Here is a 115343-nt window from a genome sequence, read left to right on the forward strand (position 1 = left end):
CCTTGCTTTATTCAGATATTATTACTCCCGGCTGGTCACCGCAGGGAGAGCGCTTTACCTATAAAACGGTTCAGCTATTAAACGAAGTGTACCTGGATGACGAATTGGCCGTTTATGATCATGTGAAATTAAAACCTTCCAAGCAAAACATCGGCGGGCTTGGTTTTATGGAAGGATATAGTCATTTAGGATCCATGCTGGTCATTAGCCCGCAAATGAATGGCACCTATCTTGATCAGTTTTATTCCGCGATTGAAGAAAATCTATTAGATTGTAAAGTTGGGCTTAGCTTACTTTCAATACCTGGTTTTACCATTCGCGTGTTAGCTAACTCGACTCAGACCATTGAGAGAATTTTTGCAGAAATTCACTGCTTGATCAGCCGGGAATGGTTTCAAACCAAACCGTTTTTCCTAAGAAAATACTAGCCATCTGATTGCATACTCGTTCATTATTTGGGAGAAACTCCTTTTAACACAATATGGGGGGGGCAAAAGTATGTTTGAAAACTTTGAAATAAATCATGTATTCGAGGGAACTGCCAGAGAACACCCGCACTTTGCTTTAAGTGTAAATGGCCAGGAATACAAAGGGATGATAAAAGATGATACAGTCCATTGGTATCATCCCCATCCAAAACAAATGCTAGATGATAGTCATGTGGATGCCATTGAATCTCAGGTTTTCAATATGATGAGTGATCATTTGGAGCAATGAAAAAATGGCTGTCTCTTTTCCTTTTGAGACAGCCATTTTTTAAATATTTGGCAATACTTTTCTTGCACCTAAAAAAATCCACGTGCAAAGGACAAATGGCATGGTTAGTGCAGGCAATCCTAAAGGCATTAGCCATGTATCAATGCTTGCTGTAATTGGCACGGTTAAACAGGAAGCTATAATTCCTGTAAATAGCACATTCCGGCCATTTTCTTTAAAAACGGCTGAAACAGCAAGTATGGTTAAAATCGCATTGTACCCATATAGCCCCATTGAAATCACAGTATGTTCGCCTCCGAGTGCATATGCCGTTGCCAGTGCGGCCACATTACCTAGAATTGCATAAAGACCTAACCTCCAGCCTGCCCAGAATACAGCAATGAAAAGCAAAACTCCTGAAAGTGTATTGGTAAGAAAGAAAATTTGTCCAATTCCATTCATGGCGGCATTAGGCCAATGTAATTCACCTTTAATGTTAAGCGTCCAGCTAGATAAGGTTTGCGGTGCAAGATCTGGACTGATTTTTAACATAACCAGTCTGTATGTAGTAAGCAATAAAAACCATGTGATGACAATAAAAGGGAATGTAAGAACAGGTATGCCCGTTTGCCGCATAGCATGCATCATCGCAGCTGTTATAAATGCGGCAATAGCTGCACCAGCTAAAGCAATGAACCATCGTTCATATCCCGTTAAAAACAACGAAAGAGCCATTCCAGCTAAAACGGAATTATAGCCAAGTAATCCTTGATTTACACTTTCGATATCGGCACCGCCTATTTTCCCAACTAAGGCGCCAATCAAGCTTGATAAAAAAGCGATGATTCCTAAAGAATACGAAGCAATCGTAATAGCTGCTAAAATGAGAAGGCCTGAGACAGCATTTTCAATTAAAACGACTTGGGAGATACCTTTTAAGGATGTCATAAACAGCCACTTTAATTTGTTAGTGTATATAGTTAACATCTCCCTCCAAGTCAAAAACTGGTCACTGAAAAACGTTTGGCTTTTCTGAGTTAGTTTTTCCGTTCCTTGTTTTTTTATTTGCTGAAAAAACAAGTTATTTTTGTTTACTAGGTTAAATGGTCACTAAAATTCTTTATAATATAAAAATTCCCTTTACATAATTCCTTTGAACTAATACGATATAAGAAATGTATAAAAGGATTCACAAAAAGGGGCGATATAGTTGAAAATTGCGTGGGTAACCGACAGCACAGCCTTTTTAGAAGAAGAATTTGTCAATCATCCTGACGTATATGCTATTTCGATTTCTATCTTATTAGATGATGAAGAATTTCTTGAGGGTGTAAATATCACGCCTGAACAGCTTTATGACCGTTTAAAAACATTAAAAAATCCTCCGAAAACATCACAGCCTTCCATTGGTGCGTTTAAGGAATTATATGAAAAATTAGCAAAATCCTATGATGTCATTTTTTCTATTCATCTTTCCGGCAAATTAAGCGGGACTGTTAGTGCCAGTGAACAAGCTGCACAGCTGGCAGACGCCAATGTCATTACAATAGATTCAAAAATTCTCACCTACCCGCTGACCCGTATTGTCAAGCAGGGAATAGAATGGGCGCAATCCGGCCTAGCATCGGAAGAGATCAAAACCCGATTGGAAGCATTATGTGAAACTAGTGAAACATATGTTTTAATTGGAAGCTTAGAACAGCTTCACCGCAGCGGCCGCATGTCAGGTGTGCAATTTTTCCTGGGAAGCATGCTGAATGTTAAACCAATTATTCAGGTCAAAGACGGCGGTTTAAGTGTTATAGAAAAGGTGAGAAGTGAAAAAAAGGCAAAAGAAAAAATCTTTCAGCTAATGAGAAAAGCGCATGAGAAAAAGCCCCTCAAGGAAGCCTATTTATTGTACGGGTTACACGATAGTGAAGCGATAAAATGGATGGATGAACTTGCAGCAGAATATCCAGAAATTCATTTCCGCCCATATCCGCTTGGTTCTGCCATCGGTGTACATGCAGGGGAAAACACAATCGGCATTAGCTGGTTTAATGGATTATAGAAATCAGCAGTTAAGCTTAACATAGTTTCTATAAATAAAGCCCGCCACGAATTTCCGATGTGCGGGCTTTATTATATCAATGAATTTTTTTATCAACATATCTGCCGAAATCGGGAACGGCAATGCTATCGAATTCAGTCACTAATTTTTCCAAGCTGTTGCTCAATAAATCACCAGTCAATGGCAAACCATGACCGGTTATGGCGGCTGAAGGCTTTAAGGCTTCTAATTTCCTGACAGATTCCTTAGCTGCTTTCCAATCTGTGGTGAGATATCTTGGCGGTCCGCTAATCTCCAGTTCCTGTGTAATGACCTTATAAAGGTATTCCTGTTTGACCGTAACAAAGGCATCACCAGCAATTAATGCCCGATCCTTTTCCCTGAAAAATGAAACATGGCCGGGAGTGTGGCCTGGTGTGTGGACCCAGCGAAAATCAGGAAGATGAGGCACCGTTCCATCAAGTGGCAGGGTATGTACATGGGACCCTATATCAATGGGTTCATTTGGGAAAAGTGGTGACATTTTTGCCACCATTCCTCCTTCAACAGTAGGATCTGGCTCAGGATAGCTCTCTTTTCCTGTTAAAAAAGGCATTTCCAGTTCATGGGCATATACAGGAACTTGCCAATGTTTGACCAATTCAATAATGGCCCCAACATGGTCAAAATGGCCATGTGTTAATATAATGGCTTTAGGTCTGCAGTCCTTTCCAAATCGTTCCTCTGCCTCAGAAATAATCTCATCAGCCGATCCGGGCATACCAGCATCGACTGCAACAAATTCCCTCGTTGCAGGATTGCCAATAAAAGCAACATTGACAATTTGAATGGTATAACAAAATAAATCGGGCAAAACCTCGGTGCCAATTTGACTTCCAACCGATGTAGCGGGAATGAATTTATAGTCACTGCCGTAATTCATCTGCTCGTCCAATTGTTACCCTCCTTACAAAGATTAAATCAATATATTTTCCCTCATATCATCTTCATTTATTAATTGTAAAAATCAAATAAGGCGTATAGCATATGAATAGTTTTCATCAGAATATTAGATTCATACGGTTTTCACATAAAGATCAATTCTAACAAAAATTTTCATGAAGAATGAAATTTTTCCATTGCTGAACTCGTTATTATAGGTGAAGGACAAAAAAAGATTCATGCGCATGATCTTTTAGCAGGGAGGTCAATATGGAAGAAGAGCAGCAGTGGCTCAAACAGGTGCTTGAAGGAAACAAGCAAGCATATGGCCACATTATTAATAAATACAAGAATCCGTTATATGCGACCATACTTAGAATGACAAAAAACCCTCAGGATGCAGAGGATTTAGTACAAGAGGCATTTATTAAGGTATATCACCAGCTTGGTAAATATGACAATAAGGGATCGTTTGCCAGCTGGATTTATCGAGTGGCAGTTAATCATTGTATGGATGAATTCCGCAAGAAACGCTATAAAACACAGCAGCTTGAAATAAACGAGGAGAAAGCAGTAAACCCAAATCATCCGGAAATTATTTTTTTGAAAAAGGAAAAACATCGGCAGGTAGAACGCTTAGTTGCATCATTGCCGGAGGATGAGCGATTAGTTATTTTGCTTCGTTATGCAAACGAATTAAGTTATACAGAAATTAGTGAACTGACAGGATTCCCTTTATCAAGTGTACGAAACAAGCTGCACCGTGCAAAAAAGAAAATGAGAGAGAAAGTAATACTTGAAGGGAGCTATTACCATGAACTGTCCAACGATCGATAAACTATCACAATATGTTGATCAGCTTTTAGGGGAACTGGAAATGCGAGAAATCAACAGTCATGCAAAAGAGTGTGATTCTTGCATCCATGTAATAGAAGCATTTGAGCATGAACAGCAATTTCTAAAAGATACACTTAAGTCTCCTTCATTGGCAGATGACTTTGCTAATAAAATTCTGGATCAGCTAAAGCCCTATGAACAAAAATCTCTACCTAAGAAAAGGGCATTATCAAAGCGAATCATGCTTTCAGCGGCCGGGGCTGTATTGGCAATTGGGCTCGGAACAACATTAAACCCTAGCTTTGCCCAATGGATTGGGGGTCTTTTTACAACAGATCAGGTAGATGAAGGCTTAAGAATGGCATCTGAGGCAGGTTTGGCAACACGGGTAAATCGTGAAGTAACCGATCAAGGAATCACCTTTAAGGTGGAGGATGTGGTGGCCGATACCTCACGTGTCGCCCTTTCCTATCAAATCATCAAAGAAAATGGCAAGCCGTTAGATACAAAAATTATATTGGAGGAACCGTTCAATCAAATTATGGCATTTGATCAGAATGGCAAAAAAATCGATCAAATGGGCATAGGCTGGACAGAAGGAAGTGAATATGGATTAATCGAATTTTCCCTTCGTGAACAGAAAGACCTGCAGGAGATGACGGTAAAATTTGAGTTAACAGAACTGAATGGTGTTAAGGGGAATTGGGAACTGGTGATTCCTGTTGATTTAAAGGAAAACCTTAAATTTACTGCAAAACTGGCATTAAATAATCAAACATTCAGCGCTCATGGTGTGGATGTGAACATGAAAGAGATTCAATTTGCGCCGTCTTCGAACGAACTTATTTATGAAACGGCGTTTACAAAAGAGAAGATGGAAAAAATTAAAGATGAAATCGCTCAGCTGGAAGAAAGGTTTGGCAAGGAAAATGTTCAAACCTTTACAAATTACGGTACTGCTATTCAATATCATATTGAAAATAAAGGGGGTAAAGATATTTATAAGCATAATGCATTTTTACCTGGTCAGGGGTATCCAAGTGATGTTGGACTGATCTCGGGATCCGGAGATAACATGCAACAGCTTGGACAGATGCGATGGAACGAATCATTCATCCCGCAAAAGGACAAGGAACAATTGACCTTCGTGTTAGACGGTGTCGTCAAAACAGTACCTTCAGATTTTTCAGTGGAAATTACATCAAAAGAATTAAGGAAAAAACCAATTTCCTTTGAACATGAAGGGAATTTCATGACTATCAAAAAGGCAGAAAAACAAAATGAATTTTCTCTGCAAAAATCGCTCATTCCAATTAAACGGGAAACAGTTTTTCAAATTGAGATGGAAGGCGGCAAAGAGGCATTTTCCTCTGAGCTAGGGGCATGGGTTCTAACCGATAACCTGGGAAAAACTTACTTGGCTTATAATAGCGGAACAATTCTAAATGAAAAAGATGAAAACGGCCGCTTTAAGACAACCATTGATTTAAAAATATATGATATGGAAGAAGTTCCAGAGAAATTCACCCTCCACCTTCTGTCCGTCACCAGATATAATAAAATGGAGGAAGAATGGAAGGTACCATTGTACTGATATACTTATGAAAAGCCAAGTCTTAATCTTGGCTTTTTTCGTTTTGTTTTAAAAAGAAAATTAATAATCTGATAGATTTGCCCTGCATAATTTTAGAACCGTACCGTTTCATGTTAAAATGGTTGTTGAGTGCTGAAAGCAGGTGAAAAAATGAATAAAGACATCATTCAAACAGCTGAAGAATTTGTGAAAAATCAGCTTGGACAAGATAGCACAGGTCATGATTGGTACCACATTGAACGCGTGCGCAGAAATGCGTTATTGATAGCTGAAAAAGAAGATAAAGGGGACCGTTTTATCATAGAAATGGCGGCTCTTCTGCATGATATACCAGATGAAAAATTGAATGAATCGAAGGAAGTTGGGGAGAAAAAGCTGACTGATTTTCTGTATACTCTCGAACTTGAACTGCCAGCACGCGATCACATAGTGGACATTATCGATTCGATTTCTTTTAAAGGCGGGAAAAACTCGGTTCTCTCAAGCGTGGAGGCAAAAATTGTCCAGGATGCGGACAGACTTGATGCCCTCGGTGCAATCGGTATTGCAAGGACGTTTGCCTATGGCGGCAAAAAAGGCCAAGCGATGTATGATCCGGAAATTGGAGTAAGAGAAAATATGACTGAGGAAGAGTACAGAAAAGGAAAATCTTCATCAGTCCATCATTTTTATGAAAAGCTATTAAAGCTAAAGAATTTGATGAACACAGACACAGCAAAAGAAATGGCAGAACAGCGCCATCAATATATGGTGCAGTTTTTGCAGCAATTTTATCATGAATGGAATGGTCAATCATGAAAGTGATTTCGATTGAAAATGTAACAAAAACATATGGCGAAAAAGAATTATTCAATGATATCTCCTTTACGATCGCGGAAAAGGAGCGGGTGGGCTTAATTGGCGTCAACGGAACTGGGAAATCATCGCTCCTAAAAATTGTTGCAGGTGTGGATTTGCCCGACTCTGGCGAAATCGTTAAACCAAAGGAATATTCAATCTCGTATTCCGAACAGGAGCCTGACTTAGATCCAAATATGACCGTTTTGGAGCAGGTATTTGCCGGGGAAGCACCGATCCTTGTGCTGCTGCGTGATTATGAGCGGACGCTGCTGCAATTAAATAATGCCCCAAATGATCAGGCCATACAGGAAAAGCTTTTCGAGCTGCAAAAAAGAATGGATTCACAAAATGCCTGGGATGCCAGCACAAATGCAAAGTCCATCTTGACCAAGCTTGGCATTGAAGATTTTGATAAAAAAATCGGCGAGCTATCCGGCGGACAGAAGAAACGGGTTGCTTTGGCGCAAAGCTTAATTCAGTCGCCGGATTTACTGATTTTAGACGAGCCAACAAACCATTTGGACTATGAATCAGTTAAATGGCTGGAGGAATACTTGGGCCGCTACCAGGGGGCACTATTGCTGGTAACCCATGACCGTTATTTTCTTGACCGCGTGACCAATCGCATGTTTGAGCTTGAAGGCGGCAAGCTGTATAGCTATAAAGGGAATTACGCTGCCTTTTTAGAGGCGAAAGCCATCCGTGAAGAAAATGAAGCGGCAACAATTGAAAAGCAGCAGAACCTTTACCGCAGAGAGCTGGAATGGATTCGCCGCGGAGCAAAGGCAAGAACAACGAAGCAAAAAGCTAGGATTCAACGATTTGATAGCTTAGATAACCAGCTTGCTAATGTGAAAGCCGCTGAAAAACTGGACATGAGCTTGAGTGGAAGCAGGCTGGGCAAGCAGGTATTTGAGTTGAAAAACGCTTCGAAAAGCTATGGCGATCAAGTGATTTTAGATTCCTATGATTTACTTGTAAAACCAGGGGATCGCTACGGTATTATCGGGAAAAATGGTGCAGGCAAATCAACCCTATTAAATATTTTAGCTGGAAAAATCCCTCTGGATTCCGGTGAAATCAATATTGGCCAGACGGTAAAAGTTGCTTACTACACCCAGGAAAGCGAAGACATGGATGAAAATAAGCGCATGATTGAGTATTTGAAGGAAACAGCACAAGTGGTTGAGACTTCAGACGGAAAAACAATTTCTGCGGCACAAATGCTGGAACGATTCCTTTTCCCATCCTACACACATGGAACACCCATTAGAAAGCTATCAGGCGGGGAAAAGCGCAGGCTTTATTTATTGAAAATTTTAATGTCTGAGCCCAACGTATTACTGCTTGACGAGCCGACAAATAATCTTGATACCCAAACTTTAACCGTGCTTGAGGATTATCTGGAGGATTTCGCCGGAGTCGTTATTACGGTTTCCCATGACCGATATTTCTTGGACAAGGTAGCTGATCAGCTGATAATCGTCAATGGAAATGGGCAAATTGATTCCTATTACGGCAATTACACGGAATACCTCGAGACTGCAGCAAAGGCGGCAGCTCCTGTTAAAGAAAAACCAGCTCAGTCTGTACGGCAGGAACGCGAAAAGCCAAAAAAGAAAAAACTAAGCTACAATGAACAGCGCGAGTGGGATGGCATTGAAGATAAGATTGCCGAGGCCGAAGGAAGGCTAGAAGAGATTGCCAAAGAAATAGCCGAAACGGGCAGCGATTTCGAAAAAGCACAAAAGCTCATGGAAGAAGAAACACAGCTAAACGAACATCTTGAGCATCTAATTGAGCGCTGGACGTATTTATCGGAGCTGGTAGAATAGTTTACCGGATATTACGGACATTGCGTTATTAAATACCGGCTGTGGTGTCCATGAGAGAGGTTCTAATGGACAAGATCACAGAAAAAACCGGACAATCTGTCCATAACGAGCATTACCTTCTTTCGGGTAGTGCTTTTCTTTTAAAATCGAGGTGAAAGGATGAAAAAAAAGCCAATTTATGTTGAAATTGAAATAGATTCGGAGATGGATAGATTATGGGAGGCAACACAGACGCCAAGTATGCATGAGCAATGGGATCTACGGTTTTCTTCCATTACCTATTTACCGAAAAAGGAAAATGAGCCGCAGCTGTTTTCTTATAAAACAAAGGTTGGGCCAGGTATACAGGTGGAAGGATGGGGAAAGTCTGTCGGCAGCCACGATGGGAAAGGCGGCACACGCACTTCAGCACTTCACTTCGGGACCGATCAAATGTTTTCGCCCATTAAAGAAGGTAAAGGGTATTGGCAATATAAGCCGAATAAAGACAGTATCACCTTTTTGACCCAATATGATTATGATATTAACCTTGGCTGGTTTGGCGAAGTTTTTGACATCTTATTGTTTCGGCCTTTGATCGGCTGGGGAACAGCTCTTAGCTTTGATGTGCTGAAAAGATGGCTAGAAAAAGGCGAAACCCCAGCATCGCAATACATACGCTTTTTTTGCCAATGGCTGTTTACCTTTCTATTTTTCTTTGTCTGGCTTTATCATGGCATCATCCCTAAGCTAATCAGCAGACATCCAGTTGAAATAGAAATGATCGAAAATATAATGCCGCTATCCCAAGCTTATGCAGAAATGGCTGTCTTGGTAATTGGGCTGGCAGAAGTCATATTTGCTGTCATGTGGCTGTTTTACAAAAAGAAAAGGAACTTATTTTTAACACAAATAACATTGTTTCCTTTATTAGCCATTTCTGCAATTATCGCCAACCCAGAGTCACTTTCTGAACCTTTTAATCCATTAAGCTTTAATGCCAGCTTACTAGTTATTTCAATAGCAGGTTATTTGCTGGGTAAAGATGTGCCAAGCGCCGCAAGCTGTAGACGAAAGAGATGAGTGTAAAATGTCTATTTATAAACAAGTTCTAGGGGAGCGATTTTATTCGCTAAATCCAATGCTGCAGAGAAGGTACGAGTATATCGATGACAAGCCCTTTCAGGCTAAAGGGGTTATGAAAAAAATTTCAGGAGGCCCCAAGTGGCTTTATCCGTTAATATGGCTTGGCACAAAGAGAAAACTATTATTTCCGGAAAAGGGATGCGAGGTTCCTTTTAAAATAGTCAATACACCCTGTGTTGGGGAGTGTGGAGAAAAACAGATTCACTGGGAGCGTATTTTTTATTTTAAAAATAAGGTGAGGTATTTTAATGCTTTAATGAGCCTCGACCTTAAGCGGGGGGTTATTAAAGATTATTTAGGTGAGCCTAGTCCTTTATATTCGGATTTAACCTTTTTTGTTTCACCTGAAGGCAATTTGCTGATTACCTCTGGAAAGCAGCGTTTAGTATTAGGGCCCGTTGAACTGCCGCTGCCGAAGCTGCTTCAAGGGAATGCGGCCATTACTGAGAAGTATGACGAAGAGAAGGGTGTATTCTTAATTTCTGTAAAAGTAAGAAACCCCCTGGTTGGCACAGTTTTTTCATATGAAGGAGAATTCATGCCCGATGAAATGGAGTAGACTGTTTTTTATTTATTTGCTTTTCTTTGGTGCAGCCGTTTTTTACAAAACTGAATCTTCCTATCTTTTATTGCTGACAGCTGCCCAGATTGTTTATGTACCGATCACCATACAGATGATCGGAAATAAAAACGGCTGGTCAGCATTCCTTGCTGCTATCCCTCCAATAGCATCCGTTATCATTTTAGCCATCACAAGCGATAGCAGCTGGGAATACGTATTTGCTGCGATTTATTTGCTGTTTACCATTGCTGCGGCCATTTATGGAATAAAGAGAATCCTATCAAGAGAATTTTTTCACATTGAAGAGTTCATGATAGATATCGGGCTAATTTATTTATCTATTGGAGGCTTGTGGTTTTTTGCCCATATTGGAAAAATAGAAACAGGTTTTTCTCCAATGATTACCTGGCTAACGGCGATTCATTTTCACTACTCTGCTTTTTTATTGCCTGTTTTTTGCGGTTTTCTAGGCAGAGTTTATAAACCGAAAGATTATTGGAAAGCATCCTTACTCATTTTATTGTCTCCGATAGTCCTCGCTGCCGGGATCACTTTTTCCGCATGGATTGAGGTGGCTTCAGTTATTCTTTATATGATAGGAATCTATTCTATAATTCATTTTGCTTTTAAAGCCCCGTTTACTCATCCTGTTCAAAAAGGGCTAATTCGGATATCTTTCAGCTCATTGGGCATAACGATTATTTTTTCATTCCTATATGCAATCGGCCAGGTCTGGAGTGATTATTCGCTAAGCATTGATTTTATGCTATGGTTTCATGGACTATTTAATTGTGTTATTTTTGCTTTATTTGGTGTGATTGGATGGAGTATAAATCTGCCGGAAGAAAACACTAAGGAACGGACATTTCCTGTGAGTGCGATCAGGGGTAAACTCCTAATAGGAGATAGTATTCTTCCGGATATTATGGATGAGAAATCGAAGGATAAATATAAAGGTCTTGTTGACGATATGAGAATTTATGAGGAGCATTCTAATCAGGAAACAATCGCACCCGCCATTCTTGATTTCTATGAAAATACATTAGAGTATCGGCTATCTGCAAAAGTAGAATGGAAATCATGGTTTCAGCCGTTTGCTGCTGTTTATCGATTATTCAGCAGGATTACGCAGCAAATTAATCTGCCGCTTTCAAAAAAACAAGTGGAAATGACCGGCGGCATATATGCCGTTAATGATGAAATAGATGGGAGATGCCGTCCAAGGGCATGGGTCAGGAAAATAGGAGATGAGACTGTATTTGTTGCCCTATACTCCTGTCATAAAACAAATGGACAAGCCTATATGAATATTGCGCTTCCGCTGCCATGGTCTTCGATGATTGGAATCCTGAAATTAAACCAAGTTGGTGAGGAGCTTGAATTAACCAGCCAAAAGACGGAGGATAACTCAGATGCTGGCATCTATTTAAAAACGAAAATGCACCTTTTTGTGTTGCCGATTGAAGAAACCTTTCGTGTTAAGGATGCGGGGAATGGAAAGCTTACTGCCCAGCATGACATGTGGATTTTTTCCATTCCTTTTTTAACCATACATTATGAAATAGAACATAAATCTCGTTAAAGGTATGTTTAAGTGCTTTATGTTAAAATAACAACATATACCAGCTTGATTAATGTGAAAAGGGTGATTACCGTGAAAATAAATGCCATTGAACCTACTCCTAGTCCAAATACAATGAAAGTCATTTTGGATGAAGAGCTGCCAATGGGCAAAAGCAATAACTATAAAAAAGATCATAGCGAGGGCGCTCCAAAGGTCATTCGGGATATTTTGGCTATTGAAGGGGTAAAAGGCGTTTATCATGTGGCCGATTTCCTGGCTGTGGAGAGAAATGCAAAATTTGACTGGAAGGAAATTCTTCCCCAGGTAAGAGCCGCGTTTGGTGAAGAGGCTGATGCAGCAAATGAATCTGCTCAAAAGGCTAATGAGCATTTTGGTGAAATCAAGGTGTTTGTGCAAAAATACAAAGATATTCCCATGCAGGTAAAGCTGACAGATGGCACAGAGGAAAGAAGGTTTGGGCTGCCTGAAGTGTTCATTAAAGCATTTTCCGAATCCCAGGCTAAAGATGATGAGAATTATGTCTTTCTCCGCAAATGGGTGGAAATGGGCGTTCGATACGGCGACTTTGAGCAAATTGGCCATGATGTGGTGGAAGAACTGGTGGCCGCTTACCCAGAGGAACGGCTAAACAGACTTGTTGAGCAGGCAAAAAGCCCAGAAAAAGCTCAGTCAAGGCAAGCGTTAAATCGAATAAAGGTAACCTTGGAGGACTTGGCTGATCCAGATTGGCGCAGCCGCTACCGCAAACTTGAGCAAATGGACGATCCAACCGTTAATGATCTGCCGGTTTTAGAAAAAGCACTTGAGGACGAAAAGTCTTCTATCCGCCGGTTGGCAACAGTATATCTCGGCATGATAGAGGACAAACAGGTGCTGCCGTACCTTTATAAGGCATTAAAGGATAAGACCGTTACTGTGAGAAGAACGGCAGGAGACTGTTTATCTGATTTAGGATTTGCAGAAGCTGCCCCTGAAATGATGGAAGCCTTAAAGGATACGAGCAAGCTAGTCCGTTGGAGAGCAGCGATGTTTTTATATGAAGTCGGTGATGAATCTGCATTGCCAGCATTAAAAGCGGCCGAAGACGATCCAGAATTTGAGGTAAGCCTGCAGATTAAGCTGGCAATAGAACGAATTGAACAAGGTGAAGAGGCCAAGGGTTCTGTTTGGAAGCAAATGACAGAATCACGGAAGAAATAGAGTAATTCTTTTTTGCAATGTTAACATAGAATGTAGTATGCTAACATTGCAAAACACGTACGGGAGGCGATTAAACTATGTCAATGGCATACGAAGAATATATGCGACAAATGGTTCAGCCAATGAGACAGGAGCTTGTTCAGGCTGGATTCCAAGAACTATTAACACCAGAAGATGTAGAAAACTATATGGAAAATGCGGAAGGCACAACACTTGTTGTTGTCAACTCTGTCTGCGGATGTGCCGCCGGGCTTGCCCGCCCAGCAGCAACCCAAGCAGTGCTAAGATCAGAGAAAAAGCCTGACCATTTAGTTACTGTGTTTGCAGGCCAAGAAAAAGATGCAACCGCAAAAATGAGAGAATACTTCGAAGGCATTGAGCCTTCATCCCCATCCATGGCCCTATTAAAAGGAAAAGAAGTCATTCACTTCATTCCGCGACATGACATCGAGGACCACGCCATGGAAGACGTTATGGAAAACTTACTCTCTGCATTTGAAGCAAAACTTTAATACAAAACAGAACAAAGAGGATGTCGCATGACATCCTTTTCCACTTTAAAGCATCGGGGGACAGGCCCCCGATGCGGTAAAGCGTTAAGAAGGTGAAGTAGCAATGATTGTGACGACAGCGGGAAGAACGAATGAAGTGATGTTGAATCAGGCGATTTCTGTTGCACGGGATTTGAACGGGCGGTTTGTCGATAGGAGGAAGCGGTCTGTTCAGGCGATTCAGGAAATTGAAAGGGATGACTGTATTGTCGTCGGTAAGGAAAAGCTTGAGCTGTATCCGTTTGGGGAAAGGGAACCGTTCTTTTTTCATCCTAATTCGGCAAGCTTTCGTATCAAGCGGCTGCTTAATGATGAACACGATCCATTTGTTGAAGCGGCCAGTCTGCAAAAAGGCATGACGATGCTTGATTGTACACTTGGTCTCGCTTCGGATAGTATTGTAGCAAGTTTCGTTACTGGATCTGAAGGGAAAGTAACAGGTATTGAAGGGAACTCTCATCTATCCTACATAGTTGCAAAGGGATTAAGAGAATGGCAATCGGATATTGGGGAAATGAACGAAGCCATGAAACGAATTGAAGTTATACATAACAATTCATTAAATGTATTACAATCACTCCCTGACAAGAGCTATCATTGTGTTTATTTTGATCCGATGTTTGAAGAGCATATTCTGGAATCTGATGGCATACGTGCATTAAGCCGATTTGCTGTTTATGAAGAACTGACACAAGAACTCATTGACGAGGCTTATAGAGTGGCAAAAGAACGAGTGATTCTAAAGGACCACTTTCGCAGCAAACGATTCGAAAAATTTAACTTTCAAGTCTATAAGAGAAAAACAGCCAAATTTCATTTTGGGGTTATCGAAAAATAAAAAAGGAATGGGCATCCCATTCCTTTTTTATTAGTCTGCAATTGCCAAGTATACAAAATACCCTAAAACAAACAGACAAAATATCATAATTGCCATTGACATAAACGCAGCACCTCTTTTATTGTACTCATTCATAATTATTGCCTTATTTTGATTACTATTCCCGAAAAGGCAACTTTTTACTCTTTCTATAGTGTTTACTATAATAGAAAATATCATTATGTTCAATTTTTTCTTTAAAAAAATGAAACTAAATTTTCATACTTTCGTAAAAGAAGTATAATAGAATGATAGTAATCATTTAGTATTGAGAGGAAAATAAGTAATGAAAATAACTTTATCTGATAGGATGAGCGCATTTCAGGCAAGCGTTTTTTCTGAAATGGCTTTTTATAAGAAACAAAAAATGGCTGAAGGAGCGGAGATGATCGATTTAAGTATCGGCAGCCCTGATATGGCTCCTCCGGCCATTGTTGCAGATACAATTGCTGCAATGGCTAAGAGAAATGATGCATACAGCTATACATTAAAAGGAACGGAAGAGTTCCATCAAGCTGTCAGCACCTATTATGAGCAAAGCTTCAATGTAAAACTAAATCCAAAGACTGAAGTTTCTTTATTAATGGGTTCCCAGGATGGACTGGTGCATCTTCCAATGATGCTGTGCAATCCTGGCGATATTGTGCTTGCTCCAGATCCAGGATATACAGCATACGAAACGGGGATCAGCATGGCTGGGGCCAAGCTTTATCCAATGCCATTAAAAGAGGAGAATCAGTTTCTTCCTGACTTTTATGAGATACCGGAGGAAATCAGCGATAAAGCAAAATTAATGATATTAAATTTTCCAGGAAATCCTGTCCCGGCAATGGCAACAAAAGACTTTTTTGCAAAGGCTATCAAATTTGCAAAACAGCATAATATTGTCATCCTTCATGACTTTGCCTATTCCGAACTTTATTACGAAGAAAAACCGATCAGCTTTTTAACGCTGGAAGGGGCTGAAGAAGTAGGTATTGAAATGAATTCATTATCAAAAAGCTTTAATATGGCAGGATGCAGGATTGCCTATGCTGCGGGAAACCAGGAACTGATTTCCGGGCTAGCCAATTTTAAATCTAATTTGGATTATGGTGTTTTTTATCCCATTCAGGCAGCGGCTGCAAAAGCGTTAACGGATCAATCTGATTTTCTTCACAATTTAAGGGCTGAATACAAGACTAGAAGAGATGTTCTAGTAAATGGGCTCAGAAATATTGGCTGGGACATCAGCTTGCCAAGAGCCTCGATGTTTGTTTGGGCAAAGATCCCTAAATCTTATACATCAAAGGAATTTGCTATAGAGCTAATTAATCGGGCAAATGTTGTTGTTACACCAGGTAATGCCTTTGGGGCATGGGGTGAAGGATTTGTTCGCATTGCCCTTGTGCAATCCGAAGAAACCCTGAAGAAAGCTATTAATAATATTGATAAATCAGGCATTTTGACAAAAGAAAGGGCGTAAAAAGAAGGGGGGCTTAACAATGCCAAAATGGCTCCGTAAATCATTTGTAGTAATGGTAACCATTCTTACATTTGGATTGGTTACTCCTTCACAGGCATTTTTATATGATCATTCAAGCACTGTAAAGACACCGAAAAGAGACATTATTGAGTCTTCACCAGAAGGAACAGCACAGGAGAACAGGTTTGCTGCTGAATACGAAGAACAACAAGGCTATACAAGTAAAGAAGATTTTGTATCCGAGATGGTATGTAAAGCGGAAATGCTGTCATATACTAAATTTGGTGCGAAAATTAAGCCTATGATTGCGGATGAATTTTCTGAAGTGATTCTGCCAAATATTGAAAAGGCAATTAAAGAAACAGCAGAACAGTACCCTGAAGAAGAGTTAGCCTATTTATCGCTATCAGAAAAACCTAGCGGAGGACTTTCAGAAAAAATCTTTCACATTGCAAATGAAAAAACGGGTGAGGATATTATTAGATTTCACGTGAGACGCGATCACCCTCCTCAGGAAGGGTATTGGTTCAATTTTCATTACCATACGCATCATGATGAATTTCAAGCCCATCATAATCTTGGGTCAATCTATTGGAATAAAAACACTCCGCCTAAATGGATGAGTTAATTTTTATTTAAAAATGAAATTTTTTTAGGGATTTTTGAAACCTTTTAGGCAAACACCCGTAAATAAACTATATTAATTTTTAAATGGAGGTAAAAATTGTGGCAGTAAGCTTATCAAAAGGACAAAAAGTAGATTTAACAAAAACAAATCCTGGTATGACAAAAGTAATCGTTGGTCTAGGCTGGGATGTAAACAAATACGATGGCGGTCATGATTTTGACCTGGATTCTTCTGTTTTCCTTTTAGGAGAAAATGGAAAAGTGTCTTCTGAATCTGACTTTGTTTTCTATAATAATACTTCAGGCGGAAATGGCTCTGTTGTACATACAGGGGATAACCGTACAGGAGAAGGTGCAGGAGATGATGAGCAGGTAAATATTGACTTAGCCAATGTACCTGCAAGTATCCAAAGAATTACATTCACGATTACCATCCATGATGGTGAAGCACGCAGCCAAAACTTTGGCCAGGTATCCAACTCGTACGTGAGAATCGTTAATGAAGCCAATGGCGAAGAATTAATTCGCTATGATTTAGGTGAAGATTTCTCAATTGAAACAGCATTGGTTGTTGCTGAATTGTACAGACATAATGGTGAATGGAAGTTTAGCGCCATCGGAAGCGGCTACCAAGGCGGTCTTGCTGCACTAGCCACTGATTTTGGTCTGCAGGTAGGGTAACAGGAATAAAGCATCAAGTACAGATGGCTTTAGAAAAGAAAAAAAAAGGCATCTGTACGGATAAAACATTATAATAACTTTTTCAGGAGGAACAAACACGAATGACGATTATTGAAGGTATAATTCATACCTATGCCCAATTTTTCAATTGGGAGATGTGGGTTGAGGTACTATCAAATCCCGTGAGCTGGGGATTAATAGGAACACTGGTAATTTTGGAGGGGCTATTATCTGCCGATAACGCTCTTGTACTTGCCGTTATGGTTAAGCATCTGCCTGAAAAACAGCGCAGAAAGGCACTTTTCTATGGACTATTAGGAGCTTATGCATTCCGTTTTATTGCCATTGGTATAGGTGTATTTTTAATAGAGCTATGGTGGGTAAAAGTACTGGGTGCTGCATACCTTGCTTGGCTTTCTATTAAATATTTCATGGATAAAAAGAAAGAATCTGATGCCGAAGAAGAAGAGATTAAGGGAATGAACCAAAGCGGTTTATTAATCCGTCTATTCGGGACTTTCTGGGGAACAGTTGCTGCTGTTGAATTAATGGATATCGCTTTCTCCATTGATAGTGTACTAGCTGCTTTTGGAGTCAGCCAGCAAATCTGGGTTCTTCTTTTAGGTGGAATGCTAGGTGTCCTAATGATGCGGGGAATTGCCGGTGTATTCCTAAAGCTTATTGATCGAGTACCTGAACTTGAAACATCCGCCTATGTGTTAATCCTGATTATTTCTGTTAAAATGCTATTAGGTGTAGTTGGTATTCATGTTGACCATATCTACTTCTTTATCATTTTATTAGTTACGTTTGCAGCTACCTTTGTTGTTCACTTTATGAACAAGAAAAAGGAAGAGGCTCAAGGAACAGGAAAATAACATAATTTTAAGAGATAAAAAGGGAACAGACAATTGTCCGCTCCCTTTCTTTTTTTTACAGAAATCTTTCAATCTAGGAGAATATAGTATGAAATTATTTGCTGATCTTCAACAAGGTGAGTTGAATGAAATATTTTATAAAAAACCAGAGGAGTTTAATAAGTTCTCCGACCAAGATATTTTATCATATGCTTTGGGGGCTACACTGTACATGCCGGCAACTAGGCCAAATATTCATCAGGATCTTCTTTCGAAAAAGCTTTATGGCCTGACATCAATGGTTATCTGCCTGGAAGACGCTGTCGGCGATAGCGAGGTGCAATTAGCTGAGTCAATGCTGATCAGTGAACTCCATTCATTAAGTGAAGACATAGAAAAGGGATTAATCAATGCTGAAGATCTGCCGCTCCTATTTGTTCGCATCCGGGGATATGAACAGTTTATGCGGTTAATTAAGGGTGTCGAGAGGGGCTTGGAACTGCTAACCGGGATTGTGATTCCCAAATTTTCTCCTGGAACAGGAAAGCCTATTTTAAAGGCAATAAAAACTCTTAATGACCAGGGGTATACCATTTATGCCATGCCTATTTTAGAAACAAAAAAGGTCATTCAAAAGGACACGAGACTATCAGAGCTCATGGCCATTAAAGAACTTGTTGATCAGTATAAGAATTATATTCTTAACATGAGAATCGGCGCCACAGACTTTTGCGGCCTGTATGGAATTCGCCGAAATTGCGACACCACTGTCTATGATATTGCGGTAATCAGAGACTGCATTGCCGATATAATCAACGTGTTTTTGCGTTCCGATCAGCCATATGTCATATCAGGACCGGTTTGGGAGTACTTTTCTTCAAAAGATCGGATGCTAAAGCCCCAGTTAAGGCAGACGCCATTTCGGGAGCGATTCGGCAACGATGGGGTTGATTATCGCTCAGCACTCATTGATAAGCATATGGACGGATTAATTAGAGAGGTGTTAATGGATATTACTAACGGCCTAACGGGAAAAACCATTATCCATCCTACACATATCCGCCCGGTACAGGCGCTAAATGCAGTATCCTATGAAGAGTATTTAGATGCAAAAAATATTATCGATCAAGGGAATGGCCAAATCGGTGTGATGAAAAGCAGCTTTTCCAACAAGATGAATGAAATTAAACCACATTCCTATTGGGCGCAAAAAATTCTTCTAAAATCAAAAGTTTACGGGGTGCTAAATCATGAATACACATACATTGACCTACTCTCCAAAGAAATTAACACTTCCAATTCTCAGCCAATTAACAGTTGAAATCGAGGTAGCAGAAAATCCATATAATTGGGAAGTCACAGACCTATTTCAAATGGCAGCACGAATTAACAAAAAAAGATCATTCCTATTCGTCAGCAAAATCCTCGGCAAACACATACCGATCGACCCAAAAAAAGGCCTGCAAACCGGAGCCCTGCTAGCCCAGCGCTACATCAATAAAAGAGCTTTAACGCACCACAGCGACGGGGGACAGGCCCCCGATGGTTTAACGCACCACAGCAATGGGGGACAGGCCCCCGATCGTTTAAAGCAGCAAAGTGATGAAGAGATGTTTGCCCCGTTTGTGAGCGAGAAGGTGAATCCGGTGATTATCGGGTTTGCAGAAACAGCGACAGCTCTTGGGCATGCGTTTTTCCATTGCTTTAAGAAGGCTGATTATTTTCATACGACGAGAGAGATCCTGGTTGACCGCGATCCGGTGATTACTTTTGAAGAGGAGCATTCCCATGCTACATCCCATCGCTGCTATGTTGATGAAGCGATGTTAAATAATGATCGGGAAATCATATTAGTTGATGACGAGCTGACAACAGGAAAAACGGCAATCAACATTATCCGTTCGATCCACAATCGCTTTCCAAGAAAAACCTATACGGTTGTCTCTATACTGGATTGGCGCTCTGGCGAGAATATGCAGATCTTTGCTGACCTAGAAAAGGAACTTGGAGTCGACATTCATTCCGTTAGCCTCTTAAAGGGGAAAATCAATGTTACTGGCGATTTAAAAGCAGTAAATAAAAAGGAAATCAATGAAAGCCAGCTCAAAACACAACAAAACATTAAAACAATCAATATTCAGGATGTTTTTCCAGGCATGCTCGCACAGGTTGATTCCTCTTCAAGCACACTGGCCGGAGCAATCAAGAATACCCCGTATTTAAAAGGGACGGGCAGATTCAGCATGTCCGCGAATGATAACGAAAGTCTTACACAAAGCTTGAAGGAAATAGGCCATTTTTTGCAGAACAAGCGTATTGGCGAAAAGACTCTTTGTCTCGGGACAGGAGAATTTATGTATATCCCAATGAAGGCTGCATCCATGATGGGGGACGGTGTTTTCTATCAATCAACGACTAGAAGTCCGATTTATGTCAATAACATAGAAGGCTATGGTGCAAAGTATGGTCTGGCATTTCCAAATCCGGAGGACTTTGACATTGCCCATTTCGTTTACAATATTCCCCCAAATGAATATGATGATGTCTTTGTGTTTTTTGAACGAGCGGTATCTGAAAATGAACTGAAGCCGCTGCTTAACGAATTAGGGAAAACAAATATTAAAAATATAAATATTGTTTTCTTTAATGGAGGTGCGTAACAAATTGAATAGATTAGCAGAAAATAAACAAACGTTCGGATCCTACAGTGAAAAAGATGTCATTTTCCTTTTAAAGGACTTGAGTCATTTTCAGCTGGAAGGCTCGGTTGAGGCTCGTGAACAAATGATCCAGGGCGGTCAGCATTACAGCGAAACATTGCCGATAGAATACCAGCCGCCGGCAGAGTACCTGAAGGTTTTCTGGGAAACTCTTGCTGAATATAAGCAAAAGGTTGCCTTATGTACTGGGGTCGTATCTGAACAGATATACGCCCAAAAAGGGGAGAATACGGTATTAGTTTCATTGGCACGAGCAGGTACTCCTGTCGGGGTTCTTATTAAGCGTTACCTCCTGGAAAACTATCAGCTGGATTTGCCGCATTACAGCATTTCCATCATCCGCGACAGAGGGATCGATGAAAATGCCGTCCGTTATATATTAAAAAGCCACCCGGGAAAATCCATTCAATTCATTGACGGCTGGACTGGCAAGGGGGCTATTTCCATTGAATTAACAAAGGCATGCAAATCTTTTAAAGAAAAGTACGATATTGAACTTGACGATACGCTTGCCGTTCTCGCAGATCCGGGACACTGCACAACTTTATTTGGGACAAGAGAAGACTTCTTAATTCCAAGTGCCTGCCTTAATTCTACCGTATCAGGGCTAGTAAGCAGGACAGTTCTAAATCAACAATTAATTGGACCGGAAGACTTTCATGGAGCAAAATTTTATAAAGAAATGCTTGATGACGATGTTTCAAATGAATATATAAAAGAAATCACAGAGCAATTTCCCCTTATTCTAGAAGAGGCAAAGAAAAATGCTCAACTGCTGCTGCAAGGCGATAAAGAGCTGCCTGCATTTAAAGGTCTTCAGGAGGTTAAAAGGATTGCAGAGGAATTTGCCATCAGCTCATTAAATTATGTAAAGCCTGGAGTGGGCGAAACGACAAGAGTACTTCTTAGAAGGGTGCCGTGGAAAATTTTGATGAAAGATCCAGACAGTCCGTTTGTCAAGCATATATTAATGCTGGCAAAAGAAAGGGATGTTGAGGTTGTCCATTATCCAAATATGAGCTATACATGCTGCGGGCTTATAAAAAAGGTTGGAGAAACCAAATGACTATATTTGCATCAGATTTAGACCGTACTCTGATTTATTCCAAAAGGGCTTTAGAGGATTTTAAGGAACAAAAGGATGAAAATGCTATTGGTGTTGAACGTCTAGATAATAAAACCATCTCATATATGTCAAAAAAGTCCTTTATGATGCTGAGAGAGCTTGCCGGAAAAATCCTCTTTATTCCTGTAACGACAAGAACAGCGGAACAATATAATCGAATTCGGATTTTTGCTCGGGATATCCCAGTCACTTATGCAGTAACGTCTAATGGAGCAAATATATTTTATAATAAAAAGCCATTGAAGGATTGGGAGAACATCATTCATGAGCGTCTTAAAACGGAATGCGCTTCGATAAAAGAAATGACTGAAATTATGCAGGGCTTTAAGCTTAACGCTAGATTTAAGTCAGCTGAGGACTTATTTTTTTATTATATTCTTGAAGAGCCCATTTCTTTTGATCAAAAGCTTGTGATCCAAAAAACGGCATCAGAACATGGATGGCGTACATCCCTTCAGGGGAGAAAATTATACTTAATGCCAAATCCTATCTCCAAGGGTGAGGCAGTGCAGTTTATTAAAGAAAGAGAAGGGATGTCAACAGTTATTGGTGCCGGGGATTCCCTGCTTGATTCTGATCTTTTAAGAGTGAGTAACTATTCCTTTATTCCAGCTCATGGGGAATTGGCTAAAGAAGGCAAAATAGATTTCACTCATGTATTGACAAGCAAAAAGGGGATTTTAGCTGCAGAGGAGATCTTAAAAAATGTAAATCATTTAATAGAGACCGATCGATTGGCTGCATTTGGTTCGAAAAGATAAAATAGCATTGCCTTAGAAAAAAATTATTCTTTAAAATATCTTCGCAATAATAAAAACAGGCTCGCACCGAAGACATAGGAACTGACAAAAATGAAAAATGCTCCCCATATGGACGCATGTACGGTTAGGGTCATCAAAGTAAACAGCATGGCCCAGAAAAACAGATCAATAAAAATGAAAGTTCCAGAGCTTAAGATATCCACAACTGCCTGTATATCGGATTCATTGACTTGATATTTAGATTTTCGAAATAGGTACCTCATGGCATCACCCTCTTTTCCATGTAATTTAACGTATGCTGGGACGGGTATAAAGGTGAAAATACGAGCTTGAGATTATATCCTTTTACCTATGAAACTTTTCTTCCATTCATTTCGTAAAAGAAGAGGAATGTTTTTAGAAAACTTTCAATACGTATGGTATGATAAAGCTAAGTTTACAAAATATTACACTGCCTTCCTTTTTAGAAGGCCTCCCGCATTTTTTTGTATATAAAGGGAAGTGATGATATGTTGAGTCAGCCATACAGTCAAATTAGCCCTGAGTTAATACCAATATCATATGAAAATTGGCTGGATATGTTAAAAAAGCCTGTAAAGGAAAGACCGCAATTTACCATTGATAATGGCATGATTCATATTGGACAAGTTGCTGCCCGCTTTCTAGGAATTCCGCTGGATGAGGACCAATATTATAACCGTTTATATGATCTGATCCATACCGAAAAAGCCGGCCTCCATTTACTGAGTGAAGATAGTCTTGATAAAACAATTGAAAATCAACATTTTCAGTCTATCCAAAAAGTATTAAATCTTAATCAGGAACAAAATTTATCCATTAACCGGTTTACCGCCTTCCTTGACGGTGAACAGCTTTTGCTGAAATCGGGGATTCCTGCTTTGCATAGAAGATTAAGAGAAGCGATGATCATTGTTCTTGAGGCGTTTTCTCAAAATGAGGACAAAGGGTTAAAGGGACAGGAGATTCGCCGTGTTCTTGTGGATATCATTAAGTGGAGCATCAATCACCTTGGCCAATTGCTGGATGAAATCAATCCAGAAGAAGCTATGCCAAAATTTTTATGGTACGGGAATTCTAATAAAAGTCATAAATATTTTTTACAATATTTACTTGAAATAGGCTGTGATGTGATTATTTTTTCACCCTCGGGGGAAGACCTATTTGCGGGGATAGAAAATGAACGAAGGAAAATCTTTCTTTATCAATATCCCGAGAAACAACAGCCAGAGCCATTTCCAACTGAAAAAAGAAGAAGATCCGCGACAGTCGCTTATCGCGCTTCAAGGGAAATTGAATCGATCCTGAACCATGAAGGATCAGGTCTATACAAGCCGTGGCAGCTGCGAGATTATACTCCGCTGTCTCTTACACTTAAAACAACGTATGACGAGCTTTTCATCTTGATCAAAGAAAAAGCAATGTTTCGGCCTGATTTTGAAGTTAAAAATGGACATGTAAAAATACCGGCCCTCTTTGCAAAGATTCAAGGGGTGAGCAGGAACCGAAAGGAATATTGGGATCGTTTGCATGCGATAGCGGAAAATGATTGCTCCTTGCTAGTCAGTCGTTTCCCTTTTACCAATAATGCAAACAGCGATTTTCGATTCCATTATCGAAATGCCTTAGGAGCTGATGGCCTGCTGGATCCGCAAAAAATGATCAAGGCCCACTATTGGAAATATCAGCAATTGCCAACCGGCCTGCAGAATGGAATAGCCACAGCCATTCGCAGTATTTGTGCACGGCCAGGGTTAAAACCAAACCGTAATGAAGGCCCAGAGGAATTAAAAACCTATCTTTTTACACAGGCGATGCAGATGCCGGCCAGCATTCTGCAGCTGCTGCAAAAATTTGACTACTCACAGGACGTGCCGAAGCTAGTTCTATATAATAATGAATTAAATGGAACGATGACAAGAACGGATGCGGCATTGCTATTATTGTTAAATCAATTTGGAATTGATATTGTTTTATATACACCATCCGGCCATAATGACTTGGAAAACTTTGTGAAAGAGGGTTTATACGATGTTCATTGGCTCGAGGATGTGGTGTTTGAGCAGGAATATAGAGAACCATCATTATTAAAAAGGGTTCAGGGGCTCATTAAAAAAAGTTTAAGGGGAGATTAAAGCATGGAGCAAATGCAGCAGACAAATCTGGAGCTAACATTAAGCAAACCAGCTGAAGATAAACTGACAGAAGCAAGTGCTTCTCAGCTGAAGCTTGCATTAAGACAGGATCCAGAGGTGCAAAATCTGGCCCGTTCCATCGATGAAAGGGATCAAATTCAAATTCTCGAATTCGGGAAAGAGCCTGCTACACAAATATCTCGCTTCTCTGATCAAATTTTGGGCAATATGAGAGCGACAAAAGTAGAAGACTCTGGCGAATTATTAAAGCAGCTTGGCCGAATTATGGATAAATTCGATAAAAAAGATTTTGAGAAAACATCAGGCGGCCTTTTTGGCAAGCTCTTTAAAAAAGGCGAAAAAATGATTGAAAAGCTGTTTGGAAAATATCAGACAATGGGCCAAGAAATTGATAAGGTCTATGTAGAAATATCAAAATATCAAAATGAAATGGTAGACTCCACTACCATGCTTGATCAAATGTATGAGCAAAATTACCAATATTACCTTACATTGGAAAAGTATGCAGTTGCCGGGCAGATGAAGGCAGACGATTTAAAGGCAAATCAACTGCCGCAATTGGAATCCCGAGCGGCAGCAGGAGACCAAATGGCTTCCATGCAGCTTGATACCTTAAGAAATGCGATAGATTTACTTGAGCAAAGAGTATATGACCTTGAAATGGCCAAAATGGTTGCACTGCAGACTGCGCCGCAAATCCGCCTATTGCAAAGAGGAAACACAAAGCTTATTGGTAAAATCAATTCAGCTTTTGTCACAACCATTCCGATTTTTAAAAACGGCCTCATTCAAGCAGTGGCAGCAAAAAGACAAAAGCTTGTTGCTGACTCCATGAATGAGCTTGACCGCAGGACGAATGAAATGCTCCTTCGGAATGCACAGAATATTTCCAGTCAAAGTGCTGAAATTGCCAGACTTGCAGGCAGCCCAAGTATTAAAATCGAAACGATCGAAGAATCTTGGAATATTATCATAAAAGGTATGCAAGAGACAAAAGCCATAGAAGAAGAAAACAGACGTTTGCGAGAAGAAGGAACGAGAAGGCTTGAACAGCTGCAGGATAATTTCAAGAAAATCAAACAGCAATAAGGGTAAAATGCCCCTAAAATACATTCATACTACTATTTGATGAGGTGACGAATCATGGCAATTAATTTACAAAAAGGACAGCGCGTTGATTTAACAAAGGGAAATCCTGGATTATCAAAGATTATGGTTGGCTTAGGCTGGGATCCCGTGCAAAAAAGCGGAGGCGGAGGGGGACTATTCGGCTCCCTATTTGGAGGCGGTGGCGGTGCCAATATTGACTGTGATGCCTCTGTAATTATGCTTGGCGAAAATGACAAAATCAGAAGCAATAATGACGTCATTTATTTCGGCAATCTGAAGAGCAAAGATGGCAGTGTGCAGCATACTGGCGACAACCTGACTGGTGATGGAGACGGTGATGATGAACAAGTATTAATCGATTTAAGCCGCATTCCAGCACAAATTCAAAAATTAATATTTGTTGTCAATATCTATGATTGTGTTAAGAGAAAACAGCACTTTGGCATGATCCAAAATGCATTCATCCGCATTGTTAATTCAGCAAACAATCAGGAAATAATCCACTATAATCTAACAGATGATTATAGCGGCAAGACGGCTCTTATTGTGGGTGAACTGTATCGCCACGGAAATGAGTGGAAATTTGCTGCAGTTGGAACTGGCACAAATTCCCCAGGACTTGCTGATGTAGTGCGTTCTTATAGCTAACAAATACCTTCTAACAAGCCTTAGGCAAAATGCCTGAGGCTTTTTGCAATTTTTACCTTTCTTCTCATTTGTCTCTTTGATATATTACTATGCTATAATAATAATATTCTCACATTTAACTATAAAAATACTTCAATAAGAGCCCTAAAGAAAGGGTGACAATATGAAAAAGGTTACGACATTAGTGCTTTTACTTGCAATCTCCCTTTCTCTCATAGGCAGCTCACAAGCCGAAATGGGCGGAATTAAACTTCGTGACTTTCCAAGTCATTCTCTTCTAAATCAAACATTAAAGCTTCATTCACCCTATCCCTTAGGCAAATTGGTTATTCTCCCAATAGGTGAATTTGATCAAATTCAGGCAGCGCGGATTATTTCGAGAGTTGATCAGCTTCCGGCCTCCCTTTTAAATAAGATTGTTAAAGAGGATATTAAGCTAAAACTATTTGTTGGAAAATTAACAGATAATCCTTCGGCTAAAGGTCTCGCTGGCATTATTCCAAGAGGATACAAAAGCAATACGACCTGGGATAAGGTACCTGGAATAGGCGGAGGGAAGACCGTGCTAGTAAAGATTGGCAGCAGTGAAAAGGGCGAGGGGCATGGTTCAGTCAACCTGGAGCTGCATGAACTAGCTCACTCTATTGATAAATATGTGTACAATGGAATTCGTTATGATCCTAGGTATCTGGCCATCTGGACAAAGGAATGTGCTGTTTTATTTCCAAATCAGGAATACTTTTTGTCCTACCCAGAAGAATATTTCGCCGAAGCATTTGCCATGTATTATCTGAACAAACAAACAAGATTTATCCTTCAGGCCAAAGCCCCGGAAACATTTCATTATATAAAAAAATTAAATTAGATAGGACAAGATTAATTTAGACAAAACTGTTAAAATAAGTACCATGTACAAAAAGTAAAGGTTGGGTGTAAATGAAACAATATCTAGAACTTTGCAATCACATCCTTGAGCATGGTGTGAAAAAAGAAGACCGGACTGGAACAGGAACAATCAGCACATTTGGCTATCAAATGCGTTTTAATTTAGAAGAAGGCTTTCCTGTTTTGACGACCAAGAAGCTTCATTTACGATCTATCATTTATGAATTGCTGTGGTTCTTAAGCGGGGATACCAATGTAAAATATCTTCAGGATCATGGTGTTAGAATTTGGAATGAATGGGCTGATGAAAAAGGGGAGCTTGGCCCTGTATATGGCCATCAATGGCGTTCATGGACGGGAGCGGACGGGCAAACCGTTGACCAAATCTCCCAGCTTATTCAGCAGATTAAAACAAACCCAGATTCAAGGCGTCTGATTGTTAGTGCTTGGAATGTAGGTGATGTTGAAAAAATGGCGCTCCCGCCATGTCATTGCTTATTCCAGTTCTATGTTGCAGATGGCAGATTGTCCTGCCAGCTATATCAAAGATCCGCAGATGTATTTTTAGGTGTGCCTTTTAATATTGCTTCCTATGCACTATTAACAATGATGATTGCGCAAGTATGTGATTTGAAGCCAGGTGATTTCGTTCATACATTTGGGGATGCACATATCTATTTAAATCATGTGGAGCAAGTCAAGCTTCAGCTGGGCAGAGAAGTGCGTTCACTGCCTCAAATGAAGATCAATCCAAACGTAAAGGATATTTTTAGCTTTAAGTTTGAAGACTTTGAATTAGAAAATTATGATCCGCATCCGCACATCAAAGGGGTGGTCAGCGTATGATTTCACTCATTTGGGCAATGGACAAAAACCGGGTGATTGGGCACAAAAATCAGCTTCCATGGCATTTGCCAGAGGATTTGAAGTTTTTTAAAAGAACAACAATGGGACACCCGATTGTGATGGGGAGAAAAACTTGGGAATCGATTGGCCGTGCACTTCCTGGAAGAGAGAATATTGTTATTACCAGAAGCGGGGATTTTCAGTGTGATGGCTGTACAGTCAAGAATTCATTGGATGAACTGATTGATTACAGCAAGAAAAAAAATGAAGAAATCTTCGTTATAGGCGGGGCTGAAATATTTAAATCAATTTTACCGGATGCAGACCGGCTATATGTAACCAGGATTGACCACGAGTTTGAAGGGGATACCTTCTTTCCTGAGCTAAAGATGAATGAATGGGAGCTTATTTCAAAAGAGTTAGGGATAAAGGATGAAAAGAACCCATATCATTATACGTTTGAAATTTATCAAAGAATATAGGGCCGCCTTTTTGGCGGTCCCTTTTCGTTTTAGGCATTGGTTAAATAGTCCGTGAGTTTTTTGAGCATTTGCTGGAACTCTGCAGGGTCACAGAATTCCTCTGGTGAAAAATTACTTTTGACCCAATGGATTAATTCATATGGCGTATTGAAAAATTCTCCGCTTGAATCGCTTTTACGAATCATATAACGGCCATTATCTTCATCTAAGGTTACTTCAACAGGCATGGCACAATCGTGACTGCAAAGAGAAAATTCCATATCCCCACCACCTCTCAATAAAAGTAATATTCTTAATATTCGATATTATATGTCGGAAGATGAACTTGCTATTCGCTGAAAATCCAAAAATTTTTATTTTTTTAATTATAACGTTAAATTTACTTCTTACAAGTGTTATAATGTACAAATTAATAGTGTGAAAAGTGAGGGTGACAGTATGGAACAGAAGGTAATCAAGAAAAAATGGGTGCAATTGGAGGAAATTTTGATTGCGTACCAGCAGCTTAAGGATATCGTTGCCCATACACCGTTACAAAAAAATGAACGGCTTTCGGAAAAATACGGGTGTAATGTATATCTAAAAAGAGAGGATCTTCAGCATATTCGGTCCTTTAAGCTTAGAGGAGCATTTTATGCCGTCAACTCATTAACAGAAGAACAAATGAAAAATGGTGTCGTATGTGCCAGTGCCGGAAACCATGCTCAAGGTGTTGCATATGCCTGCAGATATTTAGGCGTCAAAGGAAAAATATACATGCCAGCTACAACGCCTAGGCAGAAGGTTAGCCAGGTGGAATTATTTGGCAGGGAATATGTTGATATCATCTTAGTTGGAGATACCTTTGATGATTCCTATAATGAAGCAATGAAATGTGTAAAAGAGGAAAACAGCACATTTATTCATCCATTTGATGATGAAAAGGTGATTGCAGGCCAAGGTACGACGGCTGTTGAAATCCTTAACGATTGTGAGGAACCAATCGATCACGTTTTTGCAAGTATTGGCGGCGGCGGCTTAATGTCTGGCATAAGTACTTATATAAAGAGCATTTCTCCTGAAACAAAAATGATTGGAGTAGAACCTGCAGGAGCTGGTTCCATGAGGGAATCAGTAAATAATGGCCACGTGACTCCGCTAGATAAGATTGATAAATTTGTTGACGGAGCTGCAGTGAAATGTGTAGGGGAGAAGACGTTTGATATTTGTGAAGAGCTTGTTGATGACATTATTCTTGTTCCTGAGGGGAAGGTTTGTACGACCATTCTTGAACTCTATAACGAGCATGCGATTGTGGCCGAACCTGCAGGTGCCTTGCCAATTGCTGCCCTTGATTTTTATAAAGATGAAATTAAAGGGAAGAATATTGTGTGCGTGATTAGCGGCGGGAATAATGATATCGGAAGAATGCAGGAAATGAAGGAAAGATCTTTATTATATGAAGGGCTTCTGCGCTATTTCATCGTTAATTTCCCTCAGCGTGCCGGGGCTTTAAGAGAATTTCTTGATGAAGTGCTGGGGCCTACAGATGACATTACAAGATTTGAATATACGAAGAAAAATAATAAAGACAATGGGCCTGCTTTAGTGGGAATTGAAATGAAGCATAGCGGGGATTATGCAAGCCTCATTCAGCGAATGAATAAAAAGGGCTTTTCTTATATGGAAATTAATAATGACAGTAATCTTTTTCATTTGCTTGTTTAATTGGACAAACAATACTATAATAGCAAGTGGTGAGAGGAATACTGGCTAAGGCCTTTCGAATTGTGAATTATGTATGAACTTTTGATTTCCTATCGCCGCAATGGCAACAAAAACACTATAATGTAAATGAACCAAAGCATTTTCTTTGAAGGAGGATGTTTAATGCTATCAAACATCGGTTTTCCTGGATTAATATTAATATTAATTATCGCATTAATAATATTTGGTCCAAAAAAATTGCCTGAGATCGGACGCGCATTCGGTCAGACATTAAGAGAATTTAAAAAGTCAACAAAAGAATTGACAGATGATGTCATGGAAGAATTTGAAGACGGAAATCAGAAAAAAACGCTGAAATAAGGTGCAAGATGTTTATCTTGCCCTTTTTTTTCATCATTCAAGCTAAGCACTAGGAGAAACGTATAGCATGGCAGATAAAGAACAAAATATTGTTGAACATTTAGATGAATTGCGGAAAAGGCTGATTATTTCTGCAGTCGCCTTTTTCACATTTTTTATTGTTGGGTTTATATATGTTGAGGATATTTATCAATGGTTTGTTCGTGATCTTGATGCAAAATTGATTATCTTGGGCCCGAGCGATATCGTTTGGGTATATTTTTCACTTGCTTCCATCGTAGCCATTGCCGGCACCATTCCAGTTATGGCTCTGCAAATCTGGCTATTCATTAAGCCAGGATTGACCAAAAAGGAACAAAAGCTTTCACTATCCTATATTCCAGGGCTATTTTTATTATTTATCGGCGGTCTTGCTTTTGGCTATTTCATTATTTTCCCAATTATCATGGAATTCCTTGTGAATCTTGGAAGCCAAATGATGGAACCTAGCTTCACAGCAGAAAAATACTTTCGTTTTATTATGAGCGTGACTCTTCCTTTTGGTGTTCTTTTTGAATTGCCAGTAATTGTTATGTTTTTAACTTCTTTGGGCATCATTAATCCAACTTGGTTAAAAAAGATAAGAAAGTACGCTTACTTCGTTTTATTTATCATCGCTGCTGCGATTACGCCGCCTGACTTGATTACCGAGATTCTTGTTGCTATTCCGCTTATCGTTCTCTACGAGATCAGCACAAGCTTATCAGGCTTTGTTTATAAACGAAAGTTAAAGAAAGATCAGGAATTAGAAAGGGCTAGTGAATACGAACCTATTGATGAAAACTAACCAAGGTAAAAAAATTTTTATTGCCATAAAAAGACATCTTTTTAGCCTCCTTTTGGTGTATAATATAAACAAACGGGTAAAAAAGAGGATTGATATTTTGCTATTCAAAAGCCTAGAGTTCAAAAATGCTGTTGGACAGAAGGTAAGAATTACAGAAATACCTGTATTAAAGAAAAATAGCCCATTTTATTTCATGATTCAAGTCCGTTTACAATCTTTTATTTCCTCTGTCTACGGAGATATGAGGGCCAGAAAGAGCTATTCATTCAAGGAATATTTAAAAAGAGTCTTAAAATGGCCAGTATATGAGCAATTATTTTGTTCGTACGAGCTAAAAAATAATGCTTAATTTTTTGAGTATCGGTTTCCAGCCGATACTCTTTTTATTTTTAACCATGCAGTTGGCCAATATATCGCGCAAAGTCTGTAAAATTATTGTAGTATTAAAGGAAATTGCGTGGTTCGTGTCGAAAAAGATTCTGTAAAAGTGGCGAATAGAGGGATTGTTACATGAGAGTGAAGGAACATATAAATAATCTGCCAGTGTTTAAAAAAGTATTGTTATTTTCCTTTGTTATTAGTTTTTTTCTTGTGGCCACTACCGTTGTGATCGGTCATGTTATACTGACAAAACAAATGGAGCAGCAGCTAAGATACCGCGCAGAAGAAATGACCTCGTTATGGGGATCTACCATTAATCATCGGGACCTGAGAACAGTTATTGAAGTGGGAAGCACTGACCATCCCCTATACCGCCGTTTGAAAAATAAACTGACAGTGGTGAATGAAAAGGCTTATTATAACCATGCACTGCTTCTGGCTCCGAAAATGACCGATGAAGGTATATTAGTCTTAGTAAGCTCGGAAAGCTATCATAAATTAGGTGTCCCAAGCTTTTCCTATTATTATCCGGGGCACATTTATTATCAGGCCTACAACGAAGCATTAACGAAAAAAAAGGTAGTCTCAACAAAGATCTATCACGATCAATATGGCATGTGGATTGCTGCCTTTGCTCCGATTATTGGATATAATGGGGAAGTTGCAGGTGTTTTAAGCCTCGATATTGATGCGGAAATTATTAATACATATAAAAAGAATTTTACTCTCTTTTTATTGGGCTTTTTTGCTATTACAATGATCATTGGCTTTTTTATTTTAAAGAGGGGATTTAAGAAGGTATTGAGCCCGTTAAATGAAATTATTACAGGCCTGAATGAGGTCAGTGCCGGAAATTTCAATGTAAAATTGACATCCTCTAACCAGTCGGATCTTGGAATTCTTGCCGATAGATTTAATTATATGACTGAACAGCTTACAATGCTGTTTGAAAGGCTTTCTGCGACAACAGAGCAGATAGGGCGAATCAAACGGACCATTGAACCAATGCATAGATTGGAGTCCGCGATTGATGAAATGGACCAAATCCTGCAGCGAACAAAGATTCAGCGTGAGCTGCAGCGTGCGGAAAAAATGAATGCTATTGGTCAGCTTGCAGCCTCTGTTGCTCATGAAATTAGAAATCCAATGACGGTTGTTAAAGGTTTTCTGCAAATTTTCTTAGCTAAAGAACAAATGAGTGAAGAAGAACGGATGTACATAAAATTAATGATCGACGAATTAAATCGTGCAGAGACCATCATAAATGATTATCTCTCCCTGGCACGTCCCGATATGGAACGGATCGAGAGAGTGGATGCTGGCTTGCTTGCGTCCAATGTGTTTGATCTAATGAACTCCTATGCGCTAATGTCGAAAAATATTGTATTTGAATATGACTTTCCTGAAGATGTTTTTATTAAAGGAAATACAAGCGAGCTTAAACAGGTATTAATCAATATATTAAAAAATGGAATTGAAGCGATGAAAAATGGCGGTACACTGAGCCTTTTTGTCTATAAAACGGAGGAATATGGTGTATTTGAAATTAATGATACCGGAATTGGCATGAGTTCAGACGAGCTGGACAGGCTTGGTACAGCGTTTTATTCATTAAAGGAAAAAGGAACTGGAATTGGTCTGATGGTATGTTATCAAATTATTGATAGAATGAAAGGGATTATTGAGGTGCAAAGTGAAAAAGGAAAAGGAACGACCTTTAGAATTTTTGTCCCTCTTGCAGATTTAGAATGTTAAGCAGCCTTGGCACGGCTGCTTTTTATCATTGTGATGATTAATTAGTTACTAATTTACCTTCCTTCTGAATAAATTAATCGCAGGAGGTGTGTAGATTGAAGAACGTCCTTCTTTTTAGTGATTTTGGTGTGGATGATGCGGTTGCTATTATATTCGCCTATTTTTGTATGGAAATTAATCTCGTCGGCGTGGTTGCTGATTACGGAAATGTATCCAGAGAAAATGCATTAGCGAATGCCTCTTACCTTGAAGAATTAACAGGGGTTAGAACAGTGCCGGTTTTCGGCGGAGCAGAATTGGCATTGACAGGGGAGAGGCCGGTTTATTATCCTGAGGTTCATGGAGAAGCTGGTCTAGGCCCCATCATTCCTGACATTAAGGTCAATGAAGATTTATTTGAAAACTTTGATGGCATTAAACCATTGATTGAAAAATATAAAAATGATTTATATATTGTTAATATTGGCAGACTTTCTTCATTGGCAACAGCTTTTATCTTATATCCTAATTTGATGGAAAATGTAAAAGAGTTTTATATTATGGGAGGAGCATTCCTTGTCCCAGGAAATGTAACACAAGCAGCCGAAGCAAACTTTTATGGTGACCCTTATGCAGCCAGAATATTAATTAATCAGGCACCAAAAAAGCTTCATATTTGTCCGTTGGATGTGACTATGTCTGCCATTATTACACCAGCGACCGTTAATTCCCTTCATGCCTACTATGAATCGACTAATAATAAGCTTGGTTTAATAATTAAACCGATGGTGGATTTTTATTATTCTTTTTATCAAACATCCAATCCAGGCATAAGCGGCAGTCCCATGCATGATACATTTACATTATGGTCCATTCTTGATGATGCAATGGTAGAGTGGGCAGAGGTCCCTGTTCAAGTTGTTGTTGATAGGGGCATCGCCTTTGGTGAAAGTATTGGCGACTTTAGGAAAAAACCGGATACTAAGGAAAACGATTTTAAAATTCATAAGGTAGCTACAAAATTTAATTATGCATCCTTTATTAAATCTTTTTTTGAAATCATGAGGTCATCTACGGAGAATATCAATGAAAAACAGCCTGGAACATGATAGGTTCACAAATCTGCCGTACTTTTTTCTTTCCTCCTCCGTATTAGTCTGCTAGAATAAGGGGCGAATACATAGAGGAGCGAGATAAAAAATGAAATTAAGGTTTGTTACAGTCATTATGATTTTGACAGTTTTTGTTCTGTCGGCCTGCGGCAGCAAGAGCATAGAAAATGCTAAAAACTGGCCGGTTCCTGATTTCACGTTTACTGATCAAACAAATAGTTCATTTGGTTTATCAGATTTAAAAGGGAAAGTATGGGTGGCGGATTTCATTTATACCAACTGTCCTGATATTTGTCTGCCGATGACTTTTAATATGGCAAAGCTGCAGAAAATGGCCAAAGATGAAGGAATTGAAAATATTCAGTTTGTATCCTTTAGCGTGGATCCGACTGTTGATACGCCTGAAGTGTTGACAGAGTACTCCAAACAATTTGAAGCTGATTTGTCAAACTGGCATTTCTTAACTGGTTATGGTCAGGAAGAAATTGAGAAATTTGCGATGGATCATTTTAAAACAATTGTGAAAAAGCCTGAAAATGACCCAAACGTTATTCACCAGTCTTATTTCTATTTAGTTGACCAAGAAGGAAAGATCCAGCAGCTGTATTCTGGCCTTGAAGATATACCGTTTGAGCAAATTATTAGCGATATGAAAACACTTCAATAGACCTATTTAGGTCTATTTTTTTAATGATTAGCAGTCAGCGTGATATAATATAAATACTGTGAATATTTCTTCCCCCGATCAGCAAAGAAGTTTTTTCGAAATTAAGGCGGGTGATGATATGAAATGCAAGTTAATCTTCATTATTCTCTGCACATTTGTTTTGGCCTCCTGTCAAGTACATTCATCCAATATTGGCTCCTTAAACCAGTCAAGAGAAACATCTCTTATGATTAAGCAAGATTTGCCGGCAGATTTTATTCCGAAAGATATTACGATTGTCTCTGCGGGTGATTCCCTGACACAAGGGGTTGGTGACAGTACAAAACGCGGAGGATATGTGCCCTACTTAAAGGACTTGCTCGAAAAAGATAAAGGTATTGATGGTGTAAATATAGTGAATTTTGGTGTCAAAGGCAACCGGTCTGACCAGCTGCTGGAAAGACTCCACTCCAAAAAGGTGAAGCAAGCTGTTAAGGACGCCAATATGATCATTATCACCATAGGCGGAAATGACATGATGAAGGTGGTCCGCGAAAACTTTTCAAAGCTAAGCTTCCAAGCATTTAAACAGCAAAAACAGATTTACGAGAAAAATTTAGACAAAGCGATAAAAGATATTCGCAGTGATAGCCCAGAGAGCACCATTGTGCTTGTCGGCCTTTATAATCCTTTTATCAAGTGGTTTGCTGATATTAGCGAAATTAATGACATTATTGATAACTGGAATGCAGCAAGCAAAGAAATCCTATCTAAATATCCAGATACCCATTTTGTAGAGGTAAAGGATATCTTTGATGAAGGATCAGAAGAGCTATTATACAAGGATTACTTTCATCCGAATGATAAGGGCTATGAATTAATGGCACAGCGGATCTATAGCACTCTTACAAATGAGGCGTTAGATCAATTTTTCCGTCAATAACGCTTTGGGGAATAAGGAGAATGACCGTTGAGGAATAAACTATGGAGAAATTTATTTATTACCCTGTTAGGCATTAATATGCTAATTATTATTGGTCTTTGGGTAATGGCGGGCCTTCCGGTTGAGGAAGAAAGTTATTCGGCGCCTAAGGCAGACTTGGACAGCTATGTTCCCTTTAAAATTCAGACTAATAAACAGGATTTAAACCAGGTAATTAATCATTATTTGGATAAAGAAGGATTAACGGGTCCTGTTGATTATCGGGTTGTGCTTGGCGAAGAGGTAGAGCTTTATGGCACGGTTTCCGTTTTCAGCAATGAAATCCAGATGAAGCTTACGTTTGATCCGATCCCTTTGGATAATGGTGATATTGTTCTTCAGCAGAAATCCATTTATGTCGGCAAGCTTCAGCTCCCTGTTTCCTATGTGCTGAATTTCATTAAGGACCGATATCAAATGCCTGAATGGGTTTACATTCAGCCAAAAGACGAGAAGATATATGTTTCATTGCAAAAGATGAAATTAAAGAGTGATATTCGGGTAAAGGTTGATGAGTTTGACTTGGCCAATGATCAAATTCTAGTAACTTTAATGGTGCCTGTCAAATAAAAAAAGGCGTAAGGACTTTAATGTGAAGCTCCTTATGCCTTTTTATATTTAACCTTTTAGGATCATAGCTTCCATACCAGGCTCCTCGGCAGCTGAACCTAGGATTAGAATAGTATAGGTTCTATTAGGCTTTAGCTGAACCTGAGGCATCGGCAGTACAATATTATTCGAACCTTGGACTCTTGCTTCTAAATCGATAACCATAGGTGACAGGCCAAGATAATCAGTATAGCCGCGATAAGCTACATTCGAAAAAATAACGTCACGCTTTTTCACCGCAATATCTAATGCAGGCGCATCAGGGGAAAGATGTGCGAACCTAATCTTTGTCTCACCCTGCGGGAGCCGAGGGTCGTCTTCCAGGGCCAGCCATTTTACATTCGTTTTCGTTCCAGCAAAGATTAATGTGTATAATTTGCCAGGCTCGACAACAACCTTTCTGCTTAATATCGTTGTCGTTGCATTTCCTGCTGGGTAAATATCAATCTGATGCTTCCCGGATGGTAGGGAAAGATAGCCGCTTGCGTCTTTGTAGGAGAAATCCTTGAAGATTTTCAGGCTGTCAATATAAATATCAACATTTTCAGCATCCGCAGAGGCATTGACAAACCGCACCTTTCCTTGTCCTGCAGGCCCCGTTGAACTCTGGCTAGGCATCATACTTGTCCTTGACGATTGTACAGCCAGATGGATATATTTCAAATGCTCTTTATAATAGGCGATGTGCCTATCTGGATTCGAATATTTATAGAAATTCGCCAATAGGTCGTACATTCCGGCTTTTATTAAATATTCATTTGTATTTCTATCTTGGGACATACCTCTCGCTCCTATCTACATGGTATATGCCCTATCATATGAATCCGGGTTTAGGTTTGTGCCTTGTATCCCGATGTCTATTTCGCAAATTTCATATATGGCCCAAATGAATATTTCTTAGCCATATTTTTAAAATATAGGCTAATACCCGTACAGGCCAAGCACCCACTTCATAAGTTAATATTGAAAATGCCCTAAAAAATTCGAGGAGTGAATGAATATGTATGGATATGGTTACGGAGGCTGCAGCCCTTGTGAATTTGGCGGATATGGCTACCCAGTAGCTGGAGCATATGCAGGCCCTGGTCCAGGTTGTGGATTTGGCGGTTTTGCCTTAATCGTAGTATTGTTTATTCTTTTGATCATCATCGGCGCAAGCTGCTTTGGCAACTGGTGTTAATATAGAGTAATGTTACTAAAATATTTGTTTTGACTGTCTCTGCCTATAGAGGCAGTTTTTTTATGCAATGAGAATTAGCCTAGCCTAATCGTCTTGCATTTAGATTCTTTATGAAAGATTTTAGTTTTCAATTCATACAATTTACTATACTGCCCATGGTTTAAAATTTGCTTCAACTTGGATGGAGGGAGCATTATGATTCATACGAATCTCATTAAACCGGTGCTAGAAGCATACTATCCGGTCATTAATTACGGGAAGGGCGTTTATTTATATGATAAAGATGACAAGGAATATTTGGATGCTTCATCAGGTGCAATTACGGCAAATATTGGGCATGGAGTAAAAGAAATTATTGACGCAATGCTTGAACAGGCGAAACGTGTTTCGTTTGTCTACCGCTCACAATTTACAAGTGAAGCGGCAGAAAAGCTGGCAAGAAAAATTGCGGAACAGACCATCGGGGATTTAAATTGGTGTTTCTTTGTCAATAGCGGCTCTGAGGCTACGGAAACGTGTATGAAAATCGCGATTCAATATTGGCAAGAGAAAGGGATTAATACAAAGACAAAGGTTCTTTCGCGCTGGATGAGTTATCATGGCATTACCTTAGGCGCTCTTTCGATGTCGGGACATACGGGGCGGAGAGCACGTTTCGTGCCGCTGCTGGAGGATTTTCCTGTTATACATCCCCCGTATTGCTATCGATGTCCATACAATCGTAAGGCACCCGATTGCGGGTTTGTTTGTGCCCAAGAACTAGATACTGTCATAAAACGAATCGGTGCGGAGCAAATTGCTGCCTTTATCGCTGAACCGGTTATCGGGGCCTCAGGGGGAGCCATTACACCTCCTAAGGGCTACTATAAAGTGATTAAAGAAATATGCGAGCAAAACAACATCCTTTTTATTGCTGATGAGGTGATGACTGGTTTTGGCCGAACAGGTACAATGCTTGCCTGTGAGCATTGGGATATAGAACCTGATATTGTGGCGCTTGGAAAAGGCATGGGGGCAGGCTATGCGCCTATCGCAGCAGCACTCGTCAGTGAACGTGTTATGGAACCAATCATTTCGGGGTCGAAAATTGTTATGAGCGGACATACATTGAGTGCAAATCCACAGTCATGTGCAGTTTCCTTGGCCGTTCTTGAATATATTGAGAAAAATAAAATTATCAAAGATGTGGATGCCAAAGGGGACTATTTAGTCAAACATCTGAAAAAGCTTCAGGAACAATTCACATTTATTGGCGATATACGGGGAAAAGGGTTGATGATTGGTCTGGAATTTGTTGAAGATCAGGATAAGAAGACTCCATTTCCTCGTTCCTTTTTATTTACACAGAAATTGATTCAGCGGGCTCAAGTTTGTGGCCTGCTGCTGTATCCCGCTGGTGCGGGTATCGATGGAGTCAATGGGGATGCTGTTCTTATTGCCCCTCCGCTTAATATTACTATTGAGGAAATCGACGAATTAATAAAGCGCTTGCAGCAGACCTTACAAACATTTGCCGAGAAAGATTTGTCCGCAGGAGAAGGGGAGTAAGCGATGGAAAATACCTTCAATAAATTGATTTCGGTCGAAAAAGCAATGGATTATTTTTATGATGGGATGTCGATTTTGTTTGGCGGATTTGGCGGTATTGGCAGTCCGCCGACCATTATTGATGGAATCCTTGAAAAAGAAATATCTAATTTGACCTTGATTGGGAATGATACGGGCTTCCCTCATATTGGCATAGGCAAGATCGTCAGCCGGGGAAGAGCAAAAAAAGTTATTGCTTCCCACATCGGTTCTAATCCAGTTGCAGGACAATTAATGAATGAAGGTAAATTGCAGGTGGAATTTTCGCCGCAGGGGATTCTGGCTGAACGAATCCGTGCCGGTGGGGTGGGGCTTGCAGGCTTTCTTTCTGATATTGGCATGGATAATGAAATGGTTTCGGGGGGGAAAATGCGAGTAAATATTGACGGGAAGGAATATTTGCTGGAAACGGCACTCACCGCGGATGTTTCCATTGTATATGCCAGAAAGTCTGATCCGTATGGGAACCTAATTTTTGATAAGAGTGCAAGAAATACAAATCCCCTTGTTGCAATGGCTGGAGATCTGACAATTGTCGAGGCGGAGGAAATAGTTCCGCTTGGCAGTCTCAATCCAGAGGAGATTATGACACCAGGTGTTTTTGTTGATTATATTGTCCCGTCTAAAGGAGTGAATTGGAAATGGGCATGGGAGTAGACATCCGCAGCAGAATTGCCAAAAGGGCGGCTGAAGAAATCAAGAATGGCATGGTGGTCAATCTTGGGATTGGGATTCCATCACTTGTTCCCAATTACTTGCCTAAGGATGTTCACGTCATGTTTCATGCTGAAAATGGAATAACTGGTATGGGGCCAAGTCCGCTAAGCGGCAAGGAGGATGAAAATCTATGCAATGCTGGGGGCTTTCCTGTGACTGTTGTTAGGGGTGCTTCTTATTGTGACAGTGCGATTGCTTTTGGCATGATTCGGAGGGGCAGAGTGGATATGACAATCCTTGGGTCATTGGAAGTCAGTGAGACAGGCGATTTGGCCAATTGGATTGTTCCTGGGAAGAAGGTTCCAGGAATGGGAGGAGCCATGGAGCTGGCACAAAAGGCAAAAAAAGTGATTGTTGTCATGAACCACACTGATAAACGCGGGAATCCAAAAATTGTTAAGTCATGTTCGCTCCCGCTGACATCTGCTGGATGTGTCGATATGATTATCACAGACATGGCTGTCTTCCAGATTGGTGAAAATGGCCTTATTCTTACTGAACTATTAGATCCTTTTACCGTTACGGAAATTAGGGAGAATACCGGATGTGATTTTCTGGTGTCTGAAAGGCTGAGAGTGATTGAATAATAGTTTCAATTGGTTGCAGGAAAACAATCGGGGAGGAGTGTATGCATGCGGGCAGATGAAAAGGTGAAAAAATGGCTGCGTGATCATCAATCTGAAGGTGTCCGTTTTCTTCAGCTGCTTGTTCAAGAAGAGAGCACAAGGGGCAACGAAAGCGGTGCACAGGCAATTATCGTTGAAAAATGCCGCGAGCTTGGCCTCGCCCTTGATATTTGGGAAATTGGCGAAGATGAACTGCTGAAGCATCCTGTATTTAGTTCCGACAGAAATAGCTTTTCAGGGAATCCGAATGTGGTTGGCGTATTGAAAGGAGATGGAGGAGGCCGTTCTATTATCTTAAATGGGCATATTGATGTAGTTCCTGAAGGTGACAGAAATGAATGGACTAGAGATCCATACAGTGGTCATATTGAGGATGGAAAATTATATGGCCGTGGATCAACCGATATGAAAGGGGGAACCGTTTCTCTGCTTCTGGCGATAGAGGCAATTATCAGAGCGGGAATCAGGCTGAAGGGCGATGTGATTTTTCAAAGTGTTATAGAAGAAGAGAGCGGAGGTGCGGGAACCCTTGCCGCGGTTATTAAAGGCTATAAAGCGGATGGCGCCATTCTCCCAGAGCCGACGAATATGAAAATCTTCCCCAAACAGCAGGGGTCGATGTGGTTCAGGGTAACGGTGAAAGGCCGATCAGCACATGGGGGCACAAGATACGAAGGAACAAATGCCATTGAAAAGGCGATGCTCATTATTGAAAGCCTGCAAAAGCTAGAGAAAACCCGCAATATAAAGATCAATGATCCTCTGTATGAAAATGTGCCAATTCCGATTCCTATAAATATCGGAAAAATAAATAGTGGCCAATGGCCATCGTCTGTGCCGGATATAGCGGTCATTGAAGGCAGAATGGGCGTGTCCCCAGAGGAAACCTTAGAAAATGCGCAAAAAGAAATGGAAGAATCCTTATCTGAGCTGAAGGAACAGGATGAATGGCTGAACGCAAATCCTCCGCAAGTGGAATGGTTTGGCGGACGATGGCTGCCTGGTGCAATTGAAGATGGTCATCCATTAATGGATACTGTCATGGAAAGCTTTATGAAGGTTAAACAAACAGATCCAATAATAGAGGCATCGCCGTGGGGAACCGACGGAGGTATCCTCTCAAGGGTGGGGGATACGCCAGTTATCGTCTTCGGCCCCGGTATCACAGCTGTCGCCCATGATGTCAATGAATACGTCCGCATTGAAGACGTTATCGATGCGGCAGAGATCATTGCACTATCCATTTTGAAATGGTGCGGAACAATTGATTGATTTGATATTAGTAGATTGGAGCGAAAATCAACGGATACTTTGCAGAATTATTAAAAAAATGAAGGTTTACACTAAAAAAATGTAACTATTTCCTTTACAATAAAAGGGATGGCCTGTGAAGACGCTGTTGTCAGGGGACTCACGGGCCTGAAGCAAATGTGAACATGAAAGGAGCTCAACATTGGAAAAAGGAACAAAAACACAAGTAATAAAAAACGAAGCTTTCACGGCAGAAATCTATATTGATAAGTTTAATAAAAGAGTCAGAGTCGATGACCTGAACGGAAACATCGCCAAAGCACTCAGTAAATCAGAAGAAATCGCCAAAGAAACAAAAGCAGAAAAACTAATTATTAAAGGCAGAAAAGAGCATTTTCCTCAGCTAATGGAACATGGTTACGTATGCGAAGCTATAATCGATCGATATTTTCTCGGGTCAGACCTTTACTTTTTTTCAAAATACTATTCCAATAATAGAAGGACAAGCAATCATTGGCTTCAAGAGGATGAAATTACTGCAAATGTCCAGAAATTAGAACATGATGTGATTACGGCCAATCCTCCTGATGAATATCAGCTGAAAAAAATGACTGCAGAGGATGCCGAACGATTAGCTGCCCTCTATGGAGAGGTTTTTCAAATCTATCCAACTCCACTAAATGATCCGCAATATATTAAAGAAACAATGGAACAAGGGACGATTTACTATGGCTTCCTGTATGATGGGGAAATTGTAAGCGCCGCCTCCGCAGAAGTAAATTCCTTTTATAAAAACGCCGAATTGACGGATTGTGCTACCGTGCCCGAGCACAGAAAGCATGGACTTATGAAAATATTATTAGAACAGCTTGAAGAAGGCCTGAAGGCAGATGGCATTTATTGTGCCTACTCGATTGCCAGAGCCTTATCTTTCGGAATGAATGCGGCACTGCAAAAGCTTGGCTATAGCTATCGTGGAAGATTAACAAATAACTGCTATATATTTGACAAGCTAGAAGATATGAATGTATGGGTTAAGGACCTGTCATAAATCTTTTAGCGGGTATATTACAAAATTGGCGGATATATGGCAAAGATCCAGCCGCAAATTCATATTTATAAAACAGGGGGGGATGAGAATTACTGAAATTATAATAAATTCAAGTGAAATTCTCACAGCCATTCTAAACGGGATCGATGAAGGCATTCATGTCGTTGATGTGACCGGGAAAACCATTTTCTATAATGAAATTGCTGCCAAGCACGATGGGATGGAACTTGGCGAAGTATTAGGAAAGCAGCTGTTAGATGTGTTTCCATCGTTGACCGAGGAAACTAGTACACTATTAAAAGTAATGAAAACCAATAAGCCAATCTACAATCAGACTCAATCATATGTCAATATGCACGGGGACCAAATTGAAACAATCAATACAACTTTACCAATAACCGTGGATGGAAAAACGATAGGCGCAGTGGAGATTGCCAAGGACTATTCACGGCTAAAGCTTCTATCCGAAAGCCTGGTCGATTTACAGAGCAAAATGAAGCGCCAAAGAAAGAAAAAAAAGAAAAATGTCAGCGGCACTCAATATACATTTGAGCATCTTTTGACAGTAAACCCTGAGATGATCGCATTAAAGAATGAGGCTAAGAACCTAGCGAAATCAGAATCACCTATTATGGTATTTGGTGAAAGCGGATGCGGGAAAGAGCTGTTCGTCCAGGGAATTCACAATCAGTCACTTCGTGCAAATGGTCCGTTTATCGCTCAGAATTGTGCGGCCATTCCGGAGTCGCTTCTAGAAAGCATTTTATTTGGCACGTCAAAGGGAAGCTATACCGGGGCTGTTGAAAGGCCTGGCCTATTCGAACTCGCAGATGGCGGCACTCTCTTTTTGGATGAGTTACATACCATGCCGATTGAGCTTCAGGCAAAGCTTCTGCGGGTGCTTGAGGATGGTCATGTAAGAAGGGTTGGAAGTACAGAAAGCATCTATGTACATGTTCGAATCATTGCTGCCATGAATATACATCCGCAAAAAGCTTTGGAGAAACAGCAAATACGTGCCGACTTATTTTATCGGCTTAATGTTTTATCCTTCAGGCTGCTGCCTTTGCGGGAAAGAAAAGAAGATATTCATTATTTAGCCGACCATTTTGTTTCTTCTTTTAATAAGACATTTAATAAGGATATTCAAGGCCTTGAAGGCGGGGTAAGAGCATTTTTTGATATGTATAAATGGCCAGGAAATGTTCGGGAATTAAAGCACACCATTGAATACATGATGAATGTGTGCAGAGGGCCACTTCTCACGATGGATGATCTGCCGGTTATTCTTAAGCAGCAAGCTGCCAATACAAAGAAAAGATCAAACAAAAATCTGTCTTTAAGAAGAAATCTTGAAGACTTAGAAAAAGACCTTATCACGCAAGCGTTAAAACAAACGGACGGAAACATCATGCAGGCCGCTAAACTCCTCAAAATCCCCCGGCAAACACTGCAGTACAAAATGCAAAAATTACAATAATAACTTTATCGCGTTAATAAGGTGGGGGACAGTCCCCCAGCGCTTTAAAGCGCTGATGGACTGTCCCTTTTTTATTTATGCCAAATATTCGGCATTGGGTTGCCGAATATTTGGCATAGACGTCCTCCCAGTGTTTTTCCAAGGAAATAGATGATTTTTATGGACTGGATGCTTAAAATTCGGCATCAGGTGCTTCGCTTTATTTTCATACACGCTTTTTTCCTGTCATTGAAGAATTTCTTTTAATCTGAAAACCTTGCCATAACAGCAAGAATGCGTTGGTTCAATAAAATTTTGAAAAAATGCTAAGTTTTGGCACAGTTATTGCATGTTTAATAGATATGAAATTTTTTGAGGAGGAAATTTGCATGAAGTCATTTTTATACAAACCAGATCGACATTGGAAGGATATTGAACTATGGAAGGACGTGACAGAAGAGCAGTGGAATGATTGGCTGTGGCAGCTTACAAATACAATCCGCACAGTGGATGACTTAAAGAAGGTCATCAATCTTACCCCTGAGGAAGAAGAAGGTGTTCGCATTTCCACTAAAACGATTCCTTTAAACATAACCCCTTATTATGCATCATTAATGAATCCGGATGATCCAAGATGTCCGATTCGTATGCAATCTGTTCCGATATCAAAGGAGATTTATAAAACAAAGTATGACCTTGAAGATCCGCTCGAGGAGGATGAGGATTCGCCTGTACCTGGTCTAACTCACAGGTATCCTGACCGTGTTCTTTTTCTCGTAACCAATCAATGTTCCATGTATTGCCGCTATTGTACAAGACGGCGCTTCTCCGGACAAATCGGCATGGGTGTGCCGAAAAAGCAGCTTGATGGGGCCATCGAGTATATCCGCAATGCTCCTGAAGTAAGAGATGTGTTAATCTCAGGCGGTGATGGCCTATTAATCAACGATAATATTCTAGAATACATCCTGAAAAGTCTCCGGGAAATTGACCATGTGGAAATTATCCGTATCGGAACAAGAGCTCCGGTTGTATTCCCGCAAAGAATCACTGAAAACCTGTGCAACATCCTAAAAAAATATCATCCAGTTTGGCTGAATACCCACTTTAATACTTCCATCGAAATCACCGAAGAATCGAAGCGAGCCTGTGAAATGCTGGCGAATGCTGGGGTGCCGCTTGGTAATCAGTCAGTGATCCTTGCAGGGATCAATGACAGTGTGCCGATTATGAAGAAACTTATGCATGACCTTGTTAAAATCAGAGTTCGTCCATACTATATTTATCAATGTGATTTGTCTGAAGGAATCGGTCATTTCCGTGCACCAGTTTCAAAGGGTCTTGAAATTATTGAGGGATTAAGAGGACATACATCAGGCTATGCAGTACCAACCTTTGTTGTCGATGCTCCTGGAGGAGGCGGAAAGATTTCCTTGCAGCCAAACTATTTAATTTCACAAAGTGCAGATAAGGTCGTATTAAGAAACTTTGAAGGGGTTATCACGACCTATCCAGAACCAGAAAATTACGTTCCTGGCCGTGCGGAAGGCTATTTTAAAGAAATTTATCCAGACATGGAGGAAAAGAAATCGAAAGCCGGTATTGCAGGCCTGATGAATGATGAGAAATTTAATCTTGTACCAGAAGGGCTATCCCGCTTGGATCGCCGCAGCCAGTATGGTGAAGATCCTCAGCATGCCTCCCTTAAGGATAAACGGGAAAAGCGCGATGAATTAAAAGAGAAAAAGTTCCAGGCTCAGATGTCGAAACAAAATAAATCTTCAGCACCAGATATGAAAGCAATTGCAAATGAGTAGGAGGAACATATATGGATAAGAATTGTGAATGGTGTAATAGCCCCAACATTCAACAAGGATCGGGACCGGTCTATTGGGAGCTGCCAGACGGAACCAGGGCGATAAAGATCAATGATGTCCCATCCGTCACTTGCCGCGATTGCAGCATGGTGTACCAATCGGAAAATCTGGTCAAAGAGATTGAGGATCAATTATTTTTAATTAATACCAAACTGATAGGCAGTGAAACAAGCTTTGAGAATTTAATGGCCCAGCCCAGATTGCTGAAAAGAAATTATTTTGATTTTAGCTCTTAAACTCATAAACCGTGACATTTTTCACAAAAAATTCACGTTATTTTCACAAACTCCTTTTTCACCGTCTTTATAATAGTAATTGGGGAAACTATTCTTTTATGGCCGGGAGGAAAAGGAAATGCAAATTGTTTTAATGGTTATGCTTGCTGCAGCTATGTTTGCTTTATTTTTCTGCGGATTTTATGCAGGAGTAATTAAAGAAAAATATGGAAAGAATTGGCTGCAGGCGGTTCCAATTACAGTAGCAATTTTGATGTTCAATATTATTTGGGCACTGACAGAGATGGCGAAATCTTCGCGTTTTCAGTAAAAATAGGTACTCACTAAAAAAAAGCAATCCGCAATGGATTGCCTTTTTTTATGGACGTGAATAAGATATTCCATTATATTAGTAAAAAACTTGTTTTAAAAAGAAGGGATTTTTATGGCAAAAACTTTTTATCATTTTTTAATGAAATATCGGCACCCAGCTCCGAAAGATGCGATCAGCACTTTTGCAAATGATGCCTACATGGATCATAGTTTTCCAAAAACATCCTCGGACTACCACGAAATAAGCTCCTATCTTGAATTAAATGGATCTTATCTAGAAAATATGTCTGTTTTTGATGAAGCATGGGATTTGTATCTTCTTTCTGAAGGGTAGGTTTTCATCCAATGTTTTCATTGACATGAGCGTCTTTTCCCTTGTTTGCATATACTATCGTAATCAAAATATTTCACGACTCACACCTGAGAGGATGGGAGGAAATGAACGATAAGAAAAAACCAAAATATAGTGTCGGTGATACAGTCGTGATCACGATTTATGGTACCGTTGGAAAGATAACAGATGTTAACTTTCTATTTTTACGAAAAGCAAACATGGGAGTGGGTGCAATATGTCTTTAGCTGCCATTTACCTGCGCTTATCAAGAAATGAAGAGCAATTAGATATTGAAGAAGTGCTTTCTTACCACAAACAGGCATTGGTCAAACTAGCAGATCAGCATAAGCTGGGGTATGACATTTATCAAGAGGTTTCGAGCGGCATTAATACCCAGAGGCCACAATTAAATAGATTTCTGAAACAGTTAGAAGAATACGATTATCTTTTGGTTATGGATATTGATCGAATTTCCCGGGATAATGCGTTTGCTGAACAGATTAAAACGATGCTGATTGCGCATGATATAAAAATTTTAACCCCGCAAGGCGAAATTGATTTGGCCCAGGAAAGCAATGAGATGCTCTATTCCTTTCAGGCGATGATGGCGAATTTCGAATATAAACAAATTCGTAAGCGTCTTGGCAGGGGGCGTTTGGCTGCAGCGGAGCAAGGGCGGTGGGTCATGAGCAGCAGGGTTCCCTTAGGGTATGCAAAAGCTGAAAACCAAAAGCTTATAATTGTGGAGGAAGAAGCAAAAATCATTCAATATATTTTCCAAAAAACACTGGAAAGATTCAGTGCGAACGAAATTGCTAGACAGCTAGATGCATTGGGCTGGAGAAGCCGGAGCGGAAAAGTATTGACCACCTCGCATATTTCTTCGATTCGCCGCAATGCCGTTTATTATGGTGTCGTAAAAGCCAGCAGGAGAGTGAATGGACGAGTAGTTGACAAGGTGTTTGTTGAAAATGCTCATGAAGCGATTATCCCCAAACAGCAGTGGCTTGAAGTGCAAACGATCTTGCAGGAAAACAAGAAGAATCATTTTTTTAATAAGAAAAGAGCCGTGCACAGGCTGCAAAATTTAATATATTGTTCATGCTGTTTGAGAAAAAGATATATCCAAATAGATAGTACTGGCAGTGATTATATCAAATCCTGTTCCTATAAAGTCAGCAATAATAAATGCATGGATAAAGGATATAAATATTTTCCAATAGAAGAATATGTGCTTAAGAGAATAAAAGAAAAGAAACCTGCTTTTGAGAAGGCTTTACAGAACCTGAATTTGCTCGATACCGCCAAAGAAATGAATCTTTTGAAAGAACAAATGGCATCGCTCGAAAAACAAAAAGCTAGGTTTGAAAAAAGACAGAGGAACTTGGCCGTAATGAGAATGGATGGAGAAATCAGTTCTGCCGAATTTCAAGAGTTGAGCGATGAAAACTTGGAGAAAATCAATAAAGTGCAAGAGCAGCTGAACCATATTACTATTCAATTAGACAACATGGAAAGTAGCAGGGATAGGCAAAAACAGCTTAAAGAAAACCTCCAAACACTCGATAGGATAGAAAAATTAGAGATTGAGCCGTGCAATACTTTTTTAAAATCATTTATCAAGAAAATCTGGTTTTCTGCCAATACATCAGCTAATCATTGTACAAAACAATCAGCAAAAGAACCTGCAATTGAAATTGAATGGCTTTAAAAAATCTGATAAGTCATAAAACTTGTTTCCTTTTTACCCGTACAGGTATAATGCTTGTACGGGTAAAAACTTTTTTTAGGGAGGTACATGAATGTATGAGTATGAATTAAAGAATGGTGCGGCACATCTGAATACACAGTTTGGTGAACTTATTGTTTCAGCAGATCCTGAAAAAGGATTTAAGCCAATAGAATTATTAATTTCCTCTCTTGTTGGCTGCAGCGGGGGCATATTAGAAACGGTGCTTAAGAAGAAACGGATCGACTACGACTCTATACGTGTGCAAACGAATATTGAACGAAATAAAGAAAAAGCAAACCGGGTAGAACGAGTTGATTTTCATTATATTATTGAAGGGAAAAATCTCAAGGAAGAACAGGTTCAAAAATCACTTGATCTGACTTTAAAATACTGTGGAATGATTCAAACGGTCATTGGCTCCGTTGAGGTTCATGAAACGTTTGAATTGATTAACCATCCTTCATAGGGGGAAATATGCAGGTAATTCAAATCGCTTCACTAGCTGTGCCGCTCAAATGGCTGCTCCTTGGAATTTCAATCATATTTGGGTTATTTTTTATTCGGATGTGGCTGCATCAAACCCAAGCAAAAGCAGTGGCAAAAAGGGTCTTTGATGTTTTAGGAAATAGCGTGTTTTTATGCTTCATTCTTTGGAAAGTTAGCTTAGTTTTAACTGACCCTGCTTTAGTTTTAAAGAGCCCGATGTCTTTATTGTATTTCACTGGCGGGACAGCTGGTTTGATATTGGCAGTATTCGGATCTCTTGGCTATTTTTACTGGAAAAGCATCAAGCTGAAAGTTCCTCCCCTTTTGATGCTGCAATCATTGTTTTTTTATAGTTTAGCCATTCTTGGAGGATACCGGATCTTAGCCTATGCTCTAGTGAATGCCCCTCGAATAAGTGACCTGATACTTGGTATTTTGGCTTTCATTGTCCTAATTTTGGCTTTGTTTAAAAGAAATATGCTATCAAAAAAGGTGATCATATCACTTAGTATGGCTGTAGGGGGCATGGCACTGCTGGATTATGCGTCTGTTTTGGCAGGGGGCGAAAAAGCTGGGTCAAACCAAGAAGCTGTTCAAACCTCAGCAAAAATGGGCATAGAGGAAGGAAATCTGGCAGCGGATTTTGAATTGGAGACATTAGCTGGAGAGGCAATAAGTTTGTCCAAAATGAAGGGGAAAAAGGTCATCTTGAATTTCTGGGCGACATGGTGTCCTCCCTGCAAAGCAGAGATGCCGCATATGCAGGAATTTTATGAGAAACAAAATGGCGATAATATTGAAATACTGGCAGTTAATCTGACAACGGCGGAAAAGAACCCAGAACATATTAGCCGTTTTGCAGATGATTATGAACTGACATTCCCAATACTCCTTGATCATACAGGTGAAATTGGCAATCTTTATCGGGCGAGAACCATACCGACCAGCTATATCATTGATTCAAATGGTATTATTCGCAATAAAATCGTCGGGCCAATGGACAAAAAGATGATGACAGAGTTAATAAATAGTATTGAATAAAAGCTAAGCCGGTCAGACAAGCGCCAAATGCAGGCTACCCGCATATTTTATAGCGGGGTGATCTTAGCGTGAAGGTAAAATACTCAGAAAAAGGTACATTTGATGCTGAAAAAGCGGCTAAAGGACTTATGCAATTAACCAATAAAATCAAAAAGCAGGCTAAGGAAGAAAATAATAAAAGGTGAACCCGTATGCTGCAACAGTATGCGGGTTTTCTTTTTGCCGCAGTTACCGTCATTTTAGCAAATTAACAGATGTTAAATGGCTAGATGGCATATATGTATATGAAGTTAATAAAAGTGAAGGCCTTTACATGGAGTCCAGCCTCCAGTTTTTATCAGAGTTTGAGGGGGAAATCATGGAAAAGGAGCATATAGATATACAGTATAACTATTTTTTCGGCGATATTGTTCAAGTTAAGGGGCAGGGTTCTGAACTGTTTCGAATTGTTGGATTTCGGACGGAAATCTGGCGCTATAAAGAGGATGCATGGGAAGATGTGATTTACGAGCTATCAAGGATTAGCGATGCTGAATGGCTCGAAGCAAGAGAAGAGGAACTAACACTAGTAGCGGATTCTGATCATGCGGATGAATTTCTAAAGAAGCTGGGTTCACTATATTTTTCAGACAAGAAAAAGAAAAAGCTGCCAGAAGTATCACTGGAAAAAGTGGAAACAAAAGGCCCTGGTTTTCGAAAGGAGGAAAAGGAGATTCTATCCAATATCCAGGAAAGAAAACAAGTCATTGATGGATTATTGGATCTGTATAATGACTATCGAATTCTTTACGAAATGTTTCATGATGAGGAATATAAGCAAATCATGCGCATGGTTATTAGAAAGTTACAGCAGATTGCTTCAAACAGTGGAAAGAAAAGGGCTTAGATTATCCTGAAGATACAAGCAGCAAATAGCCTAAATAGGGAATTCCGAGGAACAAAATTAATTTAAACCATCCATTTAACATCCAATTCATTCCTTCTGCAATCAAGCTTTCTTCACTATTCACATCTTCTTTTATTACCTCGGTTATTTTGCTTAGACTAGTCATGGTTTTCTCCTCCAATTATTCATTAATAAGTGGCAAACGAAGAATATTTGTTTTTTCTTATGATCATATGTATGCTTGTCTAACCCAAAAATGACAAATACTTTAAAATAATGGGATGAAAAGAAGAAGCTTGCATGAATGTTTAAGGAATGTCATACATTCTCTACAAAGGGGGCGGTGCTAATGAGAGAAATGGAAGTAATAATTGATACGGAAGAAATAGCTGATTTTTTCTTTCATGAGCTGGCAAAGAGGGGATATGTCCCTACGGAAGAGGAACTAGATGAATTAGCAGATATTACGTTTGAATACTTACTGAAAAAATGTATCATCGATGAAGAAATAGAGGATGAATCATAGAAGAAATGACAATAAAAATGACGAGCAGGGGCACCTGCTCGTCATTTTATTATTTATTTGCGAGGATTTCTTTGTTTACCAGATTTGGGGGCATGTTGCCTAATAAAGCTTCCTTTAAATTCTTTGCGGCAAGCTCCCACATTTTTGTTCTTGTTTGAATACTTGCACTCCCAATATGCGGGAGAGTGACAACATTTGGGAGCCTTAGCAGCGGATGGTTGAGGGGAACAGGTTCTTCGACGAAAACATCAAGCCCAGCCCCCCAAATCAGTCCATCTGATAATGCCTTTGCTAAATCCTCCTCATTGACAATGCCGCCTCTGGCCGTATTAATTAAAATAGCTGTCTTTTTCATTAATTTAAACTCATTAATGGTGATCAGATTTTCTGTTTCCTTTGTAAAAGGAGTAAGAATGACCACAAAATCTGATTCCTTTAATAAGCCAGGCAAATCTCTGTATTCGATGCCAAGCTCGGATTCCAGGTTTTCTTTACGGCTGCGGTTATGGTAGAGAAGATTCAAATTAAAGCCCTTTGCTCTTCGTGCCACCGCTGCACCGATATCTCCTAAACCAATGATGCCAAGGGTGGATCCGTGGATATCCATACCTGTTAAAAACATCGGTGACCATGTTTTCCATTGGCCCTCGCGAAGAATGGCGGAGGCTTCGATGATTCTGCGGGAAGTCGCCATTAATAGGGCGAATGTTAAATCTGCTGTTGTCTCTGTCAGAACACCTGGTGTGTTCGTCACCATGACTCCTTTTTGCGTGGCCAAGGCAACATCGATATTATTAAAGCCAACAGCCAGATTACTTACGACTTTTAAACTTTCCCCCTTGCTTAACACCTCTTCATCAACATTTTCTGTCAAAAGACAAAGAAGCCCATCATATTTCTCTATATCAGTTAGCAAATGCTCTCGAGGTACGTTAGATTCTTCAAAATCCCATGTATCCACATCAAAATATTCCTTTAAGTCCTCAAGCACATGTATCGGTGGCTTTCGTGTAATGAATACTCTTGGTTTAATTGCTCTCATCTCCTTAGAATGATGGACATTAATGTGGGAAAAATAGAGTTTTTCCTTATCTGAATTATCGAAATATAGTATGATACTAGTATATTTGTTTTTATAAAATATTACAAAACATTGTTCATAAATTGGAGGAAACTGTCTTGAAAATTGTCATTGCTCCAGATTCATTTAAGGAAAGCATGACCGCTCTTGAAGCAGCCATTGCAATTGAAAAAGGGTTTTCGAAAATATTCCCTGAAGCAGAATACATAAAGGTTCCTATGGCTGATGGCGGAGAAGGAACTGTTCAATCACTGGTTGATGCAACAAATGGAAGATTAATAGAGAAATCCGTGACTGGCCCGCTAGGAGAACCTGTGAAGGCAGTGTTCGGGCTTCTTGGTGATGAAAAAACAGCCATCATTGAAATGGCAGAGGCTGCTGGTTTGCATTTAGTACGCCCAAATGAAAGAAATCCCCTTCATTCAACAACATTCGGCGTTGGCGAACTGATTCTTGCAGCCATTGATTACGGTGCGGACCATATAATTATTGGACTTGGCGGAAGCAGCACCAATGACGGTGGTGCAGGGATGGCGCAAGCACTTGGGGCAAACTTATTGGATAAAGAAGGGAGAGAAATTGGTTTTGGCGGAGGAGCACTCTCTGCTCTTAATAGGATAGACCTGACAAATCTTCATCCAGGTCTGGCAAAGGTGAAATTTACAGCTGCCTGTGATGTGGACAACCCGCTGACGGGACCAAATGGTGCATCGGCTATTTTTGGCCCGCAAAAGGGGGCAACCGAAGAAATGGTTGCAGAACTTGATGCCAATCTTCACCATTTTGCTGAAATTATTAAAAGAGATGTTAATGCATCAGTTAATGGCATATCTGGAGCTGGTGCTGCTGGCGGGCTTGGCGGAGGTATGATTGCATTTTTATCAGCGGAATTAAAGTCAGGCATTCAAATCGTTATCGAAGAATCCAAGCTAAGGGATGTATTATGTCATGCTGATCTTGTTATTACCGGTGAAGGCAAGATAGATGGTCAGACTGTAAGAGGGAAAACCCCAATTGGCGTATCCAAGGTGGCGAAAGAATCTGGTATTCCAGTTGTTGCGATAGCTGGTACCATTGGCAAGGATAGCGGGAAGGTACATGACTTTGGGATTGATGCGCTATTTTCAATTGTTCCAGGTGCAGTAACAATTGAAGATGCCATGGAAAACGCGAAGGTCTATACGGAGCAGCTCGCCGAACAAATAGCAAGATTGTTTAAGAAAAACTTTAGCAAGAATGAAACCTTATGAGCGTTGATTCGTAAATCTTTAAATAGAATATTTCGGGAGGGAAGTTCATGTCATTATTTAATAAATTTTTGGCAAGTGTTGGAATTGGTTCGGCAAGAGTTGATACGAAACTTGTCAGTGATGTTGTCACACCTGGGGGAGAAATTAAAGGAATTGTTGAAATTCAGGGAGGAAGCACTGAACAAAGAATTGATGATATATACTTAGCGCTCAATACAACCTATGTAAAGGAATCAGATGATAAGAAACATACGGTTTCAGGGCTCATTGACCGTTTTAAGTTAACTGAATCCTTTACCATCATGGCTAATGAGCGAAAAGAAATCCCGTTCTCGTTTATTTTGCCCCCTGATACGCCGATATCCATTGGAAAAACAAAGATTTGGATTTCGACTGGATTAGATATTAAAAATGCAGTTGATCCGTCTGATAAGGATTATTTGCGTGTAGTACCGAATGAAATCATGGATGCCGTTTTTCAGGCGGTAAATGGCTTGGGATTTCGATTAAGAGAAGCAGAATGCCAGCAGGCTCCTCATCGGCTGCGACGCAGACTTCCATTTACACAGGAATTTGAATTTGTGCCTTCATCAGGCCCATTCCGGGGTCGTCTTGACGAATTGGAAGTTACCTTTTTCCCTGTTTCAAATAATGAGATTGAAATATTAATGCAAGTTGATAGACGTGTCAGAGGATTAAGCAGCCTGTTTTCTGAAGCGCTAAATATGGATGAGTCAAATGTCCTTTTAAGGATTACTCGTTCGGATATCCCATATATGCAGCAAAAAATTCAATCAGTTATCCAGCAGTACTCATAAAAATAAGCCTTTTTAGAGGCTTATTTTTTTAATCTTCTTATAAAAATGGTGTAATTAATACAGTCAGGTTTGAGCTTGGTTCGCGGTATTCCTCATTGGAAATAATCCCGTGTACGCCGAGGCGCTGCATCATTTGAAATTGATATTGCTTCTTTATAGTCCAAGAAAAAACATCAAAGCCGAGCAGCTGTGCATGCTTTATAAAGGATTTAGAAATAAGCTGATGATGGATGGAAAGAAATGAGGCAAATGGCCGATAGGAAGCCAATTCCAGCGTGTCTAAAGGCTTGTTCAGCAGAATTCCCGCAGCAATTTCGGGAGTTTGCTTATGAAAGTTTTTCATTTCTTTAATATTAAAGGATTGTACCTTTATTTTGTCGGCATTAAGACCACCCGCTACATGCTCATTTAGCATTTGTGACAATCGGTCAATAATTCCTGGCTGGCTTTCGGGTGATTTCACCTCTATAAGAAGTCCAATCTTCCCGCCAAATGCTGTGAGCACTTCTTCTAGCAAAGGGATTTTTTCATCCTTGTAATCTGGGGAAAACCAGGAGCCGGCATCAAGCATTTTTAATTGGGCTGCCGTAAAATGATCGACATCGCCTTCACTGTTTGTTGTCCGGTTGACATCTTTGTCATGTATGACAACCAATTGTTCATCCTTGCTGAGCCTGACATCAAGTTCAATAAAATCAAACCCTAGTTCAAGAGCTTTTTGAAAGGAAGCAATCGTATTTTCAGGAGCATAAAAAGAGGCACCCCGATGGGCGATGGATTGAAATGGCTGAAGCGGCTGAATGAAATACAAAAAAGTCGATGCTAGGAACCAAAGTACGAATGAGGTAAGGACTGGCTTACCTCTTAAAGTTAAAGCCCTCAAATTTTTTCCCCCTTTTCTTGGTGTTATTTCTGCTAAACTAATATTCTTATGAAACAAGATTCAAAGAAATAAAAATTTTGCTTTATTCGACAAAAGTAGAAATATTTTGATGAAGGAAACGACAAGGCTAATGTCAAATAATGAATTATTAGGAATTATCAGAATATTATATTTATATTTTATATGGAAATTAGCCTCATATCAAGTCAAAATTTGAAAAAAATTAGGACAATTGGAGGAGGATAAAATGCTGAGGGAATTAACAAGATTAAAGAAGAAAGAGTATGATGTAACTATTTTCCAAACTCCGGAATTTAGACAAAGAAAAGGATATAAACAAGTATACAGGCTGAAAATAGAAGCAGCAGACCATGACGAATGCTTGTATTCTGTTTTTTCAACATTTAATGTCAATGATCGAATTCCGGGTGATTTTAATGGGAGGTATATGGGTACTGGCGACATTCTTTTTATTGATGAAGGCCGTGGCGGACAGTATTATTACCAGTTAAAGCCAGGAGGATGGGAGCCGATTAATCGGGTACATATTAGATGAAAAAAGGCTCTGCCATATGCAAATGGCAGGGCCTTAAATAGATTATTGATTATTTTTTCGTCCGCCGCTCGCTGAAAATTCTTTCCCGTGTGCCTCTTGTTCGGCAATGACTGCTTCGGGCGGAACATGATTATTCTTTTTTGGTGACGCAATTCGGTTTCGATTTTTTTTACCCATGATAATCCCCCCGTTTATCCTTTAATTCGGCTTCTATCTTTATCCTTTTTTGATGTGTGAGGCTGTGTGCCGCCTCTTGAGGAAGGGTTTGTTTCATTTGCATGCTGAACGGCTTGTCTTAGTTCTTTACGCATAGATTTACCTCCTTTTGCAAATCTATAAATAGCATACCCGCAGGCTGCAAAATCATGCTGTATCTTGAAGTTTTAAGCATGGTGAAAATTATGGTATATTGTTTGCATGCAGTCCATAGAACAAATTTGGAGGTTTTAACATGAGTGTACATATTGGCGCAAAAGAAAATGAAATTGCCGAAACAGTCCTTTTGCCGGGAGATCCCTTAAGAGCAAAGTATATTGCTGAGACATTTCTTGAAGATCCTGTTTGTTATAATGAAGTAAGAAATATGCTTGGCTTTACTGGTACATATAAAGGAAAAAAGATTTCTGTACAAGGAACGGGCATGGGAGTTCCATCTATTTCTATTTATATAAATGAGCTTATGCAGGATTACAATGTGCAAAATTTAGTCAGGGTTGGAACATGCGGTGCCATCCAGAAGGATGTTAAGGTAAGGGATGTCATTCTAGCCATGACGGCTTCAACAGATAATCAAATGAACCGGCTGACCTTTGGCGGTGTTGATTATGCACCAGCGGCAAACTTTGATCTGCTAAAAAAAGCCTATGATGCCGGAGTAGAGAAGGGCCTGAATTTAAAGGTCGGCAGTGTCTTTACTGCTGATATGTTTTATAATGATAATGCTGAACTGGAAAAATGGGCGAAATATCAAATTTTAGCTATTGAAATGGAAACAGCCGCACTTTATACACTAGCGGCTAAATTTGATAGAAGAGCCTTATCAGTACTGACTGTCAGCGATCACATCTTAACTGGTGAAGCAACTACATCTGAAGAAAGACAAACCACTTTTAATGAAATGATTGAGGTAGCTTTGGAAGCTGTTACTAATGAATAGTATGTCTAAGAGATTAATTTTAACTGCAGTTGATTGGGACAGAAAGCGTGGCGCTTGAGCTGAAATCTGCGGTTAAATATTAAAGAACTGGTTCTTTTGAGCCAGTTTTTCATTTTTTCTTATTTGAGCCAAGTGCAACGAGCAAATTCATGATAAAATGGTAGTCGTGAAAAAAAGAGACAGGTGGTCAACATGAAAAAAGTTATTGCTTTATCCGCTTTTTCTGCCTTGCTTTTAACAGGCTGCAGTCAGTTAGATTCATATATCGAAAAAATTCCGTTTCTAAGTTCAGAGGAAACGGCAGAGCCAATGCCGTCAAATACTCAAAAACAAGATGCACCAAGCGGGGAGACTGTAAAGGAACAACAGGCACAAACAAGTGAAGAACCGCCTTCAGAAAACGACGCTCCAAAACTTGAGGCCGACTTTTTTAATGAGATTCAATCCGTAAACGGAAAAGCTGTTATCCAGAACCCGAAAAATATCATGGTGATGGTAAACAAGCAATATAGCCTCCCAGATGGCTATGCCCCTGATGACCTTGTTCGTCCAAATGTTTTATTTTCTTTCGGTGATCAGGATATTGAAAAGAGCTATATGCGTAAAGAGGCAGCAGAAGCACTTGAAGCGATGTTTACCGATGCAAAGAATAATGGCACCCATTTATTTGCGGTTTCAGGCTATCGTTCCTATGACAGGCAGGTTTCCGTTTTTAATGCTGAGGTTAATAAATATGGAGAAGAAAAGGCGCTGGCGGCAGTCGCAATTCCAGGAAGCAGCGAGCATCAGACCGGCCTATCAATGGACTTATCGAGTGAAAGTGCAAACTTCGAATTATCGGAAGCGTTTGGTGAAACAGCAGAAGGAAAATGGATTGCCCAAAATGCCCATCGTTTTGGCTTTATTCTTCGCTATCCAAAAGGAAAAGAAGCCATTACAGGCTATAAATATGAGCCATGGCATTTCCGCTATGTAGGTAAAAAAGCGGCAAAAGTCATTTTTGAAAAGGATTTAACATTAGAAGAATACTTCAAAATCGTGCAGAAAATTTAACGGTCAGACTATGTCTGGCCTTTTTCAGAGAATTTTTGTGACCGAAGATGAATAGGCTCCATTGGTTTTAAATTTTTTCTTTTTTATGTAAAAATGTTATTCTATATCAATAAGGCAATCGGGGAATTTTTTGTGTCAGGAAAGTGGTGAGGAGTTTTGGAAAATAACGATTTAAATGATTTCAATCAGGAACCGCCTAAAAAAGAGCCTAGATTAATCCGTATGAAGAAACTGAACTTTTTTATGCTCGTGATTTTTATTGTGATTTTGAGTGTGGGCATTACTGCGTCTGGTTTAATTTTTGGCCTTAATAAAGCGGGTCTCATTTACACAGGTGAAAGAGCGGGATTCCATAAACTGTATGCAGCGTATGATATGCTAAAATCCAACTACTATAAGGAAGTTGATGAGGAAAAACTGATGAATGGCGCCTTAAATGGGATGGTTGATGCATTAGAGGATCCATATTCCGATTATATGACGGTAGATGAAGCGCACAGCTTCCAGGAAACGATATCTTCCTCATTTGAAGGGATTGGTGCTGAAATACAGGAGCAAAATGGTTTTATTGTTGTAGTATCTCCAATTAAAAATTCGCCTGCAGAGGCGGCCGGGGTAAAGCCGAATGACAAAATATTGGCTGTCGATGGCAAAAGCCTTCAGGGCATGAGTGCAACTGAAGCTGTGACAATCATTAGAGGTGAAAAGGGGACTAAGGTTGAGCTTACTATTCAGCGTCCTGGCGTTCAGGATGAGATGAAGGTCCATATCACCCGTGATACGATTCCAATTGAAACGGTGTATGGAGAAATGCTTGAGGATGGCATAGCAAAAGTTCAAATCACTTCTTTCTCCGAAAATACATCAAAAGAGCTGATTCAGACTTTAAATGACCTGCAAAAACAGGGAATGAAAGGGTTAATTCTAGACTTAAGACAAAACCCTGGAGGACTTTTAAATCAGGCCATTGATATTTCTAGCCTTTTTGTACCGGAAGGCAAAACAATTTTCCAAATTGAAGATCGAAACGGTAATAAAGAACAAATGCATTCAAAAGGTTCAAAAAACCCAAAAATTCCGCTTGTGGTTGTTATTGACGGCGGAAGTGCAAGTGCTTCAGAAATCCTTGCAGCTGCCGTAAAGGAGTCAGCTGATGTACCGCTAATTGGTGAGAAATCCTTCGGTAAAGGAACCGTTCAGCGAGCAGAAGGATTCAGGGATGGATCCAATATGAAATTTACAACAGAGAAATGGCTGACACCAAATGGCAATTGGATTCATGAAAAAGGGATTAAGCCTGATTATGAGGTGAAATTGCCAGAATATGCTACCCTGCCAATCATTAATCCTGAAAGCGAATTAAAGCTGTCCACAGCATCTAATGATGTGAAAACCGCACAGCAAATGCTGAAAATTATCGGATTTGATCCAGGCCGTGAAGACGGATTTTTTGATGAGAAAACGAAACAAGCCGTTGAAAGCTTCCAAAAATCAGAAAACATGAAAGTAACTGGTGTTATTCAAGGTGAAACTTCAATGGCAATCATGCAAAAAATTAGAGAAAAAATACAAAACAACGATACGCAAATTCAAAAAGCAGAAGATATTTTGAAACAAAAAATTGGATCATAAATGAAAAAAGGCACTCTTCCTAGGAAGAGTGCCTTTTTTCAAGAAACCACCGGGTATAGATTTCATCAATCTTTCCAACAATGATAGTAGGATGTAATCAAACCAAGCCTTTTGGTATATAATATGTAGATTTTAATTCCCTATTTTCAAAAAAGAGGTGTTGGCAATTGAAGAAAGGGATTTATTTAATATTGAGCATCTTTTTCCTTGCTGGCTGTTCTTTGCCTTTTCTAAATGAAGAAGGCAAGGTGGAAGAAAACGCTGAACAGAAGCAGATATCTAATAATGTCGTGGAAAAAGAGCCGAATACAATTATTGAGAAAGTCATTGAAAAAAATATCCCTCCTGTGGCAGAAAAGATTCCGTTCAAACAGGCAAAGGAAGAAAAGACATTTTTACTCATAGGCGTTGACTCAAGAGAAGAAGTGAAAGCTTCTTCAAGATCAGATGCCATTATGCTAGCCAAGTATGAACCGAAAGACAAAAAGCTTAAGCTTGTTTCATTAATGAGGGATAGCTATGTAAAAATCCCCGATGCCCCTTATCCCTATAGCAAATTAAATCATGCTTATTATTTTGGCGGTACGGATCTATTAAAAAAGACAATTGAAGAAAATTTTGCTGTAAAAATTGATAATACGGCCGTGGTCGATTTTAAAGGGTTCATTAAAATAATGGACTCCATCGCGCCTGATGGACTTGATGTAAATGTGACAAAGGAAATGATTAACGAGCTTCAGCTTGATATGGAACCAGGGAAACAGCGGCTAAAGGGAGAGGAGCTTTTAAAGTTTGTCCGGTTTAGGCATGACAGTCAAAATGATTTTGGCCGGGTAAATCGCCAGCAGGAGGTCCTTATATCCCTTAAGGAGCAGGCTGTGGAAAAATTCAGTTCTGTTGAAGGAATAGCGACATTCCCTAGTGTTGTTAAACAAGCTATGCAAAATGTTGAAACAGACTTAAAGATGGATGAAATTGTGTCTTTAGGGGCAGCTTTTCTGCTGAATCCTGTTTCTGATATTGAAACATTAAGAATCCCTGTCTCAAACAGTTATGAAAACAAAAGCTACCAGCATGCTGGCTTGGTGCTGCAAATCGATTACAAAGAAAATGAAGAGGCATTAAAGCAATTTTTACAGGACTAAGTAAAAAGACATTTGTTTAACTACTGACAAATGTCTTTTTTTTTGCCATCAATGAAATGAATAGATGCGCGGGCCTTTTGGCAAACTTTTTGAAGAAGGGTTTATTAGCTTCAAGGCTAAATTCAATGAAATTGAGTGGAATATAATGAAACTTATTGCAGTTATTTTTATGTTTACCGGATTGTTCATACATTCTCAAAGCATCTCAGCAAAAGAGGATGATGTAGGAATTCGGGTGGAGATGCTTCCGTGGGAAGAGGTCAATAAGATATTGCCGAAGTACAGTAAGTTTACTGTGCTTGATCTTGAAACGGGAAAGAGGTTTCAAGTACAAAGGCGCGCGGGCAGCCATCATGCCGATGTCCAGCCTTTAACGTCCAAAGAAACAAAAATTATGAAAGGAATATATGGCGGGAAATGGAGCTGGAAACGAAGAGCTATTATCGTTATCCATGGAAATCAGTGGATTGCTGCTTCCATGCATGGCATGCCTCACGGAGCAGGAGCTTTGAAAAATAATTTTCCGGGCCATTTTTGCATCCACTTTTATGGGAGCACCACACACAGGACTAATTTCATGGATTTATCACATAAACTGATGATTTTAAAAGCAGCAGGGGAACTCGATAACTATATTGGAAATGCAAATCCATATGAACTCATCAGTGCTTTTGTTGCCGGGATAAAACAGCAGGATACGCACATTGTGTCCAGTGTTTCTTTAAAACAAAAGAAATGGAAAAAACATCTTCAATCTATTGAAAATATCCATTTAGCTCGGATGGCAGTCCTTCCTGTGGAAGATCTAAAGGAAGAGTTAACTTTAGAGGTGCCTGTTGAATTAGATATGGTTATAAAGAATGATGGATCGAAGAAATACAAGGGCTATATTCATTTAGCACGATTTTCTCAGGCAGATTCTTGGAAAATTGACAGTGTCCGCTTTTTCAATGAAATGGAAGGAAAAAAGCTTGAGGACTAAGCCTCAAGCTTTTTTCACTGCTTTTAAGTGCGTTCAATCCTTATTCAATTATCTTTGCCCAAACTTTATAAAGGTTCTCTCGTCCTCAATCAGACCGCATATAGCGCATTGAATCCGAAGTTCCGGCCCCTTGTAAGGTACATGGAAAGGGCTGATATTGCTGCTGGTATATTCCTCAATAACCTCGCCTGATTGCGGGTCAAGCTTGACGGCCTGTGGTATTTGCTTAATGATATTGAATCGGCTTCGGTTGGTTTTGCAATTGGGACAGCAGTAAGGTGAATTCATGCAGAATCTCCTTTTCTTTTTAACCTATTTTTTGCAATTGCACTTTTATTTATGTATAAATAAGGAAAGTGTTTTACGAAAGGTTGGATGATGTTGAATTATAATCATTTACTTGATGAATATCGATCACTATGGAAAGGCAGGAATCTAGTTTCAAAAGAGGGTGCAGAGTATATCCTAAAAGAGGCAATCGCAAGAGAGCTAAAAGATGAAAATTCTCATCCGCGGGTCAGGAAGCCTATTTTTGAGAAATATTTTTTGGCTACAAAAAGAGTGATTGAATCCGATCTAACAGAAGAAAGCAAACTGGCTTTGATCCTGCTGCATTTGGAACAAGTAGAGCAAATGAAATAGCTGTTTCGCATGTTTTCCTATGTCGTTAATCCTTAATATTGTAATACTGCTGTAACAAAAGTAATGAAAATCCACTCTCTCAAAACCTGTCAATAGGCATTTCTTAGTTTAATTTTGGTAATGAAAAATACCCATTGCCAAAGATGGGGATTTATACCACTAAGGCAAACAGCTGTGAAAATTCTATGAAAGTCAAATGAATAAAGGGTTTCTCCTGATTTTGGCTTCATTTAATTTTCAGCAAATATGATAGATAATTACTTAATGGAAGATCCTTCCGAAATTATTACGAAAAACCCTGTGTTATGATGATTGTGCAAGCAAGACAAGCACTAAACTACACTATCAAACATCGGGAGGAAAACATACATGAATAAAAAAGTATTTCTATCAGTTGCAGCAGCAGCAGCTCTTCTACTAGCAAATCCAGCAGGAAATAAAGCAGACGCAGCTTCTAACTACCAAGCAAATCAGCCCGTTAAAGTTTACTATGCTCAATCATATGCAGTAAATTATGATCAGGTTAATAGTTTATTAAAGAAGTATTTTCCAAACTTTAATATCCAATGGAACGCACCAACATATCAGCATCAGGCAAAGGCTCCAGTACAGCAGCAGCCGGCAGCACAAAAGCCAGTACAGCAACAGCCAGCTGCACAAAAGCCAGTCCAACAACAGCAACAGCCTGCACAACAGCAGCCAGCTCAGCAAAAGCCTGCAGCACAGCAGCCTGCACAAGCAGCATCTGTAAGCGCATATGAGCAAAAGGTTGTCGAATTAACAAATCAGGAAAGAGCTAAATATGGCGTGCCTGCTCTTCAACTTGATGAAAACTTAAGCAAAGTTGCACGTGCAAAATCAATGGATATGAAAAATAAAGGCTATTTTGATCACACAAGCCCAACTTATGGATCTCCATTTGACATGATGAAGCAATTTGGCATCTCTTACAGCAGTGCAGGGGAAAACATTGCCATGGGTCAGCGTTCTCCAGAAGAAGTTGTTAACGCATGGATGAACAGTGAAGGCCACCGTAAAAATATCTTAAACGGAAGCTTTACACACATTGGTGTAGGCTATGTTGAATCAGGAAACTACTGGACTCAAATGTTTATTGGAAAATAATATAAAAGATTAAAAACCAGCGGCTTAATTATTAAGCCGCTGTTTTTTTTTATTTAAGATTAGTATAATGATTGAATTCTATAATAATCAGCTCGAGGCGCTTGATAGCAGGAGCCTTTGGAGCTTTAAATTTCATTCACATCAATTTCTGTATACTGCATATCTGTATTTTTCGGTATTCTGATTTCAAGGGTGTCATCTTTAAAGTTGGCTGAAGCCCCTTTTTTTCTTACTAATGCGGGCAGCACAATGGTATGCTTATCCTCATACTCAGGCACATGTTCAACAATTAGCTGATTGGATGTATGGAATATTCTCAAATCTTTAAGCCATTGTTCATTCTTGATTGGTATTCTGACAAATACATAATGGTGTGTTTCAAAAACAGATGAATTAAGGGCTGAGTTCTTTTGCTGATGATGATTTGCCTGAGGATTAAAAAATGATGAAAAGTTTCCGGGGTCCATCCCTTGCATATTTCCTGGCATCCCTTGCATATTTCCTGGCATCATTTGACTCATCATATCTTTTACATATTTCTCAATTTCCTCGGGTTTCAATTGTTTCATCATATTTAAAGTATCTTTTTTAAATGGGAACAAATTCCATGGGAACACGGCTAACCCTCCTTTTAGAAACCCGTTAATGCGGTAAATCCACTCCATTTTCACAAATTGAAGCAGTTTGGTTTTATTTTCACTAATGTATCCTATGCAGGCACCTAATTAGCCGTTAATAAAAGATGTGGCAAATAAGGATGAACCCCATTTCAGTTGCATATAAATAATAGACTTATTAGTATAATGGTAGTAAGAAATATAAAAAACTAAATTGTGGGGTATTAAATGTGAGAGGAAAAACAGCTTTAATTACAGGGGGAGCAGCAGGAATCGGCAAAAGAATAGCTTATGAACTAGCCGAATTTGGTGTTCATCTTGTTATCAATTATCGAAGCAGTAAGAAGGAAGCTGTCTCACTGGCCAATGAATTATCAAGTAAATTTGGGACGGATAATCTGACTGTACAAGGCGATATTACAAAGCTTACAGACTGTCAAAAGGTGGCAGATCATGCTCTATCCCATTTTGAAGGAGTCGATATTCTTATCCATAATGCAGGACCATACCTGCATGAAAGAAAAGTTATGGCAGATTATTCGATTGAAGAGTGGAATGATTTAATAAACGGAAATCTAAACGCTTTATTTTACTTATGCAAATATTTCATTCCTGGTATGAGAAAAAAAGGCTGGGGGCGAATTATTTCCATTGGCTTTGATCGGGCGGAAACAGCGCCAGGATGGATATACAGATCAGCGTTTGCCGCAGCTAAAAGCGGTGCTGCGTCTCTAACAAAGACGATTGCGCTTGAGGAAGCGGAAAACGGAATCACGGCAAATATGGTCTGTCCAGGGGATATTGTTGAAGAGTGGAAGGAAAAGGAGATAGTACAAGCTCAAGGTGTTTTGGATCCAGAGATGCCGGTACGCAGACCGGGCACTGGTCAGGATATCGCTAGAGTGATTGCTTTTTTAACTCATGAGAATTCAGACTTTATTACAGGCAGTGTGATTCCAGTAACAGGCGGAAAAGACGTATTGGGAAAAGTTTTTAGAAAATAAATTAGGAAAGAAGGGGAGGCCAAGGGCTTTCCCTCCTTTTTTATCTGGCGCCTTTAGTGTCTATTGAGTAACGTCTTTGAATAATAACCAGTCTTGTTAACAGACAGATCGCGCCAACAGCAAGTCCTGCTATTAAACCTGTCCAATAACCAAAAGCTCCCCATCCTGTATAATTTGCCAGATAGTAGCCAAAAGGAAGCCCGATGATCCAATAAGAGATCAAAGTCATAAGAAATGTTACATTGACATCCTTGTAACCCCTCAATGCACCCTGAACAGGAGCCTGAATCGCGTCTGACAGCTGGAAAAAGATCGCGTAAATAAGGAATTGGGCCGTTAATTGGACGACCGCAGGGTCCTTTGTATAGATGGATGCAACTTCGTCCCGAAATATTGAGAGGAAGATTCCGCTGATAAACGACATGAAAATGGCAATCGCTATCCCAATAAAAGCATACTGTCTTGCATCGTCAAATCGTTTGGCACCTACTTCAAATCCGATGACAATCGTTAATGCCATCGAAATGCTTAATGGCACCATATACAATAAAGAAGCGAAATTAATGGCAGCCTGATGGGCAGCAATAGTAGCTGTACTAAAGCCTGCCATAAATAAGGTTACAGCAGAGAAAATACTTGTTTCAAAGAAGATGGAAAAACCAATAGGCACACCAATCAATAAAATTTCCTTCCATTTTAACAGGGAAACCGCATATAGTCTGCGAAAAATCCTAAATTCTGAAAAAGGGATATGTTTGTGTACAATATAAAATGAAATTGCCATAATCAGCCAATAAGTAATGGTTGTGGCATATCCAGCACCAACGCCCCCAAGTTCAGGAAATCCCATTTTTCCATAGATGAGCAGATAATTAAACACAATATTGATTGGCAGCGATAACAAGGTAATGAACATAGACACCTGTGTTTTTCCAAGTGCATCAATAAAGGAACGAACCACATTATAGAGAAAAAGCGGAATAATTCCAAAACCCAATGCGGCTAGATAATCATGAGCAATTGTATGAACATTGCCGTCAAGGTTCATTTCATTTAAAATCGCGTTCAATGATGCTGCTCCTGCCGCAAAAACGATAATGGCCATGATAATCGATAAATACATGCCCTGGACAACGGAAAAGGACACCTCTTTGTGTCTCTTACCGCCAATAGCTTGAGCGACAATGGGGGTTATAGATAGCAGTATTCCGCTTAAGCCTGTATATACAGGCACCCAAAGGGACGAGCCAATAGCGACTCCAGCTAAATCATCTGAACTATAATGTCCAGACATAACTGTATCGAAAAAGCTCATTAAAAACATGGCCACCTGTGTAATTATGATAGGAAACAAAATAATAACAAGCTGTTTGATTTTTGATTTTTTATTAAACGTTTGTTCCATGGCAGTCCTCTTTTTCGTTTATACTCATAAGATATCATTTTACCACAATTCACTGCTTACTCGTAAAAAATAACTTTTAGTCATACTTTTCCCAGCTAGAGCATATAGTTGGTTAAAAAAGGACAAGCATTAGAAAGGGGAAATGGTCATGGCTTACAAAGGATCAAAAGGCTGGTATATTCAAAAATTAAAGGAAGAAGGCATCCGCAAGCACCCGATTGAACTGCGGAAACTTGAACTGTACAAAACTTATATTGTCAGAAACTTATATATTGAAAGATACGAAAAGAATTGATCACATAAAAAAGCTCCCAATTGGGAGCTTTTTTGCATTTGTAGCTGCTAGGCTTCTAATAAGTGGGTATTGTCCTGTTCCTCATGTCCCTTTCTAAGAACATGAAGGGTATATAAATCCTTTGGGATCTCATATAAATGAAAGACCGGGCCATTGGCATTGATCTGTTCATAAACATCTTTTCGGGTTTCATTAGCAAAAACTACATAAGGCAGCTTTTCGGCGGCTTTTTGAGAACGGATATTTTGCATTCTGATTCGCATAAAAATCGTTTCAATTCCTAAATCATAGAATGCTTCCTGGAAAAAAGCTTCTTTAGCTATTCGGTTATAGCCTTTGCCGTGGTAAGGCTTGCCAAGCCAGGTCCCTAAAAAACCGGCATTGTCTTCAATATCATATAAATTAATCGTCCCGATTGGAGTGCCCCATTCATCAAGAATCGTCCGTGAAATCAGTTCACCGCGATCCTCTGCCTCCAATGTCTGTTTTGTCGTGAAGATGAATTCGTCATAAGAATAGGCTTTTTGGCGCACAAAAGGGAAGACATCAGGGTGCACCATTAAATCGTATAATGCATGGCATTCATGAAAATCACGTTTCTTGAGCATAGGTTATCCCTCCAATATTGAGGACAGTCCACACTCCATGCCAAATAGAGTTCTTACGGTCCACCCTCGAAATTTTTTGAATACTGCTAAAAAATTTCGGGGTGGGAATCGAACCCACTAGAACCAGTTTTCACTGGTGGCGCACCATTTGCCTTCCCTAGCTTTTCATTTATTTGATTATAAAAATTTGTTACTCTCGTATAATACTAAAAAATTTTTCAGTTGGAAATAGGTATTTTGTGTATTTTTTTCAACAAGTTTCTACAAGAAATTTCAACAAATTACACATCATTGCTGGTATACAAATTCTCCATTAATCATCGTCCATTTTGGCTTAGATTGATAATGGAATGGATGGTGGCTCCAAAGAACAAGATCTGCATCTTTGCCTGTTTCTATACTTCCCAGTCTGTCATGTATTCCCAAGTTTTTGGCTGGAAGAAGGGTAATTCCTTCTAATGCCTTTTGTTCCGATAAGCCTTCTCTTACAGCAATAGCTGCACATACGTTTAAATATTGAATAGGTGTATACGGATGATCTGTAGTGATCGAAACCTCGACACCATGATCGGTTAAGCACTGATAGGTACTCCATGTTTTATTTTTCAATTCAACTTTGGATCGTCTGGTCAGTGTCGGGCCAACAGAAACTTTTAATCCGAGGCCTGCTAATTCCTGAGCGACCAGATGTCCTTCTGTGCAATGCTCAATCCGCAGATCCAAATTAAATTCCTCAGCGAAGCGGATAGCTGAAACAATATCATCCGCCCGATGTGCATGGATTCTGACTGGAATTTCCCGATTTAGCGCTTTTAATATTGGTACGATCCTTAGTGAATCAGGCTGATCTGAGTTTTTTGCATGGTAAAAGGCTTCCCGCAGCATTCCCATAATGCCCATCCTTGTAATCGAGTCTTTATCCCCAAGACTATGAATTCGTTTCGGGTTTTCGCCAAGGGCAATTTTTAAACCAGCCGTTTCTTTAATCAGCATTTTTTTGATGTTTTTTCCTGATGTTTTAATGACGGAGGTCGTCCCGCCTATGATATTGGCACTTCCAGGCATGATATGAACAGTTGTAATTCCGTATTTTATCGCATCTGTAAAGGCAGGATCTAATGGATAGACGCCATCCATAGCACGCACATGCGGACTCATCCGTTCAGCTGTTTCATTGGCATCATTTCCAGCCCAGCCCGTTCCTTCGTCATACAGCCCCAAATGAGTATGGACATCTATAAAACCTGGGAGCAAGTAATGATTATGGCAGTCGATGATCCTATGCTCGGCCTCAGGTTTAATATCTTTTGCCGCTTTGGCGATCTCTCCGTTTTCAATTAAAACATCTCCAAGGAATGGCGGAGAGGTAATCGGATATACATGGGCATTTTTTAATAAAATTTTCGGCATGATTTTCCTCACTCATCTTGTTTTTTTCTATTTTAACAGGGACAATGAAAAATAAGAATTCATTTTTTGAAAAATCGTTCTTTTAAACTTAACCGTTAATTTCCGCTCCAGGCGCTTCGCTTTCCGGGGGTGTTTTGCGAGCCTCCTCGGAGCACACGCTCCTGCGGGGTCTCACTTCAACGCTGATCCCCCAAGAGTCTACGCGCCTGCAGCGAAGATCAACTGAGCGATTAAAATTAACATTTTACTTTAACACTAACACCGCCAAAAAAAAAACCCGCTTGTGCACGCGGGTGAAATTACGATTTTTTCTTTTTATAAAGGAAATAAACAATAATTGATCCGGCAGCGATAAGGATAATTGGTGTTAAAAACGGTTTGGCATATTCTTTTATATCGCGCCAATGGTCGCCGAGCTCAATGCCCAGGAGCAAAAACAGAACCGTCCACGGAATCATGGCCGCCACCGTATAAGTGGTAAAAGTGGAAAGCGGCATTCTGGCAATTCCCGCTGGAATCGAAATCGCATGGCGTATAACCGGAACAAATCTTGCCGTAAAAATCACACCTGTACCATATTTTTGAAACCATCTTTCCGAGGCGTCTAAATGAGATTGCTTAATTAAAAGAAATTTCCCGTATTTGTCCAGAAACGGCCTTCCGCCGTATACGCCTATCCAATAAAGGAATAGCTGGGCTAATGTACCGCCAATAACGCCAGCAATTAGGGCACCGATAAAGGTGATTTTGCCAATGCTGATCAAATAGCCGCCATAGCTCAAGACTATTTCGCTCGGGATAACCTCAATCATCAAGCCAAGTGCGATTCCGGCATAGCCAAGCTGTGACAATAGGTCAAAAATAGAAAGAATGAATTCTTTCACTTCAATAAGCTCCTTTTCTCAAAAAATACCAGTCATTTGCAGAATGATAATCGATATTCCCAGAACCCAGACATATACAGCAAATATTTTTAGTGATTTTTTCTTTAGGAAATTTATCATCCAGACTACAGCCATATAGCCAAATAGGGCAGAGGATAATGTGGCAATAAATAGGCTTGTAAAGCTGATGGCTTCTACATGCCCTGACAGCATTTCCCCAAATTGCAGAACAATTCCCCCGGCTATTGCAGGAATGGATAATAAAAATGAAAAATAGGCAGCTGTTTCTCTGTCCAGCTTTCTAAAAAGGCCGGCTGCAATCGTCAGTCCGGATCTTGAGACTGCAGGAAAGATCGCTGCTGCCTGAAAAGTCCCAATAAATAAGGCATCTCCATATGTGATGGTTTCCATTTTCTTTCTGCCGTTTTTAATACCATCTGCCATCCACAGAATAAATCCAGTCAAGAGGAATTCCCATCCGATCGTGATTCCTGATTTCGAAATGGAATCAAACATATCCTTAAATAGAAAGCCAACGATTACTGCAGGGATAGTGCCAAGGATAAGAAGCATTGAAAGCTTGCCGAAAGGGTTCCTTATGATTTGCCAAAGCTCATGCTTATAAATGACTAAAACGGCTAGTAATGTGCCGACATGAAGCATCGTATCAAGAAACAATCCAGCTTCATCCAGTCCGAATAAATGCCGGCCTAAATACAAATGACCTGTACTGGAGATAGGGAGAAACTCAGTCAAACCTTGGATAATTCCCAGAATAAAAGCTTCCAATTTAGACATCAAAACACATCATCCTTTTTGCTGAAAAATACGGAGCTTGTCTTTAACAAATGTATTCATATTGGCCAAAACAAGAACAACAAACTTAGCAGGGATGAAATTAAATAAAAATAAATGAAACATTTTGCCCTTTGGGGCGTAAATAATATCAAAGGAATAATAAACATTTTTTAACTGCGGAAGGAAACAGGAGATCTTTTGCGTTTCCTAAAGGAATGGAGGAATTAATTAAATGCCATCGAATGATGAAAGACTGTTAGCAGCAGCTATTTATGTTTCAAGTTTCTTTACAGTATTTATTGGACCGCTTGTCATATGGCTGATTAAGAAGAATGATTCGCCGTTTGTGGACCACCACGGGAAGGAGTATTTTAATTTTCTCATTTCATATGGAGTGTATGGCATCATTAGCGCCATATTAATGATTGTTCTCATCGGAATTGTAACGGCATGGATTGTTGGCATACTTGCATTTGTCTTTACCATTGTTGCGGCGATTAAGGCTTACGAGGGAAAGGAATATCACATTCCATTTGTATTTAGATTGATTCGATAAGTTTAACTAGTTTTAGAACCTCGATTTTCGGGGTTCTATTTATTTTTCCAGAAAAAATATCATGTTTCGGCAGGCTAAATAATAGAATAGGAGTAACTCTATTAATTTGGGGAACAGAAGAACGGCCAGCTGTTTCCTGCAAGGAGATTAGCCATGAATATCCAGCAGTATTATCGAAAGTCAGCCTCCATTTCCTTAAATGCTAGCCTCGTGTCATTAATTCCTTCATTTTTTCTTTTGATTTATGGGCTGATTCTTAAGCAAGACGAACGAATGGTTTTATTATGTCTGCCTTTTTTAATTTATAGTTTTATTTGCTATCAAATTTATTTAATTAATGATAAACGGGTAGGAGGCTCTGTAAAAGCGCAGGAGTCCGACTGTGACTTTTCTAATCTGTTAAAACATAATCAGGTGCTGATTACTTTTTTGCCTGCACCTTCATTAAGGATGCTGATTTTTAATACAAAAGGCCAAATGCTTGGGGAAATCAGAGATATGAACTGGCAGAGAATTCGCTGGTTTGTGCCATATATGATCGACAGGATTTTATTTGAGCGGAGCTATGGTTTGTTTGACGAATCTGGTCAATTAAAAGCAAAGATTATCATTCAGAAAAACAACATAGCCTTGGCCGGAAATAGGAGCACACAGCAAATAAAGCTTTTACGGCGAACGCACGCTGAATATGATTTTTCGCATGAGGGGAGAAGAATTTGTGTTAAACGGTCTATGTTATTTACTGATATTAAGCTTTCAATTGGAGGTTTAGGGTATGCAAGAGTGAGAAAGGGCTTGCTGCCAAAAGAATGTGTGGGGCAAATTCAGGATCCTAACACGCCTGTTCTCAGCTTTGAAGAAGGGGTAAAAGCAAAGGACAAGCTAATGATTTATGCTATATTAGCCAAACTTTTTCATCACTCTAATCATTAATTGATGATTATGTGACAATGCAGTCGTTCCGCTGTCCCGAAGCTGCTTTTTAGTGTATGATAGGAAAGATAGAAACGGGGTAGTAGTGATTGGTGGTGCACACATGAAGAAATATATTCTCGGCGCAGTGGTGCTGGTGATAATTCTTGCGATTATTGATATGACCGTTCTGAAAGAAAATGGAATGATAGGTCTTGCTGATAAATATGAAAAAATCGAAAACGCTGAGCAGGTACCGATTGGAATCGTTGAAGGGAAAAGGGCGCCTGATTTTGAACTGACAGATTTAAATGGCGATAAGGTTCGTTTGAGTGAGTACAAGGGCATGCCGGTATTATTAAACTTCTGGGCTTCCTGGTGTCCGCCATGCAAAAAAGAGATGCCGCATATGGAAAGTATTTATAAAAAATATAAAGATGAGTTCGCGATCCTAGCGGTTAATGTGACAACCTCAGAAAAAAAGAAGGAAGATGTAAATAAATTTATCGAGGAATACAAGCTAACTTTCCCAATTCCAATGGACGAAAAGGGAGAAGTCTTCCATCAATATGAAGTAATGGGTTACCCAACAAGCTTCTTTATCGATTCAGACGGCATAATCCGCAGAGTAGTCCTCGGCCCAGTAGATGAAAAAGAACTAAAAACAGAAATAAAAAAATTACCTTAAGGGACAGGGGGAAAGGGACAGGGGGACAGGCACCTTGTCCCGTTTTTTTGATTAAAAAACGAGACATTGAACCTGACCCACTCTCCTCTTGTCTGCAGAGGGGAATAGTGTTAAAATTTAATTTAATCGAATAGGATTCCTTCGGGGCTGGGTGAAATTCCCGACCGGCGGTGATGAGGGCTTTTTAGCTCTCTTAGTCCGTGACCCGATTTCAATTTTTGAAACGGTGGATTTGGTGAAATTCCAAAGCCGACAGTGAAAGTCTGGATGGGAGAAGGAACAGTATATGTTTTGCGTAAAAAATATTATTTTTTTATGCTTATTTAGCTATGTCTTGTGAGCCCCGTACAGAAATGTGCGGGGTTTTATGTATTAACTGGAGAAATTATTGAAAAAGGAGCGTATTAATTAATTATATGTTAGATCACGATTATATGAAGCTGGCGTTAACATTGGCACGTTCAGCGAAAGGGCAGACAAGCCCTAATCCGAATGTAGGTGCGGTCGTGGTGAAAAATGGCGAAATTATTGGCATGGGTGCTCATTTAAAGGCAGGGGGCCCTCACGCTGAGGTGCATGCTATTAGAGCAGCGGGTGAGCGGGTGAAGGGTGCTGATATATATGTTACACTTGAGCCTTGCAGCCATTATGGAAAAACACCTCCTTGTGCTAATCTCATTATAGATTCAGGCATCAAACGGGTGGTAATCGCTTCTGTGGATCCAAATCCGCTTGTTGCCGGCAAAGGAATTGAAATGCTTAAAGCTTCTGGAATACAAGTGGACGTTGGCATTTGTGAAAAAGAAGCCCTTGAGCTAAACGAACCGTTTTTTCACTTTATTCAGACAAACACCCCTTATGTAACACTAAAGGCTGCCGCCTCTTTCGATGGAAAGACAGCAGCCAAAACAGGCGATAGTAAATGGATTACCTCTCCAGAATCCAGACTGCAAGTACATCAGCTAAGAAACGAACATGACGCCATTTTAACCGGCGTGAATACCGTTATACACGATAACCCTCTTTTAACCGCCAGATTGCCCCAAGGTGGAAAAAATCCCATTCGAGTAATTTTAGACTCACATTTAAAAATACCCATGGATGCTAATGTTATACAAGACAAGTCAGCAAAGACAATTATTTTTACAAGATCAGATGCAGATGTAAAGAAAGCAGAAGAAATTGCAAACTGTGGTGCTGAAATCATTTTTCTTGAGGAAAGAATCAGCATAGATAAGGTTTTGAAGGAATTAGGAAAAAAGAATATCATGACTTTATTGGTAGAAGGCGGTTCAGAAATCCATTCTTCTTTTATCGAACATGATGCTTTTAACCAAATGATTCTTTACTTGGCTCCGGTCATTATTGGCGGAAAATCGGCACCCTCTGTTGTCGGAGGAAATGGAATTGATTGGATGAGACAGGCAAAAAAGCTGACATTTGTTTCTTCCGAGCCAATTGGCCCCGATATAAAAATCGTAGCAAAGCCTATAAAGGAGGAGCGGAATGTTTACGGGAATCATTGAGGAAATTGGGACAGTAAAAAAAGCTGCTCAAATAGGGAATACGATTAAGCTAGTAATTCAGGCTGAAAAAATCTTAGCGGATGCCCAGCTGGGCGACAGCATCGCCGTTAATGGTGTTTGTCTGACAGTAACTCAGCTGCATCAGGATTCATTCACGGCTGATGTCATGCCGGAAACATATAGAAGCACCTCTTTGCGCGGATTAAGAGAACGTTCAAAAGTAAATCTCGAACGTGCCATGTCAGCAAATGGACGTTTTGGCGGTCATTTTGTCACTGGACATGTGGATGGAACAGGAAAAATCCTGAAAATTTCTCCGAGTGAAAATGCGATTTACTTTGAAATTTCAGTGCCGGAAACAATGAGCCATTTTTTAATGATGAAGGGTTCTGTCGCCATAGATGGAACATCATTGACCATTTTCGGCGTCACCGAACAATCAGTTACTGTTTCCATTATTCCGCATACGGCAAAGGAAACGGTGATCGGATCAAAAAACATTGGTGACGAAGTAAATATCGAGTTCGATATGCTGGCCAAATATTTATATTCCTTTGTCAATAGAAGAGAATATAAACAAGAAGGTCAATCAGGCATTACGGAAGGTTTTTTAAAGGACAACGGGTTTATCTAGAATTGTCCAGCTCCAGGCGCCTTACTTATAAGGAGGGTATACAATGTTTAGTAAAATAGAAGAAGCGATTGAAGATTTGAAGGCAGGCAAAGTGATCATTGTATGTGATGATGAGGATCGGGAAAATGAAGGTGATTTCCTTTCCATTGCTGAATATGCCACACCCGAAACAATTAATTTTATGGCAAAAGAGGGCAGGGGACTTATTTGTGTTCCAATTACAGAGTGCTTAGCAAACAAGCTCGATCTTGCTCCAATGGTAGAAAATAATACTGACAGCAAAGGAACTGCATTTACGGTATCAATTGATTATAAAGAAACCACTACTGGAATTAGTGCATTTGAGCGGGCATTAACAATAGAAAAAATGATTGCTGATGACGCAGCAGCCAGCGACTTCAACCGTCCTGGGCACATTTTTCCGCTGATTGCCAAAAAAGGCGGTGTATTAAGAAGGGCCGGTCACACAGAGGCTGCTGTAGACTTAGCCAGACTTGCCGGTGCAAAGCCTGCTGGTGTCATTTGTGAAATCATGAAAGATGATGGAACGATGGCCCGAGTGAAAGATCTTGAGGTAATCGCGAAAAAGTTCAATTTGAAAATGATTACGGTTCAGCAGCTGATTGAATATCGCTTAGATCATGACTCCCTTGTGAAAAGGGAAGCGGATATACAGCTGCCGACTGATTTTGGTTTATTCCGAGCGGTTGGGTATACAAATTCCATTGATGGCAAAGAGCACATTGCTTTAGTTAAAGGTGAAATTACTGAGGATGAACCGGTTTTGCTTCGCGTTCATTCTGAGTGTCTGACAGGTGATGTTTTCCATTCCCATCGCTGTGATTGCGGTCCCCAGCTGGCTGCAGCGCTTGCGCAAATTGAGAAAGAAGGCAAAGGTATCCTTTTGTATATGAGACAGGAAGGCAGAGGCATCGGCCTAATAAATAAAATGAAGGCATACAAGCTTCAAGAAGAAGGCTATGATACCGTTGAGGCTAATCACAAGCTGGGCTTTGCTGATGACCTGCGCGATTATGGCGTTGGTGCACAGATTCTTCGTGATTTAGGTGTAAAAAAAATGCGGCTGTTAACAAATAATCCGCGTAAAATCGCTGGTCTTGGCGGGTTTGGCTTAGAGCTTATCGAACGTGTTCCATTGCAAATGCCTCCACTAGAGGAAAACGAGTTTTATCTTAAAACGAAGAAAGAAAAAATGGGACATTTATTAACATTTTAAGGGGAGATTATTGATGAAAAGAGTATTGGAAGGACATTTAGTTGGTACAGGATTAAAAGTAGGAATTGTTGTATCCCGTTTTAATGAATTTATTACAGGGAAATTATTATCAGGTGCAGAAGATGCTCTCAGAAGACACGGTGTAAGCGAAGATGACATCACTATTGCATGGGTGCCAGGCGTATTTGAGGTTCCGCTTGCTGCAAAGAAGTTAGCAGAAACAAAGGAATATGATGCGGTCATTACTTTAGGTGCAGTCATTCGCGGTGCCACTCCGCATTTTGAATATGTCAGCAGTGAAGCAGCAAAGGGGGTAGCTTCCACTTCCATGCAAGCTGGGATACCGGTCATTTTTGGCATATTAACGACAGATACGATCGAACAGGCTATTGAACGTGCTGGAACAAAAGCAGGAAATAAAGGCTGGGAAGCTGCTGCAACAGCCATTGAAATGGGTAATTTATATAAGCAGTTTGAAGCGTAAAATGAAATGGGGACAGCATAGAATCGCTGTCCCCATTCTTTGTGTTAAAGTATTAGAATATTTACAAATTTCGACATCTTTTTAAAAAATTTCGTTTATAATGGGTATATGGATGTATATATGCTGCATATTGTCGGAGGGTAAATAAAAATGGAAGTTTTTGTTGCGAGGCAGCCAATTTTTAATGTTAGAGAAGAAGTCATCGGCTATGAGCTTCTTTACCGCAGTGATCAAGCTGTGAACAAATTTGCGAATGTGGATGGGGACCTGGCGACGACTGAACTTATTATCAATAGTTTCATGAATATTGGGATTGAAAAGCTTGCTAATGGAAGGCCGTGTTTTATTAATTTTACTGAAAATTTGCTGAAGACAGGACTTCCCACTTACTTTCATCCCAGTGAGATTGTTGTCGAAATTCTTGAAACGATTGAGCCGGATCAGGAATTAATCCAAATATGCCGGGAGTTAAAGAGTAAAGGGTATAAAATTGCGCTTGATGACATCATATTTCGGGAGAAGAATCCGTACTTTTATGACCTGCTCAAACTTGCTGATATTGTAAAAATAGATTTTTTAAACACTCCAGTTTCAATTAGGGGTAAGATTGAAACTGTTATCAAAAAGCTAGGATTGAAAATGCTTGCTGAAAAAGTTGAAACAAGAGTTGATTTTGAAGATGCTTTAAAAAGAGGGTATCATTTTTTTCAGGGGTTTTTCTTTTCAAAGCCAATGATTATGTCTTCACGTGAAGTGCCTGTGTATTTTCATTCATATTACGAAATTATTCAGCAGTTAGCCGCTGAAGATCCAAATATTGATATCATTACACAATTAATAGAAAGAGATGTTTCATTATCCTATAAACTGCTAAAACTAATCAATTCACCTGCCTATCGGCCAAAGCAAAAAATTAATTCTATTAAACAGGCGATTGTTCTTCTAGGCCTGAGAGAGCTGAAAAAGTGGATTTATATTCTAGCTGTTAGAGAGTCAAGAGTTAAGAAGAAAGAAAGCTCGGAAGAAATGATCAGAAATAGCTTAACAAGAGCAAGAATGTGCGAGGAAATTCAGCGCATCCGTTCACAGGCGAACCCATCTCCAAGCTATTTTATGACGGGGATGCTGTCATTAATGGACTCCATTTTAGGAATGCCGATGGAAACCGTGCTGCTTGATCTGCCGCTTGATGAAGAAATATGTGATGCGCTGAACGGAAAAGAAAATTCTCTAAAAGAGGTATTGTGCTTAGTGCTCGCTGTGGAAAAAGCAGAATGGACGAAGATCAGCTGCAAATGCCATGAGCTGAATATTGATGAAAGAGAACTATTTAAAGTATATGCAGAGTCATTAAATTGGTCGCATTCTCTAATTACAGATGGGAAAGAGGAAAGCAATGCCCTATTTTCTTAAACACCTAGGAAGCGGGAGTATATTAATACGCTTCCTAGGTGTTTTTCAAAAAGGAAAGGATCGGGTCAAAGTTTTGTTTTTCCTTTGTTTCAAAGTAGGATTGAAACGGATCCCCCTGAGTGCTGATTCGTTTCATGAGCTGAGGCAGCTGAAAGTTTGTCGGAGTTAGACTGTCGTTCACTTCCTCCCAGAAAATTGGTGCAGCGATGGTTGCTTCTTCTGTTCCGCGGGGGGAATATGGACAGATAATCGTTTTGCCTTCTGCATGCTGAATATAGTCAACATAAAGTCTTCCGCCTCGATTTCTCTTAAGCCTTTCTGTTGTAAATAAATCAGGCTCCTTTGACACGAGATAGTCAGCAATAAAGGATGTAAACAGCCTAGTATCATCGTATGAATACATATTTTCCGGAAGAGGGATATAAATTTGCAGCCCCTTATTTCCAGATGTTTTGATAAATCCGATTAGTTTCAGCTGGTCCAGGACCTCTTTAATATAGAGGGCGGCTTTAACTGCCATGCTAAATTCCTTTCTTGAGGGCGGATCAAGATCGAAAACAATTTCGCTAGGACCTTTGCTTTTTATTGTTTGAAAAGGAATATGAAATTCAAAGGCGAGCTGGTTCCCCAGCCACATTAAGGTTTTTAAATCATTGCAGACAATATAATTAATCCCTTCCGACATTGCTGTTTCAATAAATTCTGGCGCATAGTCAGGGCAGTTTTTTTGGTAAAAAGGCTCGCCAAAAATTCCATGAGGGTAGCGAATGACGGTCAATAGCCGGTTTTTCAAAAAGGGCAGCATATAGGGAGAAATATCCCGCAGATAATGGATATAATCAATCTTCTGTACGGCTGGTTCCTTCCAAAGCGGTTTTTCAGGATGGGTAATTTCCAAATCCTCAGGAAGATTTTTCTGCTGCTGCACGAATTGATCAATGGTACAGTCCTGGGGGTTAAGGTCGAACCTGAATTGATGAAAATGCGGTTCTCTCATTTGTTTTTCGTATAAATCCAAGTATTTAACCTCAACGCAAATGGCTGGATTCACAAAATAAAACTGGCTATCCTCTGACGAATGATTTTCCTTCACTATTTGAAAAAGGGCGGATTTTTCTTCAGGCTTTAAACCAAAAAGGAATTGCCCAATTGGAATAATCTCCCCCTGATCAAACACACCAGCATAGAAATACCCATTTGTTTTTTCATAAGCAGTGATGAAGCAGCTTACGTACTTCCAGTTCTTGTATTTTAGCCAGGCAGTTGTTCGTTTTCCTTCCTCCCACTTATTTCCTAATTGTTTGGCTACAACGCCTTCCCCATCATATAAGGTTACCTTTTCCCAGATTTCATTAAATTTTTTATACGGAGGAATCAATTGCAACAGCTTTTTGCTTTTTTCATCAGGCTTTACAGGAAGGGAGCATGTTTGAAAAAACTCATGAAGGATCTTCTTTCTATGTTCATAGGGCTCTCCGTATAGAGAGCTGCCTTTCATTGAAAGGACATCAAAAATGAGCAGCCTGCATGGGGAAGTTTTAGCTTTTTCTAGGACCTTTTTTTCTGAACGCATCCTTCCTCTAACTTGAATGGAACTAAAATTGGCCTTATATTCATTTTCCAAAAAAACTAACTCGCCATCTAATGTCAGAGGAAGAAACTTTTCAAATAGTGTTTTATTTTCCAATAAGAAGGCTTCAATTTCTGGAAATTGTGGAAGCAGAGGTTTCCCATTTCTGCTTGTCAGCAAAATCCCTGCATTATCCCAATGAAGAAATGCTCTAAACCCATCATATTTCACTTCGTACACCCAGTCTTGACCGATTGGTATATCAAACGTTAGACTTGGCAGCATAGGCTTCATACTCTAGCCCTCCATTCCGTGCCGAACAATGTTTACGTTTATATTGCCACAAACTTGAAACTGTACTCTTCTGGCAAAAGTTTTTACGTATGTCTGTCATTGTTTCACGCAAATTAAAGGTAAAAAAGAATGGAGTCTTCTTATGCATACGATGTGGAAAGGAAGCATTAGCTTCGGACTTGTTAATATACCGATAAAGCTCCATACAGCAACTGAAGATAAGGACATTAAGCTGCGGACTCTTCATAAAAAGTGTCATTCGCCAATTAAATATGAAAAAAAGTGTCCTGTCTGCGAAGTGGAAGTGCAAAATGATGACTTGGTAAAGGCATATGAATATACAAAAGGGAAGTTTGTGGTTCTAGAGGATGATGATTTAGAAAAGCTGAAAAAGGAAAATGAAGACAAAGCGGTTGAGATTATGGATTTTGTGGAGATGACAGATATTGATCCCATTTATTACGACCGCACCTATTATATGTCACCCGGAGATGGAGGAGGAAAGGCTTATTCCTTACTGAGAAAAGCTTTAACGGAATCGGAAAAAGTGGGTATTGCGAAAATTATCATTCGATCCAAAGAACAGCTTGCGGTGATTCGCGTGTATGACAACACGCTGGTCATGGAAACGATTCATTACCCTGATGAGGTCCGCAAAGCAGAGGATGTTCCCAATGTACCCTCTGAAGATAAGGTGACAAAAAAGGAAATTGATACCGCAATATTATTAATCGATCAATTAACAGCCAAATTTGAGCCTGAAAAATACACGGATGAATATCGGACGGCATTAATGGATTTAATTGAGTCGAAGCGGACAGGCAAAGAAGTGGTTACACCGGTTGATAAAGAACCAACAGCAAATGTGACAGATCTTATGGCAGCTCTTCAGGCATCAATTGATAAGACAAAGCCTGAGAAAGAAAAGGAAGCAGTGAAAAAGCCTGCAGCTAAAAAGAAGCGAACAATCACGAAGGCGAAGAAGGAAGCGTAATAGATGGAACAAAAAATATTGCCCGCCTCAACCTCGATGAAAGAGTTTGAGCAATTTTTAAAAAGCCCCTTTCAAATAGGGGTTTATCTTGATATGCATATTGCCCAATTAAAAAATATTAGCCAAATGGCCAAAGCGCATAATAAAAAAATGATTTATCATGTAGACCTGATTCATGGCATTAAAAATGATGAATATGCAACCGAATATATTTGTCAGGAATATAAGCCATTTGGTCTCATATCTACTAAATCAAGTGTGATCCTAAAAGCAAAGCAAAAAGGGGTCATTGCTGTTCAGCGGATCTTCCTGCTTGACACCCATGCACTTGAAAAGAGCTATTCATTGATAAAGAAAACCAAACCCGATTATATAGAAGTCTTGCCAGGCGCCATGCCGTGGATGATAAAAGAAGTTTTTTCCAGAGTAGAGACACCCATTTTTGCAGGGGGACTTATTCGAACGCGGGAAGAAGTAGAGAATGCATTGAACGCAGGGGCGACAGCAATTACAACTTCAAAAACAGACCTATGGGATGACTATTCTCAAAAATAACATAAATTTTTCTGCAAAATCATAACAAGTTGTTGACAGCGTTTTCAATGCCTTGTATACTTCTAATACAAGTTAATATTTGTGTCGGAGATAAGGAGAACACACGTTTAAACCATTTGCGTTTATACTGTTGTGTTCTCCTTTTTTTTCTTTTGATGCTTTAATTCATCTGGGAGGGAGAATTTAATATGACTGCATTTATGGGGGAACTTATTGGTACAATGATTTTGATTTTGTTTGGCGGAGGGGTTGTTGCAGGCGCCAATCTTAAAAAAACCTTTTCCTTTAATGGAGGCTGGATTGTCATTACAATTGCATGGGGCTTAGCCGTCACAATGGGGGTATTCGCTGTTGGTTCCATAAGCGGTGCACATCTGAACCCGGCTGTAACCATCGCTCTTGCTATTAATGGAGATTTTCCTTGGGCTGATGTTCCAGGCTATATTATTGCTCAAGTAATTGGCGGATTTCTTGGCGGGGTCCTTGTCTATCTGCATTATCTTCCACATTGGAAGGTTACCGATGATCCTGGAGCAAAATTAGGTGTCTTTGCAACAGGTCCAGCGATTCGCCATACTTTTTCGAATTTGCTTAGTGAAGTCATTGGAACTTTTATTTTAGTTTTGGGATTATTATTTATAGGTGCTAATAAATTTACAGAAGGTTTGAACCCAATTGCAGTCGGTTTATTAATAGTTGTTATTGGGATGTCTCTTGGGGGAACAACTGGATATGCCATTAATCCTGCCCGTGATTTAGGCCCGCGCATAGCTCATTTTGTCTTGCCGATCTATGGAAAAGGTAAATCAAATTGGGGTTATGCGTGGATTCCTGTGCTTGGACCGGTTATGGGAGGTTCTTTAGGAGCTGTATTTTACCAGGCTTTTTATAAAGGCAATATGTCAGAAATGTTATTAGGGGTTTTAATTGCTAATATAGTAGTATTAATTCTTGTATTTATCTTAGGCAGAAAGCATCCGGTTAACGGTCAATCTTCATCAGAAATTACTGCATAACCTTTTGGTGCGACAGGAATGGGGGAAATGGAAATGGAAAAATACATTTTATCATTGGATCAAGGGACAACAAGCTCCAGAGCCTTGCTTGTTAATCAAAAAGGGGAAATTGTTCATATTGCTCAAAAGGAGTTCACTCAGATTTTTCCAAAGCCAGGCTGGGTAGAACATAATGCCAGTGAAATCTGGGGTTCTATTTTAGCGGTCATTGCTGGTGTTCTGTCTGAATCCGACGTTAAACCAGAGCAAATTGCAGGAATCGGGATTACCAATCAGCGGGAAACAACAGTTGTCTGGGATAAAGAGACAGGCATACCTGTATACAATGCAATCGTTTGGCAATCAAGACAAACTAGCGGCATTTGTGAAGAATTAAAAGAAAAAGGCTATAACGACCTATTCAGGGAAAAAACGGGTCTTTTAATAGATGCTTATTTTTCAGGTACCAAAATCAAATGGATATTAGATCATGTAGACGGTGCGCGTGAAAAAGCTGAACAAGGAAAACTTCTTTTCGGAACAATTGACACATGGCTTATTTGGAAGCTTTCAGGCGGCCAAGCGCATGTTACGGATTATTCTAATGCATCCCGCACTCTTATGTATAACATTCATGAATTAAAATGGGATGAAGAACTGCTTGAAATATTAGAAATACCTGCATCCATGCTTCCCGAGGTTAGACCATCATCAGAAATATATGGCCAGACAGTTGACTACCATTTCTTTGGCAAAGAGGTTCCTATTGCAGGTGCTGCCGGGGATCAGCAGGCTGCTCTGTTCGGACAGGCATGCTTTGAAAAAGGAATGGCGAAAAATACGTATGGAACTGGCTGTTTTATGCTGATGAATACTGGCGAAAAAGCGGTTAAGTCCGAGCATGGCTTATTAACCACACTTGCTTGGGGAATAAACGGCAAGGTGGAATATGCACTAGAAGGAAGTATTTTTGTAGCAGGCTCAGCCATTCAATGGCTGCGAGATGGACTTGGACTTATCCAAGATGCTAAAGAATCCGAAGATTATGCAGCAAAGGTTCCTTCAACTGACGGAGTATATGTTGTTCCTGCCTTTGTCGGTTTGGGAACGCCATATTGGGACAGCGATGTTCGCGGCGCTGTGTTCGGATTAACAAGAGGAACAACAAAAGAACATTTTATCCGTGCGACCCTGGAGTCACTTGCCTATCAAACCAAGGATGTTTTATCTTCCATGGAGGCAGATTCCGGCATCCAGCTAAAAACACTTCGTGTCGATGGTGGAGCAGTGAAAAATAATTTTCTTATGGAGTTTCAGTCAGATCTTTTAAATGTCCCTGTGGAACGTCCAAGGATCAATGAAACAACAGCCCTTGGTGCTGCTTATCTCGCCGGACTTGCTGTCGGCTTTTGGAACAGTACGGAGGAAATCTCCAAACAATGGGCAATTGATCAATCGTTTGCACCAACAATGAATGAAGAAACAAGAGAGCGCCTATATTCAGGCTGGAAGACAGCTGTCCGCGCTGCCATGGCATTCAAATAAAAACTTTCTTCTTTGCCTAAAGAGACAACTGTGATATACTAAAGATAAGTTAATAGTTCGGCAGGAGAATCTGAGAGACCACAAAATCATTACTGAGTTTACAGTAATGTATTTTGTGGTCTCTTCTTTTTTTGGCTGTTGTTACTTCCTGCCGGCTTTGGGAATACCATAATAAGATGACCTATATCTAGGAGGACTCGAACGTGAACTTTTCTAATAAAAACCGCAATGATATAATCCATACATTGAAAAATGATACTTTTGACCTTATTGTTATTGGCGGAGGGATCACTGGTGCCGGCATTGTGTTAGATGCAACATCAAGAGGTGTGAAAACTGCTTTAGTTGAAATGCAGGACTTCGCTGCTGGTACTTCCAGCCGTTCAACCAAACTTGTTCATGGCGGCTTGCGCTATTTAAAGCAGTTTGAAGTAGGCATGGTTGCGGAGGTAGGTAAAGAGCGTGCGATTGTCTATGAAAATGGTCCACACGTAACAACACCTGAGTGGATGCTTCTTCCTATGCATAAAGGAGGAACATTCGGTAAATTTTCGACTTCAATCGGCCTTAGAGTGTATGACTTTTTAGCGGGAGTAAAAAGATCTGAGCACAGAAGAATGCTTAATGTCCAAGAAACGATTCATAAAGCTCCGCTTGTTAAAAAAGAAGGGTTAAAAGGCGGCGGTTATTATGTGGAATATCGGACAGATGATGCACGCTTGACTATTGAAGTGATGAAGGAAGCAGCAACAAGAGGGGCTGCACCGATTAATTATACAAAAGTAGAAGATCTTATTTATGAAAATGGAAAAGTTACAGGCGTCCAAGTCTCCGATCAAATAACAGGAGAGAAATACGAAATCAAGGCTGCGAAGGTTGTCAATGCTTCAGGACCGTGGGTTGACACGATTCGTGAAAAGGATGGCTCGAAAAAAGGCAAAACATTGCAAATGACAAAAGGCGTACACGTTGTCATTGACCAGTCTAGATTCCCGCTGAAACAAGCAGTGTATTTTGATACACCTGACGGACGCATGGTGTTTGCCATTCCTAGAGCGGGCAAAGCCTATGTCGGTACAACAGATACTTTTTATAATGACAATCCTGTGAGTCCAAGAATGACGATTGCAGACCGGGATTACATCATCAAAGCTATTAATTATATGTTCCCAGATGTCAAAATTACTGAAAAAGATATCGAATCCAGCTGGGCTGGCGTGCGCCCGCTTATTTGGGAAGAGGGAAAAGATCCATCTGAAATCTCCCGCAAAGACGAAATATGGGAATCAGAATCAGGTCTCCTTACCATTGCTGGCGGTAAATTAACGGGTTATCGCAAAATGGCTGAAACCATTGTGGACCTAGTTGTCCAGAAATTTAAAGAGGAAGGCTATAAAGTCTTTTCTGGCTGTACAACGAAAAAAATGCCGATTTCCGGGGGTGAAGTTGGCGGTTCAGCTAAGTTTCCAGCATTTGTTGATGCAATGGCAGAAAAGGGAATGGCACTTGGATTAACCAAAGACGAAGGAAAGCATCTTGCTTCCATGTATGGTTCCAATATTGAGCAAATTCATAGCCTCATTGAACAAAGCGGCAGCGAAGCTGAAAAGTATGGGTTGCCAAAAACACTATGGGCAAAATTAAAATATGCGCTGGAATATGAGATGATTGCATCTCCTGCAGACTTTTTTATTCGCCGGACTGGAGCATTATTATTTGATATTGACACGGTAAAAAAATATCAAAACCCAGTTATCAGCTATATGGCAGAATATTTCAGCTGGACTCAGGAAGATACGAAAAAATGGACAGAGCAACTGGAAACAGAACTTCATTTCGCAACAGTTCCAGCTGACGCTAAATAGGTTTTTTAACGAAAATTTCCGCCTTTAAGTATTGGACGGAAATTTTTTTTTAGGTAAAATCTTCTATTATTATTCTTCTATGCTATAATGCTAGATGAGAATACAAGCTTGACCAATTGAATCTTATAGCTGATAGGTGCCTTATCTTTAGGATAAGGTTAAAAGGGAAGCCGGTGTAAATCCGGCGCGGTCCCGCCACTGTATATCGGGGATTTCCTCGCAATCCACTGTTCTTTGGGAAAAGGAATGGGAAGGAGAGGATGTCGCTATACCCGTAAGCCAGGAAACCTGCCTATTATGCTTGCCAACGAAGTCCTTCGCGGAAAAGGATCGGCATAATGAGGATTAATCTTTTTAATCTGTTAATCTGATTTTTGCATGCCTTGCTTCCGTTACGGAAGCAAGGCTTTTTTCGTGTGGAAGATTGCTAGTTTCAAGCTCATCTCATATCAGAGAAAGGAAGAGGAGCAGAAATGAAGAAGATTTTCGCGAGTTTTTTAATGATGACAATGATTTTGGGGCTATCCGCCTGCGGACAGGGGGAGAAACCGGTTAATGGCAGCGAGGTCCAAAATGAAGCGCAAACACCAGGAAAAGATCGTTCAAGTGAAGAAAAAACACATATGGCAACTGTGTACCCCCTTACGATTAAAGATGCTACAGGAGCGGAGCTGACATTTGATAAAGCACCTGAGCGCATCGTATCAACATCCCCATCTGAAACTGAAATCCTATTTGCTTTAGGATTGGGGGACAAAATTTATGGTGTTTCGGATTATGATAACTATCCAAAAGAGGCTTTGGCAAAGCCAAAAGTGGGTGGGGTAACAAAGCCAAATGAAGAGGCTATCATTGCAGCTGAGCCAGATCTTGTCATTGGCGGAATTTCGATGAAGGGGGACATAGCCGAAAAGTTCCGCGGTCTTGATTTAAAATTGTACAAAACAGAGCCAAAAAAGGTTGAGGATGTATTAAATAATATCCTTCAGATCGGCAAAATGACCGATAAACAAAGGGAAGCGGAAGCGTTAGTCGCACAAATGAAGGAAGATATCCAATATGTAAAAGAAAAAGCAGCTGGCCTAAAGCAAGAGGATAAAAAGAAAGTATATATTGAATTTTCTCCAGGCTGGACAGTGGGTAAGGGAGAATTTATGGATGAACTAATCACTATGGCTGGCGGGCTGAACATTGCCTCAGATACTGAAGGCTGGAATGCCATTGATGAAGAAAAGGTGATCCAGGATAACCCAGAGGTGATTTTGTATACAGCTGGCCGAGTCGATGATAAGACAGGCAAGAGTATTGATGAGCTAATCACATCCAGGAGCGGCTGGGAGAAGATTACAGCTATACAGGAAGGCCGTTTGCATGCTATAGATGGGGATATTGTATCGCGCCCTGGCCCGCGCATCACCGAAGCACTTAAAAATATTGCCGAGTCCATATACCCTGAATTGTACAAGCAATGAAAAGGAAATTAGCAATATGGGGGGGAGTAAGCGTGGTTCTCCTCCTTCTTTCGGTGATTATTAGTGTTTCTCTTGGTTCTGCGAATCTGGCAGTATCTCAAGTATGGGGCGTGTTATTACATCAAGTGCCGGTGATAAAAAACAGTATTACCGCTGACTGGGCTCAATCAACCGAACAAATTATCCTTAAGGTTCGCCTTCCAAGGGTCATTCTTGCCATCCTTGCTGGAGCTTGTCTTTCCCTTGCAGGTGCAGGATTTCAAGGCGTTCTAAGGAATCCGCTTGCTGACCCTTACACATTGGGCGTTTCATCTGGGGCTGCGGTCGGAGCAGCTTTTATCATATTATTTGGTTTTCATACGGCACTACTCGGTGTTTGGACGATTCCGCTTGTTGCATTTCTAACAGGTCTTATTAGTCTGCTGGCCGTTCTCAGGCTGGCCAACATCCATGGTAAATATCGGCTGGAGACTATAATTTTATCAGGCGTAGTTGTTTCTGCCTTCCTTGGTTCGCTAGTTTCTTTTATGGTCTCAATGTCAGATCAAGTGGTGAATGAGATTGTTTTCTGGCTGATGGGAAGTTTAGCTCTACGGGGCTGGTCCTTTACCTTTGTGCTTTTGCCATATTTAGCTATTGGTTTTGCCGTGCTTATTTCCTATGGCAGGACATTAAATTTATTTGCTCTTGGGGAAAGGCAGGCTGCCCACTTAGGGGTGAATATTCAGCGGACACGCTTAATCATTTTGATCGTGTCAACATTAATTACGGCTGCTGCGGTTTCTATTGTCGGAACAATCGGATTTGTCGGTCTTGTCGTACCGCATTTGGTGCGGCTCATGGTTGGGCCAGATTATAGAATGCTGATTCCACTGTCTGCGATTGTTGGAGCTATTTATGTGCTCTGGGCGGATACGCTTGCCCGTACATTGCTTAGTCCCACGGAAATACCGCTTGGTGTCGTAACGGCTTTTCTTGGTGCGCCGTTCTTTGCGTACCTGCTTAGAAGAAATAAACAAATGACAGCGGGGGGAAATGGATGATTATCCAAGCGGAAAATGTACATATGGTGTATGAAGGTAGAACGGTGCTTGATGAAATTAGTTTTTCTGTTCGGCGAGGTGAATGTTTAGGGATTATCGGTCCCAATGGGAGCGGGAAATCCACTCTTTTGAAGCTTCTATCCGGGATTGAGGATGTAACTTCAGGCCGTATTAACGTTAACGGGAAGCCAATCCGAAAGTATCCAAGAAAAGAATTGGCCAAATGGCTTGCCGTTTTACAGCAGGAATCATTGCCTCCTGTTGGATATACTGTGCGTGAGGTGGTCGAGATGGGCAGATATCCTTTTCAAAATTGGCTTGGACAAGAAAAGGATGAATATCAATCTCTTATTGACACGATTCTGGAAAAAATGGGTTTGAGCCATTTGAGCGATCGCCATCTTGAACAATTAAGCGGCGGTGAACGCCAGCGTGTTGCACTTGGGAAAACGATGGCCCAGAAGCCTAAGCTCCTCATGCTTGATGAACCGACGACCTATCTTGATATCGGACACCAGATTCACCTGATGGATAGGATACGGGAGTGGCAGCTGGATGAGAAGATGACCGTCATTGCCGTGCTTCATGATCTCAATCTTGCTGCACTGTATTGTGATCGTCTGCTGCTTCTGCATAATGGCCGAGTAATAAAGGAAGGACCTCCGGAAGGAATCCTTCAGGCTGGCTTAATTGAACAGGTTTACGGAACATCTCCAGCTGTGCTTTGGCATCCTGTTTATCATGTCCCGCAAATTATTTTACAGAGCAGTTTCATAGGAAGAAGAACTGCTCCCATGGAGGAAAGGGAAGAAGGTTTTGCATGACTAGAAAGCTGGAAGTTTCAATGAATGCTAATCCAATGAAAAGGGCAAGAACCATTATGTTTCAAGGGACCTCCTCAGATGTTGGGAAGAGTCTGATGGCTGCCGCACTTTGCCGAATTCTCGTACAGGATGGATGTAAGGTGGCACCGTTTAAATCACAAAATATGTCTCTCAATTCTTATGTAACGGTAGATGGCAAGGAAATTGGCCGGGCACAGGGTATGCAGGCAGATGCTTGCGCAATAGCGGCAACAACAGATATGAATCCAATTTTATTAAAGCCATCACAGGATATGAGTTCCCAAGTGGTCGTCCACGGCAAGCCATTTAAGGAACTGGATGCAAGGTCCTATCGGGAAGAGTATCTTCCCATGGCTGAAACAATTGTCAAGGATGCGTTAGCACGTCTCCGGGCGGAAAATGATGTGGTGGTTATTGAGGGAGCAGGAAGCCCGGCAGAAATTAACCTTAAAGACCGCGATATTGTTAATATGCGGCTAGCCCTCTGGGCGGATGCACCTGTCATATTAGTAGCTGATATTGATCGCGGCGGGGTCTTTGCTTCAATTGTTGGCACCCTTGACATATTGGAACCGCAAGAACGCGAACGCATCAAGGGGATTATTATCAATAAATTCCGCGGGGATGTGTCACTTCTTCAACCCGGGATTGATTGGCTTGAAGAGCGTATAGGCAAGCCTGTCCTTGGGGTTGTACCATATTTGCCTAATTTGCAGCTGGAGGATGAGGACTCAGCTTCGTTAAATGCAAAATTTATCGGCAGCCGGAATGAAGGAGATAGAACGAAGTGCGTGGATATCGCGGTGATCCGTTTGCCGCGCATTTCAAATTTTACGGATATTGATCCGCTTCTCCATGAACCAGATGTACTTATTCGATGGATTGATACCGCCTTTGATTTTGGCAATCCTGATGCAGTCATTCTTCCTGGAAGTAAAAACACGGCAGAAGATTTGCTGTTCTTACGTAAGTCGGGAATAGCAGATCGCCTAATGGAGCATGTTCAGCATGGCGGCAGTTTGGCTGGCATTTGCGGCGGCTATCAAATGATGGGAGAACGTTTGCTGGATCCTGATCATGTTGAGTCAGGTCAAAGAGAATTAGCAGGACTTGGGTTTTTCCCGATGGAGACCGTCTTTACATCTGAGAAAAGAACGGTGAGGGTAAAGGGTACAGCAGAGGGTGGCTTTTTATCCGCACCCGTGTCAATTAACGGGTATGAAATACATATGGGGCAATCGAGTTTTACCCAGAAGATTCATCAGCCTTTTCGCATTGTAAAGGATCATTTTCTACATGAGCCCGTCTATTCAGATGGTGCACTGACTATGAATGGAAAAGTCTGGGGGACATATATCCATGGCGTGATGCATAATGATGAATTCCGCAGACAATGGCTGAATAAACTTCGCGGACAAAAAGGCTTGCCGATTAAAGAGAAAGCAATAGCATTTCAAGATTTGAGGGAGAAATCCTTTGATCGATTGGCAGAGCATTTTGCCAAGCATGTAGATATGGAGAAAATCTATTCGCTGATAACAGGAGGAGTAAAGGATGAATAAGCCTAGTAAGGAACGGGGGTTAACCCTCATTTATACAGGTGATGGCAAGGGGAAAACAACCGCGGCCATTGGTCTAGCTGTACGTGCGATTGGCAGGGGGATGAGGGTGTTAATTATTCAATTCATAAAATCTCCTCAACGTACATATGGAGAAAAGCTTGTCTTTGATAGGCTTGGCATCGAGATGGTGCAAAAGGGAATCGGCTTTACCTGGACAAAAACACCTGAAGAGCACAGAAAGGCACTTCAATCAGCATGGACTTATACAAAAGAGCGAGTGATGGCTGGCGAGCATGATTTAGTCATTCTTGATGAAATAAATAACGCGCTCTCTATCGACAGGTTCCCTATTGAAGATGTGCTGCCGCTGACTGAAGTGCTTGAACTTATTAAAAAGCGTCCGCATGGCATGCATTTAGTTCTTACAGGACGCAATGCCAAGGTTCAGGTCATTGAAGCTGCTGACTTAGTATCAGAGGTGAAAGTCCATAAGCATTATTATGACGAGGGGATCTCAGCCGTGATGGGAATAGAAATGTAGAACCATAAAATAAAGAGGAGTTTTGTTATTTATGAGAATTGTATCACTTTGTCCCAGTAATACAGAAATACTTGGTTTTATGGGTCTTGCCAGAAATATTGTCGGAGTTGATAACTATTCCGACTGGCCGGAGGAAGTAAATATGCTTCCTAGGCTTGGTCCAGATTTAGACATTAATATGGATGCAGTTGAAGCTTTAAAACCAGATTTAATTGTCGCATCACTGTCTGTTCCGGGAATGGAGAAAAATATAGACCGTTTAGAGGAGCGAGGCTTGCCATTTATAATTCTTAATCCAAATAATCTGGAAGAAATAGGAGACGATTTGCTTGCAGTTGGTGAAGCAACTGGGCAAGAGATACTGGCAAACAAGGCGTATCTTAAATATAAAGGGTTCCTGGAGAAGTTTTCAATGCTGTCCGTTAAAGTTCAGGAAAAGCCTTCCCTATATTGGGAATGGTGGCCGAAACCTGTATTTACTCCTGGAGGGGAAAATTGGCTGACGGAAATCAGTGCCTTGGCAGGTGGACGAAATGTATTCGCTGATGACGGCAGGGCAAGCGTGAAAACGAATTGGGAGGATGTAATGAAGCGCGATCCTGGTTATATTTTGATGGCATGGGTTGGGGTAAAGGAACAAATGATGAAACCGGAGCTGCTAAAAAAGCGTCCGGGCTGGCCAGAAATGGATGCATTAAAAAACAATCGGATCTATGTGATGGAAGAATCGCTCTATTGCCGGCCTTCTCCCCGGCTATTACTTGGACTGCAAAGGCTTGGAGCCTTGCTTCATCCTGATATTTTTCCTGCATTTGATGCTAAGAAAGCAGAGGAATGGCTATGTCAGCACGCAGAATAATGGTTGCCGGTACGGGCAGTGGTGCTGGAAAGACAACTGTAGCGATTGGTCTAATGGCTGCTTATAAAGCGCTTGGGTATACCGTCCAAGGGTTTAAATGCGGCCCAGATTATATTGATCCGACCTTTCAGTCTGCAGTAACTGGGAGAGCTGCGCGGAATTTAGACAGCTGGATGTGCGGGGCTCCTGCTGTGCAAGAAATTTTTACGCGTGGAGTCAAAGAGGCAGATATCGCAATCATTGAAGGTGTCATGGGCTTATTTGATGGAAAGGATCCACTATCCGATACCGGCAGCGCAGCCGAAATTGCTGAAATTACCAACACACCTGTTCTGCTGGTAGTTGATTGCGGAGGGATGGCCAGAAGTGCAGCGGCAATAGTAAAAGGTTTTCAAAAGCTTTCCCCGCGTATTCGTCTTTGCGGGGTGGTTGCAAACCGGGTTGGCAGCAAGGGACATTATGAGCTTATACGCCAAGCTGTTGAGAAAGAATGCGAGATCCCGGTGGTAGGCTATTTAATAAAGGATGAAGACCTTCATATGCCAGAACGGCACCTTGGCCTCGTGCCGGCAATTGAACGCGGAGAGCTGCAGCCGTTTTTTCAAAAGCTTTCTGAAACAATTCAGCAATGTTTTCATTTGGATGTGCTTTATGCCTTGATGAACAAGGAGCCTCTTCATAAGCAAAACCCATTATTTGGTTTGCCGGAGACTGAGAAAAGGGTACGTATCGCAGTGGCGAAAGATAAAGCTTTTCATTTTTACTACCCAGAAAATTTGGAGCTTTTAGAGCATTATGGAGCAGAGATTGTTTATTTCTCTCCACTAAGAGGGGAAAAAGTTCCTTTAGGTGTACACGGCCTGTATCTTGGCGGCGGGTTTCCAGAAGAATTTGCATCGGAGCTATCAGTACAAAAGGATGTGCATGCATCGGTTCACAAGGCTGTTGAGAGCGGGATGCCGGTGTTGGCAGAGTGCGGGGGATTTATCTTTTTAACAGAAACGATCGAAACAGTTGGGGGAGAGGTATACCCGCTTGTGGGGGTTGTTCCCGGCAAGGTGAAAATGCAGTCTAGGCTTGCAGCACTTGGCTATCGGGAAATTTTCGGAGCGAATGGGAATTTTCTGCTAGATCCTGATGATCACGCAAGAGGACATGAATTCCATTATTCCATTTTTGAACCATCGGAAAATTTCCCTTCAAGCTATAGGACTAGCGGATTGCGCGGGGAGAAGGAGGAGGGATTCCTAAAGGGGAATCTCGTAGCCGGTTTTACCCATATTCACTTTGCCTCCAATCCAAAGGTGGCAAAGCGCTGGGTAGACCAGTGTGTCCAATACAAAGATCGTATGCATTTTGATTAAAAGGAGTATGAAAAGAATAAAATCGAGGCTCTGCTGGAAATTTCTGCAGGGCCTTGTATTTTATAATCTATTAGCGTATAATAAATAATTGCGTGTTCTTAAAAACATGAGCAAGGCAAGTTTTTTATTTTAAGAACTAATTGTGTGGACCAGCATTATATTTGTGTTGAATTTCTTCTTAACAACATCTTCAATAATAAACCGCTTGAATTCTTCAGTCATGTTACTTCAACTCTTTCAAAAAGTTCAAATTAGACATGTACAAAAAAAGGGAATGCGCAATTCCTAATCCGAGTGGCGCGGCCTAGGAGCCGTAAAGATGAAAGAGAGGCAGGGCTTTCATTGGTTAGGGCAATAATTAAAAATAATGATTTACAAAAACAGTAAAGTCATGTATAGTTATATTTAACGCTTAATGTTCGTTATATATTTTTAATGAATAAGTGGTCGTAGCTGCAGTGAATTGTGGACTATGTTTATTCCGCAATTTATGCGTGCTGCGGCCTTTTATTTTTGGTGTATATATTCAAACATATAGTGAACAAAATTTTCGGAGGTATGTAAAATGAACACAGGTAAAGTAAAATGGTTTAATGCAGAAAAAGGCTTTGGATTTATCGAATCTTCTGAGGGCCAGGATGTATTCGTACATTTCAGCGCTATTCAAACAGACGGCTTCAAAACTTTAGAAGAAGGCGAAGCAGTTACTTTTGAAATCGTTGAAGGAAACCGCGGACCTCAAGCTTCTAACGTTTCAAAAGCTTAATAATAAATAAAAAAAGGTGGTGCATGCTTAGCGTGCACCGCTTTTTTTTTGCACAGTCGACACCGTCCATTAAAAATAAAAAAATTAAATCTTCTTTTTAGATGTATTACGATCACGCATTTTGGATAAAATCCTAAATAATTACCCATATTAAGCAAGCAGGGTAATAAAATTTTGTTTTCAGTGATTGAAATTTAGGAGGATTAAAATGGCAACAGGTAAAGTAAAATGGTTTAACTCAGAAAAAGGCTTTGGATTTATTGAGGTTGAAGGCGGAGACGATGTGTTCGTACACTACTCAGCTATCCAAGGCGAAGGCTTCAAAACCCTTGAAGAAGGACAAGAAGTTAATTTTGATATAGAAGAGGGCCAGCGCGGACCTCAAGCTGTAAATGTCACAAAACCATAGTAGTATAAAGAGCCAGGTTTTTGGCTCTTTATTTGTTTTTTTGGGAATATGGGAATAATAGAAGTGATTTTTTTATAACAGTTGAGAAGGGGGATACATGAATGAAGGAGTTTACTGTCAAATTTCATAGTGAGGATTCAGTTGAATCAATGAAAGTAAAGAAACTGAATGAAGAAGATTTTGAGCGTGCCACAGAAGGCGGGACAAGGCACCTTTTTGAACTGGATACCAATATCGGCTTTTTTATCTTTTTCGATGCGGTAGACGGGGAGGATAAGGAATGGTATATGGTCCTTCAATATGAGGAAGAAAATGAAGATCCAAGTGCCTGCTATGCCTTTGAACTAAGTGATTTCTATCAGTTTGCTGCCCTGTATTTAAACGATATGGAATTTCATGATGAGGATCTTGAGGGGGAGGAAGAGGAAGAATATACGCCAATCCATCACCTTGCACATCTCATGTTTCATATTGCAGAAGATGGCAAAGAGGTACAGGCATAATAAAAGAGCAGATATTCTGCTCTTTCCTGCCTTTATTCCTCAGCATCAGCTGTATGTTCATTGCAAAATTTTTCAATTTCCTTTTCTTCTTGATCTTCTAGGGCAAACTCTAATATTTGGTCTGATGAAAGAAAGTAATAATTTAAGATCTTGGAGTCGTCGCCATTTTTATAAAATAATACCCGAAGGCCAACACCATTTTCAGAATATAATTCATCCTCTTCATCGATATCAAGGTCTAAAATATATTCAAAACGTTCTCCCGTTAGGATTCCTGTTGGGTCCTTTAATTTTTCAACAGAATAGCCAGTAATGTTCATGAAGATTCATCCTTCCTTTTCATCACGTAGTACCTATTAACTGAACCATTATACACCTTTCCCGTAATAATGGCATAGTATTACGTCTTTTCGGAAAAAATTTCTAAAAAATAAGATAAGAAATGTTTCAAAAACACCGCTCAAAACCTGTTTTGACTCATTAGGGAAAATATGTTATACTAATTATTGAAATCAGTTTGTCTATTTATGATTCACTTGTTATCCGGTGTTGGCTTATTGGTCGTCGTTAACAAGTGATTTTTATTTTTTTAGGGGGTGTCATAATGGCAATGGGCTTTGGAAGAAAAAATATGGAAGAAGTTAAGATGGAAGAGGTCAAAGTTTGGGAATGCACCTCAGAAACATGCAATTGCTGGGTGAGAGACAATTTTAAAAGCAGTGAAACACCTACCTGTCCGATTTGCAAAAGTGAAATGAGAGAAACTACGAAAGAATTGCAGGTCGTTAACAATAACAGTATTTACTCACACCATTAAATAAATTTAAAGGGGGCATATTGCCTCCTTTTTTTATTGCCATTTTTTAACCGTATTAGCTTGCCAGTATCCTTTAAGTTTCTGGGTATATTAAGTTTTTAGTGGCACAAAATATAAAAAAGGGTAAGTGGAAGTGAGGGTCCTTGGAAAATTTAGTTTGGTTTCTTTCATTGCTGCTGATTAGTTACTTACTGGTATTTCTTACATATAAAAGAAAACATTATTTTGGAAGGAACTTGGCCGTATATTTTTTAATTGCCGGACTTTCATTTATTTTCGAGTTTTTTATTTTGATTTTATTTCATGCATACACGTATTATCCGCTTGTATTAAAGGACCGATGGGCAGACGATATCCTTGGATCCCTTTTTTCCCAGGGCTTTTTTATCCCAAGTGTGATGATGACAATCGCTGCTTATCAATTAAAAACCAGCAGAGTTATTTTTATTATTATTGGCATAGCCATTATTGAGGAACTTTTTCTTTTCCTAGGTCTCTATGAGCATAATTGGTGGCATACCATATATACGATGGCTATACTTTTCGCTGGATCTTTCTTCGTGAAATGGTGGAGAAAGCTTTTGGACAATCCGCCAGTGTATGTAAGATTCACAACCTTATTTATGTTATTCACGGTACTATTTAACACTGCATCATTTTTATTTGCGATGATTTTTAAAACATATTGGTATTCTGTCGGGTGGTTTTCAAATAATCACGTGGATCATCTTGTCTTAGATATTCTTATTTCAGGAACCTATACTTTCGTGCTGACATTAATGGTTCAGTATTCGTCTAAACTAAAGACCATTGTTATTTTTTTCTTGTTTGATCTATGCTTTTTATGGATTATGTTCAAGGCTGAATTTCTTTATCTTAAGGGAGTAGGCGTCATACCAGCACATGCATTGCTGCTGGTTATCATCATACTTGCTGTTTATCGAATGGACCGCTATTTTTTTCCTGATAATGCAGGCAGTGTTTCTTAGCATAATTTCTTTCTGTCAGCAAAAAATAAAATGATCAAAATTAGGGAGTGAAGGGAATGGATGTTAAACGAGTCAAGCAAATTATATCCTCATCCGCAGACATTGAAGTAAAGTACAACGGTGCATCTGTTTGGATTGACCAATTAAGTGAGGACGGGAAGACAGCTACCGTCCATTTGCGGGGACCACTTGAGGAAAGAAGTACTGTTGATATTGATGAACTTCAGGAAATGGAATAAGACTGCAAAGGGGGGCAGCCTCTCACAACATATCATTAGGATTGTGGGAGCTGGCCCCTCTTTTATTGGAAAAGATTTGGGAGGGTTTGGTTTGCGGCATGTGTTTAACATCTATCAGACAGATTTAAAGAACATTGTTGGCAATTGGGCTGCAATGATTGTTATTCTGGGCCTTGCCTTTCTGCCATCCCTATATGCATGGTTTAATATTAAAGCTTCATGGGATCCCTACGGGCAAACGGGTAATCTTCAGGTAGCTGTGGTGAATGAGGATGTGGGTACAGAAATTAGAGACCACTCCATTAATATTGGCTATGAAATCATACAATCGCTGAAAGAAAACAGGAATATTGGCTGGGTATTTACCGATCGTGATGAAGCACTGGATGGGGTCAAGCATGGGAGGTATTATGCAAGTATTTTTATTCCTGCGGATTTTTCTAGAAAAATAGGCACTGTATTATCGGATAACCCAATAAAGGCTGAAATTATCTACCATGTGAATGAAAAATTAAATGCCATCGCCCCGAAAATTACAGAAAAAGGAGCTAGCACAATTGTCGCAAGAGTTACAAATAATTTTATCAAGACGGCAAACGGAACAATTTTTGAAATTCTTAATGAGATTGGGACGGAGCTGGAGGCACAAAGACCCTCTATTGAAGAAAGTACTCATTTAATTTTAAAAATCGAGGGAATGATTCCAGAAGTAAGACAAATCATTCGTACGCTGGAAGAAGATATGGCGATAGCAGAAGAAATCATTTCGAGAGCACAAAATAACCTTACAGAAATCTCAGCAAGGGCAAAGAAATATCAAGATTTTGCAGCAGGTGTAAAGGATTGGACAGAGAAAGGGTCAAATGCTTTCGTACAAGCTGCACTAAGCATCAAAAGTGATTTCATATTCTTGCGGGAGACGGGAGCAAGAACACAGCTCCTAAGCGGGATGGTTTTAGATGTGAATATGGACCCCACGGTTGTCAGAGAGGCTCTTGACCAAACATCTGGCAGGCTATCAAGGGAGGTTAGTGCAGTTGAGAACCTGACAGCTCTCTTAGAAAAAATGAATGAGCTTGCAGGGGAAAACAGGCTGGGGTTTGCTGTCGGTAATTCAAATGGAGTGAAAGACATCCTTAGCCAGCAGCTCTCCATTGTCAATCAAATGAAGGTAAAAATCGATCAAGGAGAAAATGCCCAGCTAGATTTAGCCAATAGGCTAAATGAATTGTCTGGGAGGATAAGTAAACTTTTAGCAGCTATTATTAACAATTATGACAGTCAAATAATTCCGCAGGTGCAGCAAGGCTTGGAAAAAATGAAGAGTACAGCTGGAAAAGCAGCCGGAACGATACAGGATGCAGGAAATGAAATCCCCCATATCCAGAAAATGCTAAGTGATGCTCAAAAAGGCGCAGCTTTTGGCAGCAGGGAACTTGCAAAAGCAGTGAATAGACTTCCAGCAATAGAATCAAAAATAAAAAAGCTTGCTGATGCCATTAGGAGGCTGGAGGCAGAAGGATCGCTCGATCAACTAATTGATCTACTAAAAAATAATGCAGAAAAAGAAGCAGAATTTTTCGCTGAACCCGTTTTATTGAAGGAAATTAGGTTATTTCCGATTCCAAATTACGGATCTGCCATGTCTCCGTTTTTTACAACCCTCTCCTTATGGGTGGGAGCGCTTTTATTGGTATCGCTTCTAACAGTAGAAGTCCATAACGGGCAAATGGGCTATAAAAGCAATGAAATTTATATTGGCCGCTTTTTAACCTTCTTGACACTCGCCGTTTTGCAATCACTGTTTGTTACCTTCGGAAATATCTTTTTAATTGGCACATATGTCGCAGATAAAGGCTGGTTTATCATATTTGGCATGCTGTTAAGCAGTGTGTTCATGCTGATTGTATATACCTTGGTTTCGGTATTTGGAAATGTCGGCAAAGCAGCAGCGATTGTCCTTCTCGTTCTGCAGCTGGCCGGTTCAGGAGGGACCTTTCCGATTCAGGTAACGCCGCTATTCTTTCAGGTTATCCATCCGCTGCTGCCTTTTACTTATGCAATCAGTATGATGAGAGAAGCTGCGGGAGGCATTTTATGGGATGTCGTGTGGCATGATCTCCTTTATTTGTCCTGTTTTGCCGTGATTGCCCTGCTGCTTGGTTTAACTTTAAAAAGCCTGGTTAACCGCACAACAGAAGGAATTGTTAGAAAAGCAAAAGCTAGCAAGCTGATCCATTAAGCTTGTAAGCGTTTGCTTTTTTCTATTTCAATTTTAAAAAGACTATTGCATTCCATTTTTGTACTATTTATAATTATCTTAACAAAATGATTATTTACATTATTGTTACAAGTGTGACATAACTGTAAAAATCTTTTGTAAAATATCTTACTAGGGGGTCATAGGGTGAGGAAAAGACTATCCATCTTATTCAGCCTGTTGCTTGTTTTAAGCATGTTCCTTGCAGCGTGCAGCGGAAACAAAGAAACAACAAGCAACAGCAACAGCAGCAGTTCGACTGATAATGAGAAGAAAGAGGAGAAATCAGAAGTAGCCCAAAATCTGCGTATAAATATCAATACTGAACCGCCTGCACTGCATCCTGGTTTAGCCAAGGATACAACTTCAGGAGCTGTACTGAACCAAACTTTTGAAGGATTAACACGTATTAGTCCTGACGGAAAGCCAGAGCCAGCTGCCGCAGAAAAAATTGATGTTTCTGACGACCAAAAGGTGTACACATTTACTCTTCGCGATGCTGTTTGGTCAAACGGTGACCCAGTTACAGCAAACGATTTCGTTTACGCGTGGAAGTGGGCATTAGATCCAAACAACCAATCAGAATATGCATATCAGCTTTACTATATCAAGGGTGCTGAAGCTGCCAATTCAGGTACAGGATCACTTGATGATATTGGTGTGGAAGCAGTAGATGAAAAAACCCTTAAAGTAACTCTTGAAAATCCAACACCGTATTTCTTAGAGCTGACAGCTTTCTATACTTACTATCCAATCAACAGCAAAATTGCTGAAGCAACCCCAGATTGGTCAACAGATGCTGGTGATAACTACACATCTAACGGACCTTTCGTAATGACAGAGTGGTCACATAGCGATAAGGTAGTTCTGAAGAAAAACGAGAAATATTGGGACGCTGATACTGTTAAGCTTGATACAATCGAAATGATTATGGTTAATGATCCGAATACAGAATTATCTATGTTTGAAAATGGCGAGCTTGACTGGGCTGGTGCGCCAACTGGGAACCTTCCAACAGACGCTATGCAGGCTCTAAAAGATGACGGTCGTTTACAAACACAGGCAATTGCCGGTATTTACAACTATAAGTTTAATACCACTGTTGAACCATTCAATAATGTTAACATCCGAAAAGCTTTTGCACATGCAATCAACCGTCAGGAGATCATTGATAACATTACACAAGGCGGCCAAATGCCTGCAATGGCGATCGTGCCTCCTTCCATGATTCCTGATAACGAGCAAGGATTTTTCCCTGATAACGACGTAGAAAAAGCTAAAGAATACTTGCAAAAGGGTATGGAGGAATTAGGATATAAGGATGTTTCTGAATTCCCTGCCGTGACACTTTCATACAACACAAGTGAGGCACACCAAAAGATTGCACAAGCAATCCAGGATATGTGGAAACAAAACCTTGGCGTTGAGGTAAATCTTGACAACCAAGAATGGGCTGTATACCTTGATAAGCTGCATGCACTTGACTATCAAGTAGGCCGTTTAGGCTGGTTAGGTGACTTTAACGATGCAATCAACTTCTTAGAAATGTATCGTGACGCTGATGGCGGAAACAACGATACAGGCTGGGAAAGCAAGGAATTCCAAGACCTCCTAGCCAAATCTGCGATGGAAGGGGATCCTGCTAAACGCTTGCAGCTTCTAAAAGATGCTGAAGCAGTATTAATGGACGATATGCCGGTAGCACCAATTTACTTCTACACTAATAACTGGGTACAGAATGAAAGCTTAAAAGATGTAGTCGTGTCTGGTCTTGGCGATGTTCAATATAAGTGGGCTTACTTTGAATAATAGCTAAATAAAAAGGTATGTTGCCTTGTTCCTCTTGGGGACTTCCGGCAACATACCTTTTCCTATTGAAATCTGTTAATTTACTGCGGTTTCTTCAGTTTGTTCCCTTACATAATCAATCTCAAAGCCCAGGTCTGTCAGCATTTGATGGTCTGCGGTTTCTTCCTGTCCTGCGGTTGTTAAGTAATCGCCGACAAAAATGGAGTTTGCTGCATAGAGTCCCAGCGGCTGCAGACTTCTTAAGTTTACTTCGCGACCCCCGGAAATTCTGATTTCTTTTGTCGGGTTGATAAATCGCATTAAGCAAAGAACTTTTAGGCAATATCTTGGATTAAGCACATCGGTCCCTGCAAGAGGAGTACCCTCAATTGCATGCAGGAAGTTTACTGGAATGGAATCGGCATCAAGGACTTTTAAGCTTCTAGCCATTGCCAGGACATCCTCTTTTGTTTCTTTCATGCCGACAATTACCCCTGAGCACGGAGAAATTCCTGCTTGTTTGACCAGTTCAACTGTATTGACGCGATCATCGTATGTATGAGAGGTCGTGATGTTTTCGTGATGGTTCGCAGATGTATTAATGTTATGGTTATAGCGGTCAACACCAGCTTCTTTTAATTTGACTGCCTGTTCTGGCTTTAAGAGGCCTAAGCAAGCACAAACCTTCATATTATATTGCTCTTTGATTTCCTTAACCGCGGAGACTACTTCTTCAATTTCTTTGTTTGAAGGTCCTCTGCCGCTGGCAACGATACAATAGGTGCCAACATTAAGCTGATGAGCATTAGCAGCACCCTTCATAATGGAATCCTTATCCATCATGCGGTATTTTTCAATTGGGGCTGTTGAAACGGCTGATTGTGAGCAATACCCGCAATTTTCTGGGCACAGGCCTGATTTTGTATTAATAATCATGTTCAGCTTCACTTTATTGCCGTAATAATGATGGCGAATTTTGTAGGCACTATGGAGAAGTGCCAATAATTCCCCGTCAGGGCTGTCCAAAATGCTTAGTGCTTCTGCGTCAGATAATTCTTGTCCTTCTAATACTTTTTCTGCCAGGTCCATCCATTTTTTCATGACTTTCCTCCTCGTTTTTACGCTGATCTTTGCATCTTTCTAAATTGGCTGCTTCCTAATACACGGTGCTCCAAACGGTGTGCCAATACTCCAGCGCCGATAGCCAGAAGAATATCTTTTGGCAGTGGCGGGACCATCCACAGCCATGCTAGCCCGTAAGTAAAGCCCTCCGGTGCTGCTGCCCAAAGTTTGTAAGCAAAATACATCCAGTTTGTACCAAATAAATAATTGATGACCATCCCGATTAGGGCAGCTGTAATGTAGACAGGTACAGTTTTTTTCTTCTCAATGATTTTGCCAGTTACATAGGCTGTGAAGATAAATGAAATGATGAAACCGAAAGTTGGGCTAAGCAGATGGCCGATTCCTCCGCCAAATTTAGCGAAAACAGGTGCTCCAGCTAACCCAACAAAAGCATACACGGCCATAGAAATGGCGCCTAATCGGCTGCCAAGGATGGCTCCTGCTAAAATTGCAAAAAATGTTTGCAGGGTTATTGGGACACCGCCGACCACCATGAATGGAACAATTGAAGTGATGTTTGCACCTATGCACATAAGTCCGACAAACATACCGGCAAGTGTTAGGTCAATGGCTCTTAATTTTTTCATATGATTCCCCCAAAATTCAGATTTTAAGAAGATTATATTTTAAGATAAATCTATTTTTAGGGATTTGTCAACCTTGAATTTGTTTTGGTTAACATATCAAGGCGGTATAGAGATTGCTTCAGCAATTTTTTAAGGACCAATTAGCACTGTGTGGCAGTGCTAGTTGGTCCTTCTTAATTCTTGAAGATATTTAGTTACTTTTTTTCCTGCGGATATCCCGCTTTCTATTGCACCATCGATAAATCCGGCCCAGCCGTTAGCGTAATCTGAACCTGCTATAAATAGGCCAACTTCTCCTCTCTGAAGTTCTTCGAGAAATTCTGTCAGCTGCTTGTTTTTCAGCATTGCCCAAGTACCTTGTGAGAGAGGGTCAGCCATCCAATCATGTCCAGCAGTTTCTATCACTTCGATGTCAGGTATAAACGTACGAAGCTCGTTTTCTATTTCTTTCGCATTTCTTATATTCAGTTTTGTCGAGTCACAGCCGAAACCAACAAAAATGCTGGTATCTTTATTTATTGCTTCAGTCTGTACATAATTAATTTTATGGTGTGCAGGAGCTGTTAAAACAATAGGACACCTTGGCCCGCGTACTCTTGCCCAAAATTTAAATCCTTTGCTTGTTTGTTTTTCAACAGCAGCTTTACACTTTTTTTCTGACAAAGGCGGCTCAAATAAAATGTTGTTTAACACATTTAAAGGTAGGGCTGCGATTACGGATCTGCCAGAAAACTCGCATCCATCTTTTGTCATTACTTTATATCCATAGCAAGTTTTCTCTACTTTTGAAACAATCGCAGACAGTCGCAGATCTGCTCCTTCAGCATCTTTTAATATGGCCTCGATAAGTGCTTTCGTTCCATCAGCTAATTTATATACAGATGATGTTTCTTGCATGAGCTCCCAATTATGGCCCGCTAAGGCTGCTAGCCGATAAGCCTGGGTTAAAGCAGCTTCTTCCAATGAACTGTTAAAATGAAGGGACCACAAACTGTAAATAATATCGAACGCCTCATCATTCAGATTTAATTCATTTAATCTCTCGGAAACTGAAATGTGATCAATTTTTAATAACCGATCATATTCACGCAAAGGCTCATAGGGATAGGGAAAATACCTTTTAGAATCATTCAAAAATTTAGTAAGTCCGTCATTTATCTTTTCAGACCATTCATCCACTGTGCCTTCGTATTTTTTTCCATCAGCCATCCAATAGGCTTTTTCTGCTTTAGGTGAAGCTGTTACCTTAAGACCATACCGGGTAATTTCTGACCATACATAAGGCTGAAACCAATGAATCCAGGCTCCGCCCAGTTCAAGATTGCAGCCAATTCGCCTGTCCACCCAAGTTCTTCCGCCGATTCGGTCCCTTCCTTCAAGTATTAGCGGTTTAAAACCTTTTTGGCAAACCTCTCTTGCTGCTGTAATACCTGCAAATCCTGCACCAATGATGATGACATCGAAGTGATCAAGAGCCATCTTTATTTCCCACCTTTATAAAGGCTATATGCTAAAAAAATGGTAATACATGAAGGATACACTTTATGGCATGGAATCATTCGTTCAAATGGAGATATATGGGGACATTGGCTAAGAGTTTTTTTTATATTAGGAAATAATATTAAAGATCAGGGTCTTAAATTAAAAAATAAAGCAGGCAGGTATTGTAAATGAATAGATTAAACGTAAAAGGCAGCAGTATTTTTTATCAGGTTGAGGGAAATGGCATTCCAATAGTATTTATTCATCCGCCAGTACTTACATCTGTTATTTTTAAGTATCAGCTTGAGGGCCTATCTTCTAATTTGCAGGTCATTACCTTTGATATTAGAGGACATGGGAGAAGTGAATTTTCAAGTTTACCGATTACATATCCCTTAATCATTCAAGATATTACAAAGCTATTAGATCACTTGAATATTGAAAAGGCAATAATATGCGGATATTCAACCGGCGCATCGATTGCATTAGAGTTTCTTTTATCTTTTCCTGAAAGAACATTAGGAGGCATTATAATTAGCGGAATGCCAGATGTAGATGATATATACCTGAGAAATAAGATTTCATTCGGCAGTAAATTAGCCAGCAAGGGAGCAAAATCTGTTTTAGCATGGTCGATGTCATGGAGCAATTCAGATACATTACCATTATTTAAAACAATGGTCAAAGAAGCTTCCCGAGGGAAAATTGAGAATATGGAGCAATATTTTCGTTATAGTATGGAGTATAATTGTACTTCTCAATTGAAACATATAAATAAACCAATGTTGCTAGTTTTTGGAAAGAAAGATAAACCATTTTTTAAGTATGCCAGCATATTACAAAAAAACCTGCCAGACAATCATTTATATTTTATAAATGAAAGTCATCGAATTCCCACAAAGGCTGCCAAGGAGTTGAATCAATTAATCATTGGTTTTGTTCATACAAATTTTTAATGAATAGCGGCAAATACTATTAGGGACGAAAAAAAATGGCCTCCAGCATCGTCATAAACCTGAATACTGAAGACCCCAAAAATTATATTAAATAACTTAGGCTCGCCTTGACTTAAAAAGAATTAGATTCACCCAAGTATTATTGAATATGCTCGCGTTTTCGGTAGATTACATAGCTTCGCGTCAAATAGCGGACCGGAAGGCTGAACACGTGAACAAGCCGTGTAAATGGCCAGGCGGCAAAGATGCCAAATACGGCCACAATATGAATTTTAAACCAGATCGGCACATCTGCAAGAAGACTAGCGTCTGCACGGAAGGTAAGGACACCCCTTAGCCATGGACCGATGGTTGTGCGGTAGTCAAATCCATGAGAATCGATGTTAATGAATGTAGCTGAGAGTCCTGATAGAATGACAATTATTAAGCAAATTAGGGATACCCAGTCACCTGGGGTGCTTGTTGCCACAAGTCTGCGAACAGACATGCGCCGATAAAAGAGGATGAGAATCCCGATTGCCGCGGCAACCCCTGCAGGTATTCCTCCGATAAGTGCTATCGTATGGTATTGATGTTCGGATACACCGATAGATTCATAGACTCCGATGGGTATTAATAACCCCATGACGTGGCCAAAAAAGACAAAAATAATTCCCCAGTGAAAAAGATTACTTCCCAGCCTAAGCAGCTTTTTTTCCAGGATTTCACTTGATTTCGTTGTCCAGCCAAATTGATCATGATTGTACCGGTAGATGTGGCCGCCAATAAAAATGGTCAGGACAATATAGGGGAGCACTACCCATAGAAATTGTTCAAACATATTTCTTCACTCCTCCGAACAGACTTAGCAATTCCCGCTTCCTCAAGATTCAGCAGGATGGAACGTAAAATATGGCCGTACAAATTGGTTTCTGGATCAATCTTCTCGGAGATTTCCTTGATGTTTTTTAAATACCGGTCAAATACAGGCTTTCTTGTTTCAAGATCAACATGACTGGCAAACTCAAGCATGACAGGAAGGAAGTCTGGCAGTTCCTTATCAGTCATATCAAAGCCATTTAACTTATAATAATTTTTTAGAAAGAGAAGATCCATGCCCCTTTCACGCTGCTCACCGTTAGACATATACGTTACATAGAGGTTGGTCTTCTTTCCAAAGTCAAACGTATTTACATAAGCAGCCACAAGCTCAGAAGGAGGCATGTGCTTGAGCTTGCGGAAAAAAAGATCTAGTTCGTTTTTGACAGGAGAAGAAGAGGCTCCCTTAATTTCAGCTTCCAGCTCCTCAATAGAATCGATAAATTCATTATCAGGGTAGCTCAAAAGATAAGAACAAACCCGAAATGCCAATTGGATATCCTGTTCACTCATCAAACGTCACCGCTTTCTTTAGTACTTTAAACTGCCGGGGGACAGGCCCCCAATGGTTTAATGCTGTAAAGCAACGGGGGTCAGGCCCCCGGTGCTTTACTGTATCAAAGAGTTCCGCAGGCGCCAGGGCCCCCGGCGAAGGCTAGGCCACAGCTGCCTTGTTCGTCATAAAGGTCTGCCACGTCTTCACGGTGGGAGGCAGGGATGACGAAGCGATCTTCGTATTTGGCAATGGCCAGCAGACGGTACATGTCTTTAATATCCTGTTCGGTTAATCCAAGATTTTCAACTAATGCTGGATTTGGCACTTTGTTTGTCTGCAGGCTTCTCATATAGCTTCTCATCACCGCCATTTTCTTTAATACGGTGCGGATATGTGTTTCATCACCAGCGGTTAGCAGGTTCGCTAAATATTGAATTGGGATCCGCATTTGTTCAATGGCAGGGAAGATGTCCTCTGCATTAGCAGAACTGCCAACGCCTTCAAACATATTCATGATTGGGCTTAGCGGCGGAATGTACCAAACCATTGGCATTGTCCGGTATTCAGGGTGAAGCGGCAGCGCAATTTTCCAATCAATAATCATTTTGTAGATTGGTGATTTTTGAGCAGCTTCAATGAATTCCATTGGGATGCCTTCCTGTTTCGCTGCTTTAACTACCTCAGGATCATTTGGATCAAGGAAGATGCCTAATTGGGCATGATATAGATCTTTTTCATCTGCCAGTGCAGCCTCCTGTACTTTGTCGGCATCATAAAGCATGACGCCTAAATAGCGAATACGGCCAACGCAAGTTTCTGAACAAATGGTTGGCAGGCCAGCTTCAATCCGCGGGAAGCAAAGAGTGCACTTTTCCGCTTTATTAGTCTGCCAGTTAAAATAAACCTTTTTATACGGGCAGGAAGTTACGCAATGTCTCCATGCGCGGCAGGCGTTCTGGTCAACTAGAACAATACCGTCTTCATCCCGTTTATACATAGCGCCAGAGGGACAGGCACTAACACAGGATGGATTGATACAGTGTTCACAAATTCTAGGCAGATACATCATAAATACTTCTTCAAATTCGGTGCGGATTTTGTTTTCCATCGCTTCAACATTCGGATCGCGCAAACCAGTAATATGGCCTCCGGCAAGGTCGTCCTCCCAGTTTGGCCCCCAAAGGATATCCATGAACTCTCCCGTTAAGGCCGACTTTGGCCGGGCAACGGGCTGAACCTTTCTTTCCGGGCTATTTGTTAATGTTTCATAGTCATAAGTCCAAGGCTCATAGTAATCATCAATTTCAGGGAGATTCGGATTATAAAATAACTGCATAAGACGATTTGTTTTTGATCCTGATCGTAATTGCAGCTTGCCGTCTTTTACAATCCATCCCCCCTGATAGTGGTCCTGATCCTCCCAGCGCTTCGGATATCCGATGCCGGGCTTTGTCTCAACATTATTAAAGTACATATATTCTGCACCTGGACGATTTGTCCAGGTGTTTTTACATGTAACACTGCATGTATGACAGCCGATGCATTTATCTAAATTCATGACCATTCCGATTTGTGCTTTAATCTTCAAGCCAATCAACCTCCTTAAGTTTGCGGATGACCACATTGACATCACGCTGGTTTCCGGTTGGTCCGTAGTAGTTAAAGCCATAGCTTAACTGGGCATAACCGCCAATCATATGGGTCGGTTTGACGTAGATTTTTGTCGGACTATTATGCGTTCCGCCACGATTGCTTGTTAATTTTGTACCAGGCACGTTGATATGCCGGTCTTGTGCGTGGTGCATAAAGGCCATGCCTCGCGGGATTCGGTGAGAAACAACTGCTCTTGCGACAACAACGCCATTGCGGTTGAAGCATTCAATCCAGTCATTATCCTCAACACCGACTTCTGCAGCATCATCTTTATTCATCCAAACAGTCGGTCCGCCTCTGAAAAGAGTCAGCATCGGCTGGGAGTCGAAATACATGCTGTGAATGGACCATTTATTATGCGGAGTTAAATAATTTAGTACAATTTCTTTACCTTCGGCTTCCGGGCGGTTTTTCTTAAATGGCTTCTGCTGTAAAATCGGCTTGAACGTTGCCATTGCTTCACCAAACTCCTGCATCATTTCATGATCCAAATAGAAGGACTGTCTGCCTGTAATCGTCCGCCAAGGTATGAAACGTTCAACATTTGTAGTAAATGGTGAATATCTCCGCCCGCCTTTTTCAGAGCCGCTAAAAGCAGGAGAGGTGATAACTGTTTTAGGCTGCGCTGTAATTTGTGCAAACGTAAAGCACTCTTCTTCACGTTCTGCGGCTAGATCAACAAGCTCTAGGGCGGTTTTCTTCTCAAGTGCTTCCCAGGCTTTAACAGCCATGCGGCCATTCGATGTAGAAGAAAGGGTCAGCACTGCTTCACAGGCATTTTTCGCACTTTCAATATTAGGGCAGCCGTCTCCGGCACCGCCTTGGACAGTGCCAAGCACCTTCTTGAGCTTTTCGTATTCCTCTTCAGCAGACCAATTAATGCCTTTAATGCCATAAGGAGCATTTTTGACATTCGCGCCTAAAGAGATCCATTTTTCGTAGATCAGCTTGTAATCTCTTTCGACCACATGGATCTGCGGCATTGTTTTTCCAGGAATCGGTTCACATTCGCCTTTGCTCCAATCCTTGATGATGCCAAGCGGCTGTGCCATTTCCTGAGGTGTATCGTGAAGTAGCGGAGTCGCAACTACCTCTTTCATAGGTTCTAGTTTTAAGTCTCTAGCCATTTCCGATACTGATTTAGCAATAGATTTGAAGATATCCCAATCAGACCGGGCTTCCCATGGCGAAGAAATCGCAGGGTTGAATGGATGAATAAATGGATGCATATCCGTGCTATTTAAATCGTGCTTTTCATACCATGTTGCCGCAGGGAGGATGACGTCTGAATACAAGCCTGTTCCAGCCATGCGAAAATCTAAATCAATTAATAAATCAAGCTTTCCTTCAGCTGCTTTGTCTGTCCATTTCACTTCTTCTGGCCTTAAGCTGTCACCATCCTCGTTTAAAAGGCCGCTAGTGGTACCCAGCAAATGCTTTAAGAAATATTCATGGCCTTTACCAGAACTCGATATTAAATTAGATCTCCAGACAAATAGATTTCTAGGGAAGTTAATTGGATTATCAGGATCTTCAATGGCAAATTGCAGCTTCCTAGTTTTCAATTTTTCCGCTACATACTGTCCAACTTCCTCAGCTGTTCTTGCACCCGAACCTTCAGCCTCTTTGTACAAATCTATTGTATTTTGATTGAAAGTCGGATAGGAAGGGAGCCAGCCTAATCGTGCAGCCATGACATTGTAATCAGCATAATGGTCATAGCGTGCCTTTTCATAAATTGGCGAAATATGCTCGCTTACCGGCTGCTCTTCGTATCTCCATTGATCGGTTGTAAAATAGAAGAAGGAGGTTCCGTTCTGCAATTTTGCTTGTCCGCCCCAGTCCTTTGCAGTAGCAAGGGTCTGCCAGCCTTCTACTGGACGAAGTTTTTCCTGGCCCACATAATGAGCCCAGCCGCCGCCATTGACTCCTTGGGCACCAACAAATAACACAAGGTTTAATACAGCACGGTAAATCGTATCTGAGTTGAACCAGTGGTTAATTCCGGCACCGACGATAATCATCGAACGTCCATTTGTATCAAGCGCATTTTGGGCGAACTCACGGGCAATCTTAGTAACAAGCTCCTTTTTCACGCCCGTAATCTTTTCCTGCCAGGCTGGAGTAAATGGCACATCGTCATCTAATGATTTGGCAGCTTCACCGCCAAGTCCGCGGTCAACTCCATAGTTTGCCAGTGTTAAGTCATAAACAGTTGCCGTGTAAAAAATTTCTCCATCAAGCTCTACCTTCTTCATAGGAACACTTCGGGTGAGCACACGATTGCCTTCGTGAGAGAAATACGGGATTTTGACAGACACAATCTCGTCTTCAATTCCTTTAAAGGAAAGTCTAGGATCAATATTTTCACCTGTTTCCTCATCGAATGGCTTTAAATTCCATTTAGCTTTGTCTTCCCATCTTGAACCCATTGTTCCATGCGGGATTACCAATTTTTTGTTCAGGTCGTTATAAAGGACTGGCTTAAATTCGCCATGATTTACTGCCTTGCCAAGATCTTTAGCATTGAGGAAGCGGTCAGGAATAAATTCATCTCCGTCCTTTTTCAAAGTGACCACAAATGGGAAATCTGTATATTGTTTTGAATAATTGATAAAGTAGTCATGCTGCTTTTCTTCATAAAATTCCTTTAAAATAACGTGGCCCATGGCCATCGCAAGTGCACCGTCAGCACCCTGGCGAACTTTCATCCAGTCATCCGAGAATTTAGTTGATTCTGCATAGTCGGGGCTGACTGAGACAACCTTAGTTCCTCTGTAGCGAACCTCTGCCAAAAAGTGAGCATCAGGCGTCCGTGTTTGCGGGACATTGGAACCCCATGTCATGATATAGCCTGAATTAAACCAGTCACTGCTCTCAGGCACATCTGTCTGATCACCCCAGATCTGCGGGGAAGCAGGAGGGAGGTCAGCATACCAGTCATAGAAGCTGAGCATTGGACCGCCAATTAAGGACATAAAGCGTGAGCCAGAGGCATAGCTAAGCATTGACATCGCTGGAATTGGTGTAAAACCGACATTTCGGTCAGGTCCATATTTAATAACCGTGTAAAGAATAGATGCAGAAACAAGCTTCAGCACCTCATCCCAATCGGCGCGAACTAATCCGCCTTTACCGCGGGCCTGTTTGTAGGATTTTGCCTTTCCTGGATTTTCCACAATACTTTTCCAGGCCTCCAGCGGGTTATCATTTACCTTTAAAGCCTCGCGCCACATATTAAGTAATATCCCGCGTACATATGGGTATTTAACGCGAAGCGGGCTGTAAATGTACCATGAAAAGCTCGCACCTCGCGGGCATCCCCTTGGCTCAAAGTCAGGCATATCGGGGCCTGTTGATGGATAATCAAGCTGCTGGCCTTCCCAGGTGACAATGCCGTCCTTCACGTAAATATTCCAGCTGCAGGAACCAGTGCAGTTGACCCCATGGGTGGAGCGGACAACCTTATCATGCTGCCATCTGCTTCGGTACGCATGTTCCCAATCACGATTTTCATGTGTTGTTTGACTATGGTTATTGGATTGTTTTTCAATAGGAGTAAAGTATTTAAAGCGATTGTATAAAGGCGAATGTTTTTTCTTCACAGTATTCTCTCCTTTGCCATTCGAATAAATTTCATCGAATGTAATGGTCATTGCTTTAGTCTCACTGTAGCAACAGGGTTGATTGACCTACAGTGAAGTACTTCACATTCAGTTTTAATGTCACAAAATAGACAAAAATATTTTTGTAGAAAAATAAAAAAGCCGGCTATTACTGGCCAGCTTAATGAGGGTAGGATTTTTTATTATTTTCTTCCGGGAGATCGGTCTCTATTCGATGCTGCAATACACAACTGGGCAATTTTCACAGCCAATTTCGTCTCTTAAATACTGCAGACAATGGACCGTAATTTTGCCTTTTTTAATAGAAATGATGTTTTTACGTTTTAATTCGTTTAGCAGGCGGTTGGTGCTCTCTCTGGAGGTTCCGCAAAAGTTTCCAAGCTCCTGGTTGGTGAGAGGGAGGTCAATTAATATCCCGTCGTCTTTCTTGACCCCATAGCTGTTAGTCATTCTAATCAGGGTAGAGTAGAGGGCGCCTTTTTTTCCGTTAAGCATTAGGTCTCGAAACTTTGTTTGCGTCTTGCGGAAATGGTCGCTCATCCATTTCATAAATTCATAGGCCAATGCGCTGTTTTGAAAGATTTGTTTTTCAATCGCATCTTTTCTTATGACAGCGATTTCTCCCTCTTCTATGACAAGGGCACTGAGAAGGTATTTAGGGCTGCTTGTGAATAATGTTAATTCCCCGCATATATCATTTTCTCCGACGATTCTTAAAGTCAGTTCCCTGCCGTCAGAACTAATTTTGCTGATCTGAACCTTGCCCGATAAGACTAAATATAATTCGTCTGCATCTTCACCTTCCTGAAAAAGGTAGTCGCCTTTTTCAGCATTGATCATCCGTTCTTTAATCCGAAGCAGCTCAGTTATTTGAATCGATTGAGTAGCTTTCATTGCATTAGGCATTTAAATCACACCTTTACCTTTTATCGAGCTTTTATATGTTTCTATTTTATCATATGCAGGCTTGTTTTCCCCCGAAACGAACTGTGAAGGTTTTATGACAAAGAAAAAAGATGTGAATTTCTTCACATCTTCAACCATAGAAAATTTCTTACGATGCAATCAAATAGAAATATATTTCACTTTAAAATGGCTCAATGAATGATGTTCATTGAAAATGACAACTAAAGGGAACGAAAGGAGAAGATTGTTGTGAAATTAAAGACATGGCAATTACCTCTTCAAACAATTAGTCTAATTGCCTGTTTCATGGTGTGGGTGATTTTGTCAGCGTTAATGCCTTTTATTAAGGAGGATATTACCCTTAGCGCGAATCAGTTAACTTTTATCATTGCCATCCCAGTGGTACTTGGATCTCTGCTGAGAATTCCAATTGGTTACTGGACGAATCGCTTTGGGGCAAGAAGAATGTTTTTTATTAGCTTTTTACTGTTACTCTTCCCAATTTATTATATTAGCATAGCAAATACTTTCACGGATTTATTAATTGGCGGACTGTTTCTAGGTTTGAGCGGTGCTATTTTTTCAGTAGGAGTAACGTCGCTGCCGAAGTATTTTCCAAAAGAACGGCATGGTTTTGTCAATGGAATTTATGGTGTTGGCAATATTGGCACCGCCATTACTACTTTTGCTGCCCCAGTGGCTGCAACACAATTGGGATGGCAAACGACTGTTCAGCTGTTCCTTATCCTTATGTTTGCTTTTGCGGTTATTAATTTTATTTTTGGCGACAGACAGGAGTCCAAGGTCAATACGCCGTTAATGGAACAAATAAATAGTGTTTATAAAAATGAAAAACTATGGTTTTTAAG

The 115343-nt window shown here is 40.3% G+C and carries 121 protein-coding genes and 2 riboswitches (2 of these 123 cut by a window edge); of the genes, 95 read left to right on the forward strand and 26 right to left on the reverse strand.

The window, feature by feature from the left end; genetic code table 11:
* Together AC1Q59_RS04695 and AC1Q59_RS04700 are read left to right on the forward strand one after the other, a co-directional pair.
* A protein-coding gene (locus AC1Q59_RS04695) for an urease accessory protein UreD (RefSeq protein WP_492364633.1) crosses the window boundary here: on the forward strand, positions 1–428 show its 3' portion. The gene continues 397 nt to the left of window position 1, outside the view; the window shows 428 of its 825 coding nt (coding positions 398–825); its start codon lies off the left edge, out of view; it ends in the stop codon at positions 426–428.
* Positions 429–498: 70 nt separating this feature from the next.
* Positions 499–717, forward strand: a complete 219-nt coding sequence (locus AC1Q59_RS04700) for a hypothetical protein (RefSeq protein WP_492364634.1) — start codon at positions 499–501, stop codon at positions 715–717.
* A 39-nt stretch (positions 718–756) separates the two neighbouring features.
* Here the strand turns inward: AC1Q59_RS04700 and AC1Q59_RS04705 are convergent, their stop codons facing one another.
* Positions 757–1644 (reverse strand): urea transporter, encoded by an 888-nt coding sequence (locus AC1Q59_RS04705; protein ID WP_492364635.1) that lies wholly within the window; start codon positions 1642–1644, stop codon positions 757–759.
* A 262-nt stretch (positions 1645–1906) separates the two neighbouring features.
* Between AC1Q59_RS04705 and AC1Q59_RS04710 the strand changes: the two genes are divergently transcribed.
* Positions 1907–2749 (forward strand): DegV family protein, encoded by an 843-nt coding sequence (locus AC1Q59_RS04710; protein WP_492364636.1) that lies wholly within the window; start codon positions 1907–1909, stop codon positions 2747–2749.
* A gap of 76 nt (positions 2750–2825) precedes the next feature.
* On the opposite strand, the gene AC1Q59_RS04715 is transcribed toward AC1Q59_RS04710, so the two are convergent.
* On the reverse strand, positions 2826–3683 hold the full coding sequence (locus AC1Q59_RS04715) for an MBL fold metallo-hydrolase (protein ID WP_492364637.1): 858 nt from the start codon (positions 3681–3683) through the stop codon (positions 2826–2828).
* A 257-nt stretch (positions 3684–3940) separates the two neighbouring features.
* On the opposite strand from AC1Q59_RS04715, the gene AC1Q59_RS04720 reads away from it, so the two are divergent.
* The 18 genes from AC1Q59_RS04720 (at position 3941) to AC1Q59_RS04805 (ending at position 22913) form a co-directional block, all read left to right on the forward strand.
* Entirely contained in the window at positions 3941–4507 is a 567-nt protein-coding gene (locus tag AC1Q59_RS04720; protein WP_492364638.1) for an RNA polymerase sigma factor, read from the forward strand.
* A complete protein-coding gene (locus AC1Q59_RS04725) occupies positions 4485–6101 on the forward strand; it encodes a DUF4179 domain-containing protein (protein WP_492364639.1) in 1617 nt (538 codons plus the stop codon). Before AC1Q59_RS04720 ends, AC1Q59_RS04725 begins: the two co-directional genes overlap by 23 nt.
* 150 nt (positions 6102–6251) lie before the next feature.
* A complete protein-coding gene (locus tag AC1Q59_RS04730) occupies positions 6252–6899 on the forward strand; it encodes an HD domain-containing protein (RefSeq protein ID WP_492364640.1) in 648 nt (215 codons plus the stop codon).
* On the forward strand, positions 6896–8776 hold the full coding sequence (locus tag AC1Q59_RS04735) for an ABC-F family ATP-binding cassette domain-containing protein (protein WP_492364641.1): 1881 nt from the start codon (positions 6896–6898) through the stop codon (positions 8774–8776). The genes AC1Q59_RS04730 and AC1Q59_RS04735 overlap by 4 nt, the downstream gene beginning before the upstream one ends.
* 159 nt (positions 8777–8935) lie before the next feature.
* Positions 8936–9838, forward strand: coding sequence for a DoxX-like family protein (locus AC1Q59_RS04740; RefSeq protein ID WP_492364642.1), 903 nt, complete (start codon positions 8936–8938; stop codon positions 9836–9838).
* Between the two features lie 7 nt (positions 9839–9845).
* Positions 9846–10460, forward strand: coding sequence for a DUF4166 domain-containing protein (locus AC1Q59_RS04745; RefSeq protein WP_492364643.1), 615 nt, complete (start codon positions 9846–9848; stop codon positions 10458–10460).
* Complete coding sequence (locus AC1Q59_RS04750) at positions 10447–12045, forward strand: YndJ family protein (RefSeq protein WP_492364644.1); 1599 nt, start codon at positions 10447–10449, stop codon at positions 12043–12045. The genes AC1Q59_RS04745 and AC1Q59_RS04750 overlap by 14 nt, the downstream gene beginning before the upstream one ends.
* A gap of 72 nt (positions 12046–12117) precedes the next feature.
* Positions 12118–13248: a conserved virulence factor C family protein gene (locus AC1Q59_RS04755; protein WP_492364645.1), complete on the forward strand. Its 1131-nt coding sequence runs from the start codon at positions 12118–12120 to the stop codon at positions 13246–13248.
* A gap of 77 nt (positions 13249–13325) precedes the next feature.
* Positions 13326–13760, forward strand: coding sequence for a BrxA/BrxB family bacilliredoxin (locus AC1Q59_RS04760; RefSeq protein ID WP_492364646.1), 435 nt, complete (start codon positions 13326–13328; stop codon positions 13758–13760).
* A 103-nt stretch (positions 13761–13863) separates the two neighbouring features.
* Positions 13864–14637 (forward strand): class I SAM-dependent methyltransferase, encoded by a 774-nt coding sequence (locus AC1Q59_RS04765; RefSeq protein ID WP_492364647.1) that lies wholly within the window; start codon positions 13864–13866, stop codon positions 14635–14637.
* 325 nt (positions 14638–14962) lie between these two features.
* Positions 14963–16141: an LL-diaminopimelate aminotransferase gene (locus tag AC1Q59_RS04770; RefSeq protein ID WP_492364648.1), complete on the forward strand. Its 1179-nt coding sequence runs from the start codon at positions 14963–14965 to the stop codon at positions 16139–16141.
* Between the two features lie 19 nt (positions 16142–16160).
* Positions 16161–16769, forward strand: coding sequence for a YpjP family protein (locus AC1Q59_RS04775; protein ID WP_492364649.1), 609 nt, complete (start codon positions 16161–16163; stop codon positions 16767–16769).
* A 98-nt stretch (positions 16770–16867) separates the two neighbouring features.
* The gene (locus tag AC1Q59_RS04780) at positions 16868–17449 is read left to right on the forward strand and encodes a TerD family protein (RefSeq protein ID WP_492364650.1); all 582 of its coding nucleotides are present in this window, start codon (positions 16868–16870) and stop codon (positions 17447–17449) included.
* A 101-nt stretch (positions 17450–17550) separates the two neighbouring features.
* The gene (locus AC1Q59_RS04785; RefSeq protein ID WP_492364651.1) at positions 17551–18327 is read left to right on the forward strand and encodes a TerC family protein; all 777 of its coding nucleotides are present in this window, start codon (positions 17551–17553) and stop codon (positions 18325–18327) included.
* A gap of 88 nt (positions 18328–18415) precedes the next feature.
* Positions 18416–19627: an HpcH/HpaI aldolase/citrate lyase family protein gene (locus AC1Q59_RS04790; RefSeq protein ID WP_492364652.1), complete on the forward strand. Its 1212-nt coding sequence runs from the start codon at positions 18416–18418 to the stop codon at positions 19625–19627.
* A complete protein-coding gene (locus AC1Q59_RS04795; protein WP_492364653.1) occupies positions 19557–20966 on the forward strand; it encodes a phosphoribosyltransferase family protein in 1410 nt (469 codons plus the stop codon). Before AC1Q59_RS04790 ends, AC1Q59_RS04795 begins: the two co-directional genes overlap by 71 nt.
* Positions 20953–22092, forward strand: coding sequence for a cysteine protease StiP family protein (locus tag AC1Q59_RS04800; RefSeq protein ID WP_492364654.1), 1140 nt, complete (start codon positions 20953–20955; stop codon positions 22090–22092). The genes AC1Q59_RS04795 and AC1Q59_RS04800 overlap by 14 nt, the downstream gene beginning before the upstream one ends.
* The gene (locus AC1Q59_RS04805; RefSeq protein WP_492364655.1) at positions 22089–22913 is read left to right on the forward strand and encodes an HAD family hydrolase; all 825 of its coding nucleotides are present in this window, start codon (positions 22089–22091) and stop codon (positions 22911–22913) included. The genes AC1Q59_RS04800 and AC1Q59_RS04805 overlap by 4 nt, the downstream gene beginning before the upstream one ends.
* Positions 22914–22936: 23 nt before the next feature.
* Here AC1Q59_RS04805 and AC1Q59_RS04810 read toward each other — a convergent pair whose 3' ends face one another.
* On the reverse strand, positions 22937–23176 hold the full coding sequence (locus AC1Q59_RS04810) for a hypothetical protein (protein WP_492364656.1): 240 nt from the start codon (positions 23174–23176) through the stop codon (positions 22937–22939).
* A gap of 246 nt (positions 23177–23422) precedes the next feature.
* On the opposite strand from AC1Q59_RS04810, the gene AC1Q59_RS04815 reads away from it, so the two are divergent.
* The 6 genes from AC1Q59_RS04815 (at position 23423) to AC1Q59_RS04840 (ending at position 29058) form a co-directional block, all read left to right on the forward strand.
* Positions 23423–25066: a YceG family protein gene (locus AC1Q59_RS04815; RefSeq protein WP_492364657.1), complete on the forward strand. Its 1644-nt coding sequence runs from the start codon at positions 23423–23425 to the stop codon at positions 25064–25066.
* Between the two features lie 3 nt (positions 25067–25069).
* Positions 25070–26176 (forward strand): toxic anion resistance protein, encoded by a 1107-nt coding sequence (locus AC1Q59_RS04820; protein ID WP_492364658.1) that lies wholly within the window; start codon positions 25070–25072, stop codon positions 26174–26176.
* Positions 26177–26230: 54 nt separating this feature from the next.
* Positions 26231–26845, forward strand: a complete 615-nt coding sequence (locus tag AC1Q59_RS04825) for a TerD family protein (protein ID WP_492364659.1) — start codon at positions 26231–26233, stop codon at positions 26843–26845.
* Positions 26846–27008: 163 nt separating this feature from the next.
* Positions 27009–27710 (forward strand): anthrax toxin lethal factor-related metalloendopeptidase, encoded by a 702-nt coding sequence (locus tag AC1Q59_RS04830; protein WP_492364660.1) that lies wholly within the window; start codon positions 27009–27011, stop codon positions 27708–27710.
* A gap of 71 nt (positions 27711–27781) precedes the next feature.
* Positions 27782–28576 carry a thymidylate synthase gene (locus tag AC1Q59_RS04835; protein ID WP_492364661.1) on the forward strand — a complete coding sequence of 265 codons (795 nt, stop codon included), beginning with the start codon at positions 27782–27784 and terminating at the stop codon, positions 28574–28576.
* Positions 28573–29058, forward strand: coding sequence for a dihydrofolate reductase (locus AC1Q59_RS04840; RefSeq protein ID WP_492364662.1), 486 nt, complete (start codon positions 28573–28575; stop codon positions 29056–29058). The genes AC1Q59_RS04835 and AC1Q59_RS04840 overlap by 4 nt, the downstream gene beginning before the upstream one ends.
* 29 nt (positions 29059–29087) lie before the next feature.
* Here the strand turns inward: AC1Q59_RS04840 and AC1Q59_RS04845 are convergent, their stop codons facing one another.
* Positions 29088–29318, reverse strand: coding sequence for a hypothetical protein (locus AC1Q59_RS04845; RefSeq protein ID WP_492364663.1), 231 nt, complete (start codon positions 29316–29318; stop codon positions 29088–29090).
* 178 nt (positions 29319–29496) lie between these two features.
* Between AC1Q59_RS04845 and ilvA the strand changes: the two genes are divergently transcribed.
* The 9 genes from ilvA (at position 29497) to AC1Q59_RS04890 (ending at position 37376) form a co-directional block, all read left to right on the forward strand.
* The gene (gene ilvA / locus AC1Q59_RS04850) at positions 29497–30765 is read left to right on the forward strand and encodes a threonine ammonia-lyase IlvA (RefSeq protein ID WP_492364664.1); all 1269 of its coding nucleotides are present in this window, start codon (positions 29497–29499) and stop codon (positions 30763–30765) included.
* A 162-nt stretch (positions 30766–30927) separates the two neighbouring features.
* Complete coding sequence (locus tag AC1Q59_RS04855; RefSeq protein WP_492364665.1) at positions 30928–31125, forward strand: twin-arginine translocase TatA/TatE family subunit; 198 nt, start codon at positions 30928–30930, stop codon at positions 31123–31125.
* 67 nt (positions 31126–31192) lie between these two features.
* Complete coding sequence (tatC, locus tag AC1Q59_RS04860; protein ID WP_492364666.1) at positions 31193–31951, forward strand: twin-arginine translocase subunit TatC; 759 nt, start codon at positions 31193–31195, stop codon at positions 31949–31951.
* A gap of 97 nt (positions 31952–32048) precedes the next feature.
* A complete protein-coding gene (locus tag AC1Q59_RS04865) occupies positions 32049–32300 on the forward strand; it encodes a DUF2535 family protein (RefSeq protein ID WP_492364667.1) in 252 nt (83 codons plus the stop codon).
* 161 nt (positions 32301–32461) lie between these two features.
* A complete protein-coding gene (locus AC1Q59_RS04870) occupies positions 32462–34087 on the forward strand; it encodes an ATP-binding protein (RefSeq protein ID WP_492364668.1) in 1626 nt (541 codons plus the stop codon).
* Positions 34088–34173: 86 nt separating this feature from the next.
* Complete coding sequence (locus AC1Q59_RS04875; RefSeq protein WP_492364669.1) at positions 34174–35175, forward strand: nucleoside hydrolase; 1002 nt, start codon at positions 34174–34176, stop codon at positions 35173–35175.
* A 91-nt stretch (positions 35176–35266) separates the two neighbouring features.
* Positions 35267–35845 carry an SCO family protein gene (locus tag AC1Q59_RS04880; RefSeq protein ID WP_492364670.1) on the forward strand — a complete coding sequence of 193 codons (579 nt, stop codon included), beginning with the start codon at positions 35267–35269 and terminating at the stop codon, positions 35843–35845.
* Between the two features lie 118 nt (positions 35846–35963).
* Complete coding sequence (locus AC1Q59_RS04885; RefSeq protein ID WP_492364671.1) at positions 35964–36767, forward strand: SGNH/GDSL hydrolase family protein; 804 nt, start codon at positions 35964–35966, stop codon at positions 36765–36767.
* A gap of 27 nt (positions 36768–36794) precedes the next feature.
* Entirely contained in the window at positions 36795–37376 is a 582-nt protein-coding gene (locus AC1Q59_RS04890; RefSeq protein WP_492364672.1) for a YpmS family protein, read from the forward strand.
* A 48-nt stretch (positions 37377–37424) separates the two neighbouring features.
* Here the strand turns inward: AC1Q59_RS04890 and AC1Q59_RS04895 are convergent, their stop codons facing one another.
* On the reverse strand, positions 37425–38195 hold the full coding sequence (locus tag AC1Q59_RS04895; RefSeq protein ID WP_492364673.1) for a DUF4397 domain-containing protein: 771 nt from the start codon (positions 38193–38195) through the stop codon (positions 37425–37427).
* Positions 38196–38415: 220 nt separating this feature from the next.
* Between AC1Q59_RS04895 and AC1Q59_RS04900 the strand changes: the two genes are divergently transcribed.
* The 16 genes from AC1Q59_RS04900 (at position 38416) to yodN (ending at position 52190) form a co-directional block, all read left to right on the forward strand.
* A complete protein-coding gene (locus AC1Q59_RS04900) occupies positions 38416–38595 on the forward strand; it encodes a YjcZ family sporulation protein (RefSeq protein ID WP_492364674.1) in 180 nt (59 codons plus the stop codon).
* Positions 38596–38790: 195 nt separating this feature from the next.
* Positions 38791–40143 carry an aspartate aminotransferase family protein gene (locus tag AC1Q59_RS04905; protein WP_492364675.1) on the forward strand — a complete coding sequence of 451 codons (1353 nt, stop codon included), beginning with the start codon at positions 38791–38793 and terminating at the stop codon, positions 40141–40143.
* 3 nt (positions 40144–40146) lie between these two features.
* Entirely contained in the window at positions 40147–40839 is a 693-nt protein-coding gene (locus AC1Q59_RS04910; protein WP_492364676.1) for a 3-oxoacid CoA-transferase subunit A, read from the forward strand.
* A complete protein-coding gene (locus AC1Q59_RS04915) occupies positions 40824–41486 on the forward strand; it encodes a 3-oxoacid CoA-transferase subunit B (RefSeq protein ID WP_492364677.1) in 663 nt (220 codons plus the stop codon). Before AC1Q59_RS04910 ends, AC1Q59_RS04915 begins: the two co-directional genes overlap by 16 nt.
* 45 nt (positions 41487–41531) lie before the next feature.
* Entirely contained in the window at positions 41532–42797 is a 1266-nt protein-coding gene (locus tag AC1Q59_RS04920; RefSeq protein WP_492364678.1) for a peptidase, read from the forward strand.
* A 181-nt stretch (positions 42798–42978) separates the two neighbouring features.
* Positions 42979–43827 carry a putative beta-lysine N-acetyltransferase gene (ablB, locus tag AC1Q59_RS04925; RefSeq protein ID WP_492364679.1) on the forward strand — a complete coding sequence of 283 codons (849 nt, stop codon included), beginning with the start codon at positions 42979–42981 and terminating at the stop codon, positions 43825–43827.
* Between the two features lie 82 nt (positions 43828–43909).
* A complete protein-coding gene (locus AC1Q59_RS04930; RefSeq protein ID WP_492364680.1) occupies positions 43910–45307 on the forward strand; it encodes a sigma-54 interaction domain-containing protein in 1398 nt (465 codons plus the stop codon).
* 368 nt (positions 45308–45675) lie between these two features.
* Complete coding sequence (kamA, locus tag AC1Q59_RS04935; RefSeq protein WP_492364681.1) at positions 45676–47103, forward strand: lysine 2,3-aminomutase; 1428 nt, start codon at positions 45676–45678, stop codon at positions 47101–47103.
* Positions 47104–47114: 11 nt separating this feature from the next.
* Positions 47115–47399 carry a YokU family protein gene (locus AC1Q59_RS04940; protein ID WP_492364682.1) on the forward strand — a complete coding sequence of 95 codons (285 nt, stop codon included), beginning with the start codon at positions 47115–47117 and terminating at the stop codon, positions 47397–47399.
* A gap of 118 nt (positions 47400–47517) precedes the next feature.
* Entirely contained in the window at positions 47518–47709 is a 192-nt protein-coding gene (locus tag AC1Q59_RS04945) for a hypothetical protein (RefSeq protein ID WP_492364683.1), read from the forward strand.
* Between the two features lie 114 nt (positions 47710–47823).
* Entirely contained in the window at positions 47824–48045 is a 222-nt protein-coding gene (locus tag AC1Q59_RS04950) for a YozE family protein (protein ID WP_492364684.1), read from the forward strand.
* A 104-nt stretch (positions 48046–48149) separates the two neighbouring features.
* A complete protein-coding gene (locus AC1Q59_RS04955) occupies positions 48150–48290 on the forward strand; it encodes a YodN-related protein (protein WP_492364685.1) in 141 nt (46 codons plus the stop codon).
* A complete protein-coding gene (locus tag AC1Q59_RS04960; protein ID WP_492364686.1) occupies positions 48281–49756 on the forward strand; it encodes a recombinase family protein in 1476 nt (491 codons plus the stop codon). The genes AC1Q59_RS04955 and AC1Q59_RS04960 overlap by 10 nt, the downstream gene beginning before the upstream one ends.
* 91 nt (positions 49757–49847) lie before the next feature.
* Positions 49848–50243 carry an OsmC family protein gene (locus AC1Q59_RS04965; protein WP_492364687.1) on the forward strand — a complete coding sequence of 132 codons (396 nt, stop codon included), beginning with the start codon at positions 49848–49850 and terminating at the stop codon, positions 50241–50243.
* A gap of 8 nt (positions 50244–50251) precedes the next feature.
* Positions 50252–51304, forward strand: coding sequence for a TlpA disulfide reductase family protein (locus AC1Q59_RS04970; protein WP_492364688.1), 1053 nt, complete (start codon positions 50252–50254; stop codon positions 51302–51304).
* Positions 51305–51485: 181 nt separating this feature from the next.
* A complete protein-coding gene (gene yodN, locus AC1Q59_RS04975) occupies positions 51486–52190 on the forward strand; it encodes a germination protein YodN (RefSeq protein ID WP_492364689.1) in 705 nt (234 codons plus the stop codon).
* Between the two features lies 1 nt (position 52191).
* Here yodN and AC1Q59_RS04980 read toward each other — a convergent pair whose 3' ends face one another.
* Positions 52192–52356 carry a hypothetical protein gene (locus AC1Q59_RS04980; RefSeq protein WP_492364690.1) on the reverse strand — a complete coding sequence of 55 codons (165 nt, stop codon included), beginning with the start codon at positions 52354–52356 and terminating at the stop codon, positions 52192–52194.
* Between the two features lie 183 nt (positions 52357–52539).
* Here AC1Q59_RS04980 and AC1Q59_RS04985 point away from each other — a divergent pair, with 183 nt between their 5' ends.
* Entirely contained in the window at positions 52540–52716 is a 177-nt protein-coding gene (locus AC1Q59_RS04985; protein WP_492364691.1) for a YozD family protein, read from the forward strand.
* Between the two features lie 49 nt (positions 52717–52765).
* Here AC1Q59_RS04985 and AC1Q59_RS04990 read toward each other — a convergent pair whose 3' ends face one another.
* Positions 52766–53758 carry a 2-hydroxyacid dehydrogenase gene (locus AC1Q59_RS04990; RefSeq protein ID WP_492364692.1) on the reverse strand — a complete coding sequence of 331 codons (993 nt, stop codon included), beginning with the start codon at positions 53756–53758 and terminating at the stop codon, positions 52766–52768.
* A 137-nt stretch (positions 53759–53895) separates the two neighbouring features.
* Between AC1Q59_RS04990 and AC1Q59_RS04995 the strand changes: the two genes are divergently transcribed.
* Together AC1Q59_RS04995 and AC1Q59_RS05000 are read left to right on the forward strand one after the other, a co-directional pair.
* Positions 53896–55047 (forward strand): glycerate kinase family protein, encoded by a 1152-nt coding sequence (locus AC1Q59_RS04995; protein ID WP_492364693.1) that lies wholly within the window; start codon positions 53896–53898, stop codon positions 55045–55047.
* Between the two features lie 47 nt (positions 55048–55094).
* Positions 55095–55865 (forward strand): sporulation protein, encoded by a 771-nt coding sequence (locus AC1Q59_RS05000; RefSeq protein WP_492364694.1) that lies wholly within the window; start codon positions 55095–55097, stop codon positions 55863–55865.
* A gap of 37 nt (positions 55866–55902) precedes the next feature.
* On the opposite strand, the gene AC1Q59_RS05005 is transcribed toward AC1Q59_RS05000, so the two are convergent.
* Positions 55903–56748: a glycerophosphodiester phosphodiesterase gene (locus tag AC1Q59_RS05005; protein ID WP_492364695.1), complete on the reverse strand. Its 846-nt coding sequence runs from the start codon at positions 56746–56748 to the stop codon at positions 55903–55905.
* Between the two features lie 247 nt (positions 56749–56995).
* Between AC1Q59_RS05005 and AC1Q59_RS05010 the strand changes: the two genes are divergently transcribed.
* A complete protein-coding gene (locus AC1Q59_RS05010) occupies positions 56996–57304 on the forward strand; it encodes a hypothetical protein (RefSeq protein WP_492364696.1) in 309 nt (102 codons plus the stop codon).
* A gap of 42 nt (positions 57305–57346) precedes the next feature.
* Here the strand turns inward: AC1Q59_RS05010 and AC1Q59_RS05015 are convergent, their stop codons facing one another.
* Entirely contained in the window at positions 57347–57481 is a 135-nt protein-coding gene (locus AC1Q59_RS05015; protein WP_492364697.1) for a hypothetical protein, read from the reverse strand.
* 274 nt (positions 57482–57755) lie between these two features.
* On the opposite strand from AC1Q59_RS05015, the gene deoD reads away from it, so the two are divergent.
* The 5 genes from deoD to AC1Q59_RS05040 all read left to right on the forward strand — a co-directional run bounded on the left by deoD (position 57756) and on the right by AC1Q59_RS05040 (position 63272).
* Complete coding sequence (gene deoD / locus AC1Q59_RS05020; protein WP_492364698.1) at positions 57756–58460, forward strand: purine-nucleoside phosphorylase; 705 nt, start codon at positions 57756–57758, stop codon at positions 58458–58460.
* 192 nt (positions 58461–58652) lie between these two features.
* Entirely contained in the window at positions 58653–59513 is an 861-nt protein-coding gene (locus tag AC1Q59_RS05025) for a M15 family metallopeptidase (RefSeq protein WP_492364699.1), read from the forward strand.
* Positions 59514–59669: 156 nt separating this feature from the next.
* Positions 59670–61145 (forward strand): lmo1851 family serine protease, encoded by a 1476-nt coding sequence (locus tag AC1Q59_RS05030; protein WP_492364700.1) that lies wholly within the window; start codon positions 59670–59672, stop codon positions 61143–61145.
* A 167-nt stretch (positions 61146–61312) separates the two neighbouring features.
* Positions 61313–62290, forward strand: a complete 978-nt coding sequence (locus AC1Q59_RS05035) for an LCP family protein (protein WP_492364701.1) — start codon at positions 61313–61315, stop codon at positions 62288–62290.
* 145 nt (positions 62291–62435) lie between these two features.
* Positions 62436–63272: a hypothetical protein gene (locus AC1Q59_RS05040; protein ID WP_492364702.1), complete on the forward strand. Its 837-nt coding sequence runs from the start codon at positions 62436–62438 to the stop codon at positions 63270–63272.
* A gap of 48 nt (positions 63273–63320) precedes the next feature.
* Here AC1Q59_RS05040 and AC1Q59_RS05045 read toward each other — a convergent pair whose 3' ends face one another.
* Positions 63321–63560 (reverse strand): DNA alkylation repair protein, encoded by a 240-nt coding sequence (locus AC1Q59_RS05045; RefSeq protein ID WP_492364703.1) that lies wholly within the window; start codon positions 63558–63560, stop codon positions 63321–63323.
* Positions 63561–63650: 90 nt separating this feature from the next.
* Between AC1Q59_RS05045 and yoyC the strand changes: the two genes are divergently transcribed.
* Both yoyC and AC1Q59_RS05055 read left to right on the forward strand, forming a co-directional pair.
* Positions 63651–63914, forward strand: coding sequence for a protein YoyC (gene yoyC / locus AC1Q59_RS05050; RefSeq protein WP_492364879.1), 264 nt, complete (start codon positions 63651–63653; stop codon positions 63912–63914).
* Positions 63915–64283: 369 nt separating this feature from the next.
* Positions 64284–65039, forward strand: a complete 756-nt coding sequence (locus AC1Q59_RS05055; RefSeq protein WP_492364704.1) for a CAP domain-containing protein — start codon at positions 64284–64286, stop codon at positions 65037–65039.
* Positions 65040–65164: 125 nt separating this feature from the next.
* Here the strand turns inward: AC1Q59_RS05055 and AC1Q59_RS05060 are convergent, their stop codons facing one another.
* Positions 65165–65656 carry an Hsp20/alpha crystallin family protein gene (locus AC1Q59_RS05060; RefSeq protein WP_492364705.1) on the reverse strand — a complete coding sequence of 164 codons (492 nt, stop codon included), beginning with the start codon at positions 65654–65656 and terminating at the stop codon, positions 65165–65167.
* Positions 65657–65886: 230 nt separating this feature from the next.
* Here AC1Q59_RS05060 and AC1Q59_RS05065 point away from each other — a divergent pair, with 230 nt between their 5' ends.
* On the forward strand, positions 65887–66660 hold the full coding sequence (locus AC1Q59_RS05065; protein WP_492364706.1) for an SDR family oxidoreductase: 774 nt from the start codon (positions 65887–65889) through the stop codon (positions 66658–66660).
* A gap of 40 nt (positions 66661–66700) precedes the next feature.
* Here the strand turns inward: AC1Q59_RS05065 and AC1Q59_RS05070 are convergent, their stop codons facing one another.
* Positions 66701–68065, reverse strand: a complete 1365-nt coding sequence (locus AC1Q59_RS05070) for an MATE family efflux transporter (RefSeq protein WP_492364707.1) — start codon at positions 68063–68065, stop codon at positions 66701–66703.
* A 148-nt stretch (positions 68066–68213) separates the two neighbouring features.
* On the opposite strand from AC1Q59_RS05070, the gene AC1Q59_RS05075 reads away from it, so the two are divergent.
* The gene (locus AC1Q59_RS05075) at positions 68214–68360 is read left to right on the forward strand and encodes a DUF2639 domain-containing protein (protein ID WP_492364708.1); all 147 of its coding nucleotides are present in this window, start codon (positions 68214–68216) and stop codon (positions 68358–68360) included.
* A gap of 47 nt (positions 68361–68407) precedes the next feature.
* Here the strand turns inward: AC1Q59_RS05075 and AC1Q59_RS05080 are convergent, their stop codons facing one another.
* From AC1Q59_RS05080 to AC1Q59_RS05095, 4 genes are all read right to left on the reverse strand, one after another.
* Positions 68408–68968, reverse strand: coding sequence for a GNAT family N-acetyltransferase (locus tag AC1Q59_RS05080; protein WP_492364709.1), 561 nt, complete (start codon positions 68966–68968; stop codon positions 68408–68410).
* 288 nt (positions 68969–69256) lie between these two features.
* Positions 69257–70378, reverse strand: coding sequence for an amidohydrolase (locus AC1Q59_RS05085; protein ID WP_492364710.1), 1122 nt, complete (start codon positions 70376–70378; stop codon positions 69257–69259).
* Between the two features lie 299 nt (positions 70379–70677).
* Positions 70678–71262: an undecaprenyl phosphate transporter UptA gene (uptA, locus tag AC1Q59_RS05090; protein WP_492364711.1), complete on the reverse strand. Its 585-nt coding sequence runs from the start codon at positions 71260–71262 to the stop codon at positions 70678–70680.
* Positions 71263–71280: 18 nt separating this feature from the next.
* A complete protein-coding gene (locus AC1Q59_RS05095) occupies positions 71281–72060 on the reverse strand; it encodes an undecaprenyl-diphosphate phosphatase (RefSeq protein ID WP_492364712.1) in 780 nt (259 codons plus the stop codon).
* Positions 72061–72292: 232 nt separating this feature from the next.
* On the opposite strand from AC1Q59_RS05095, the gene AC1Q59_RS05100 reads away from it, so the two are divergent.
* The 8 genes from AC1Q59_RS05100 (at position 72293) to AC1Q59_RS05135 (ending at position 79510) form a co-directional block, all read left to right on the forward strand.
* A complete protein-coding gene (locus tag AC1Q59_RS05100; RefSeq protein ID WP_492364713.1) occupies positions 72293–72616 on the forward strand; it encodes a DUF4870 domain-containing protein in 324 nt (107 codons plus the stop codon).
* A gap of 153 nt (positions 72617–72769) precedes the next feature.
* Positions 72770–73549 carry a hypothetical protein gene (locus tag AC1Q59_RS05105; RefSeq protein ID WP_492364714.1) on the forward strand — a complete coding sequence of 260 codons (780 nt, stop codon included), beginning with the start codon at positions 72770–72772 and terminating at the stop codon, positions 73547–73549.
* Positions 73550–73652: 103 nt separating this feature from the next.
* A complete protein-coding gene (locus AC1Q59_RS05110) occupies positions 73653–74216 on the forward strand; it encodes a TlpA family protein disulfide reductase (RefSeq protein WP_492364715.1) in 564 nt (187 codons plus the stop codon).
* A 133-nt stretch (positions 74217–74349) separates the two neighbouring features.
* A riboswitch (FMN riboswitch) is annotated at positions 74350–74499 on the forward strand.
* A gap of 133 nt (positions 74500–74632) precedes the next feature.
* On the forward strand, positions 74633–75742 hold the full coding sequence (gene ribD / locus AC1Q59_RS05115; RefSeq protein WP_492364716.1) for a bifunctional diaminohydroxyphosphoribosylaminopyrimidine deaminase/5-amino-6-(5-phosphoribosylamino)uracil reductase RibD: 1110 nt from the start codon (positions 74633–74635) through the stop codon (positions 75740–75742).
* On the forward strand, positions 75723–76376 hold the full coding sequence (gene ribE, locus AC1Q59_RS05120) for a riboflavin synthase (RefSeq protein ID WP_492364717.1): 654 nt from the start codon (positions 75723–75725) through the stop codon (positions 76374–76376). The genes ribD and ribE overlap by 20 nt, the downstream gene beginning before the upstream one ends.
* A gap of 43 nt (positions 76377–76419) precedes the next feature.
* Complete coding sequence (locus tag AC1Q59_RS05125) at positions 76420–77613, forward strand: bifunctional 3,4-dihydroxy-2-butanone-4-phosphate synthase/GTP cyclohydrolase II (RefSeq protein ID WP_492364718.1); 1194 nt, start codon at positions 76420–76422, stop codon at positions 77611–77613.
* 13 nt (positions 77614–77626) lie between these two features.
* Positions 77627–78097 (forward strand): 6,7-dimethyl-8-ribityllumazine synthase, encoded by a 471-nt coding sequence (gene ribH / locus AC1Q59_RS05130; protein WP_492364719.1) that lies wholly within the window; start codon positions 77627–77629, stop codon positions 78095–78097.
* 150 nt (positions 78098–78247) lie between these two features.
* Positions 78248–79510, forward strand: coding sequence for an EAL and HDOD domain-containing protein (locus AC1Q59_RS05135; protein WP_492364720.1), 1263 nt, complete (start codon positions 78248–78250; stop codon positions 79508–79510).
* A gap of 34 nt (positions 79511–79544) precedes the next feature.
* Here AC1Q59_RS05135 and AC1Q59_RS05140 read toward each other — a convergent pair whose 3' ends face one another.
* Entirely contained in the window at positions 79545–81374 is a 1830-nt protein-coding gene (locus tag AC1Q59_RS05140; RefSeq protein WP_492364721.1) for a DNA ligase D, read from the reverse strand.
* A 142-nt stretch (positions 81375–81516) separates the two neighbouring features.
* Here AC1Q59_RS05140 and ku point away from each other — a divergent pair, with 142 nt between their 5' ends.
* The 15 genes from ku (at position 81517) to AC1Q59_RS05215 (ending at position 96692) form a co-directional block, all read left to right on the forward strand.
* On the forward strand, positions 81517–82368 hold the full coding sequence (ku, locus tag AC1Q59_RS05145) for a non-homologous end joining protein Ku (RefSeq protein WP_492364722.1): 852 nt from the start codon (positions 81517–81519) through the stop codon (positions 82366–82368).
* Positions 82369–82371: 3 nt separating this feature from the next.
* Complete coding sequence (locus AC1Q59_RS05150; RefSeq protein WP_492364723.1) at positions 82372–82923, forward strand: glycerol-3-phosphate responsive antiterminator; 552 nt, start codon at positions 82372–82374, stop codon at positions 82921–82923.
* A 188-nt stretch (positions 82924–83111) separates the two neighbouring features.
* Positions 83112–83939, forward strand: coding sequence for an MIP/aquaporin family protein (locus AC1Q59_RS05155; RefSeq protein ID WP_492364724.1), 828 nt, complete (start codon positions 83112–83114; stop codon positions 83937–83939).
* 33 nt (positions 83940–83972) lie between these two features.
* Positions 83973–85463: a glycerol kinase GlpK gene (gene glpK / locus AC1Q59_RS05160; protein ID WP_492364725.1), complete on the forward strand. Its 1491-nt coding sequence runs from the start codon at positions 83973–83975 to the stop codon at positions 85461–85463.
* 203 nt (positions 85464–85666) lie between these two features.
* Positions 85667–87328 (forward strand): glycerol-3-phosphate dehydrogenase/oxidase, encoded by a 1662-nt coding sequence (locus AC1Q59_RS05165; RefSeq protein WP_492364726.1) that lies wholly within the window; start codon positions 85667–85669, stop codon positions 87326–87328.
* 117 nt (positions 87329–87445) lie between these two features.
* Positions 87446–87638: riboswitch (cobalamin riboswitch) on the forward strand.
* A gap of 163 nt (positions 87639–87801) precedes the next feature.
* Positions 87802–88800 (forward strand): helical backbone metal receptor, encoded by a 999-nt coding sequence (locus AC1Q59_RS05170; protein ID WP_492364727.1) that lies wholly within the window; start codon positions 87802–87804, stop codon positions 88798–88800.
* On the forward strand, positions 88797–89843 hold the full coding sequence (locus AC1Q59_RS05175; RefSeq protein WP_492364728.1) for a FecCD family ABC transporter permease: 1047 nt from the start codon (positions 88797–88799) through the stop codon (positions 89841–89843). Before AC1Q59_RS05170 ends, AC1Q59_RS05175 begins: the two co-directional genes overlap by 4 nt.
* Positions 89843–90667 carry a heme ABC transporter ATP-binding protein gene (locus AC1Q59_RS05180; RefSeq protein WP_492364880.1) on the forward strand — a complete coding sequence of 275 codons (825 nt, stop codon included), beginning with the start codon at positions 89843–89845 and terminating at the stop codon, positions 90665–90667. The genes AC1Q59_RS05175 and AC1Q59_RS05180 overlap by 1 nt, the downstream gene beginning before the upstream one ends.
* A complete protein-coding gene (locus AC1Q59_RS05185) occupies positions 90664–92250 on the forward strand; it encodes a cobyric acid synthase (RefSeq protein ID WP_492364729.1) in 1587 nt (528 codons plus the stop codon). The genes AC1Q59_RS05180 and AC1Q59_RS05185 overlap by 4 nt, the downstream gene beginning before the upstream one ends.
* Complete coding sequence (locus tag AC1Q59_RS05190) at positions 92243–92791, forward strand: cob(I)yrinic acid a,c-diamide adenosyltransferase (protein WP_492364730.1); 549 nt, start codon at positions 92243–92245, stop codon at positions 92789–92791. The genes AC1Q59_RS05185 and AC1Q59_RS05190 overlap by 8 nt, the downstream gene beginning before the upstream one ends.
* A gap of 31 nt (positions 92792–92822) precedes the next feature.
* Positions 92823–93650: a cobalamin-binding protein gene (locus tag AC1Q59_RS05195; RefSeq protein ID WP_492364731.1), complete on the forward strand. Its 828-nt coding sequence runs from the start codon at positions 92823–92825 to the stop codon at positions 93648–93650.
* A complete protein-coding gene (locus AC1Q59_RS05200; RefSeq protein WP_492364732.1) occupies positions 93632–95014 on the forward strand; it encodes a cobyrinic acid a,c-diamide synthase CobB in 1383 nt (460 codons plus the stop codon). Before AC1Q59_RS05195 ends, AC1Q59_RS05200 begins: the two co-directional genes overlap by 19 nt.
* Before the next feature lie 565 nt (positions 95015–95579).
* Positions 95580–95780 carry a cold-shock protein gene (locus AC1Q59_RS05205; protein ID WP_492364733.1) on the forward strand — a complete coding sequence of 67 codons (201 nt, stop codon included), beginning with the start codon at positions 95580–95582 and terminating at the stop codon, positions 95778–95780.
* Positions 95781–95988: 208 nt separating this feature from the next.
* Entirely contained in the window at positions 95989–96189 is a 201-nt protein-coding gene (locus AC1Q59_RS05210) for a cold-shock protein (RefSeq protein WP_492364734.1), read from the forward strand.
* A 101-nt stretch (positions 96190–96290) separates the two neighbouring features.
* Positions 96291–96692 (forward strand): cytosolic protein, encoded by a 402-nt coding sequence (locus AC1Q59_RS05215; protein ID WP_492364735.1) that lies wholly within the window; start codon positions 96291–96293, stop codon positions 96690–96692.
* Positions 96693–96724: 32 nt separating this feature from the next.
* Here AC1Q59_RS05215 and AC1Q59_RS05220 read toward each other — a convergent pair whose 3' ends face one another.
* Entirely contained in the window at positions 96725–97012 is a 288-nt protein-coding gene (locus tag AC1Q59_RS05220) for a DUF6509 family protein (RefSeq protein WP_492364736.1), read from the reverse strand.
* A gap of 284 nt (positions 97013–97296) precedes the next feature.
* On the opposite strand from AC1Q59_RS05220, the gene AC1Q59_RS05225 reads away from it, so the two are divergent.
* The 5 genes from AC1Q59_RS05225 to AC1Q59_RS05245 all read left to right on the forward strand — a co-directional run bounded on the left by AC1Q59_RS05225 (position 97297) and on the right by AC1Q59_RS05245 (position 102806).
* Entirely contained in the window at positions 97297–97509 is a 213-nt protein-coding gene (locus AC1Q59_RS05225; RefSeq protein WP_492364737.1) for a cold-shock protein, read from the forward strand.
* Positions 97510–97652: 143 nt separating this feature from the next.
* Positions 97653–98498 (forward strand): hypothetical protein, encoded by an 846-nt coding sequence (locus AC1Q59_RS05230; RefSeq protein WP_492364738.1) that lies wholly within the window; start codon positions 97653–97655, stop codon positions 98496–98498.
* A gap of 56 nt (positions 98499–98554) precedes the next feature.
* Positions 98555–98737 (forward strand): H-type small acid-soluble spore protein, encoded by a 183-nt coding sequence (locus AC1Q59_RS05235; RefSeq protein WP_492364739.1) that lies wholly within the window; start codon positions 98555–98557, stop codon positions 98735–98737.
* A gap of 100 nt (positions 98738–98837) precedes the next feature.
* A complete protein-coding gene (locus AC1Q59_RS05240; RefSeq protein WP_492364881.1) occupies positions 98838–100979 on the forward strand; it encodes a YhgE/Pip domain-containing protein in 2142 nt (713 codons plus the stop codon).
* Between the two features lie 165 nt (positions 100980–101144).
* Positions 101145–102806, forward strand: coding sequence for a peptide ABC transporter substrate-binding protein (locus AC1Q59_RS05245; RefSeq protein ID WP_492364740.1), 1662 nt, complete (start codon positions 101145–101147; stop codon positions 102804–102806).
* 75 nt (positions 102807–102881) lie between these two features.
* Here the strand turns inward: AC1Q59_RS05245 and bioB are convergent, their stop codons facing one another.
* The 3 genes from bioB to AC1Q59_RS05260 all read right to left on the reverse strand — a co-directional run bounded on the left by bioB (position 102882) and on the right by AC1Q59_RS05260 (position 105976).
* A complete protein-coding gene (gene bioB / locus AC1Q59_RS05250) occupies positions 102882–103886 on the reverse strand; it encodes a biotin synthase BioB (protein ID WP_492364741.1) in 1005 nt (334 codons plus the stop codon).
* Between the two features lie 17 nt (positions 103887–103903).
* Complete coding sequence (locus AC1Q59_RS05255; protein WP_492364742.1) at positions 103904–104497, reverse strand: biotin transporter BioY; 594 nt, start codon at positions 104495–104497, stop codon at positions 103904–103906.
* A gap of 159 nt (positions 104498–104656) precedes the next feature.
* Positions 104657–105976 carry a flavin monoamine oxidase family protein gene (locus AC1Q59_RS05260; RefSeq protein ID WP_492364743.1) on the reverse strand — a complete coding sequence of 440 codons (1320 nt, stop codon included), beginning with the start codon at positions 105974–105976 and terminating at the stop codon, positions 104657–104659.
* Positions 105977–106167: 191 nt separating this feature from the next.
* Between AC1Q59_RS05260 and AC1Q59_RS05265 the strand changes: the two genes are divergently transcribed.
* A complete protein-coding gene (locus tag AC1Q59_RS05265; RefSeq protein ID WP_492364744.1) occupies positions 106168–106935 on the forward strand; it encodes an alpha/beta fold hydrolase in 768 nt (255 codons plus the stop codon).
* Between the two features lie 139 nt (positions 106936–107074).
* On the opposite strand, the gene narI is transcribed toward AC1Q59_RS05265, so the two are convergent.
* From narI to AC1Q59_RS05290, 5 genes are all read right to left on the reverse strand, one after another.
* On the reverse strand, positions 107075–107755 hold the full coding sequence (narI, locus tag AC1Q59_RS05270) for a respiratory nitrate reductase subunit gamma (protein ID WP_492364745.1): 681 nt from the start codon (positions 107753–107755) through the stop codon (positions 107075–107077).
* A complete protein-coding gene (gene narJ, locus AC1Q59_RS05275; protein WP_492364746.1) occupies positions 107731–108306 on the reverse strand; it encodes a nitrate reductase molybdenum cofactor assembly chaperone in 576 nt (191 codons plus the stop codon). Before narJ ends, narI begins: the two co-directional genes overlap by 25 nt.
* Before the next feature lie 104 nt (positions 108307–108410).
* A complete protein-coding gene (gene narH, locus AC1Q59_RS05280) occupies positions 108411–109877 on the reverse strand; it encodes a nitrate reductase subunit beta (protein ID WP_492364747.1) in 1467 nt (488 codons plus the stop codon).
* Positions 109867–113547 carry a nitrate reductase subunit alpha gene (locus AC1Q59_RS05285; RefSeq protein ID WP_492364748.1) on the reverse strand — a complete coding sequence of 1227 codons (3681 nt, stop codon included), beginning with the start codon at positions 113545–113547 and terminating at the stop codon, positions 109867–109869. Before AC1Q59_RS05285 ends, narH begins: the two co-directional genes overlap by 11 nt.
* A gap of 228 nt (positions 113548–113775) precedes the next feature.
* Entirely contained in the window at positions 113776–114474 is a 699-nt protein-coding gene (locus AC1Q59_RS05290) for a Crp/Fnr family transcriptional regulator (protein WP_492364749.1), read from the reverse strand.
* A 249-nt stretch (positions 114475–114723) separates the two neighbouring features.
* Here AC1Q59_RS05290 and AC1Q59_RS05295 point away from each other — a divergent pair, with 249 nt between their 5' ends.
* On the forward strand, positions 114724–115343 hold the start of the coding sequence (locus AC1Q59_RS05295; protein ID WP_492364750.1) for a nitrate/nitrite transporter. 877 nt of this gene lie beyond the right edge of the window; the window shows 620 of its 1497 coding nt (coding positions 1–620); it begins with the start codon at positions 114724–114726; the stop codon falls past the right edge of the window.

This window comes from Cytobacillus sp. MT66 (assembly GCF_058792595.1).

Coding starts and splice junctions, on each gene's coding strand:
- AC1Q59_RS04700 (WP_492364634.1), top strand. CDS start 499: ATGTTTGAAAACTTTGAAATAAATCATGTATTCGAGGGAACTGCCAGA.
- AC1Q59_RS04705 (WP_492364635.1), bottom strand. CDS start 1,644: ATGACATCCTTAAAAGGTATCTCCCAAGTCGTTTTAATTGAAAATGCT.
- AC1Q59_RS04720 (WP_492364638.1), top strand. CDS start 3,941: ATGGAAGAAGAGCAGCAGTGGCTCAAACAGGTGCTTGAAGGAAACAAG.
- AC1Q59_RS04725 (WP_492364639.1), top strand. CDS start 4,485: ATGAACTGTCCAACGATCGATAAACTATCACAATATGTTGATCAGCTT.
- AC1Q59_RS04730 (WP_492364640.1), top strand. CDS start 6,252: ATGAATAAAGACATCATTCAAACAGCTGAAGAATTTGTGAAAAATCAG.
- AC1Q59_RS04735 (WP_492364641.1), top strand. CDS start 6,896: ATGAAAGTGATTTCGATTGAAAATGTAACAAAAACATATGGCGAAAAA.
- AC1Q59_RS04740 (WP_492364642.1), top strand. CDS start 8,936: ATGAAAAAAAAGCCAATTTATGTTGAAATTGAAATAGATTCGGAGATG.
- AC1Q59_RS04745 (WP_492364643.1), top strand. CDS start 9,846: ATGTCTATTTATAAACAAGTTCTAGGGGAGCGATTTTATTCGCTAAAT.
- AC1Q59_RS04750 (WP_492364644.1), top strand. CDS start 10,447: ATGAAATGGAGTAGACTGTTTTTTATTTATTTGCTTTTCTTTGGTGCA.
- AC1Q59_RS04760 (WP_492364646.1), top strand. CDS start 13,326: ATGTCAATGGCATACGAAGAATATATGCGACAAATGGTTCAGCCAATG.
- AC1Q59_RS04765 (WP_492364647.1), top strand. CDS start 13,864: ATGATTGTGACGACAGCGGGAAGAACGAATGAAGTGATGTTGAATCAG.
- AC1Q59_RS04770 (WP_492364648.1), top strand. CDS start 14,963: ATGAAAATAACTTTATCTGATAGGATGAGCGCATTTCAGGCAAGCGTT.
- AC1Q59_RS04775 (WP_492364649.1), top strand. CDS start 16,161: ATGCCAAAATGGCTCCGTAAATCATTTGTAGTAATGGTAACCATTCTT.
- AC1Q59_RS04785 (WP_492364651.1), top strand. CDS start 17,551: ATGACGATTATTGAAGGTATAATTCATACCTATGCCCAATTTTTCAAT.
- AC1Q59_RS04790 (WP_492364652.1), top strand. CDS start 18,416: ATGAAATTATTTGCTGATCTTCAACAAGGTGAGTTGAATGAAATATTT.
- AC1Q59_RS04795 (WP_492364653.1), top strand. CDS start 19,557: ATGAATACACATACATTGACCTACTCTCCAAAGAAATTAACACTTCCA.
- AC1Q59_RS04800 (WP_492364654.1), top strand. CDS start 20,953: ATGGAGGTGCGTAACAAATTGAATAGATTAGCAGAAAATAAACAAACG.
- AC1Q59_RS04805 (WP_492364655.1), top strand. CDS start 22,089: ATGACTATATTTGCATCAGATTTAGACCGTACTCTGATTTATTCCAAA.
- AC1Q59_RS04810 (WP_492364656.1), bottom strand. CDS start 23,176: ATGAGGTACCTATTTCGAAAATCTAAATATCAAGTCAATGAATCCGAT.
- AC1Q59_RS04815 (WP_492364657.1), top strand. CDS start 23,423: ATGTTGAGTCAGCCATACAGTCAAATTAGCCCTGAGTTAATACCAATA.
- AC1Q59_RS04820 (WP_492364658.1), top strand. CDS start 25,070: ATGGAGCAAATGCAGCAGACAAATCTGGAGCTAACATTAAGCAAACCA.
- AC1Q59_RS04825 (WP_492364659.1), top strand. CDS start 26,231: ATGGCAATTAATTTACAAAAAGGACAGCGCGTTGATTTAACAAAGGGA.
- AC1Q59_RS04830 (WP_492364660.1), top strand. CDS start 27,009: ATGAAAAAGGTTACGACATTAGTGCTTTTACTTGCAATCTCCCTTTCT.
- AC1Q59_RS04835 (WP_492364661.1), top strand. CDS start 27,782: ATGAAACAATATCTAGAACTTTGCAATCACATCCTTGAGCATGGTGTG.
- AC1Q59_RS04840 (WP_492364662.1), top strand. CDS start 28,573: ATGATTTCACTCATTTGGGCAATGGACAAAAACCGGGTGATTGGGCAC.
- AC1Q59_RS04845 (WP_492364663.1), bottom strand. CDS start 29,318: ATGGAATTTTCTCTTTGCAGTCACGATTGTGCCATGCCTGTTGAAGTA.
- ilvA (WP_492364664.1), top strand. CDS start 29,497: ATGGAACAGAAGGTAATCAAGAAAAAATGGGTGCAATTGGAGGAAATT.
- AC1Q59_RS04855 (WP_492364665.1), top strand. CDS start 30,928: ATGCTATCAAACATCGGTTTTCCTGGATTAATATTAATATTAATTATC.
- tatC (WP_492364666.1), top strand. CDS start 31,193: ATGGCAGATAAAGAACAAAATATTGTTGAACATTTAGATGAATTGCGG.
- AC1Q59_RS04870 (WP_492364668.1), top strand. CDS start 32,462: ATGAGAGTGAAGGAACATATAAATAATCTGCCAGTGTTTAAAAAAGTA.
- AC1Q59_RS04880 (WP_492364670.1), top strand. CDS start 35,267: ATGAAATTAAGGTTTGTTACAGTCATTATGATTTTGACAGTTTTTGTT.
- AC1Q59_RS04885 (WP_492364671.1), top strand. CDS start 35,964: ATGAAATGCAAGTTAATCTTCATTATTCTCTGCACATTTGTTTTGGCC.
- AC1Q59_RS04895 (WP_492364673.1), bottom strand. CDS start 38,195: ATGTCCCAAGATAGAAATACAAATGAATATTTAATAAAAGCCGGAATG.
- AC1Q59_RS04900 (WP_492364674.1), top strand. CDS start 38,416: ATGTATGGATATGGTTACGGAGGCTGCAGCCCTTGTGAATTTGGCGGA.
- AC1Q59_RS04905 (WP_492364675.1), top strand. CDS start 38,791: ATGATTCATACGAATCTCATTAAACCGGTGCTAGAAGCATACTATCCG.
- AC1Q59_RS04910 (WP_492364676.1), top strand. CDS start 40,147: ATGGAAAATACCTTCAATAAATTGATTTCGGTCGAAAAAGCAATGGAT.
- AC1Q59_RS04915 (WP_492364677.1), top strand. CDS start 40,824: ATGGGCATGGGAGTAGACATCCGCAGCAGAATTGCCAAAAGGGCGGCT.
- AC1Q59_RS04920 (WP_492364678.1), top strand. CDS start 41,532: ATGCGGGCAGATGAAAAGGTGAAAAAATGGCTGCGTGATCATCAATCT.
- AC1Q59_RS04930 (WP_492364680.1), top strand. CDS start 43,910: ATGAGAATTACTGAAATTATAATAAATTCAAGTGAAATTCTCACAGCC.
- kamA (WP_492364681.1), top strand. CDS start 45,676: ATGAAGTCATTTTTATACAAACCAGATCGACATTGGAAGGATATTGAA.
- AC1Q59_RS04940 (WP_492364682.1), top strand. CDS start 47,115: ATGGATAAGAATTGTGAATGGTGTAATAGCCCCAACATTCAACAAGGA.
- AC1Q59_RS04945 (WP_492364683.1), top strand. CDS start 47,518: ATGCAAATTGTTTTAATGGTTATGCTTGCTGCAGCTATGTTTGCTTTA.
- AC1Q59_RS04950 (WP_492364684.1), top strand. CDS start 47,824: ATGGCAAAAACTTTTTATCATTTTTTAATGAAATATCGGCACCCAGCT.
- AC1Q59_RS04955 (WP_492364685.1), top strand. CDS start 48,150: ATGAACGATAAGAAAAAACCAAAATATAGTGTCGGTGATACAGTCGTG.
- AC1Q59_RS04960 (WP_492364686.1), top strand. CDS start 48,281: ATGTCTTTAGCTGCCATTTACCTGCGCTTATCAAGAAATGAAGAGCAA.
- AC1Q59_RS04965 (WP_492364687.1), top strand. CDS start 49,848: ATGTATGAGTATGAATTAAAGAATGGTGCGGCACATCTGAATACACAG.
- AC1Q59_RS04970 (WP_492364688.1), top strand. CDS start 50,252: ATGCAGGTAATTCAAATCGCTTCACTAGCTGTGCCGCTCAAATGGCTG.
- AC1Q59_RS04980 (WP_492364690.1), bottom strand. CDS start 52,356: ATGACTAGTCTAAGCAAAATAACCGAGGTAATAAAAGAAGATGTGAAT.
- AC1Q59_RS04985 (WP_492364691.1), top strand. CDS start 52,540: ATGAGAGAAATGGAAGTAATAATTGATACGGAAGAAATAGCTGATTTT.
- AC1Q59_RS04990 (WP_492364692.1), bottom strand. CDS start 53,758: ATGAGAGCAATTAAACCAAGAGTATTCATTACACGAAAGCCACCGATA.
- AC1Q59_RS05000 (WP_492364694.1), top strand. CDS start 55,095: ATGTCATTATTTAATAAATTTTTGGCAAGTGTTGGAATTGGTTCGGCA.
- AC1Q59_RS05010 (WP_492364696.1), top strand. CDS start 56,996: ATGCTGAGGGAATTAACAAGATTAAAGAAGAAAGAGTATGATGTAACT.
- AC1Q59_RS05015 (WP_492364697.1), bottom strand. CDS start 57,481: ATGGGTAAAAAAAATCGAAACCGAATTGCGTCACCAAAAAAGAATAAT.
- deoD (WP_492364698.1), top strand. CDS start 57,756: ATGAGTGTACATATTGGCGCAAAAGAAAATGAAATTGCCGAAACAGTC.
- AC1Q59_RS05025 (WP_492364699.1), top strand. CDS start 58,653: ATGAAAAAAGTTATTGCTTTATCCGCTTTTTCTGCCTTGCTTTTAACA.
- AC1Q59_RS05040 (WP_492364702.1), top strand. CDS start 62,436: ATGAAACTTATTGCAGTTATTTTTATGTTTACCGGATTGTTCATACAT.
- AC1Q59_RS05045 (WP_492364703.1), bottom strand. CDS start 63,560: ATGAATTCACCTTACTGCTGTCCCAATTGCAAAACCAACCGAAGCCGA.
- yoyC (WP_492364879.1), top strand. CDS start 63,651: ATGTTGAATTATAATCATTTACTTGATGAATATCGATCACTATGGAAA.
- AC1Q59_RS05055 (WP_492364704.1), top strand. CDS start 64,284: ATGAATAAAAAAGTATTTCTATCAGTTGCAGCAGCAGCAGCTCTTCTA.
- AC1Q59_RS05070 (WP_492364707.1), bottom strand. CDS start 68,065: ATGGAACAAACGTTTAATAAAAAATCAAAAATCAAACAGCTTGTTATT.
- AC1Q59_RS05075 (WP_492364708.1), top strand. CDS start 68,214: ATGGCTTACAAAGGATCAAAAGGCTGGTATATTCAAAAATTAAAGGAA.
- AC1Q59_RS05080 (WP_492364709.1), bottom strand. CDS start 68,968: ATGCTCAAGAAACGTGATTTTCATGAATGCCATGCATTATACGATTTA.
- AC1Q59_RS05085 (WP_492364710.1), bottom strand. CDS start 70,378: ATGCCGAAAATTTTATTAAAAAATGCCCATGTATATCCGATTACCTCT.
- AC1Q59_RS05095 (WP_492364712.1), bottom strand. CDS start 72,060: ATGTCTAAATTGGAAGCTTTTATTCTGGGAATTATCCAAGGTTTGACT.
- AC1Q59_RS05100 (WP_492364713.1), top strand. CDS start 72,293: ATGCCATCGAATGATGAAAGACTGTTAGCAGCAGCTATTTATGTTTCA.
- AC1Q59_RS05105 (WP_492364714.1), top strand. CDS start 72,770: ATGAATATCCAGCAGTATTATCGAAAGTCAGCCTCCATTTCCTTAAAT.
- AC1Q59_RS05110 (WP_492364715.1), top strand. CDS start 73,653: ATGAAGAAATATATTCTCGGCGCAGTGGTGCTGGTGATAATTCTTGCG.
- ribD (WP_492364716.1), top strand. CDS start 74,633: ATGTTAGATCACGATTATATGAAGCTGGCGTTAACATTGGCACGTTCA.
- ribE (WP_492364717.1), top strand. CDS start 75,723: ATGTTTACGGGAATCATTGAGGAAATTGGGACAGTAAAAAAAGCTGCT.
- AC1Q59_RS05125 (WP_492364718.1), top strand. CDS start 76,420: ATGTTTAGTAAAATAGAAGAAGCGATTGAAGATTTGAAGGCAGGCAAA.
- ribH (WP_492364719.1), top strand. CDS start 77,627: ATGAAAAGAGTATTGGAAGGACATTTAGTTGGTACAGGATTAAAAGTA.
- AC1Q59_RS05135 (WP_492364720.1), top strand. CDS start 78,248: ATGGAAGTTTTTGTTGCGAGGCAGCCAATTTTTAATGTTAGAGAAGAA.
- AC1Q59_RS05140 (WP_492364721.1), bottom strand. CDS start 81,374: ATGAAGCCTATGCTGCCAAGTCTAACGTTTGATATACCAATCGGTCAA.
- ku (WP_492364722.1), top strand. CDS start 81,517: ATGCATACGATGTGGAAAGGAAGCATTAGCTTCGGACTTGTTAATATA.
- AC1Q59_RS05150 (WP_492364723.1), top strand. CDS start 82,372: ATGGAACAAAAAATATTGCCCGCCTCAACCTCGATGAAAGAGTTTGAG.
- AC1Q59_RS05155 (WP_492364724.1), top strand. CDS start 83,112: ATGACTGCATTTATGGGGGAACTTATTGGTACAATGATTTTGATTTTG.
- glpK (WP_492364725.1), top strand. CDS start 83,973: ATGGAAAAATACATTTTATCATTGGATCAAGGGACAACAAGCTCCAGA.
- AC1Q59_RS05170 (WP_492364727.1), top strand. CDS start 87,802: ATGAAGAAGATTTTCGCGAGTTTTTTAATGATGACAATGATTTTGGGG.
- AC1Q59_RS05175 (WP_492364728.1), top strand. CDS start 88,797: ATGAAAAGGAAATTAGCAATATGGGGGGGAGTAAGCGTGGTTCTCCTC.
- AC1Q59_RS05185 (WP_492364729.1), top strand. CDS start 90,664: ATGACTAGAAAGCTGGAAGTTTCAATGAATGCTAATCCAATGAAAAGG.
- AC1Q59_RS05190 (WP_492364730.1), top strand. CDS start 92,243: ATGAATAAGCCTAGTAAGGAACGGGGGTTAACCCTCATTTATACAGGT.
- AC1Q59_RS05195 (WP_492364731.1), top strand. CDS start 92,823: ATGAGAATTGTATCACTTTGTCCCAGTAATACAGAAATACTTGGTTTT.
- AC1Q59_RS05200 (WP_492364732.1), top strand. CDS start 93,632: ATGTCAGCACGCAGAATAATGGTTGCCGGTACGGGCAGTGGTGCTGGA.
- AC1Q59_RS05205 (WP_492364733.1), top strand. CDS start 95,580: ATGAACACAGGTAAAGTAAAATGGTTTAATGCAGAAAAAGGCTTTGGA.
- AC1Q59_RS05210 (WP_492364734.1), top strand. CDS start 95,989: ATGGCAACAGGTAAAGTAAAATGGTTTAACTCAGAAAAAGGCTTTGGA.
- AC1Q59_RS05215 (WP_492364735.1), top strand. CDS start 96,291: ATGAAGGAGTTTACTGTCAAATTTCATAGTGAGGATTCAGTTGAATCA.
- AC1Q59_RS05220 (WP_492364736.1), bottom strand. CDS start 97,012: ATGAACATTACTGGCTATTCTGTTGAAAAATTAAAGGACCCAACAGGA.
- AC1Q59_RS05225 (WP_492364737.1), top strand. CDS start 97,297: ATGGCAATGGGCTTTGGAAGAAAAAATATGGAAGAAGTTAAGATGGAA.
- AC1Q59_RS05235 (WP_492364739.1), top strand. CDS start 98,555: ATGGATGTTAAACGAGTCAAGCAAATTATATCCTCATCCGCAGACATT.
- bioB (WP_492364741.1), bottom strand. CDS start 103,886: ATGAAAAAATGGATGGACCTGGCAGAAAAAGTATTAGAAGGACAAGAA.
- AC1Q59_RS05255 (WP_492364742.1), bottom strand. CDS start 104,497: ATGAAAAAATTAAGAGCCATTGACCTAACACTTGCCGGTATGTTTGTC.
- AC1Q59_RS05260 (WP_492364743.1), bottom strand. CDS start 105,976: ATGGCTCTTGATCACTTCGATGTCATCATCATTGGTGCAGGATTTGCA.
- AC1Q59_RS05265 (WP_492364744.1), top strand. CDS start 106,168: ATGAATAGATTAAACGTAAAAGGCAGCAGTATTTTTTATCAGGTTGAG.
- narI (WP_492364745.1), bottom strand. CDS start 107,755: ATGTTTGAACAATTTCTATGGGTAGTGCTCCCCTATATTGTCCTGACC.
- narJ (WP_492364746.1), bottom strand. CDS start 108,306: ATGAGTGAACAGGATATCCAATTGGCATTTCGGGTTTGTTCTTATCTT.
- AC1Q59_RS05290 (WP_492364749.1), bottom strand. CDS start 114,474: ATGCCTAATGCAATGAAAGCTACTCAATCGATTCAAATAACTGAGCTG.